Below are 111,486 nucleotides of genomic sequence, written 5' to 3'. Positions count from 1 at the left end.
TCGGGACCTGTGGCACCTCTTCCACCGCATCACCTCCGAGCGCGGCGCCGCCCTCCTCGTCTCCTCACACGTGATGGACGAGGCCGAGCGGTGCCACCGGCTGCTGCTGATGCGGGGTGGGCGGATCATCGCGGACGACGCCCCGGACGCCCTGCGCGCGCGCATGGGCACCGAGACCGTCGAGGGCGCCTTCTTGAAGATCGTGGATGCCGAGAACGACAAGGGGGCGGCCCGATGAAGGCCACTCGTACCCTCGCAACCGCCAGCCGGGCGCTGCGCCAGCTACGCCACGACCCGCGCAGCATCGCGATGCTGCTGCTGGTACCGGCGATCATGCTGGTGCTGCTCTACTGGGTCTTCGACGGCGACCAGCGGTTCAACTCCACCGGGGCGTCGCTGCTCGGGATCTTCCCGCTGATCACGATGTTCCTGGTCACCTCCATCGCCACCCTGCGCGAGCGCACGAGCGGCACCCTGGAGCGGCTGCTGTCGATGCCGCTCGGCAAGGGCGAGTTCATCGGCGGTTACGCCCTCGCCTTCAGCGCCCTGGCCGTCGTGCAGGCCGCCCTCTCCACCGGCCTCGCGGTGTGGTTGCTGGACATGTCGGTCGCCGGATCGCCCTGGCTGCTGCTGGTGGTGGCGATGCTGGATGCGCTGCTGGGCACGGCACTTGGCCTGTTCGTCTCGGCCTTCGCCGCGTCGGAGTTCCAGGCGGTGCAGTTCATGCCGATGGTGGTGCTGCCGCAGTTGCTGCTGTGTGGCCTGTTCGCGCCACGCAACACGATGCAGCCGATCCTGGAGGCGGTCTCCGACGTGCTGCCCATGTCGTATGCGGTGGACGCGATGAACGAGGTGCTCACACACACCGACGTCACCGGGAACTTCGTCCGCGACACGGCCATCGTGGCAGGGGTGGCGCTCCTGGTACTGGCGCTGGGCGCGGTCACCTTGCGGCGCCGCACCGCCTGACGCGGCAGGCGGATGCAGCGCGGTCGGCTCCGTGGTGGGTGCGGTCCTCCCACGCGCCCCTCCCGGGTCGCAGACGGCTGGGATGCCCCGGTGCGGAGGGCCGCCGTAGGCTGTGGCGCATGCACCCAGCACCTTTGTCCTTCGAGGTCCGTGTCCCGGACGCGGAGATCGCCCTGCCCGCCGCCTCCGTGCACACGGATCCCGTTGCCCCTGCCTTCGGCGGCGTCCCCGGGGCGACCCGCGCGGCCGTGGTGCAGCTCTCGCCTCGGGGAGCGCGGTGACGGAGAGCGGTGAGCCGCGCCGCGGCCGAGGTCGCCCGCGTCGGGACGCTGTCGAGGACGGGCCGGGGGCCCGGGAAAGGATCCTGCTCGCGGCGCGCAGCGAATTCGGGGAGCGCGGCTACGACCGGGCTTCGGTCCGCGGCATCGCCAAGCGCGCAAAGGTCGATCCCTCGCTTGTGCACCACTACTTCGCTTCGAAGGAGGGGGTGTTCGAGGCCGCGATGGAGGTCAACATCGCGCCGGCCATGGATATCCCACAGCTCTTCCTGGCCGATGCACAGACGGATATCGGCGAGCGGCTGACCCGGTTCGTCTTCGGCATCTGGGAACACGCCCTCACCCGCGAGCCGCTGCTGGCGATGGTCCGGTCCGCGGTGAACAACGAGACCGCCGCCGCGATCTTCCGTCGCATGATCACGCGCCGAGTGCTGAAGCGGGTGACCCCGGCGCTCTCCGGCCCGGACGCCGAACTGCGGGTCGAGTTGGCGGTGGCGCAGCTGGTCGGGACCGCGATGCTGCGCTACCTCATCAAGCTGGAACCGGTCGCGTCCGCCGATGTCGACGAGCTCATTGCGCAGCTCGCGCCCGTCGTGCAGTACCACCTCACCGGGACCCCACCCACCCCGCGCACGCAGAACGCCTGACGCCGTCGACCGCGATAGCGACCCACCGCGCAGCGCGGCAGGCAGATTTCGGCATCGCTGTCGCCAGCGGTCGCGCGAATTGTCTGCGGCCGCAAAGAAACGTCATGAGCATCGAGACACCCAACCCCATTGCACAAAGCGGCATTTCATGACCTCTCCCAGAGGCCGTTACGGTCGGATTCATGGACTGGAACTTTCCGACGGCCGAACAACTCGCGGCCGCTCTGCGCGCCGGTGAAGTGACCTCGGCGGAACTGACCGACGAGGCGATCGCCCGTATCGAGCGGGACGACAAGGAAATCAACGCGATCTGTGTGCCGGACTTCGACCGTGCACGGGCCGCCGCGCGCGACGCCGACCAGGCGCGCGCCCGCGGTGCGGACCGGCCCCTGCTCGGCATTCCGGTAACGGTCAAAGAGTCCTACAACATCGCCGGACTGCCCACGACTTGGGGCATGCCGCAACACCGGAACTACCTGCCGGCCGAGGACGCCGTGCAGGTGTCACGACTCAAGGCCGCGGGCGCGGTGGTGCTCGGAAAGACCAATGTGCCCGTGAGGCTGAAAGATATACAGAGCTTCAACGAGATCTACGGCACCACCAACAACCCCTGGGACCACAGCCGCACGTCGGGCGGATCCTCCGGCGGCTCGGCGGCGGCCCTGGCGTCCGGATTCGGCGCGCTGTCCATCGGCTCCGACCTCGCCGGTTCGTTGCGCACCCCCGCACATTTCTGTGGGGTCTACGCGCACAAGCCAACGCTCGGGTTGGCGGCGATCCGCGGAATGGTGCCGCCGCCCGCCCCGGCCCTGCCCACCGATTCCGACCTCGCCGTCGTCGGTCCGATGGCGCGCACGGCCCGCGACCTCGTGCTCCTGCTCGACGTCATGGCCGGACCGGACCCGTTGACGTTCGGTGTGGCGCACGACGTGCGGCTGCCACCCGCGCGCCACGAACGGCTCAGCGACTTCCGCGTCCTGGTCCTCGACCAGCATCCGCTCATTCCGACCGGGGCCGCCGTGCGGGCGGGCCTGAACCGGGTGGCCGATGCGCTCGTCGACGGCGGTGCCCGCGTCGAGCGGCACAGTCCGCTGCTGCCCGATCTGACCGAAGCCGCCCTGCTCTACGTACAGTTGCTGTCCTCAAGCACCGCTGCGAGCGTTCCCGTCGAGGCGTACGAGCAGCTGCGGACCCGCGCCGCCGGGCTGAGCGCCGACGGCCAGAGCCTCGGTGCGGCGCTGCTGCGCGGCGTGGGCTTCAGCCACCGCGAATGGCTGGAGGCGAACAGCCGTCGCGAGCTCCACCGCCACGGCTGGCGGCGGCTCTTCGCCGAGTTCGATGCCGTGGTGTGTCCCATCACGCCCACTCCGGCGTTCCCGCACGACCACCACCCCGATCCGCTGGAACGCCGGCTCGACATCGACGGCGTCGAGTACCCGTACTTCGACCAGCTCGCCTGGGCCGGTGTGGCCACCATGCCCGGCCTACCCGCCACCGCCATACCAACGGGCAGGTCCCCCGAGGGGCTGCCGGTGGGCGCACAGCTCATCGGCCCGATGTTCGAGGACCGCACCCCGCTGAGGCTGGCCGAACTGCTTGAGCAGAAGATCGGCGGTTTCCAGGCACCGCAGTAGGGCCTACTGCTGCTGTTTGGAGGCCGAGGCCCGGATTCCCCAGGAATCCGGGCCTCGGCCGTTTGCCGGCGCCCGATGTCCGGCCGCTCGGGCTGGGGACTCAGCCGAAGAACCCGGTGATGTGGCGGACCACGGTTTCCGGCTGCTCCTCGGGGAGGTAGTGGCCGCTGTCCGCCACCAGCTCCACGCTGACGTTTGTACCGTGCCTGGGCAGCAGCTCCTTGAGGTAGGAGTAGTTCGCCGCGCCGCCCAGGGCCAGCAGCGGCATCGTCACCGGCTGGTACGTCTTCAGATCGGCGACGTCCTGCCCGAACGCCTGGTACCAGCCGTTGCCCGCGCGGATGCCGTCCGCGGAGTCGTACGCGTGGGTGTAGACCTGGCGCGCCTGCTCGTCGATGGCTTCGGGGACCTCGGCCAGCAGGTCGGCGAAGTAGTCGACCAGGTGTCGGAAGCGGCCGACCAGCAGCTTCTCGGGGAGCTCGGTGACCTGGTTGAACGCGAACCACCAGAGGTAGTAGCCGGCGGCGTCGGCCGGGGCGGTGGACTGCGGCAGCAGTCGCATCTCGTTGAAGTTCTCGTCCGGGTGGGCCACATCGAGGAGCATCAACTTGCGGACGACCTCAGGGTGGTTGGCGGCCAGCGCGTACGCGACCATCGCGCCGATGTCGTGCCCGACGAGGTTGACGCTCTCCAGGCCGAGGTGGCGCAGCAGTTCGTAGATGTCGCGGGCCATCGTCTTCTTGTCGTAGCCGGAATCGGGCTTGTCGGAGCCGCCCATGCCGCGCAGGTCGACCACGATCACGCGGTAGTGGGCCGCGAGCGCGGGCATGACCTTGCGGTACTCCCACCAGGTGTGCGGCCAGCCGGCGAGGAGGACGAGCGGTTCGCCCCGGCCGCCCGAAACGTGGTGCAGGCGGACGCCGTTGACGTCCGCGTGTGCGCTGGTGAAGTCCCCTTCCAGGGAGCGGGCAAGTTCTGCGTCCGTCGGTGTGGTGGTCGTGGGCATGGGGAGCGATCCTCACTTTTCTTGAACGAGCATTCCAGTAAAAGAGCAGGGCAGGATGCGAGGGGCTTGGTGGGGGAGCGGTTCGGTCGGCTCGGTCCAGCGATCAGCTCAGCAGGGTCAGCGCCTGGTCCAACGCGTCCCGCAGGCGCCGCTGGTCCTGGGTCTTGCTGATCACGCGCAGGCCCTGGATGAAGGTGACCAGGAAGCGGGCCAGGGCGCGCGGATCCTTGTCCGCGCTCAGTTCGCCCTGGCTCCGGGCCCTGACCAACACCGAGGTGAGCAGGGTCTCCAGCCCCGCGAGGCCCGATTCCACCAGTCGCTCCGCCTGGGCGTCGCCGGGGAGGAGCTCCACGGCGGTGTTCGTCACCAGGCACCCCTTGCGCTCCGGGTCCTCCAGAGCGCACGAGTGCAAGAACGCGCGCAGCGCGGGCAGCACCGGACCCGGCTGTGACAGTTGGTGCGTGCCCGAGCTGCCGGCGTCCTCGCAATACCGGTCCAGCGCGCGCAGATACAGCTCGTGCTTGCTGCCGTAAGTGGCGTAGATGCTGCCCCGGTTGATGCCGAGGTGGTCGACCAGGTCCTGCATGGAGGTGGCTTCGTAGCCCTTGCGCCAGAAGAGGTCCAGTGCGGCGCGCAGCGTCGCGTCGGGATCGAATGCCTTGGTCCTGCCCATGAAGGCAGCCTACGGGATCTGTACCGATCGTTCAAGAAAACCGTGGTGGCGTGGGGGAGTGAGGCGTGCACGGGGATCGATCCGGCGCAATTGGCAGGGTGGAGGGAGGCGGTGTGCTGGTCTCCCGTCAAGTCCTGAAAATGACGGTGAGTTGAGTCGAGCTCCGGTGCGGAAGCCCTCTGCGTGCCATCTGCTGGCCAAAAGTAGACCACTTGAGGGTCAGAATTCGACATGGACATGCTTTGTTCATCTGAAGCCTCTACCCGCATAGACAACGGGTCTGGTGCCATGTCGCCAAGTGCCCGGAATCCCGCCGGGCCCGACCACGGAGCCCCCATGCGATCGACACGACGACTCGCCTCCGCGACCACGGCCATCGCGCTCACCGCCGCAGGTCTCGTCCTCACCGTCGGCAACGCGCACGCCGCGACCTGTTCCCAGTCACACCTGCCGCTGCCCGATGCGAACTGCCAGCCGGGCGCCTACAACCCCGACGTAACCCAGTCGACCATCAACTCAACGATATGCGTGCCAGGTTGGACCAAGACCGTGCGCCCGCCGGCCTCCTACACCACCCCGCTGAAGGTCAAGCAGATCGGCGAGTACGGCTACTCCGACACCAACACCGCCGACTACGAGGAGGACCACCTGGTCCCCCTCGAACTCGGCGGGGCGCCCCGCGACCCCAAGAACCTGTGGCCCGAACCCCGCTACGGTGACCAGCCGGCCGCCAGCAAGGACTCCGTGGAGAACAAGCTGAAGGTGGCGGTGTGCAACGGCACCGTCAAACTCGACGCCGCACGCAGCGCCATCGCCACCGACTGGACCACGGCCCTTGCCAAGGTCGGCATCGGCTGATCCCCGAGTGGGCCCCCAACCAGCCCTGTTGGGGGCCACCCGCCGCCCCGCGGACATCGGGCTCAGGGTCCGCCGCAAAGGTTTGCCGGTTCGACGCCCACTTCCGGTGCATGATGTTCCTCAACGGCCAGCAAAAGTCTGGGAGTTTAGGGAGAGGGGGTGGCCCCGTTGACGGCGATACACGTGACGACGTGGGACGAGACCGGGGGTGAAGGTGTACCCGCGGTCTTCGTGCACAACATCTTTACCTGGGGTACCGATGAGAACTACGGGTTCGCGGCACAGCGGCCGCTGGCCGACCGCTACCGCCTGCTCCTGATGGACCGCCGCGGCTACGGCGGCAGCCCCGACACCGAGCGGAGCGACTTCGAGACGGACGCCGAGGATGTTGCTGGCCTGCTCGGCGAAGTGTGTGACGCCTCCGGCAACCACAGCGGCGGCGCGCATCTGGTCGGGCACGGTTACGGCGGGGTAGCCGTGATGCTCGCTGCCGCCCGACGGCCCGACCTCGTCCGGTCCCTGACGCTGATTCAGCCGTCCGTCTACCACGCGGCCGCCGAGCACCCCTCCGTCGCGGCGCTGCTGCGTCGGGTGGCGGAAGTGGCGCCCGGCGTGCCGGAGTCCATGACGCCGGAGGAGTTCCTGCGCGCCTCGACCGAGGGGATCGGGCTGCCTGTACCGGAGGCGACCCCGCAGCGGCTGCGGGCGGTCGCCGCCTCGATGCGTGAGCGGCCTGTCTGGGAGGCGCGGGTGCCCCTGGAGCCCCTGCGGGCGGCGCCCTGGCCGACGTTGGTGATCTGCGGCACCTGGGAGGACGCCCCCGAGTTGTACCGCACCTACGTCGGGGAACCGCAGATCGCCTGCGCCGAGGCCGTCGCAGATACGGTCGGCGCCAGGCTGCTGCGCGTCCCGGGCTTCTACCCGCACACGCAGCAGCCCCTGGCCGTCAACGCGGCTCTGCGGGAGCTGTGGGGGTAGCGGCCAACGTCCGTGCGGAACAGGTTAGTTGGAGCGGGGGCGCCGGTGAAGGACATCCCCCGCGCCCGTCGGCGAGATCCCGCTCGGCCGCGCTGACGTTCACCAGGCGTGTGGTGCTCGTCCCCTCAGGAGATGGGCGCCTCGCGCAGGCTGCGGAAGAAGGCCCGGATGTCGTCGACGAGCAGGTCCGGTTCTTCCATTGCGGCGAAGTGGCCGCCCCGGTCGAACTCCGTCCAGCGGACGATGTTGTTGGTCCGTTCGGCGATGTGGCGCAGGGCAATGAAGTTCTCTTGCGGGAAGGAGGCGAACGCGGTGGGGGTCGTCGAGGGCTCCGGCGGGTTTCCCCGGTAGGCGGCGTGAGCGCGTTCGTAGTAGATGCGTCCGGAGGAGCCGGCGGTCCCGGTCAGCCAGTACAGCATCACGTTGGTGAGGAGGTGGTCGCGGTCGACGGCGTCCTCGGGCCGGTCCGCGGAGTCCGTCCACTCCTTGAACTTCTCGGTGATCCAGGCGAGTTGGCCGATCGGTGAGTCGGTGAGTGCGTAGGCGAGGGTCTGCGGGCGGGTGGACTGGATGTCCGCGTAGCCCTGTCGGTCGCGGGTCCACGCCTGCATGCGCTCCCAGGAGGACCAGGTGCGCGCCTGTTCCGCGGGGCTGAGGGCGGCGAGTTCGTCCTCCGTCGGTTCGGCCGTCGCTCCGGCGCCGGGGATCAGGTTCAGGTGGACGCCGATGACGTGGTCGGGGCGGATGCGGCCCAGCTCGCGGGAGATGGCCGATCCCCAGTCGCCGCCCTGGGTTCCGTAACGGTGGTAGCCCAGGCGCCGCATCAACTCGGCGAAGGCGGCCGCGACACGTTGGTACTCCCAGCCCCTTTCGTGGGTGGGGCCGGAGAAGCCGAAGCCGGGGATGCTCGGCAGGACCAGGTGGAAGGCGTCCGCGGGGTCGGCGCCGTGCGCCCGGGGGTCGGTGAGTGGGCCGGCGATCCGCTCGAACTCGACGACGGAACCGGGCCAGCCGTGCGTGATGACCAGCGGGGTGGCATCCGGTTCGGGGGAGCGGATGTGGGCGAAGTGGATGTTGGTGCCGTCGATCGTGGTGGTGAACTGTGGCCACTGGTTGAGTCGGGCCTCCGCCGCCCGCCAGTCGTACTCGTGTCGCCAGTAGTGCGCGAGTTCCCGCAGGTAGTCACGCGGGACGCCGTAGTCCCAGCCGGCGTCGGGCAGTTCGTCCGGCCAGCGGGCGCGGTCGAGCCGGTCGTGCAGGTCGTCCAGGTCGCTGTCCGGGATCGAGATGCGGAACGGCCGGATGCTGTCGTCGGGTGATGTCGTCATGGGGGTGGAGCTTAGGGTCTGTCCGAGGCGGACCTGGCGCTTCCGAGATCGACATTTTGTGCCGGTCGTGGCGCCGCCGCGTTGCGGATGGCGGGTGGTGGTCGGACAGTGCCTTGCGCTCAGTCCACTGGCCGCGCTGCGGCGGTGCTGGTCGCCATCGCGATCTGGCCGCGCGGCGCGGACGACGCCTCGTAGCTACGCGGGGCTGCGCCCCAGTCCGGGGCGCGCGAGGTCTTCTGCGTCAACGCCCGTGCAGGCAGGATGAGTCGAGCGCTATGGGTCGAGCGCACGCGGCAAGCGCACGCGGCAAGTCGGAAACGATCGGTCCGGCACCCTTCGGACCCAATGAAGGCCCGACGAAGACCCGATGAAAGCCCGCTGAAGACGACAAGGGGCCGGACATGACGGACCGCTTCACCCCCACCCCCGACGACAAGTTCAGCTTCGGCCTGTGGACGGTCGGTTGGCGGGGCCGGGACCCGTTCGGGGACGCCACCCGCGCCGCCCTCGACCCGGTCGAGTCCGTCCACCGGCTCGCCGAACTCGGGGCGTACGGAGTCACGTTCCACGACGACGACCTGATCCCCTTCGGCGCGAGCGAGACGGAGCGCGACGCGCACCTCAAGCGGTTCCGACAGGCGCTGGAGGCCACCGGCCTGACGGTCCCGATGGCCACCACCAACCTCTTCACCCACCCGGTCTTCAAGGACGGTGCGTTCACCGCCAACGACCGCGCCGTGCGTCGCTACGCACTGCGCAAGACGATCCGCAACATCGACCTCGCGGCCGAACTGGGCGCCGACACCTACGTCGCCTGGGGCGGCCGCGAGGGCGCGGAATCCGGCGCAGCCAAGGACGTACGCGCCGCCCTCGACCGACTCAAGGAGGCGTTCGACCTACTCGGCCAGTACGTCCTGGAGCAGGGCTACGACCTCCGCTTCGCGATCGAGCCCAAGCCCAACGAGCCACGCGGCGACATCCTGCTCCCCACCGTCGGACACGCCCTGGCCTTCATCGAGCGGCTGGACCGCCCGGAGCTGTACGGCGTCAATCCGGAGGTCGGCCACGAGCAGATGGCCGGCCTCAACTTCCCACACGGCGTGGCCCAGGCGCTGTGGGCGGACAAGCTCTTCCACATCGACCTCAACGGCCAGTCCGGCATCAAGTACGACCAGGACCTCCGGTTCGGCGCGGGCGACCTGCGCGCCGCCTTCTGGCTCGTCGACCTCCTGGAGACTGCCGGCTACCAGGGCCCCCGCCACTTCGACTTCAAGCCACCGCGCACCGAGGACTTCGACGGAGTGTGGGCCTCCGCCGCGGGCTGCATGCGCACCTACCTGATCCTCAAGGAGCGCGCCGCCGCCTTCCGCGCCGACCCGCGCGTCCGGGAGGCGCTGCGCGCCGCCCGCCTGGATGGCCTCGCGCGCCCCACGGCGGAAGACGGCCTCGCCGCCCTGCTCGCCGACCACACCGCCTACGAGGAGTTCGACGCCACCGCCGCCGGCGAACGCGGCATGGCCTTCGAGCAGTTGGACCAGCTGGCGATGGAGCATCTGCTGGGCGCTCGATGACGTGACGGGCGCTCCTCACCACCCCCCACCCCGCCGAGGAGGAACTGGACATGGGCCCAAAGCGAAGGGCGTTGCTCTGCGCCGCGAGTGCCGCGATCCTCACCACGTACGCGCTCGCGCTCCCCACGACCTCAGCGGGGGCCGTGGCCGCTTCCGCGAGCCGTGCCCCCGCCTTCGAGGAAGTCTGGAGCACGGGCTTCGACGGTGCCGCGGGATCGCCCCCGTCCGCCGCCGACTGGATCACCGACACCGGTACCGGCTACCCGGGAGGCGCGCCCAACTGGGGTACCGGGGAACGGGAGACGTACACCAACCGTCCGGAGAACCTCCAGCTCGACGGGGTGGGACACCTCAAGATCACCGCGCAACGGGACGGTGCCGCCTGGACCTCGGGCCGGATCGAGACCCGGCGCACCGACTTCGCGGCCCCGGCCGGGGGCAAGCTCCGGATCGAGGCGAGCATCCGGGTGCCCGACGTCTCCGGCGGCGCCGCGCTCGGCTACTGGCCGGCGTTCTGGACGCTCGGCGCCGACTTCCGCGGTAACTACCAAAACTGGCCGGGCATCGGCGAGTTCGACATCATGGAGAACGTCAACGGTCTCAACAAGGTCTGGGGCACCCTGCACTGTGGCGTCACCCCCGGGGGACCGTGCAACGAGACCCAGGGGAAGGGAAGTTCCCGGGACTGCCCGGGCAGCCCCTGTCAGGCCGGCTTCCACACCTACGCGCTGGAGCTCGACCGCACCAACCCGGCCGCCGAATCGCTGCACTGGTACGTCGACGGCCAGCAGTTCCACACCGTCAACGCCTCCGAGATGGACGCCGACACCTGGGCCAAGGCCGCCCACCACGGCCACTTCCTGCTGCTCAACCTCGCCATGGGCGGCGGCTTCCCGGACGGCGTGGCGGGCTCACCCACCCCCACCGACGCCACCAAACCCGGCGCTTCGATGCTCGTCGACCACGTTGCGGTTTCCGTGCAGAAGCCGGCCGCCTCGGGTACCGGGGCGGCCGGCCCAGCCCGGTCGGTAGGGCACTGAACCGCGTTTCATGTCAGGGCAAGTCGCCGTGTTCGTAGACGGTGACGGCGTAGGGGCGATGGGTGGCGGTCTCGATGTGCTCGGAGTGTTGGGTGAGTCGTTGGGCGCTGTCGAATGGGCGGTGAAGTCGGCGGGATTCCGGCCAGGGATGTACCGCTACGAGGAGGCCCTGCGGGGCGAGTAGGGCGGCGATGCGTGAGCACGCCGTCCGTAGCCGTTCCTGGCCGCCTAGGTAATAGAGCAATTCCGAGCAGAAGACGAGGTCGAACAGGCCGTCGGGGCTGTCTTCGAAGATGTTCAACGCCGTGAAAGTGACGTTGTCGAGCCCTTGGGCGCTGGCACGTCGGCTGGCCCGTTCCAGAGCGCGTTGGGAGATGTCCACGCCCACCACTTCGGCGGTCGGGTAGGCATCGGCCACGCGGCGGGTGAACGTCCCTTCGCTGCAACCGATGTCCGCGATGCGCCGGTACGGTCGCGGCGGGATACGCGCCAGGGTCGTTGTGTACTTGGCGGTCTCGTACGGCGCGACCTCGTGCTTCCAGGGGTCCGGGCGGCGGTGCTTGTGTTCGAAGCAAGCGCGGAGGAATTTTCCGTGGTACTCGGAGGAGAGCAGGGAAGTGAGGTTGAACAATCCGCGGTGCACCTTGTCGCCGGCGGTGCGGAGGCGTTCCATGGCAGCTCTTTCGGTCGTTCGGTCGGGATGCCGTTGAGGGTCGAATTGGCTATCTGGTGGGTCTTCTTCTCGGTTTCGCGGGATGGTTCTTTTGGGTGATTGCCCACGCTTTCCCGCGAGCGTTTGCGCGGGGTGAGGAGCGTTCAGGGGCTGCGGCCGTGGTTTCGGTGCGGTGAAGTGACGGTGTGGCTGGCTAAGTTGGCCCGGTGGTCATGGTGGGTGGCGAGATCCGTAGGTATGCGGCGCTGGGTGCGCTGGGGTCGGCACTTCTGGGGGCGGGGGGTTGGAGCGCGGGAGCGCTGACGCTGGGGGAGCGGGACGGGGTGTGGGGAGTGCCGGCCCCTTCGCTGGTGTTGTTGGGGGCGGTGGCGGCGTACGCGGGGCTCTCGCTGTTGGTGGTGGCCTGGTGGCAGTTGGGCGCGCTGTTGCGCGACGGTGGGGCGGTGAGTCGGCGGCAGCAGTGGGTGGTGCTGGGGTGCTGGGCCGCACCGATGGTGCCGGGTCCGTTGCTGTTCAGCAGCGATGCCTACAGCTATGTCGCTCAGGGGGCTGTCGCGCATCGGGGGTGGGACGCGTACGAGGTGGGGCCCGCGGCGTTGGGGGGTGTGCTGCCCGGCGATGTCCCGGGGATGTGGCGGGGGACGCCCGCGCCGTACGGACCGCTGTGGGTGGCGGTCTGCGAGGCGGTGGTGGCCGTCACCGGGGAGCACCATGTGGTGGTCGCGGTGTGGGGGCTGCGACTGCTGGGGCTGGCGGCACTCGGCTTGTTGGCGTGGGCGGTGCGTTGGCTGGCCGGTGCGACGGGTGCGGGCCAGGCCGGGGCGTGGTGGGCGGCGCCGCTCAACCCCCTGCTGCTGGTGCATGTGGTGGGCGGGGTGCACAACGAGGCACTGATGCTGGGGCTGTTGCTGGCCGGCCTGGTGCTCTTCCGCCGGGGTTATTGGCGGGCGGGGACGGCGGTGTTGACCCTGGCCGCCCTGGTGAAGGCCCCGGTCGGGGTGGCGCTGTTGTGCGCGGGGGCCGCGGCCGTGGCGGCGCGACCCGGCGGACGGCCGCGTGTGCGCAGGGCGTTGGCGATCGCCGCGGTCGCCGGAGGGACGTTGCTGGCGGGGGTGGCGGCGTGCGGACAGGGCTGGGGGTGGCTGCACACGGTGAGTACCCCGGCCAGGGTCGTGACCCTGCTGTCGCCAACTACCGCCGTGGGCTGGGTGTCCGGGGCCGCGCTTGCCGGGCTGGGATGGGGTACGCAGACCGCGGCCCTGACGGTGGTACGGGGCGTGGGCCTGCTGGCGGGGGCGGGTGTGGTGGTGTTCTGGGTGCGTCGCGCGCCTCGGGTCGGGGTCGAGTACGCGGTGGGCATGGCGCTGCTCGGCCTGGTGGTGAGCGCGCCGGTGGTGCAGCCGTGGTACCTGCTGTGGGGCGTGGTCCCGCTGGCCGCGGTGGCATGGCCCCTGTTGGCCCGCACCTGGGTGAAGGCGGCGACGGTGGTGATGGTGCTGGTCACGCTCCCCTCGGGGCAGAACCCGGAGCGGGCCTATCTGTTGGCGGCGGTCACGGGTGTGCTGCTGGTGGCGGCGGTGTGTGCGGCGCGGGCCTGGCGCGCAGGGCGGATGTGCGTCCCCACCGCAGCAGCCAGAGCGCCCCGGTGACCAGTCCCAGGGGGATCTCCAACGCCTGGGTGAAGACGGCGAAGAGCAAGGTGCCCGCCGCGACCGGCCCCGGGGCGCCGCCGAGGGCCACCAGCGCGACGGTGACCGCGCTCTCGGTCACCCCGATCCCGTTGGGCGTCACCGCGATCTGGGTGAGCATCCGGCTGGCGGCGAACACCGCGAGGGCGGGCCCCGCCGCCGTTCCCGCCCCCGTCGCGTACAGGCAGGCCAGGAACAGCAGGCCCTGCGCGGCCAGGGTCGCGGCCATGCCCCACAGCAGCCTCCGCCAGGAGCGGTGCACCACTCCGCGGCACTCCGCACACCAGCGCCTCAGCCACCGGCGTACCCGGAGGCCAACGCGCCCTCCAAGGCGGCGGGTTAGGGGCAGCGACGCCAGGCGGCGGGCCGGCCGGAGGCCAGCGCGTCCGGCGACCCGCCAGCCGACCGCGGCCAGCAGTGACGCCGTGAGCACGGTGGCGCCCGCTCCCGCCGCCCAGCCGATGCCGGGGATCGCGGTGCGCACCAGGAGCAGCGCCCCCAGCGCGGAAATCAGCAGGCGGGCGCCGACGTTGCACACTCCCGTCACGCCGACGCACGCGGCGATGGCCGGTGGGCGGTGCCCCCATCGCTGGGCCATCGCATAGGTGACGGCCACCCCGGCGCCGCCGCCGAGGGGGAGGAGGTTGCTGCACGCGCTGCTGGTGCAGTTCAGCATCAGCGCCCGAGGGCGGGAGAGCCCGGGGAGCGCGGCGCTCAGCACAGCGGTGTAACTCCACAGCGACCCCGCCCAAAGCCCGCACAGCAACAGGCACTTGCCCATACCGATGCCCTTCAGGCTGACGCCGATCTCCGCCCACTGCGCACCGGCTGCCTTCGGTACGGCCAGGACCAGCAACACCACTCCGGCCAGCAGCGGCCCGGTGCCCAGTACGGCCCATGCGGCGCGCGGCAGTTGGGCGATGCGGTGGTTCACTTGCCCCGGGCCCTGGGCGCTGCCGCCACCTGGCGCGGAACGGTTGCCAGCGGGTCGTCGAGCACGGTGCCCGGCGGCAGGCCGCGTTGGATGTACCACTCGGTGCCCAGCGCGTAGCGGAAGACCAGGCCGGGCAGGCGGCGCAGCGCGGCCAGGGTCCGTACGGAATCCCCGCCGGTGGCCTGGCTCGCGTGGGCGGCCATGCTGGCCCGCTTCGTCCTCCAGAGACCTCTTACCGAGACCCGGTGGGTGATGTCCGCACCGGGCGCGTACGCCTGCCGGAAGGCGTCCCGGTCGAAGTGGGGCGGGAAACGGTACAGCCACGAGGCCGCCCGCAACCCCCGCAGCAGCACGTCGCGATCGACGGTGGCCTCCAGCACGACGGGCGTTCCGGCGAGGGCGGCGGCCCGGTAGCCGACCCGGTGCACCTGGAGGTGGTCGGGGTGCCCGTAGCCGCCGGCCGGGTCGTAGACGGTCAGCAGTTCGGCCCGCTCCTCGGTGAGCACCTCCGCCAGGCGGCCGGCCGCCTCCTCAACATCCGCTCCGGCGAACGGTACCGGGCACTCGGCGGGCTGCCCCGCCGCCCCGTCGCGGTGCGGCACAGGGGCGTGGCCGGAGTCGGCGTAGCCGAGGAAGACGACCCGGGCGCAGCCCAGGATCCGCGCCGCGGCATGGGCCTCCCGGTGCCGCACTTCCCCCAGCCCCTGCCCCCTCAACTCCGGGGCGGCGAGGCCGCCTTCGCCGGAGGTGGCCAGCACGAGGACCACGCGATGCCCTTGCCGGGCCAGCCGCGCCATGGTGCCCGCCGTGAGCAGCGCCTCATCGTCCGGGTGGGCGTGGAAGAACAAACAGGTATGGTGCACGTTGGGCGTTCTACCCTAAGGCGTCAGCTAATGCACCATCAAGTGATGGAGTGTCCCACGTGATCGTGCATATCTCGGACTGCTTTCCGCCCCGCACCGGCGGCATCGAGTCCCAAGTAGCCGCGCTCGCCGCGGCACAGCACTGCGCGGGGCAGGACGTTCACGTCGTCACGGCCACTCCCGCGGCGTCCGGCACGGGTCCCGACTGGCCGTACCCGGTGCACCGCGTCAGCGCCCGGCTTCCACGCCAGATGCCGATACACCCGCGTGCGGGACGGGAGTTGGACCGGCTGCTGGACCGGTTGGACCCCCCGGTGGTGCATGTCCACGTCGGCGCGATCTCCCCCTTCGCCTGGGCGGCACTGGGCTGCGCACGTCGCAAGCGCATTCCCACGGTGGTCACCGTGCACAGCATCTGGGACGCCGCGGTGCGCGCCGTGTACGGAGCCCTGCGCCGCACGGGGCCGGCCCCGGTCGCACCGACGACCATCACGGCGGTCAGCCGGCCGACCGCCTGGCGGGTACGGCAGGCACTGCCCCGCACGTCCCCCCTGGTCATCCCCAACGGCATCGACGTCTCCTGGTGGCGCCACCAGACCCCCGTTGCGGCCGAGGAGGACGAGGTGCGGGTCGCCGCCGTCGGCCGGCTGGTACCGCGCAAGGAACCGATGGAACTGCTGGCGGCGCTGCGGGCCGCCCACGCACGGTTGGCCCGGCACGACATTCGGCTGCGCGCGACCTTCGTCGGCACCGGCCCCAGCGCCCAGTCCATGCGCAGCTACATCCTCCGTCACGGCATGGAGCCATGGGTCCGGCTCACCGGCCGCATGGACTCCGTCGGGGTACGCCAACTGCTCGCCGCGACGGACCTGTTCGTGAACCCCTCCCGGCGCGAAGCCTTCGGGATCGCCGCCCTGGAAGCCCGCACCTGCGCGGTGCCCGTCCTCGCCCGCCAGGACACCGGCGTCGCCGACTTCGTACGGCACAACCGCGAGGGCGCGCTCTGCCGCCACTCCGCCTTCTCGCTCGTCGACGAACTGGTGTGGCTGGCCCGTACCCCCGGAGCCCGGCACGCTCTGGCGGAACACAACCGCCAGACCCTGCCCACCCAGTGCACATGGCCGGCCGTCACCGAAGCCTTCGCCTACGCCTACGAGACGACCGCACGCACCGGGAGCATCGGATGACCACCACGGAGCATCCCGAAGACCCCGTTCCCGACGGCAAGGAAGCGGCGGAGCGGGCTGGTGGTCCCCTCCTCGGGACGGTGCGCGATGTGGCGGCCCGGCAGGCGAAGTGGGTGCTGCTCGGCTGCGTCGTGGCGATGCTGCTGGCGGCGTGGGTACCCGCGTGCTGGCCCGGGAACATGGTGGATCTGCGGGTGTACCGGGAAGCCCCCTCGCACCTGCTCACCGGCGACCTGTACGCCTTCCGGCTGCACCTGCCCGGCCTCGACGCCTTCCCGCTGCCCTTCACCTACCCGCCCTTCGCGGCAGCGCTCCTCCTCCCGTTGTCCCAAGCAGTCTGGCCACTGCTCGCCGCCGCATGGTGTGCGGTCTCGATCCTCGCCCTCGTGGTGTTGACCCACTGCTGTCTGCGGATGGCCCAACCCGACGTGCCGGAGGGACGGCACCGGCAGGGTGTGCTGCTGTGGAGTGCCGGGCTGCTGTGCCTCGAACCCGTCACCTACACCCTGGTCTTGGGGCAGATCAACCTGCTGCTCGCGGCACTGGTGCTGTGGACGGTACAGAGGCGGTCACCGGTGCTCGCGGGGCTCGGTCTCGGCACAGCTGTCGGTATCAAACTCACCCCCGCCGTCACCGTCCTGTACGTGCTGCTGCACGGCCGCCGGCGAGCGGCGCTGTGGTCGATTGCCGCCTTCGCCGCCACCGTGGCAGTCGGCTGGGCCGTGGCGCCCGGCCCCTCAAGGGAGTTCTGGTTTCACGTCCTCGGCGACACCTCGCGGGTCGGACCGGTCGGCTCGGTGGTCAACCAGTCGCTGCGCGGCGCCCTTTCGCGCACCCTCGGCCACGACGTCGGCTGGTCCACCCCCTGGTGGTCACTCGCCCTGCCCGCTGGCCTGCTCGCCCTCCGCGCGGCCGTGCGCACCGCCCGCCGCGGCGACGCCCTGGGCTGCCTCGCCGCGGCCCAACTCCTGGGCCTCCTGATCAGCCCCATCTCCTGGGTACACCACTGGGTATGGGCCGTACCCGCCGTGGTGTGGCTGGCCTACGACGCGCGTCGCACCGGCTGGCACACCGCGGCCCTCACCGCCTGGTGCACGGTCACTCTCGGCCATGTCGTCTTCTGGCTGGAGCGGCCGCAGACCGACGTGTGGGCCATCGCCCGCCCCTGGTACCTCTGGCTGCCCGGCTGGAGCTACCCGCTCTGCGCCGTGCTCACCCTCACCGCAATGCTCCGCCCCGGCTCACCGACCGTTCCTCGTCAGCCTGAAGCCGCCTTGAAGCCGCCTGGTCGCGGAAGGTGACGATCCAACGACGGGCCCGATGGCGACACCACGGCGGAAAAACTGCTGGTCAGCCGCGTGCATCCCGGGCTGACCGGTGCCGTGTGGTCAGGCCGGGACATCGGGGTGACGATGGGAGCAACTGCCCATCGTGTTCGCCTCATGCCTGGGCGCGGAGGCGGCGCGGCCGCCCGATGAGTGGGGGCGCCATGACGTTCGTCGATGCCGCCGTACGGCTCCCTGATGAAGGTGGGAGCTGGCGCACGCTCCTCTTCCGCCGGACCAGGTGCCTGGAGCTGAACTGGGACGCGGGGATCCGCTACCTCGGCGAGATCACCGAGTACCGGAAGCAATGGCGGTCGCTGCGCAAGACCTCCTTCGCCCGGGACGTCGACGCGGCCGTGCAGTTGGCGGACGAGGGCGGCAGCTGGCGCACGTTGTTGTTCCAGGGGGACCAGTGCCTGGTGCTGAACTGGGACGGGGGCGTTCGGTTCCACGGAAAGATCATCGAACTCGGGGTGCAGTGGCGGGGGTTGGCGGGCACCGCGTTTGCTCAGGACATCGATGCGGCGGTGCGGTTGCCGGACGAGGGCGGTAGCTGGCGCACGATGTTGTTCCAAGGCAACCGCTGTCTGGTCCTGAACTGGGACGCGGGGATTCGCTACCACGGCAGGATCACCGACTTCAGCGGTCAGTGGAAGAACCTGCCGCCCAGCTTCTTCGGAAACTACGACGAGGCCGTCGAGATCTCCGACGAGGGCGGTAGTCGGCGAACCCTGCTGTTCAAGGGCGACGAGTGTCTGATGCTGAACTGGGACGCGGGTATTCGTTACCAGGGCCCAGTCAGTGAGTTCGGACCGGCGTGGCAGGAGGCCCACCGCGCGCTGTCCAGAACCCCGATCTTCGGGTAGGACGCATCCGGCAGGTCTGACGGACCGACGTCCCGGTCCTCGGCCGGTCCGTGCCGGGTCGGAGGCAGATGTCCCCGCTCCGTAAGGATTCCTCTGTTCCGGTGCGGTCTGGCGGCGGGTGGAATGGGGGCATGAAACTGAGGCTCTCTCCGCCGGAGTTCAGGGGCAGGCTGCACGATCCCCGCACTGCGACCGTGATCGGGCGGTGGCTGGGGTTGACCCTGCTGGTGTGCTTCGGCACCGGTCTGGTCAGTCATGTCATGCAGCATCCACCGGGGTGGTTGGCCAACAGCCTGCCGAGCCGTCCGTCGTGGGGATACCGGTTCAGTCAGGGGCTGCACGTCGCCTCCGGGATCGCGGCGCTTCCGTTGCTGTTGGCCAAGCTGTGGGCGGTGTATCCAAGGCTGTTCGCCTGGCCGCCGGTGCGGTCGGTCCGGCACGGGCTGGAGCGGCTGTCGGTGGCGGTGCTCGTGGCCGGGGCGGTCTTCGAGCTGGCGACCGGGCTGCTGAACACCGCCCAGTGGTACCCGTGGCCGTTCTCGTTCGTACCGGTGCACTTCGCGGTCGCCTGGCTGGTGGTCGGGGCGCTCGTCCTGCATCTTGCCGTCAAGGCGCCCGAGATCAGGGCGCATTGGAGCCGGCGGTCGACGGGAACGCTCGCGCTGCCGGCGGAGGACGGGCCCGACCGGCGTTCGCTGCTCGCCGGCGTGGCTGCGGCCGTCGGGACCGTCACGCTCACCACGGTCGGCCAGTCCGTCACGCCGCTGAAGGGCCTGATCCTGTTCGCGCCGCGCGATCCGGACCGCGGACCCCAGGGCCTGCCCGTCAATCGGACCGCCGCCGCGGCCGGCGTCGGCCGGGTCGTTGACGACGCGTACCGCCTGGTGGTGACTGGCCCGCGGCCGTACTCCCTGACCCTGGACGAGCTACGTGCCCTGCCCCAGCACGAGGTCGCGTTGCCGATTGCCTGTGTGGAGGGGTGGAGCAAGACGGCCCACTGGACCGGGGTGCGCGTCCGGGACCTGCTGGAGCGCGCGGGCGCGCCGTCGGACGCCCGGGTGCGGGTGGTCTCGCTCCAACTACGCGGCGGCTACCGGGTGTCGGAGATGGGCCGTCAGCACGCCCGCGACCCGCTGACGCTGCTCGCGCTCCGCCTGAACGGCGCGGAACTCGACCCCGACCATGGCTACCCGGCGCGGCTCATCGCGCCCAACCGCCCCGGAGTGTTGCAGACCAAGTGGGTGGCTCGGTTGGAGGTGCTGTCGTGAGGGCGGCGCGGCTCGTCGTGGGGGTGCTGGGTGCGGCGTTGTTGGGCGTGGGAGCGTGGCTGCTGCTCGACGACGTGCGTGAACTGGCGGGTGTGGCGGTCTGGTTGGCCGGGGCGGTCGTGCTGCATGACGCGGTCATCGCGCCGTTGGTGTTGCTCGCCGGGCTGGTGTTGGGGCGGGGTGGGTTGCGGGGTCCGGTGCGTGGGGCGTTGATCGTCGCGGGTGCGTTGACGGTGGTGGCGTTGCCGGTGTTGCTACGTCCCGGGCCGCCGGCCAATCCCTCGGTGCTGCCGTTGGACTATCCGCGTAACTGGCTGATGGCGGTCGGGGGCGTGGTTGCGGTGACGGCGGTGCTCGTGGCGGTCCCGCGGTGGATTGTGCGCAGGCGGCGGCGGTCATCGTCGTGAGGGTCCCTGGCCGACTCGCACGGGTGGGCGCCAAGGCGTCAGAAAGGCTTACGAACCCCTGACGGCTGCGCGTCCAGCGGCCCACGGGCGGGCCGGTAGCCCTACGGTCGGTGGCATGTTGATCCTGGTCACCGGAGGTGCGGGCTTCATCGGCTCGCAGATCGTCACCGCTCTCACCGGCGCCGGGCACGCGGTGCGCGTCCTGGACGCCCTGCTGCCCGCCGCGCACCAGTCGGCCCCGCCGATCCCGGAGGGGGTTGACTGGCGGCACGCGGACGTGCGGGATGCGGACGCCGTCGGCGAGGCCCTGCGCGGCGTGGACGCGGTCTGCCACCAGGCCGCGATGGTGGGGCTCGGCAAGGACTTCGCCGATGCCCCGGATTACGTGGGGTGCAACGACCTTGGTACGGCAGTGCTGTTGGCGGGGATGGCCGAGGCGCGGGTCCGGCGCCTGGTGCTGGCCGGCTCGATGGTGGTGTACGGCGAGGGGCGCTACGCGTGTTCCCGGCACGGTGTCGTACGGCCGGGGCCGCGCGAGGTGGCGTGCCTGGAGGCGGGGCGCTTCGAGCCACCCTGTCCGCGGTGCGGTGAGCCGCTGACGCCGGGGTTGGTGGACGAGGAAGCGCCGGCCGATCCGCGCAACGTGTACGCGGTCACGAAGCTGGCCCAGGAGCACCTGGCGGCGGCCTGGGCGCGGGCGACGGGCGGCAGGGCCGTGGCGCTGCGGTACCACAACGTGTACGGGCCGGGAATGCCGCGCGACACCCCGTACGCGGGCGTGGCATCCCTGTTCCGGTCCGCGCTCGCGCGGGGCGAGGCGCCGCGGGTGTTCGAGGACGGTGGCCAGCGGCGGGACTTCGTGCACGTGCGGGACGTGGCCGACGCCAACCGCGCCGCGCTGGACGGCCTGGAGGCCGGACCGGTGGCGGGCGGTGTGCGGGCCTACAACGTCGGCAGCGGGGAGCCGCACACGGTGGGGGAGATGGCGGCGGCCCTGGCCGCGTCGTACGGCGGCCCGGAGCCGGTGGTCACCGGGGAGTTCCGGCTCGGCGACGTCCGCCACATCACCGCCTCGTCCCGCAGGCTGCGCGACGAGTTGGGGTGGCGGGCCCGGGTCGGGTTCGAGGAGGGGATGACCGAGTTCGCGGCGGCGCCGTTGCGGGCCGGGGGAGTCCGGTCGGATGCGGTGGCGCACGCGCGGTAGCGAAAGCCCGGCCCCGCTCGATGAGTTGGGCCGGGCCTCGTTCCGGGACGGGTCGGGTTCCGGGTGGGCGTCAGGGCGCCGCAGGCAGATGGACCTCGAAGCGGCAGCCGCCTGGCACGTTGCACACCGCCGCGCGGCCCCGGTGGGCCTCGACGATGCCGCGCACGATGGCCAGTCCGAGCCCCGCCCCGGCGGGTGGGGTGCGGGCGTCGGTGCCGCGCCAGCCGGTGTCGAAGACCCGCGGGAGATCTTCGGGCGGGATGCCCCCGCAGCCGTCGGTCACCGCCAGTACGACCCGGTCGGCCTCCCGGCGGGCGGAGACCGCGACGGTGCCGTCCGCGGGGGTCCGGCGGATGGCGTTGACGAGGAGGTTGGCCAGGACGCGGGACATCTCGCGGCCGTCGACCTCGATCGGCACCTTCTCCACCGCGTCGCCCACCAGTCGCACCCCGTGTTCCCGGGCGAGCGCGTCGGCGCCCGCGAGCGCGTCGCCGACGAGGTCGTAGACGGACAGTCGGGTCGGGGTCAGGGCGAGGACGCCGGCCTGGATGCGGGAGAGTTCGAAGAGGTCGCTGACCATGTCGCTCATCCGCTCGACCTCGGTGCGGATGCGGGTGTGGTAGACGCGGGGGTCGTCGACCATGCCGTCCTCCAGGGCCTCGGTCATGGCCCGGAGCCCGGCCAGCGGGGTGCGTAGGTCGTGGGAGATCCAGGCAACCAGTTCGCGGCGGGACGACTCCAGGGCCTGCTCGCGTTCGCGGGAGGCGGTCAGCTTGGCGCTGGTGGCGGCCAACTGGCGGCTCAGTTCGGCGAGTTCGGCCGTTGGGGCGGTGGTGGGCGGGGTGAAACGGCCGTCGTCGCCGAGGGCGCGGGTGGCCTCGGCCAGCGCGCGGCTGCCCTTGACGACGCTCCGGCCGAGGAGCAGCGAGACGGCCAGGGACGCGACCGCGGCCATGGCGCACACCATCGTCACCACCCACAGGTCGTGCTCCGAGAGGAGCATCGCCCAGGAGACCAGGATCGTGCCGGCGAGCATCGCGGTGACCGTGACGGCGGCGACGACGGCCAGCGACAGGGCGACGGAGCGGTTGCGCAGCAGGAGTAGGGCCGCCGCGCCGGCCAGTCCGGCGACCGCCGCGCCGATGGCGGCGTACAGGGCGATGAGGAGGGTGTCACCGATCACGGCCGGCTCCCCGGTGGCTCGTTGCCTTGTTGTCCGTCCCGTCGGGCTCGGGAGGGTCGAAGCGGTAGCCGACGCCCCATACGGTGCTGATCAGGCGCGGGCGGGCCGGATCGTCCTCGATCTTCTCCCGCAGTCGTCGCACATGGACGGTGACGGTCGACAGGTCGCCGAACTCCCACCCCCACACCTCGCGCATCAGGTCCTCCCGGCTCGTCGCCCGTCCGGGGTTGCGCAGGAAGAACGTCAGCAGGTCGAACTCCCGGATGGTGAGGGGAAGTTCGGTTCCGTGACGAGTGGCGCGGCGGGCGGTGGGGTCCACCGAGAGGGGGCCGCTGTGCAACCAGCCCGCCGTGCTCCCGCCCCCGCCCCCGGTAGGCGACGACGCACCGGCCCGGCGGAGGACGGACTCCACGCGCAGCACCAGCTCGCGGGGGCTGAACGGCTTGGTGACGTAGTCGTCCGCGCCCACTTCCAGGCCGAGGATGCGGTCCTCCTCGTCGCCGCGCGCGGTCAGCATGATCACGGGGACCGGGCCGTCTTGGCGCATGCGGCGGCAGACTTCCAGGCCGTCCATGCCGGGCAGCATCAGGTCCAGTACCACCAGGTCGGGCGGCCGGGTCGAGGCGCGGGCGACGGCGGTGGGGCCGTCGGCGGCCACGTCGACGGCGAAGCCCGCCCGGTCCAGATACCCGGCGACGACCTCGGCGACGGTGGGATCGTCGTCCACCACGAGTACGCGTTTCACCCTTCGGAGTCTCGCACCATGCGCGGCGTGGGCGGGCGGTGGAGGTCGCGACGAGGGCCGATGTCATCGATCCGTAAGGAGTGGCGACGTCAGCCTTCCGTAAGGGAACCAAGTCCCTTTTGTCTGATTTGTGTTCGTAGGGTGAGTGAGGTGATCGAGACCTACCCTTCCTCGGACGCCGACACCGCGGCCGACGCCACACCGCAGCCCTGCGCCGCCCTCCCCGCGTCGACCCGGCCCGGGCTCGGACTCCCCGGCTCACCCTGGACGAACGACCCCTACGCCGACGCCCTACGCACCGGCCGCGGCCCGCTGTACCTGCGCCGCCTGGCGCCCGGCGCCGCCGGGGCGGGGGAGCTGCTCCCGTTGGACGTGGCGCGATGGTGCGCCGCCCCCGACGCCGCCGACATCGGCGTGCTGCTCCGCTGCGCCGGCCCCGTCCTGGACATCGGCTGCGGTCCTGGCCGCCTCGTAGCCGCCCTGGCCGGCCGCGGCGTACCGGTGTTGGGCGTGGACGTCAGCCCGGAGGCCGTCGCCCGCACCCGCCGCCTCGGCGGCACCGCCCTGCGCCGCTCCGTCTTCAACCGCCTTCCGCGCGAGGGCCGTTGGGGAACCGTGCTCCTGATGGATGGCAATGTCGGCATCGGTGGCGACCCGGTTGCCCTGCTCTCCCGACTGCGGGAGCTGGTCCGCCCCGGCGGTCGGCTACTGGTCGAGGCCGCCGAGGACGGCATCGACGAGCGCCTCCTCGTCCGCGTCGAGAACGCCCAGGGACGCCACGGCCGCCCCTTCCCCTGGGCCCGCATCGGCCCAACTGCCCTGCTGCAGAGGGCCGGTGTGGCCGGCTGGACCCTCACCGACCGCTGGACGAACGACAACCGCCACTTCCTCCAACTCCACCGCCCGAGCCCAACCCCCGACGAACTCCCCCTCGCCCCCGAACCGCGCCCCACGACGACCCCCCGAAGGGCCACCCGCCCATGACCGACCCCCGAAGGAAAGCGGTCGCCAGCACCGCCACGGTGCTCCTCCTGGCCGCCCTCGCCGCGACGATCGCCAACACGCTCCGCGCGGGCGACAACGTGAGCAACCCCGGCCGTCTGCTGGCCGGTTACGCGGTCACCTGGGCACTGTTCGCCGCCGCCGCGTGGACCATACGCAAGGTCCCCACCCGCGCCGCGACCGTTCTCGTCCTGCTCGGCGCGGTGGCCATCGCCCTGGCCGGCCTCGCGGCGCCCCCGCGCACGAGCAACGACATGTACCGCTACGCCTGGGACGGCCGCGTCCAGGCCGCCGGCATCTCCCCCTACGCCTACCCGCCCGCCGCTCCCGAGCTGACCCCACTACGCGACAGTTGGCTCTTCCCGACCTCAACCACGGCAACCCCCTCATCGCCCTCAACATCCTGCTCCGGCTGGGGACTTACCCACACCGACACCGGACTGTGCGTCCGCATCAACCGCCCCACCGTCCCCACCATCTACCCACCCGTAGCAGAGGGCTGGTATCTGGCGGTCCACGAACTCTCCCCAACCAACAGCCGCCACAAGCCACTTCAAATCGGCGGCGCAGTCCTCGCCCTCGCCACCACCCTCGCCCTGCTCACCGTCCTCCGGCGACGCGGCGACCCGGGCACGGCCGCGTCCCGGGCCGCGCTGTGGGCCTGGTGCCCGGCCGTGGCCTTCGAGGCCGTCAACAACGCCCATATCGACACGCTCGGCGTCCTGCTGACCGTGCTCGCGCTCGGCACCGCCACCGCCGGCACCCGTCGCGGCGCCCTGCTCGGTGCGGCGATCGCCGTCAAGATCCTGCCTGTTCTCGCCCTGCCCGGCGCCTTGTCAGGACAGCGCGGCCCGGCCCGCGTCCTGCGCGTCACGGCATCCGCCGCCGCGGCCGTCGCCCTCGCCTACCTGCCGTACGTACTCGCCTCCGGCGCCGGCGTCCTGGGCTACCTGCCCGGCTACCTCCACGAAGAGGGCTACGACCCCGGCGACGTCCGCCGCTTCGCCCTCCTGCGACTCCTGCTCCCCGACGCCGCCGCCGGCGCAACCGCGGCCGCAGCGCTGGGAGTTATCGCCCTGTACGTGTGGTGGCGCGGCGATCCCCAACGCCCTTGGCGCGGCGCCCTGTTGCTCACCGGCACCACGCTGCTCCTCCTCTCGCCCAACTACCCCTGGTACTCCCTCCTCGTCGTCGCCCTCGTGGCCCTGGACGGCCGTTGGGAATGGCTCACCCTCACCCTCGCCGGCACCGCCCTCTACCTGGCCGGCCGACTCCTGCCCGGCTTCCCCCTCCAGGCATGCGCATACGGCGCGGCGGGGCTTGCCGTCATCGTCGGCGCCTCCCTGCGCTCCTCCGCAACGCGCCGAGCTACCCGACGTCCAGAAGCGGGGAGCTCGACCTCACTAACGGTGAACCTCCCTAACTGAGCGGGCACTTGACGGTGAAAAGAGGTCGAGGATGGGTGGCGGACCCACCGCCGGCGCCGTGACCGCGAAGGCGACGACGACGGCGGCAGGCCCTGGTCATGCGCTGCTCCAGGAGAGCGCTAGGAGCGGACTCCGGCCGCGGCCAGGAGGCCGCCGAGGAGGTCGTCGACCTCGCTGACGGTGTCACCGACTTCGCTGGCGAGGTGGCCGACGAGGGTGTGGGGGACGCCATGGGGGGCCTGGCCGCCCGGGTCGGCCGGGAGCGGGGCGGCCTGAGCCGAGGTGGCGGGGAGGGCGCATGCGGTCAGGATCGCCGCAGCCGTTGCGACACGGGCAAGGGAACGCATATCCGTGATGTCTCCTTGAAGGGGGTGTCCGAGCAGCCGAGTTCGACCGCGCTCGGGCCTAGCTACCCCGACCGGGCCCACCAGCCCCGCCGTGGTGAGATCGACCTCAGCGGCCCGGTGCGCAGTGATGCAAACCAAGCCATGTCCCAACTCCCCCTGCGCGCCCACGACCTGGGCGAGTGCCCGCACCGCCCGCCGAATCCCCGGACGCAGATGTCCATTCCCGCATCGCTCCCGGAGGCGAACCGCCGCACCTAAACACAGCCGACTCACCCTGCCGGGTATCCCTGCCCAGTCCGCCGTCGCGGCGAGCCCGACGGGGTGCCCCCACTGCCGGCCGGACACCTTCGCCCCCCACCCGCATCCACCCATGCCCCGTGGTACTGGTCCATGGTCGCCCAACGAGCCGCCCCTCACGTTCTGATGAGAAGGGTGCGGGCGTGGGCGAGGAGGGCTTGCACGTCGCGACGTCTGCGGTGGGGGCGCAGGAGTTGTCGCATGGTCTGAAGGTGGTGTGCGGCGCGGCTGGAGCGGAGAGTGGGATAGTCATCGACGAAGTGCCGCCAGTGGGTGAGCGCCGCTTCGAGGTGTCCTTGGTGTAGTTGGATCTCGGCAAGGCGGGCGTGGGTCAGGGTGCCGGCGCGGGAGTGGTTGCGGCCGCGACTGGCTATGGACAGGTTCAGGGACTTGACGGCGTTGGTGTGGTCGCCCAGGGCCATGAGGGTGCCGGCGCGCTGGTAGTGGAGGCCGGCCACCGGGTAGGTGGAGAACGGGCCGGGTGGGCTGTCGTTGGTTTCGGTATGAAGTCGCTCGGCCAGGTTGAGGTAGGTCAGCGACTGGCGTCGATGGTGATGCAATTGCGCCTCGGCGACGGCGAGTTGGGCGAGCGTGTAGGAGCGGACGTTGTCGGGACCGCCTCGGGCCGCACCGGCGGCCTGCTCTGCCAGGCGGAGGGCGCTCGTCTGGTGGCCGAGGACCTGGGCATGGGAGGACATGGCCCGCAGGGCGATGCTGTAGGTCGACGCGTCCTGGCCGTCGGCGGCGAGCCTCGCACCCGTGCGGTGGTACTGCTGGGCGAGGGAGTCGGCGGCGGCGTCCGAACACATATTGCCGAGCAGGACGGTGAGTTGGGCGGCCTCGGACAGTAGCTGTCGGTGTATCCGCTCGCTCGACGGGGCTTGCAGCCAGGTGGTGACCTCAGTGGCCAGGTAGCAGGCAAGGGTGGCACGTGCATGCGCGCCGCCGAATAACTGGACGGTCCTGCCGAAGAATTCGGCAACGGAGTGGGCGGCGACTACCTTGGTATGCCCTACCTGTCGCCCCGCGACTCGGGAATCCGTCGCGGTGCGGCGTGATGTCTGAGACGCCTGAGGCCAGTCAGGCAGGTGGAGGTCGGCCAGGCTGTAGGCGCCGCCGGCGACCGTCTTGCCTCGGTGCGGGTCGAATTCGCTGCGGGTGAGGGCGGAGAGGGTGCGTACCGGATCAGCCTCCCACGAGGCGTGTGGCGGGGCCGGGGGAGCCATGGTCAGCCCGGCCTCGGCCACGGTGAGTGGCCTTTCGAGCCGGCGGGAGAGCGCTTCCAGGAGGTAGCTGGGGGTGGGTGGCCGCGGTTGGGTACCGGTAAGCCAGCGCGCCACCGTTGAGGGTGAGCAGGCAAGCTGGTCGCCGTGTTCGCGAGCCACGGACCGGATGGCGGCGGCGAGTTGAGGCGCCTTCCAGTCGGCCTCGCTTAGCAGCTGGGCTAAGTGGGCGTTGGGTACCTGAGGCATGAGGGTCCTTTACCGAAAAGGGTCAAGCCTTCCCACTCCTATGGCCTGCGCAACAGAGACGGTCTGACGGCCGTCTGGGTCGGGCCGCTCGGGTCGGTCTTTCGAGAATGGCGGAACGGCAATTCTTCTCCTTATCCGAGCTTCCATGCTATCCCAACTTCCTTGATATCCCTCGGTGTTGGGTGGTGCGGCCCGGGGCGCGTTCGCACGTGAAGGTGCTCCTGCGGCTGTGCGGAGCGGGGATGCTGCCGTGGTGAGAGGTGGGACCGACCTTGAGATTCACAAGCGCGCAAGGTTGCGTCGTGTGCACGGCACATGCGGGGTGGACGAGATTTGCCGGGTGTTCTGCGGCGGCATATCCGAACCATGGATGATCCCTACTTACGCTCCGGTCGCCCCAACATCAACGAACGAAACCGCATGCCGACTACCGCCGGTGTGGACTTGATCCTGCACGCGTGGTGCTTTTCGGGAGGCATCGCATGACGAAGCCCCTTGTCGTTGGCGTGGTGATTCCACTCAACACGCTGCGTCCAAGGGGCTTTGAGACAGGCTCTGTTTGCGCTTGTGTGTGCACTCAGTCCACGACGGATGCGCAGGTGGTCAGAGTGGCATGAGCCGGGTCCAGGGCGTTGGCCGTCTCGTGCCAGGCAACCGGATCGGACAGGCCGAGCATGGCGTGCATGGCGAGGTCGAGCGGGCACAGCTCTTGGACCTCGACGTTGTGGACGTGGGGTCCGTGCAGGAACTGCGACCGGTGAGGCGTGATGACCTCGTCGTAGCGGGTGGCGATGACGGTGTAGCGGACTCCGGGGAGGGTGTCGCCGCCGGCGTTGAGGTGCCGCAGCAGGGGAGAGCCGGTCTCCTGCTCGATCAGTCCCGGAGCCAGTTCGTACAGGCGCCTTTTGACGACGGGAGCGGCGTCGAGCAGCTTGGTCAGTCCGTGTGCGTCGGTGCCGCGGTTGTCGGGGGCCAGCCCGACCAGTGTGTGCACCCTGTGGCGGCCGCCGTAGTACTTCAGGTACACCCGCGGCATCATCCCGCCCTGTGAGTGCCCGACGATATCGACCCTCCGTGCCCCGGTCGCGGCCAGTACACGGTGGACGTACGCGGCGAGTTGGCGGGCCGAGGCGTGGATCGGGCCGAGGCCACCGACGAGGGGGAGGCCGGGCAGCTGGCCGTAGGTCAGGGAGAAGACGCAGTAGCCGCGCCGCACCAGGTAGGGGGCGAGGCCGAGCCAGTTGTTGACGGCGTTGCCGAAGGTGCCGTGGACGAGGACGACCGGGCGGGGATGCGCAGGCGAGGGCTTGCAGGAGAAGTCGTTCCAACCACGGCTGGTGGTGGCCGCCCACGGAGGGTGAGCTCGTTCGGCAGACGGTCGAAGGAGGGGCGCTCCCAAGGGCTCCTGGCGCAGGGGAGCGGTGGGCAGCGCGGGGCGGGGGAGCCCGAGGGGCTTGTGTAGGTGGGGTAGCGACGTGTGGGCAGCAGCGGGCGGGGTGGCGAGGCCCGCGGTCAGCGTGACCGCGGGGAGGGCGGCGAGAAGGCGTGCCCAACGTGGCTTCATGCAGTGTCCTTGCGGTGAGGGGCTCCCGGCACATCCGAGTGCAGTTCGTCTGTTTTCCGGATCGCAAGGGCCAACATGGTGATCGATCGGGAAGTTACGGTCGGTAGGCGGACTGCAGTAGCGGCATGGAGCAACGGGGCGACGTGCGGGGCGGGCCGGCGGTGCTGCCTCAGGCGTTCCCGGCGTGCGGGTGAGGCGTCGATGCCTGGCACTGCGGGCCGTCGACGGAGTGGTAAGCCCATTCCGTAACCAGCCTTCGACGCAAGGGAATTGGTCAGGACTGAGCCCCGGGAAAAACAGCGGCAGGGCCACGATCACTCTTGGTACGGTGCACCGATGTCAGCGATCAGGCAGGTCCAAGTCACCTTTGACTGCGCAGAGCCCGAACGTCTCGCTCGCTTCTGGTGCGAGGTGCTGGGGTACGTCGTACCGCCGCCACCGGAGGGGTTTGCCACCTGGGACGACTTCAAGCGTTCACAGCCACCTGAGCAGCGGGATTCCTGGTTCGCCTGCGTAGACCCCTCGGGTGTGGGCCCGCGGCTCTACTTCCAGCGCGTCCCCGAAGGGAAGACCGCCAAGAACCGGGTGCATCTCGATGTGCGGGTCGGCACCGGACTCGTGGGCGAGGAACGCCTCGCCGTACTGGAGGCCGAATGCGCACGGCTGGTCCCGCTCGGCGCGGTACATGTGCAAACGCTGTATGACGGCGAAGACTCGTGCATCCCGATGCTGGACATCGAGGGCAACGAATTCTGTATCGACTGAGCACGCATGGGGGAGCCGTCCCGTGATGACGAACGCCCTTTTCTGCAGCCGAACTTGAGGAACGAACCCGATCCGGACGAGGTTCTCTCAGCACGGCGGGAGGGGACGGAGCGCGTGCCAGCCCCGTCCCCTCCTCATCCCTCGACGTCCCCTCAGTCCTGGCGGCTGGTTACCTCGATGAGGTGGTAGCCGAACTGCGTCTGCACAGGCCCCTGAACGGTTCCGGTCGGTGCGGAAAAGACGACCGTGTCAAACTCCTTCACCATCTGTCCGGGACCAAAAGAACCGAGGTCACCACCCTGGCTGCTGGAAGGGCAGGTGGAGTTGGCCTTAGCGACCTCCCCGAAATCCGCTCCTGCCTCGATCTGCGCCTTCAGTTCGTTCGCCTTGGCTTCGCTGGGGACCAAGATGTGACGTGCGGTTGCCTTAGCCATTGCATTACACCCTTTCGAGTACGCATCCGTGCTGCGACGGGAGAGGCGCTTACGGGCCTCCGGGGCAGCTTTCGTGAGCAGCCAGGCTTGCAGCACATTCACAGGTGGTCAAACCAGGGTCCGTCGCGACTCGATGCGGGCCGCTGCCCCCGCTTCCGGGGCGTGGAAGGCCCGGCGCAGAAACGCGCGTTGCCGCGTGGCCGCGATGTGGGCCGTCCGTGGCAACGTGCCCTGCCAGCCACTTGCGCCTGCCGACCGGCCACCCGCACCACGGCAACAATCGCCCTGGTCAAGAGATAGGGACGCATCGGAACGGCAACGGCATTGGGAGGAACGAACGATGGAAAGTGCAGGACGTCTGGGGCGTAGAGCGCTGCTCGCCGGTGGTGCCCTCGCTCTCGCGGGGTGTTCATCGTTGCGGGAGACCCCGGCGGCGCTCAACGCTTCACCGGGGGCGACCCCGAGCACACCCGCCACGGCGTTCGAGCGGCTGATGGCAGGCAACAAGCGTTGGGTGAGCGGAACCCTCAACCACCCCGACCGGGATCCGAACCGGCGCCAGCTTGTTGCCCAGAAGCAGAAGCCCTTTGGGGCGGTCCTCGCGTGCATCGACTCCCGGGTGCCGCCCGAGCTACTCTTCGATACCGGCCTGGGTGATCTTTACGTGATGCGCACGGGCGGGGTGGCGGTCGGCCCGGTGGTCACCGGTTCCGCCGAGTACGGGCCCATGACCAGCGGCACTCCGCTCCTCGTGGTCCTCGGGCACCAGCGCTGCGGCGCGGTGAAGGCGGCGTACGACTCCCTCCGCGACGACAAGCCGCTGTCCGGCAACCTGCAGTCGATCGTCAAGGCGCTCCAGCCGGCGTACGAGCAGGCGGCGAAGGAGGGCGGCGCCGACCCGGCCGACGCCATGGCCCGTGCCCAGGTCAAGTTGACCGCCACCGATCTGCGTTCCAACAAGGATCTCGCCCCCCTGGCGCGCAAGGGCGCCCTAGCCGTGGTGGGCGCCTACTACTCGCTCGACACCGGCAAGGTGGAAGTCCTGACGGGCGCCCCTTCCTGAACCGGTCGCAAGTGAAGGCAGCGACGAGGCACGGGACGACCTCAGGCTATGCGGACGGCTTGAGGGCGTCGCAGGCATGGCGCACCTCTGGTGGGCGCGGCCTTCGACGGCACGCCCTCGTCGCGCTGGCCGGACAGGAAACGCAGCAGGTTGCGGCGGGTCAGCTGGTCGATGGTGCTGCCTGGCACGCCCGCAGCGCGTAGCCGGGGCAGGAACGAGTGGAACAGGTGGCCGTAGCCGGTTCCGCCGTAGCTGTTCAGGTAGGCGTAGCGGGAGATGTCGCAGGAGAGCAGGATCCGGTCGGCGTGTCCGCTGTCGAGCAGGGTGAGCAGGAGACGGAGGCGGACCGCGTCGTCCTGGTAGCTGTTCTTGCCGAGGGTGTCGAAGGCCACGTAGGCGCCTTCGGCGGCCAGGGCACGGTGAGTTGGCGAGTCGGTGAGCAGGTCCTGGTGGCCGATGGCGATCCGGTGGGGTGGCAGTCCCTGGTTGGTGAGGAGCTGGAGCTGAGCGAGGCCGCCGCGTCCGAGCGAGGCATGAGTCGCCACGGACAGTCCCGTGTGAACGGCGGCGCGGGCGGCGGCGGTGAGTGATCGGCGTTCCGGTGCGCTGGGTTGGTGGCCATGACTGCCGACCTCTCCGATCAGGCCGGGGCGTGTCTTCGACGGCCCGATGCCCTGCTCTGCATCACCGACCAGCGTGTCGGTCAGGAGTCCGATGTCCGCGGTGCGCAGGTCGGCGGGGTGGAACGCCTCGTGGTACCAGCCGGTGGCGGCCACCACGGCGATGTCGGCGGCCGTCGCGATACGCACCAGCGCGTCCACGTCGCGTCCCATGCCACGGCAGGTCTGGTCGACGATCAGAGCCAGCCCGAACTGCTCGCGGAGCAGGGAGAGTTCGGCCGCTACGGCGTCGGTGTGCCGACTGTCGAGTACGGCTTCCTGATCGCCCCCTCGACGTAGGTCGATGGCCAGGTGCTCGTGGGCGAGGGCCGGGCCGGCGACGGCCGAGGCGACGAGCGGGCCGGTGACGGTACGGATCGTGGGCGCGGGCCGGTCCTCGGGGTGGTGGCTCATCGGGCGAGCAGCGGGGCTGGTTCGGATGCCGGGAGCGACTCCAGCAGGGCGTCGGCGGCCCGGATCGTCGACCGGATCTCCTGGAGCAGCTTCGCCGGATGCTGCTCGTCCATGGCGCGGAGCCCGTCGCACCGCTCGATTCCGAAGCCGACGGTCTCGACGTGTACGGCGTGCGGCAGCGCGAGGGCGCGCAGGGCCTCGGCGATGTGCCGCTCGCAGCGTGCCGACGGTACCCGGATGGCCGGGCTATACCGGGCCTGCGCAGGCCGTCGGCGATAGCGTCGGTGGGAATCGATAGGCAACCGCGCACCTAAACGGCCGGGGGAGGGGCGGCGACCGAGCAGCAGAGGAGAGGTGAATGCCATGCGGGTCTCGGTACTCGCGGGCGTCGGCTCGCGACTGCCTGCGCGACAGGTGGCCAACGAGGAGGTCGCGGCGGAGATCGGCAAGCCCACGGAGTGGATATACACGCGTTCGGGCATCCGCTCCCGACATGTGGTGGAGGCCGGTGTCACCACCGGCGACCTCGCGGTCGAAGCGGGCCGGGCGGCGCTGCGTTCGGCGGGGGCCGACACCGTGGCAGCAGTCGTGGTGGCCACCACAACCCCGGACCGTGCCTGTCCCGCCACGGCACCGGCGGTCGCATCCCGGCTCGGTCTGGCGGGGGCGGCCGCCATGGACATACAGGCGGTGTGCGCGGGGTTCGTCTACGCGCTCGGTACCGCACAGGGGTTGATCGCGGCCGGCACGGCGGACAGCGTGCTGGTGATCGGGGCGGACGTGATGTCGCCGTTGCGGAACCCGGCCGACGCCGGTGTCTTCCCGCTCTTCGGCGACGGTGCCGGCGCCGTCGTGCTGCGGGCGGGACAGGCAGAGGAGCCAGGCGCGCTGGGCCCCACCGTGCTCGGAGCCGATGGCAGGGGCCAGGACCTGATCACCGTGCCTGGCGGCGGGTGCGAGGAGGCCGTCGGCGCCTGCGCGGCCCCCGCCAACCGCTACCTACAGCTGCGGGGGCGCGAGGTGTTCCTGCGGGCGGTGGAGTGCATGGAGGCGGCCTCCCGCCAAGCCCTGGACGTGGTCGGTTGGAAGGTCGACGAGGTGGATCGCGTGGTGCCGCACCAGGCCAATGCGCGGATCACCGCGATGCTCGGCGAGCAACTCGACATCGCGGCCGACCGGATCCTCGCCAACATCGAACACGTAGGCAACACCTCCGCGGCTTCCCTTCCCGTGCTGCTCGACCACGCCCACCGGGCAGGGGATCTCGCGCCGGGGCAGCGCGTGCTGCTGACCGCGTTCGGAGGGGGACTGGCCTGGGGTGCGACGACGCTTGTCTGGCCCTGCCTGGATCGCCCTACCTGACCACCATCGAGAAGCCAGGAAATGCCATGTACGAGATCCTCAGATGCATTCTCACCGACAAGTTCAAGGTCAAGCCGGAACTGATCCGGCCCGATGCCTCGATGCGAACGCTGGGCCTGGACTCCCTGTTCATGCTCGAACTCTCCCTCATCCTGCAGAAGAACCACGGGATCGACATGGAGCTCGACGATGTGCTCGCGGCAGGCACCCTGGAGGAACTCATGCGGGCGGCCGAACGGAAACCCCATGCCTCCGCCTGACGCAACTGCCGCTGCGGCAACCGGACTTCAGGCGGACGCGGAAGTTCAGATCGTTGACTTCGCCTACCAGGGCCACCGGTACACCGCCCGGGTAAACCGATGCCCCCAGGCGCGGACCGAACCCCTGCTGATCATCGGTGGCGTCCTCCAGAGCAAGGACACCTGGCGGCTGCACGAGATGGACATCGGCGCCTGGGCCACCACGGTGGTCATCGAAGTCCCCGGCTTCGGCGACGCCGACCCACTCCCGGTCCACCACGGCCTCGACTTCCTCGCCACGGCCGTGCGGCACGCCCTGCGCACCATGGCCATGCCCTCGGTGAACGTACTCGGCCACTCCTACGGCTCGCTGATCGGCTACCAACTGGCGTGCGACTACCCGGACCAGGTGGCACGGCTCGCCCTGGCCGGGCTGGGCAAGTCCGATCCCGAACAGCTCCACAACCAAGTCGAGGAGGTGGCCCAACTCCTCAAGGAGGGTGACTGGGACGCCATCGCCCACCGCGCGGTCGAAGCCATCACCCGCACCCCCGACAACTCCCGCACCGCCGGATCGGCGGCCCTCGACATGCTCGTCCGCCGCCAGTTCAACGCCATGCCGGTGCCCAAGGTGAAGCAGTACCTCGCCAACCTCGAACGCCTCCTGTACGCAAACGAACACCACGGTTTGTGGACGACAAGTCCGGTGGGCGAAACCCGACTTACCACCCCCACCCTGCTGTTCACCGGCGCCGGCGACACCATGGCGCCGCCGGACGACATCCGCTCCCTGGCCGAGTCCTTCGCCGATGCTCGCTTCACCACCATCCGCGACAGCGGCCACCTCGCCCCGTTCGAGCGCCGCAACGAGTGCATCGACCTGCTGCGCCGCTTCTTCACCGACGAGCTGTCCCAAACACCGGAGTACTGCAGCGCCATTGAGCGCAGCGGGCCCTGAGGCGGAGCCGGCCGGCCCTAAGCCGGGTGCTGCCGGTCATCGGCCGGTGAGCAGGTTGCGTACCCGGCGTCGACGGTGTGGCCCGGGCGTGCGGTTGTCGGCGTTGTCCGGGTCGTCGTCGGGCTCGTTGAGTACCGTCCAGCTCACGGCCGAGACCGCGGGCTCCAGGGAGAGGCGGCTGACGCCCTCTTCGAGGAGGCTGTCGTCGCGGCGTTCGGTGGTGACTTCGGCCGTGACGATCACTTTGCCCGTCGTTTCGGCGTCTTCGCTGCGGACGGAGCGGAGGAGGAAGCCGGGGCGGGTGACGGCCTGGACGACGAGGGTGCGGACGTGGGCTTCCTCGGGTTCGGTGCAGATCACTTCGAAGTGGTAGTCGGCGGCTACTTCGGCGCCGGCGCCGGCGCGTGTTCCGCGGTCCATTCCGCGTGCCAGCGGTCGCAGGAGGATGTTGGCGCCGACGACGCCCACGGTGCCCAGGGCGGCGACGATGTACAGGCCGGTGCCGGCGAGGGCGCCGACGGCGGCGGAGCACCAGAGGGTGGCGGCGGTGTTCAGGCCGCGCACGCTCAGTCCGTCGCGCATGATGACGCCGGCGCCGAGGAAGCCGATGCCGGAGACGATCTGTGCGGCCACCCGTGAGCCGTCGTAGCCGGTGGTGCTGGTCGCTGCCTGGAAGCCGTACTGGGAGAGGAGGACGAAGAGGGCGGATCCGCCGGCGACCAGCGCGTTGGTCCGCAGGCCCGCCATGCGGGCCCGCCACTGGCGCTCCAGGCCGATGATCGCGCCGAAGCCCAGGCCGGCCGCGATGTTGGCCGCCATGTGCCATTCGTTGAGCACGGCCATGATCCACCCTCTTCGTCTTGTGTGCGTTTGTTGTGTGTTGGGTTGTGGTGTTGTTGTCAGCCGCGCTTCGTCAGCCGCTTCGTCTTGTGGCCAACGGAGCCAACGGAGCTGTTACAGCCAGCTGTTGAACCGGCGGATGTACCAGGTCTTCACGCCGTGGGTGAGCAGGCAGTACGCCAGCAGGGTCCCGACCAGCCACGGGAAGTAGCCCATCGGCAGGGCCTGCAGGCCCAGCGCGGTGGCGAGCGGCGAGAACGGGATCGCGATGCCGACGGCCATGACCAGCGCGGTCATCAGCAGCACGGGCGCGGTGGCGCGGGACTGCACGAACGGGATCTTGCGGGTGCGCAGCATGTGCACGACCAGGGTCTGGGTCAGCAGGCCCTCGACGAACCAACCGGACTGGAAGAGCGACTGGTGTGCCTCGCTGTTGGCACCGAAGACGTGCCACATCAGCAGGAAGGTGGTGATGTCGAAGATCGAGCTGGTCGGTCCCAGGACGAGCATGAAGCGGCCGATACCCTTGGCGTCCCAGGTGCGCGGCTTGCGCAGGTACTCCTTGTCCATCCGGTCCCAGGGAGTGGCCAGTTGGGAGATGTCGTAGGCGAGGTTCTGGACGAGCAGTTGTATGGCCAGCATCGGCTGGAAGGGGATGAAGGCGGAGGCGACCAGTACGGAGAAGACGTTCCCGAAGTTCGAGGAGGCCGTCATCTTGATGTACTTGATGGTGTTGCCGAAGGTCTGGCGCCCCTGGAGCACGCCCTGTTCGAGGACGGTGAGGTCCTTCTCCAGCAGGATGATGTCGGCGGACTCCTTGGCGATGTCGACGGCGGTGTCGACGGAGATGCCGACGTCGGACTCGCGCAGGGCCGCGGCGTCGTTGATGCCGTCGCCGAGGAAGCCGACGGTGTGCCCCTCGGCCTGGAGGGCGCGGACGATGCGGGCCTTCTGCACCGGGTTGGTCTTGGCGAACACCGTGGTGGCGCGGACCAGTTGGCGCAGTTCGGTGTCGTCCAGGGCGTCGATCACCGAGCCGGTGATGACGTGGCCGACGTCGATGCCGACGTCCGCACAGACGCGGGCGGCGACGAGTTCGTTGTCGCCGGTGACGACCTTGACGGTCACGCCGTTGTCGGACAGCGCGCGCAGTGCCTGGGCAGCGTCCTGCTTGGGCGGGTCGAGGAAGGCGAGGAAGCCGATCAGCGTCAGCTCGTCCTCGTCCGCGACGGTGTAGGTCTGGCGCTCGGCGGCCAACGTGCGGGTGGCGACGGCCAGTACGCGCAGGCCCTGTCGGTTGTGATCCTCGGCGGTGCGGGTGACGGTGCGGCGCAGCTCGTCGGTGAGCTCGACCCGCTCGCCGCCGTCCGTCATGTGCGTGCACAGCGCGAGGACTTCCTCGACGGCTCCCTTGGTGATGACGATGTGCTCGCCGGCGCCCGTCTGGTCGGTGAGGTCGTTGCGGCGCAGGACCACCGACATCCGGCGGCGCGCGAAGTCGAAGGGGATCTCGTCGACCATCGTGAAGCGGGCGTCGACGACAACCTCCTCGGCTTCGAGCACCCGGTCGATGACTGCCTGGTCCATCAGGTTGCGCAGACCGGTCTGGAAGTGGCTGTTGAGGTAGGCGTACTCCAGGACCTCCATGTCCTGCTGGCCGTGGACGTCCAGGTAGCGGTCGAGGACGATGCGGTCCTCGGTGAGGGTGCCGGTCTTGTCGGTGCACAGCACGTCCATGGCACCGAGGTTCTGGATGGCGTTGAGGCGCTTGACGACGACCTTGCGCTTGGCCATCGTGACGGCGCCGCGCGCGAGGTTGGTGGTGACCACCATCGGCAGCATCTCGGGGGTGAGCCCGACCGCGACGGCGATCGAGAAGCTGAACGCCTCGACCCAGTCGCCCTTGGTGAACCCGTTGATCGCCAGGACGATGGGGACCATGACGAGCATGAAGCGGATCAGCAGGAAGCTGACCTTCTTCACACCGGCGTCGAAGCTGGTCTGCGGGCGCTCGCCGACGAGCGAGCCGGCCATCGAACCGAAGTAGGTGTCCGCACCGGTGGCGACGACGACGCCGGTGGCGCTGCCGGAGGTGACCGAGGTGCCCATCAGGCACAGGTTGTCGGCCTCGACCGGGTCGGTGGTGGTGTGCTGGCCGTCGTCACGGTTACGGGTGTCCGCCTTGGCGACGGGCAGCGACTCGCCGGACAGCGCGGCCTGGCTGACCATCAGGTCCTTGGCGGTCAGCAGCCGCAGGTCGGCGGGGACCAGGTCGCCGGCGGCCAGTCGCACGATGTCGCCGGGGACGACCTGCTCCATCGGGATCTCTACGGTGCGCGGCTCGGAGCCGTCGCCGGCGCGGCGCTGCACGGCCGTGGTGGTGGTGACCAGCGCCCGCAAGGCGGCGGCCGAGCGGCCCGAACGGTACTCCTGCCAGAACCGCAGCACGCCGCTGACCAGCACCATCGTGCCGAGGATGGCGATGCCCGGGTCGAAGGGCTCGTCGGCCGGGGCCTGCAGCCACTGCCAGGCCATGACGGCGTCGAGCGCGACGAGGACCAGGATGAAGGGGTTCCAGAACGCCTTGGCGAGCTGGACGAAGAAGCGCGGTGCACGCTCCTGGGCGACGGCGTTGGCACCGAAGCGCTCCAGGCGCTCGGCGGCCTCGTCCTGCCGCAGGCCGTGCTCGGTGGCGTCGGTGTTGCGCAGCACCTGCGTCGCGGGCGAGGAGCTGAAGCCGACCAGGCGCTCGCCGACGGTGCGGGTGCGCGCCTCCAACTCGGCGGCCTTGCGGTCACGGCGGTTGCGGCCCGGCGGGGCCAGCTTGGTCGGGGTGAGGGTGGTGTTGGTCATGGCGGAACCTCTCTCCGGGCATGACGGCAGGGCGGAGCGGCGTCACGGCAGCGCGGCCGAACCGTTTACGCGGAAAGTCGAATGGAGAGGCGGGTGGGCCGAAAGTCCCGGAAAGGCGGGACGAAAGTATGGAAGCCCGGTCGCCTAAAGGAATGAGAAGAGCCCTGCGAAATACGCATCGCAAAAGGCCGGGCCGGCGAAGAAGAGGGCCGGCCAGGAAAGGGGAAATACGCGCGACAGCGCCAAGCGCCAAGGGCGCCGGGGATCAGATCAGAGAACGATCAGCAAGAGAGCACGCTGAAGCGAGGACTTCCCTCGGGACTCCGACTGGTCATCCCGATCACCTCCTCGCTCGTACGGAACAGCGCCGGTGCCGCACGGCGTCCACGCCGCGGAGTGCACAGAAAAACCGCGCAGAAGCGCGGGCCTGCACGGCACCTTTCGCCGTTAAGCATGCCATAGGTTTGCGGAGCGTCAAGGCGGAGTGTTAACGGGAGGTAAATTGCCGTTTTTGGATCTTCGGATCTCGTTCGCCCTCGACTTCGCGCTCGACGGATAAATCTCGTTCAAGCTTCGCGGGCGCGCTCATCGGCTCCGTCGTACCCATGGCGTAGACCACCTCCGTCACGCGATACTGCAGCGGTCCGACAGTGTGCGCGCCCCCACAGCGACGGAAGGTCCCCAAGTCCCTTGAATTCCCTACGTGTTCGGATCGGCATCCTCGGTATGGTCCTGCTGGCGGGGTTGGCGGTACCCACGACCGCGGCGACGGCTCAGGGTGCTTCGACCCCGACCGCCGAGGAACGGCGCCTCGACAGGGCGGCGCCGCAGCAGATACTGCGACGCTCCGGATTCGACTCCGTGGCCTCGGACTTCGTCCACGACCTGGCCCGGGCGCACGCCTTCGAGCGGGCCCGCGGCCTCGTCGTACGGGACGGTACGGCGCTGTGGCGGCGCGCCGTCGACTGGGCGCAGGGGCGGGGCTCCGCGAGCGGCGACCTCGGCCGGGACGATGACCGACCGCTGTACTGGGCGCGGCTCGGGATGACGCGGGCCGTGCGCACGTGGGAGCCGGGTTTCGGGCTCAGCGACACGCAACGCTCCGCCCTGCTGGACCAGTTGGAGCGGACCTCCCGCGGCCAGACCGATATCCGCTACCCGTCGCGCGCCACGGGCATCAAGCGCATTCTCGTCACCGGCTTCGACCCGTTCACGCTGGACAAGGACAGCAGGATCTCCAACCCGTCCGGGGCCGCCGCACTCGCTCTTGACGGGACGGTGATCCAGACCAACTCCGGTCCGGCCCGCATCGAGGCCGTCACGTTCCCGGTGCGCTGGCAGGACTTCGCCAAGGGGACGGTGGAGCGGACGCTGGCGCCGTACCTGCCGAAGGTCGACCTGTACACGACGGTCAGCCAGGGCCGGGTGGGCCGCTTCGACGTCGAGCGGACGAACGGGGCCTGGCGCGGGGGCTACCCCGACAACGACAACATCAGCAGCACCGGGACCGTCCCGGTCGCCACCCCGGCCGCACAGCCGCAGTGGACGTCAACCACCCTTCCCTACAAGGCGATGGTGACCGCGCGCACCGGCCGGTTCCCGGGCTACGACCACACCGAGGTCACAGAGATCCCGGCCGGGAGCACCGAACCCGTCGTACGCCCCGACGGCCCCACCCCGGGCTCCACGGCCCGTGAGGGCGGCGGCGGCAACTACCTCTCCAACGAGATCGCCTACCGCGCGACCCTGCTGCGCGACCGACTGGGCCTGCACGACAGGCTGCCAGGCGGGCACCTGCACACACCGGTGCTCCAGTTCGGCGCTGGCAACACCGATCCGGCGACCGGCACGATCACGGACCCGCAGTTCGTGCAGAACCGGCTGGACATCGTCGCGCAGCTCCGCGCGATTCTGACGGTGGCGGCGAATGCGGAAAATGCGGCGAATGCGGAGAGTGCGGCGCTGAAGTGACCGCGTACGCGCCGGCGTTCAGATGGCTGACCCGATGGGTAGCGCGTACCGGCCGAGCCTGACGGAGCAACTCGCCGAGCGCGGCGGCCGGTTCGGAGGGGGGCGGGACTGCGCCTTTACAGGTGAAGTCCCGCCCCTGCAGCATGGAAGCAAGGTCGGATGGGCAAGTCCGCGGTGTCAGCGGCGAGAGCGGATGGCCCGACCGATGGCTCTTCGGCCCTGTGGAGGCGTGCGTGAGCGTGGGGGAGATGCGCCGGTTCCGGCGTGATCCGCTCGGGTACATCGAGGACCGCGCTCGCCGGAGCCCGACGGAGGTGTTCCGGCTTCCGTGGGGTGCCTGGTGTGTGAGGGACACCGGACTTGCGCTCACGGTGCTGCACGACCCGGTCTTTCACGCTGGCGTCTCCACGTTCTTCGGGGACATGCTGCCCTCGCGGTCCGCCCAGATCGCCGTCGGCCGCGCCGTCCGGAACGTGATGCGGGCGCACCTGCCCGCCTACCGCCAGTGCCTGGCCGAGGCGGTGGCCGGGCTGGACCCGGTCAGTCAGTGGCCCGGTGCGGGGCCGTCGCTGGTGTACCGGTGCACGGCGGACGCGTTGCTGCACCCCGACGCGCCGCCGGCGTTACGGCGGCTGATGGCGAAGGCCGTGGCGGGCGGAGTGACCGCCCGTCAACCCCACATGTGGCAGCGGGCGCGGGTGGAGATGCTGCGCCCCGGGCTGATGACCGCGATCACCGAACACGTGCGGAACCGCCGGGCCGAGGGCTCCGGAGCGGGCGAGCCGAGGGATGTACTGGACGCGGTGCTCGGAGCCTGCCCCGAGGGGACCACCGACCGGACCGTGACGGACCTGTACGTGCTGTTGTTCCAGTCGATCGTGGGCAACATCGGCTACGCGGTGGCGTGGTCGCTCCTGCTGGCCTGCCTGCACCATCCGCCCGGCCCGCCTTGGCCGTGGGCCACGGAGTCGCTGGTGCGCGAGGCCGGACGCCACCGTCCGTTCGTCTGGATGGTCGGCCGGCCCGTCCCGCACGCTCTCGAATTCGGGGGCCTGTCGTTCGCGCCGGGCACGATTCTGTCGGTCAGCCCCTACCTGCTGCACCACGACGCGCGCCGCTGGGACCGGCCCGAGCTGTTTCGGCCCGAGCGCTGGAACGAGCCAGGTGGGCAGGGCCCTTATCTGCCCTTCAGCGCTGGTCCGTTCACCTGCGCCGGTGCGGCCGTTGCCCACAGTCTGATCACCGAGGCGGTCACCGCGCTGGCCCAGGACGCGCACCTGACCGTCAGTGGCGGCGATGCCCGGCCCCTGGTGTCCGGCTCCGTCCTTCCCCGGCCCTTCGCCCTCCGGCGCACCCTCAAGACCCCCGTCAGGCCCACGCTCATGAAGGGAGGTGAATGACATGATCGCTGCCATCCGACGCATCTTCAGGAACCAGCCCGCCAGTTACTGGGTGCCGGACGTCTGGCTCTAGTAGTCCCGATCGTCCATGGCGGTCCGCATTCCGTGACCAACGGCGTGCGGACCGTCTCCCTTCCCGGCCACATACACCGCCTGCCTTCCTTCGTCGACGGCTGTCGACGGCCTCCCGCACGGCGGCGCTGCGGCAGATTCCCGATGCGGCCTGTCAGGCTGCCGGTCAACTCCGCGTCCGCCAGGGGGTTTTCGGGCGCAGGGGAGCTTCGCCATCCTGTCGCAGTCATCCGCCCGACCGGCTACGATGTCTGTGTTGGGCGTAACGTGCATGCACTCGGCGGGAGTTGGGGGACCGCGTCGCAAGTGCACCCGCCCGCCGAGGGGCTGAAGGGCTTGTCAACCCGTGTCGTCTGCCACGGTCGAGCGCCATCCTGGATCTGCTGCCCGGGGCTGGTCCCCCGGACTGGTCCGTGGTCCCTGCCTGCCGCCGCTTCGGCACCGTCAGACGCCCTGTCAGCTCCCCTCGTCCCACGCCGCGTTCACCGTGGGCGCCCCCTGCCCGCCGATCGGCCGAGCGGTGGGCCCGGATGCTCCCAGGTCGGCGGAGCGGGCTGTCAATCGGGGGAGGGCGGGCCGTCAGCGAGTTGACCGTAACGGTGACCAGGGCGGCACGGAGCGGCGCACGCAACGTCCGGCGCACCGAGGCCAGGCCGGGGCCCGCGCTGTGCAGGCCGTGGGGCGCTTCGGCGCACTCCGGGGGCGTGAACCGCGTACTTGATCCGCCTAATCACCTGTTCTTGCGATCTGCTCCGAGTTAAGTGGATTGGTGCGGTCTGGGCGGGCAGAGTGTGCGGGAGACACAGACCGGAAGGAGGTGACGAGTGATGCGGAAGATTGCGATGAAGGCGCAGGTGGCTGTCCGGAAGGACCGCCGTGCTGGGTACTACATCTTCAAGTGCGACAGCACCGCGAAGTGACCTTGTGTGGGCGGACGCAGCCTGGCCTGTCGTCCGCCCACACCCCTCCCTGTTGCCGGACCGGGCCGACATGCCGCCCCTGTTCACCGGCTACCCGGACGCGCCGCGGCTGCCCCTGCCCCGCCCACGAGCCGACCTGTCCGTGCCGTTCGACCGCGTTCTTTACGGGCGGCGGACCCACCGGGACTTCGCCGGTGAGTCGGTCTCGCCGGCGGTGCTGGCCACGTTGTTGTCCACGGTCTTCGGGCCCGTGGACTACATCGACAGCGGTCACGGTGCCCTCTACCGCCGCACCAGCCCCGCCGGCGGCTCCCGGCAGGAACTCGACGCCTACCTCGGCGTGATCAACGTGACGGGTGTGACGCCGGGTTGGTACCACTACAACGCGCTGGAACACTGCCTGGAACGGCGCACCGAGGGCCTCACCCGCGCCGAGGCGGCGCAGCTGTGCGCCGACCAGGACTGGGTCGGTGAGGCCGCCTTCCTGGTCGTCCTCGCCGCGAGGCTGGAGCGGATGACCGCGAAGTACCACACGCCGCGCTGCTATCGCGTCTGCCTCCTCAACGCCGGGCATCTCGGCCAGACCTTCGCCCTGACCGCCACGGCCCTGGGGCTGGGACCGGCGCAGACGGGGGCCTTCAAGGACGCCCTCGTCGCCGAACGTTGCGGGCTCGACAACGTGGGCTGCACACCGCTGTACGTCCTGGCGGCCGGCCATCCCCTCCAGCACGGCCCCAACGAGCCGCCACCGGCCGGACTCACCGCCTTCGCGCACACCGCACTGAGCACGGCGCCGGGCCACGAGGCACGTTGACCGCACGCACCGGGAAAAACCGCCAACCGACCCCGGCGAAGGCGGGCCAAGAGCAGCGGCGCCGGTTCCTGCTCGTGCTCTCGCGACGGGCAGTGCCGCGCCCGCCGCGGTCGGCCTCCCGCCCAGCCAGCCAACAGGAGTACGCACCATGACGACGACCACGCCCGGCGGCTCCACGCCCCCCACGGCGGGCGACGCCCCGGCTTCCGCCGGAGACCTCCCGCCCTCGCTGCGGGAACTCGTCGGGAAGCACACCGGCGAGCCCTACGTGATGGATCCGGAACTCCTCGCCGACCCCTTCGGCGGCTACGGTCGACTCCGCGAGCAAGCCCCCGTCCTGCGCGCGCGCTTCATGGACGACACCCCCATCTGGCTCGTGACCCGCTTCGATGACGTGCGCGCCGTCCTGCGCGACCCGCGTTTCGTCAACAATCCGTACTCGATCCCCGGCCACGCCCGCCAGGACCGGCGCGACGAGCTCATGAAACTCCTCGGCATCCCCGAGGAGTACAGCGTGCACATCCTGGAGTCCCTGCTCACCAGCGATCCGCCCGACCACACCCGCCTGCGCCGCCTGTTCGCCCGGGCCTTCGCCGCCCGCCGAATCCCCAGTCTGCGCCCACGCGTTGAGGAGATCACGGACGAACTGCTCGACGAACTGCCCGGGCACGCCGACGAGAACGGAGTGGTCGACCTCATCGACCACTTCGCCTACCCGCTGCCCATCACGGTCATCTGCGAACTGGTGGGCGTCCCCGAGGCGGACCGGCCGCGCTGGCGGGCCTTCGGCTCCGACCTGGCGTCGCTGGAACCCCACCGGATCGGGGCGTCCTTCCCGGCCATGGTCGACCACATCCACGACCTGATCGCCCAGCGCCGCACGCACCCGCAGGACGACCTGCTCAGTGCACTCACCCAGGCCCAGGACGACGACGGCAGCCGGCTGAGCACCACCGAGATGGTCACTCTCGTCATGACGCTGGTGCTCGCCGGGCACGAGACCACCGCCCATCTCATCGGCCACAGCGTCGTCGCCCTGCTCACCCACCCCGACCAGCTGCGACTGCTCCGGCAGGACTGGGAACGACTGCCGCGCGCCGTGCACGAACTGGCCCGCCGGTGCGGTTCGGTCCAGATGACTCAACTGCGGTACGCGACCGAGGACGTTGAGCTGGCCGGCACCCTGATCCGCCAGGGAGAGGCCGTCCAGCCCGTCCTCGTCTCCGCGAACCACGACCCACGCCACTACGACGACCCCGAACACCTCGACCTGACCCGGCAGAGCACCGAAGACCACGTCGCCTTCGGCCACGGTCCCCACTACTGCCCGGGTGCCCCGCTCGCCGGCCAGGAGTGCGAGGTGGCCCTCGGCCGCCTGCTGCGGCGTTACCCGGATCTCTGCCTGGCCGTCGCCCCCGGCGAGCTCAAGACCCAAAAGCGCCGCCGGCAACCAGGCGCCTGGCGCCTCCTCAGCCTGCCCCTACGCCTCACGCCTCCGACGTAGCGTGCGCGGGCGGAACCCCAGGCAGATCTAACGGACTTCGCCCATGAGCGACTGGACCTTCTTCCGGGACGCGTAGATGGCGAAGGCGGCCAGCGCGGCGGCCATGGCCTCGACGGCCACCATGCCCCGTCCGTTGAGGTCGACGCCGGCGATGGCGAGCATGCCCGTCACGCTGTCACCGGCGGTGACAGCGAGGAAGAAGACGCCCATCATCTGCGAGGCGTACTTGGCCGGTGCCATCTTCGTGGTCAGGGACAACCCCACGGGGGACAGGCACAGTTCGGCCACGGTGTGCATGAGGAAGATCAGCACCAGCCACCACAGGGTGACCTTCGTGCCGCCGGTGGCCGTTCCCATGGGGATGAGGAACACGAAGAAGGATGCGCCCGCCACCAGCAGGGCGACGGAGAACTTGACGATCGTGCTGGGCTCGCGGTTGCGGCGGGCCAGGGCCAGCCACAGGGCGGCGAAGACCGGGGCGAGCACCATCACGAACAGCGGGTTCAGTGACTGGAACAGGGTGTTGGGCATCTCCCAGCCGAAGATGTCCCGGGAGGTCTTGGCGTCGCCGAACAGGGACAGCGTCGACGCGCCCTGGTCGAAGATCATCCAGAAGATCGCGGCGGCCACGAAGAACCAGATGAACGCCGTCATCTTGGTCTGCTCTTCGTTGGAGAGGTCCTTGTCGCGCTTGATCCGGGCCAGCACCGCGACGGGGATCAGCAGGCCGGCCACGGTGATGGGGACGAGCACCCAGTTCAAGGTCAGTCGGAAGACGCCGGTGAGGCCCACCAGGAGGTAGCACACCGCAACCGCAGCGGCGATCGCCAGGGTCTTGACGAGGACGCCGTTGCGTTCCTTGGGCGTGAGCGGGTTGGGGACCCGGTTGCTCTCCTGGCTCAGATGGCGCGAACCGATCAGGAACTGGGTCGCACCGAGCGCCATGCCCACCGCGGCCAGGCCGAAGCCGAGGTGCCAGTTGACCGTCTCCCCGAGAACGCCGATGACGAAGGGGGCGGCGAAGGCGCCGAGGTTGATCCCCATGTAGAAGAGCGTGAAGCCGCCGTCGCGGCGGGGGTCCTTCGGATCGCTGTAGAGCTGGCCGACCATCGTGGAGATGTTGGCCTTGAGCAGGCCCGAACCGATGGCGACCAGGGCCAGACCGACGAAGAACATGGTTGAGGTCGGAACCGCCAGGCACAGGTGACCGGCAACGATCACCACGCTCGCGATGGTCACGGTCTTGCGGGCGCCCCAGACGCGGTCGCCGATCCAGCCGCCGGGCATGGCCATGAGGTAGACCATCGCCACGTAGACCGAGTAGATGGCCGTGGCGGTCGCCGCCGTGTACGCAAGGCCGCCGCCCTGGCTCCCGGTCGCGGCGTCGGCGCCACCGGAGACCAGGTAGAGGACGAGCAGGGCGCGCATGCCGTAGTAGGAGAAGCGCTCCCACATCTCGGTCATGAACAGCGTGGCCAGGCCGCGGGGATGGCCGAAGAAGGTCTTCTCGCCGTGTGGGGCGGGGACCTTCGTCAGGGTCGATGCCATCGGTGTTCCTTGTTCGCTCGGGACGCGCCGCGTGCGTGTGCGCGCCCGGGTGGGGTTGGCCGGAGCCAGCACGCACGACCCTCCTGCGCGCAGGGGATATTTCACCCCGGACCGGCACGAAGCAAGGAGGAAGGCAGTGCGTGTTGGGATCCACGCCGCCGCACGCCTCTTCGCGTACGGGGCCCGGCCCACAGGTGAATCGCTGACTGGCAGGCTGACAGAGCGAACCATTCCCGCATAAGTGACTTTCGACTGAATTAGTAGGGCGAAAGTCCTGACATTCGGCGGTGGCGATCTTGCGTGCGCTTGGGGTGGGGCGTTATCGCAGGTGGTGACGGTGTGACTGTGGCGGTGGCCGGGGCGGTCCTCAAACGGATCTTGCCCAGGTCGGTGGTGTGGCCGGCTCGACCTTGGGTCGGTGTGATCGGGAGGGCGAGAGCGGCCGCTGCCGGCGTGGCGAAGGTGGAGTCGGCCTGGGTGCAACCGTTTCGCGGTGCGCGTGGTCCTCGATAGGGAAACAGTTGTGCGCACGAGCGGAGGCGAGGGCGCCGGTGATGTGGATGGTGCGGGTCGGTCCTGCGTGGGCGCGAAGCCGACGCGGCCCTCAACCACCGCACCGAGCAGGCAGGTTGGCGCGACCGAGCACGGTCCGGGCGCCACCGACGTCACCGCGTGACGCCAACCATCTCTCCGGGAACCCGACAACCCAAGGACCCACGGCCTCACGGCCTCAGGGCTCAACGGCACTGGCAGTAAAGGCTCCAGGGTCCTAAGAACCAGGAAAGAGATCTTCATGAAACTGCGCCGCGCACTGTCGACCTCGGCCGCGACGGTCGCCCTGCTTCCCGTGATGATGGCCGCCGCGCCCGCCGGCAAGGCGGTGGCCCCTCCCGCGGAACTCCCGAAGTGTTCCGATCTTGGCCAGGAGCACGACAACACCTTCGAGGGGCGCACGTTCGGCGTGCCCAAGTCGATCGTTCTCGGCCCTGACTGGACGACGTACACCGCCACGCTCACCAACGCCTCGACGAAGGAGCTGAAGTCGTTCGAACTCAGCGCCAATTTAGGCAGTTACGTCTACAACGAGGGTGAGCGCGACCTGAGCCCGTACGGCGACCTGCAGTACTGGGACACCGCGCAGCACTCCTGGAAGACGCTGCGCCAGGCCAATGGAGACGCCGGCGGCACCGTCCCCGCCCCGAAGACGCTGAGGCCCCGCGAGTCTGTTCACGTGCAGTTGCGGTTCAGGGTGGGTAAGGACCTGCCCCTGGACCACCCGTACGACGCGTTCACCGGCCTCACCGGCACCTTCGTCGACCGCTACCACAACACCGACTGCACGACCCAAGGCTACGCCGTCGGCACTTTCTCCCCCCGAAAGGGCTGACGCCCGCGGGGAGTTAGGGCGTCGGCGACCTCGGGGCGGCCGTCGGGAACCGTCGTCGGCCCAGTACGCCGGCTTGGAACCACTGACGCAGGCATCGGATTCGGCCACCGAGAAGCCCTCGTCGTTGAGGTTGAGCATGCCGCTGGGGCGGTCGTGGACGGCGGTGGTGGCGAAGGCGTCGGGCGCGTCGACAGGCTGCCGAGCCCTGCCGAGCGAGCGCTGGAGGGTGAGCGGGTGCGCGGTGAACAGGGGCCGAATTGCGCCGCGTTGGGGAACATCGTGGCGAGCCGCGGGGCGGCGCCCGGGGCGCCCCGGGCGGTTGCGATCGGTCCCGTTCAGCCCCGGCGGATGGGGCAGTTGTCGGGGCAGTGGAGGGTGAGGTCGCGGTCGGTGTGCTCGGTGTCGGCCGATGCGTGGTCGTCGCACTGCGGTGCCGGAGCCATCAAGACCTCGATGCCGGCCCGGAGATACCGCTCCAGGGTGGCGTCAGGTACCGAGGTCAGGGCGGGGGAGCGGATCTCCGTGCGCATCAGACTGGTGCCGAGCATCCAGGCCGACAGGAGTTCCGCGCGCAGGTCGGCGTCGGCGCCGCCGAGACGGGCGGCCAGGCGCTTGGAGAACACCTCGGTGAGATCGGCGCGCAGCCGCCCCACCGCCTCGTCGCGGCCCGAGGACCGCAGCACGGACAGCACCGGGTGCGGGAAGTCGCCCTCCTTCGGCTGGCCCAGCAACATCGCGCAGAACCAGTCGGGGATCGTTTCGACCGGCTCCTGGAGCAGCGGCTCAAACATCTTGCCGGTGCACGCCACGTCGTTGAACAGCGCCTCCTTCGAGCCGAAGTAGCGGTAGACGAGGGCGGCGTCCACGCCCACGTCGCCGGCGATGTCCCGCACGCTGGTGCCCTCGTAGCCGTACTTGCCGAAGCGGAAGGCCGCGGCGGCCCTGAGCGCGGTACGCGTGGCCGAGGCCGAGCGCCTGCGGACCACTTCCTTCGACGCCTCGCTGTTCTGTACTCCCGTCACGTCACCGCACCTCCGTCGTCCGCGGCCCTTCCGCCACCGCCCATATTCCCGGCTGCGGCGACTGTCTCAAAGTCACCGGCCGAATGTCATCGAACGTTGACTTGAGTTCACGCCACATGTCATACCTAAGTCAGTTCAACGATTGATGACTTGAGTGCTCGCCATGTCAGGCGGTACCGCGGCGCCCGTTTCCCGGTCCGCCCGCACGACGCGGCGGCCGCACGCGCCCGCGCGCACCGCCGCCAGCCGTCGCAGGTGGGCACCCCCATGACCGGAAAGTGGTGATCTCCTGTGCCTGCGCAACGCGTTGCCGTGATCGGAACCGGTTACGTCGGACTGACCACCGGCGCCTGCCTCGCCTCCCTCGGCCACCACGTGGTGTGCGCCGACGCCGACCCGCACAAGGTCGCGCGGCTGCGCGAGGCCAAAGTGGACATCCTGGAGCCGGATCTTCCCGAGACGGTTCAAGACGGCCTGAGCGCCGGGCGGTTGGAATTCACCGGGGACACCGCGGCCGCCGTCACCGCGGCCGAGGTGGTGTTCCTGTGCCTGCCCACACCCATGGGTGCGGGCGGGGCGGCCGACCTCGCCGCGGTGGAGGCCGTCGCCGACCAGATCCGCGAGGTGCTGCCGTCCGGCTGCGTCGTGGTCAACAAGTCGACCGTGCCGGTCGGTACGAGCGAGCGGGTCGCCGCGCTGCTCGGCCGGCCGGACGTGGCCGTGGTGAGCAACCCCGAGTTCCTGCGCGAGGGGCGCGCCGTTCACGACTTCCAGCACCCCGACCGAATCGTGATCGGCGCCGCCGACCCGGACGCCGGCCGGCGCGTGGCCGATCTGTACGCCGACCTGGACGCGCCGCTGGTGCTCACCGACCCCGCCAGCGCCGAACTCACCAAATACGCGGCGAACTTCTTCCTGGCGATGAAGCTGTCCTTCGCCAACAACCTCGCCACCGTCTGCGAGCGCTTCGGCGCCGACATCGACGACGTCACCGAGGGCATCGGGCGCGACCCGCGGATCGGCTCCGCGTTCCTGCGGCCGGGGCCCGGCTGGGGCGGCTCCTGCCTGCCCAAGGACACCCACGCCCTGCTGACCGCGTGTGACCAGGCCGGCGTCGACTTCCCGCTGCTCAGCGCCACCATCGAGACCAACGTCAGCCACCAGCGCCAGCTCGTCGAGCGCCTCGCCGCCGCCTGCGGCCGCGCCGACGGGTCGCTGCACGGCGTGCGGCTCGCCCTGTACGGCCTGACCTTCAAGGCCGGCACCTCCGACCTGCGGGACTCGCCCGCGCTCGCCGTCGCCCGACTGCTGCGCGAGCGCGGCGCCGAACTCACCGCGTACGACCCGGCGTTGCGCGAGGAGCAGCCGGACCTGAGCGATCTGGTCGACCTCGTCGACGACCCGGTGCGGGCCGCGGAGGGGGCCGCGGCCTGCGTGGTCCTCACCGAGTGGCCGGAGCTGCGCGAGCTGGACTGGGCGGCGATCGGCGCCCGCATGGCCGGCCACGAGGTTCATGACTTCCGCAACCTGCTGGACGCCGACCGGCTCGCGCGGGCCGGGCTGAGCTGGCAGGGGCTCGGGCGTGCGGGGGCGCCGGCGCGAGTGGCCTGACGTGCGGGGCGACCGGCGCCCCCGCGGCGCACCCGCCACGCCCCTGGCCCCCCGCTCCCCTTACCGGAATCACCGAAGAACCCCCTGAGAGAAGGTTTTTGACATGCGAGTTCTGTGCACCACCCACGGCAGTCCCTCCCACGGGCGGGCCCAACTCCCCCTGCTGCGCGCCCTGGCCAAGGCCGGACACCAGGTGCAGGTGGTCACCAACGACGACCTCGCCGCCGTCTTCGCCGACGACGACGTTCAGGTGACCCCCGCGCTACCGGAGTTCGACCCGATGGCCAGGCTGGGGCCGTACGTCGCCGAGCTCCAGAAGATCGACGACATGAACGAGCGGATGGCCGAGCTCGGCCGGCTGATGCAGCGGACCCTGGCCGGGGAGAGCATCAAGCCGACCCTGGACATCCTGCTGCCCCTGGCCCGCGACTTCCGCCCCGATGTGATCCTGCGCGACGGCATGGACATGGCCGCGGTACTCACCGCCGAGGCGCTGGGCGTACCGCAGCTTCCCACGCCCTCCGGGTTCAGCAACATCATGGACCCCGCCCAGGTGCTCCCCGAGCTCAACAACCGGCGTGCGGAGCTGGGCCTGACCATGCACGAGGACCCGCTGTCGATCGTCCCGCACGGCCGCGTCGACTACGTGCCGTCCGCCTTCTCCTTCGCCCAGCACCTGCCCAAGTCGTGGGCCTACCGGCAGACCGTGGACGTCGAGCGCCGCGCGGTGCTGCCCGAGTGGGCCGCCGAACTGCCCACGGACCGGCCCCTGGTGTACGCCGCGATCGGCACCGCCCTGCCGATGCTCCACCACCGCAAGTCCGACGAGCCCAGCGCGCCGCTGCCGATGGAGTTCCCGGACCCCACCGAGAGCCTGGGCCTGATACTCGGGGCGGTGGCGGAGCTGGAGGACTGCACCGTGGTCGTCTCGACGTCCGGGATTCCGGTCGACACCGCGGGCGTGCCGGCCCACGTCCGCGTCGTCGAGCGGGTGCCGCAGCCGCTGCTGCTGGAGTCCGTCGACCTCTTCATCACCCACGGCGGCTTCAACAGCATCCGCGAGGCGATGCGCACCGGTACGCCGCTGGCGGTGCTGCCGCACTTCGGTGACCAGCACGGCAACGCGGACCGGGTGGAGGCGCTGGGCCTGGGCCGCCACCTCACCGACCGCAGCGCGGCCGGCATCGCCGCCGCCTGTCGCGAGCTGCTCGCCGACCCGGCACCGCGGGCCCGGGCCCGGGCGGCCCGACTCGCCATGCTGACGCTGCCGGAGATCGAGCACGCCGTCGGCGACCTCGAAGGGATCGCCGGCTGACCGATCGGCCACCGGGCCGGGGCGGTACGGGAGTCACCTCCCGCCGCCCCGGCTCTCCCGTTTCCGCCCCCGCCACCCTTGAGGACGACACGTGACCTTCTCCGAGACCCAACAACAGGGCACGGCCGGTGACGCGCCCGCGCGGCTCACCCACCGGCAGATCACCACCGTCATGTCCGGGCTGGCCCTCAGCATGTTCCTGGGGGCCCTGGACCAGACGGTGGTCGCCTCCGCCCTCCGGACCATCGCCGACGACCTGCACGGACTGACCGCCCAGGCGTGGGTGACCACCGCGTACCTCATCACCGGCACCCTCGCCACCCCGCTCTACGGCAAGCTCTCCGACATCCACGGCCGCCGGCCCGTCTACCTCGTGGCGATCGGCCTGTTCACGGTCGGCTCGCTGCTGTGCGGGGCCGCCGGATCGATCTACGAACTCGCCGCGTTCCGCGCCGTGCAGGGCCTCGGCGGCGGTGGCTTGATATCGCTGGCGATGACCATCGTCGCCGACATCACCACCCCGCGCGAACGCGGCCGCTACCAGGGCTACTTCATGGCGGTGTTCGGCGGTGCCAGCATCGTCGGCCCGCTGGTGGGCGGCGCGTTCGCGGACCGGGCCAGCATCTTCGGCATCGACGGCTGGCGCTGGATCTTCCTGATCAACGTGCCGCTCGCCGCCGCGGCCGCCGTGGCCCTCGTCCGCGTGCTGCGCTTCCCCCACCGCAGGGTGCGGCACCGGCTCGACTACCTCGGCGCGCTCACCCTGGCCGTCGGGCTGGTGCCGCTGCTGACCGTCGCCGAGCAGGGCCGCGCCTGGGGCTGGGGCTCTCCCCAGGCACTGCTGGCCTATGCGATCGGTGCGGTGGGCCTGGTCGCGTTCGTCGTGGTGGAGCGGCGGATGGGCGAGGCCGCGCTGCTGCCGCAACGCCTGTTCCGCATCCGCACCTTCCGCATCGGCGTCGGGCTGAACTTCGTCTTCGGCATCGGCATGTTCGGCGCGATGACGACCCTGCCGCTCTACCTCCAACTCGTCCGCGGCATGAGCCCGATGGGCGCCGGCGTGGCCACCCTGCCCACGGTCGCCGCGAACCTCGTCGTCACGCTGTTGGTGGGCCGACTGGTCGCCCGCACCGGCCGCTTCAAGCTCCCGCTCATGGCCGGATTCGCCTCGTTGGCCGCCGCGTTGCTGGTCTTCGCCACACTGCGGGTGGACAGCCCGCTGTGGCACGCCATGGTCGGCATGGCGCTGATGGGCGCGGGGCTCGGCGCGGCGATGCAGAACCTCACCGCCCTCTCGCAGTCCGAGATACCCCGCACGGAGATGGGCTCGGCCACGGCGACGATCAACTTCTTCCGGTCCAACGGCGGCACGGTCGGCACCGCCGCGTTCCTGTCGCTGCTGTTCGCCACGGCCGCCGGCCAGATCACCGACCGCCTGGCCACCGCCGGCCACGACCCGGGCTTTCGCCGCCTGCTGTCCCAACCCGACAACGCGCACGCCCTGATGGGCGTCCTGCGCCCCGGCGGCGGTGTCAACCTGGAGGACTCCGCGTTCCTGCACGCCCTCGACCCCGGCGCGGCGCTGCCCTTCCTTCAGGGATACGTCGCCTCGATGCGCATCGTCTTCCTCGCCGGCGCCGCGGTGACCCTGGCCGCCTTCCTGCTCGCGCTCTGGCGGGTGCCGAACTCCACGCTCTCCGACGAGTAGTGGCTCCGGTGGCGACACCAGGCACCGGTGGTGATGGTCGGGTGCGACTGTTGTTTGCCTGTGCACGGGTGCATCCAATCCGCGTTCGGCACACAGGCGTTGCGGTGTACGCACCCGATCACAGTCAGCTTGGCACCGGGCCGGGGAGTTAAACCGACGAGTGTGATGGGCTTTTCGAGGAGGCCGCACCACAGGCACCGCTGATCTTCAAAACCCTGTCTATCCAGGGGCGTTACTGATCCGCACGGCGTCGCTCCGGCGCTGCACCGGCGCACTCACACAGCGCAATCGTGTCGCTCGGGAGTGCGGTGTTGTCGGCGCGCCGGGTTTCACCACCCGGGCGTTGGCAATGCCTTGGAAGCCGCGCGGACCGGTCCGCAACCACCGCCGGTTGCGAATCCCCCTGGAGTGCCATGAGCACGGTAGTTGCCCGCCGGGTGTCCGTGTCCCTTCCCTCAGCCCTGATCGCCCCCCTCCTCGTCTTCGTCCTGCTCGACGGGTTCATCCAAGGCAGCGTGTTGTCCCTCCTGCCGGTCATCCGCGACACGTTGCACACCGACACCGCTCAGGCGATGTGGATCACCGCGGCGCAGTTCCTGTCCGCCGCCGTCTGCGTGCCCGTCTTCGGGCGCCTGGGAGACCTGCACGGCCACCGCCTGATGCTGCGCGTCGCGCTCGCCTCGATCACCCTCGGCTCCGCGCTGTGCGCCCTCGCGCCGACGCTCCCGGTCTTCCTCGCCGGCCGCGTCCTGTGTGGACCGCTCAGCTCCATGCTCCCGCTCTCCGTCGGACTGGTACGGGACCAACTCGACACCGCCGGCAGCCGTCGCGCGGTCAGCCTCCTCGCCGCCGCACTCATCCTGGGAGCCACCACCGGCACCGCCACCGCCGGGCCGCTGTCGTCCCTCTCCGGCGGCGGGCGCACGGTCCTGTGGAACCTGGCCGTACTGGCCGTCGCCTGCCTGGCACTCGCCCTCACCCCGCTCATCGCACGGACCGAAAGACGGGCGAGCGGGCGGATGGACTGGACCGGCGCCGTACTGCTCGGCCTCGGTCTCACCCTGCTGCTCGGCTCCATTGCCCAGGGCACCACGCTGGGTTGGCTCTCCCCGAAGGTCGTGGGCGGCCTGCTGCTCGCACCGGTCGCCCTCGGCCTGTGGGTGCGCGCCTCCCTGCGCAACCCCCAACCCCTCGTCGACGTCCGTGCGATGGCGAGCCGCGCCATCGCACCGGCCTTCGCCTGCGGATTCGCCGCGGGCGTCGTGGTCCTCGGCGGCCAGGGCGTCACCATCGCCTTCCTCGACGCCGTCCCCGAGAAGGCCGGGTACGGCTTCGGCCTACCGCACTGGCAGATCGGCCTGTGGATCGCCGTCCCGGCCCTCGTCAGCTTCTGCACCGCCGGCGTGTCCGCCGCGGTCGGCAGACGGTTGGGCTACCGCACCATGCTCACCCTCGCCTTCCTGCTCCTGGCCGCCGGATTCGGGGTGAAGATGGTGGGACACGCCGTCCTGCCGCTGTGGTACGCCGGCCACATGATCTCGGACGCCGGCGTCGGCCTCGCGATCAGCGGTCTCCCCACCGTCATCAGCGAGCGGAGCCCGCGCGACCGGGCGGCGACCTCGACCGCCGTCTACTACAACCTCAAGGAGGCCGGCGGCAGCATCGCCGGTGCCGCCGCGGCGGCGGTCTTCAGCGGCCTGCTCACCGAGTCCACGCAACAACCCTCGCTCACCGCCTACCTGTTGCTGTGGGGGATGTGCGGCATCATCGCGCTGGCCTCGGCGGCCCTGATCCGCCTCACCCCGCCGCACCACCTCCCGGCGGAGCAGCCCGCCGGCTGAACCGGCGCGGAACCCGGAGCCGGGGCGGGTCGTCTACGCCGCGCGGAACCGCCCCCGCTCCACCTCCGCCACCAACCCGCCACCCAGCAAGCGGTCCAGGTGCTGCACCGCCGTCCTCCGCTCCACCGGCCGCACGTGCGCCCCCTCGACATGGGGCCGGTAGACCAGCCGGTGGTCGACGATCTCCTCGACGGTCCGCGGCTCACCGAGGAAGGCCAGCAGCGTCGCGTCCCGCTTCTCCACCACGCCGACGTAGGCGTCGAGTCGGCGCCGGAACTCCGCGGCCCCCTCGATCACGCCCTTCTGGTGGAACGTGCCGTACCAGCGCGCGTCGATCTCCCGGCACCGCCGCATCGACGCCTCGAAGTCCACCAGGCTGCTGCCGACATCGCCGTAGTAGGGACCGAACGAGGTCAGGTCGATGTCCGCCACGAACAGGAAGCCGTCCGGCTCGATCAGGAAACCGCTGTGGCCCGCGGTGTGGCCCGGGAGGTGCACGACGGTCACGGTGCGTCCACCGAGGTCGAACACGGTCCCGTCCGCGAACCCCAACGCGTCCGGGCGGCCCTGCACATGGAACTCGTCCCGCACGCTCTCGTCGAAGGCGTCGACCACGTCGGACGGCAGGCCGTACCCCGCGACCAGGGCCCTGCGGTCGCGCAGCCCGTCGAGGTCGCGTTCGTGGACGTGGACCGGCACCTGGTAGCCGCCGAGACCGGCGACATGGTCCTCGTGGGCATGGCTGACCAGGACGACGTCGGCGGGCGGCGCGGCCCCGACGAGCGACAGCGACGGATCGACGACCAGTATCTGGTCCGTGCCGCGCACGAGCAGCGAGTTGCCGTACGGGTAGGCACCCGAGTTGGCGCCGACGAGCACGCTGACCGCGCCGTATTCCACTGTGGTGTAGCCCATGGTGTGCATGGTCACGACTATCGCACTGTGGCGCTCGTGGCCGCCGCTCAACTCCATCGGCGGTCAACTCCACCAGACGCGGAACTCGGTGGGCAGCGACTGCAGCACCTCCAACTCGGCCGCCAGATCGGGCGCTGACGCCGCCAACCGCCGCCCCGCCACCAACGGTTCCGAACGGTAGATCTTGCGCAGCGAGAAATCCCAACCGTCCGGATGCCCGCCGCCTCGCCCGGTGGTGACCCGCAACCGGTGCAACTCGTAGCGGACCATGGCGCTCTCCGCTCGGGTGGCGGCGCAGGAGTCGAGCGCGGACCAGAGCTGCGGATCCGTCATCCGGGAGAGCCCGGCCGGGGTGAGGGGCGTGCCGTCGAGCAGTTGGCGGGCCAGGCGCCGGACCACTGAGACCGGGCCCACGTTGTCCCACGAGGTGTGCAGCCGGGCCTCGGCACAGATCAGGGAGACGAGGGTGGCGGCGGCCTCGTGGTCGGCCGACACCACGCAGTCCGTGAGGGTGAGCCGGCCCAGGAGCGCGGCCGGATCGGTGTCGAGGCGCCCGGCCGAACGACCGCTGCGGACATAGGAGTCGAGGTGGTCGAGGCTGAGCAGGCCGGTGTGGTTGGTGAGGGGCGAGGGCGGCCGACCGTCGAGTGCGGCAGCGAGCGCGTCGGGGCGGATCCCGTGCCGTGCCAACACCGGGCGGATGGGGTCGGTGAGCAGCAGTTGCGCACCAATGGTGTGGTGGTCGAGGCCGGCGGTGCCCTCGACGGTGTGGCTCAGGGGGAGGTGGCCGATGTCGTGCAACAGGGCCGCGGCCCGCAGGAGTTGGTCCTCCGGGCGGAAGTGCGCGACCAACGCGAGGACGCCCAGGGTGTGTTCCAGCCTGGAGTAGGACTGGAGAGTGCTGAGTGCCGAGGCTCCGCCGTGGGCGACGAAGTGCAGGCGCCGTAGCGGTTCGGTCCGCAACAGGTCGATTTCGACGGGGGTGAGGCGGACGGGCACGCGCCACAGCGGGTCGGTGAAGGTGGGGGACAGGCCCAGCACGTTGGTGGGAACAGGGGCGTCAGTATCATCCATCAGGCCACCCTAGGGCGGGTGTGGGAACCGGAGCGGGGCCGTCCGACGTCGCCCTACACCCCGCCGTGCAGCCCGTTCCGGGTGTCGCCGCTCTCCGTGCCGAGGCCCTGGGAGTCGGGGAGGCGGGCCAGGCGGCCGTCGAGGTCCTGGGGCCACTGGGTGCCGGCCTCGGCGTCCATCGTCGTCAACCGGGAGCGCAGCGGCGGGACCTGCTCGGGGGCGCAGGCCCCGGCGACCGTGGCGTACAGGGCGCGCAACCGGCGTTGGACCTGCATCGAGGCATGGCCGAAGTGCCGGATCTCGTCGGTGGCGATGCAGACGTAGTCGGCCCAGGAGCGGGTGCGGCGGTGGAACGCGCCCGGTGCGGCCGACGGCTGCCCGGCGGCCAGGCGGGGCGCGATCATCACCAACAGGTCCTCGATGTGGTCCAGGCACTGCACCGCGCGCCCGGGATCGTTGACGGCCGGGGACAGCGCCTTGAGCGCGATGTCGACGAACGCGCGCAGCGCCCCGGCCGGGTCGCTGCCCGAGCTGAGGGTGGTGCTGAAGAGCAGATGGCGGGTCAGGTTCCGGCGGCGCCACGGCTTCGCGCCCGGGTGCACGAGGAACAGCGGTGCCTCCTGGGCCACGAAGTCGCCGGTCACCGGCACGAGTTGGATGCGGGTCCCGGTGCGGCGGGCGAGCCGCTCCAGGCCACGGTCGTCGCAGGCGATGAGCGTCTGGCCGCGGCCGGGCGGGGTACCGAGCCGGATCACCACCGGGTCGGTGTCGGGTTGGGGGTGTGCCTGGGGAGCGGGCGCGACGGGTGCGGCGGGCCCGTGTTCGGGGTGCGTGCGGTCCACGGCCCGCCGGCCCTCGGCGGCCAGGTAATGCAGCAACTGCCCCGAGTTCAGTACCCGTGTGACGCGGGTGACGAGCACGAAGAACAGCACCGCGCACACCACGGCAAGCAGCATCGCGAAGAACATGGAGATGACCGGCCGGTAGTTGGCCTGGCTGACGGCGAGCCGCACCGAGATCATCAGGGTGTAGACGAAGGTCGCCATGAACGTGCCCATCGCCCAGCGCATCACGCCGTCCTGCTGGAGGATCGGCACCACCCGCACCGACAGTTGCGAGGCGCCGAACTGCATGGCCAGCGTGATCGCGGTGAAGACGAGGCCGGTCAGGGTGATCATGCCGCCCGCGACGGCGGAGAGCAGGGTGGCCATCGAGCCGCTGTCCAGGTGGGCGAAGAAGCTCTCGCCGACCTCTTTTCCGTAGAGGGTGACCTCGCGGTCGATCAGCGGGAACAGCCAGGACAGGAACAGGCCCGCGCCCAGCAGGGTGACCGGCAGCGCCCAGAACCGGGAGGCGCGCAGGCGTTGGCGCGTGAGGTACCACTTCCAGCGACCGCGAACCATGCGCCGAATGTACCGATCTGCGGGGGTTGGTCGCGCCATGCCGCACCGTGCGGGCTCGGGTTGGTCGACTGGTCAACTGGTGGGAGCCGCAGCTTCCGGCCGGGGTGACGGCTTCGTCCGGGCGTCCGGTGCCCCCATCACCACGGCCACGGCCAGCCGTCGTATGCCCCACAGTGCTCTGCGTGCCATGCCTCGTTTGCCCCTCTCGGTGCGACCGGTGATGCGAATCGGTTAAGCAACATGATAATCATTATCAAGATTCGAGTGGTGGGGGATCAGGAAGGAGGTCGGCAGCGCCGGCGGGTGCGTGCATGTCCGATAGCTGCCAGCGACCGACCGCCCCCGCTGCAAGGGTTGTGGGGTGCTTGATTTCGAACGCTGTTGGCGGGCAACGCTGAGCCGGGACACCCGATTCGATGGACTCTTCTACTCCGCCGTGGTCACGACCGGCATCTACTGCCGCCCGAGCTGCCCCGGCTGCCCCAAGCGGCAGAACGTCCGGTTCTACCGAAGTGCGGCCGCCGCCCAGGAAGCCGGTTACCGTGCCTGTAAGCGATGCAACCCGGACGCCAGTCCCGGCTCGCCGGAATGGAACCTGCGGGCCGACGTCGTGGGACGGGCCATGCGCCTGATCGCCGACGGCGTCTGTGACCGCGAGGGTGTCCCCGGACTGGCCTCCCAACTCGGTTATACCACACGGCACTTGCACCGACTGCTTACCGCCGAGGTGGGAGTCGGCCCGCAGGCGCTGGCCCGCGCGCAGCGGGCCCAGACCGCGCGCATCCTGCTGGAGACGACCAATTTGCGCATCACCGACGTGGCGATGGCCGCGGGCTTCTCCAGTGTCCGTCAGTTCAACGCCACCATCGCGGCCGTCTTCGACCGCACGCCCACCGCCCTGCGCGGCACCGCCGGAGCCCCGGCCGGCCAGGCTGCCGGGACCCTTGCCGTACGCCTGTCGGTCCGCGAACCCTTCGACGGGGCCGCCCTGTTGCGGTTCTTCGCCGCCCGCGCCATCCCCGGCATCGAGGAGATCGACGCCGGGTCCTACCGGAGAAGTCTGCGCCTGCCCCATGGCGCCTGCACGGTCGTCCTCACCCCGCACCCCGGCCACGTCGAAGCCCGGTTCTGCCTGGAGGACATCCGGGACCTGGCCGCGGCCATCCATCGCTGCCGCGGCCTGCTGGACCTGGATGCCGACCCGGCAGCCATCGCCGAACACCTTGCCGGCGAGCCCCTGTTGGCGCCCTTGGTCGCCGCCCACCCGGGGCTGCGCGTTCCCGGCGCGGCCGACCCCGAGGAACTGTTGCTGTGCACCGCCGTCCGGCACGGCCTGCCCGGGACCGCGGGGTCAACGGCGCTGGCGGCGCTGGTGCGCCGCTTCGGTCGCCCACTGCCCTCCCCGGCCGGCACGGTGATGCATCTGTTCCCCACGGCCCAGGCCCTGGCCGGAGCGCCACTGACCGAACTGCTCCCGGACGGGGTGGCCAAGACGGTGCGCTGCATCGCCACGACGCTGGCCGCCGGAGACCTGACACTGAACGAAGGCGGCGACCGCGCGGAGACCGAACACCACCTGATCCAGGCCGGGTTGAGCGGAAGCGCCGCCGGCTATCTCGTCATGCGGGCCCACAAGGACCCCGACGTGTTCCTGGCCCAGGCACCGTCGACCCGCCGGGCGCTACGAAGCCTGGGACGACCGAACGGCCCCGCCCCGACCCCGCGGCACGCCGAACACTGGCGCCCCTGGCGCTCCTACGCCCTCCTGCACCTGTGGAACCTGCGCCCGGATGACACGGAAATCCTCACCCCTACGCGTCAGACCGCCCAGGCCCCGCAGTCCGCAGAGTCCGCACAGACGTCGCTGCGGCCCGCGGCCTTGGTTGCCTGACGGCCTCCTCGCGCGCCGCGCGCCGCTCCGCCCTTCCCCCACGCATCCCCACCCGAGCTAGGACATCCCATGCCCCCGAAAACGCGCCTGAGTCATGCGGTCGGCACCCTGATCGTCAGCAGCGTGACGACGTTCCTGCTGCCCCTGGACTACACGGTCGCCTCGGTTGCCCTGCGCGATCTCCATCGCGATTTCGCCGTCGGATTTAGCGACCAGCAATGGGTGATCAACGGCTACACCATGGCGTTCGCCGCGTTACTGATGGCCGGCGGCGGCCTGGCGGACCTGTTCGGCCGCCGCAAGGTCTTCCTGTCCGGACTCGCCGTGTTCACCGCCGCCTCCCTGCTCGCCGGCCTGGCCCCGGCCATGCTCTGGCTCAACACCGGACGCGTCGTCCAAGGCATCCGCGCGGCGGGCATGTTCAGTTCCTCGCTCGCCCTGCTCGTCCAGGAGTTCACCGGCCCGCGCCGGACCCACGCCTTCGCGGTCTTCGGCGTCGCCTCCGGACTGGGCGCGTCCCTGGGGCCGTTCATCGGCGGACTCGCCGTGGACCTGGGCGGCTGGCGATGGGCACTCCTGCTGAACGTACCGTTCGGCATCGCCATGCTGGCCCTGGGGTTGATGCGCACGCGGGAGTCCAGCGACCCCAGGGCCACCCGCCTCGACCTCAAGGGCCTGGTGCTCTTCAGCGGAGCGGTCCTCCTGGCGGTCTATTCCCTCGTCACGGCACCTCAGAGCGGCTGGACCAGCCCCACCATCATCGCCACCGTGACGGCGGCGGCCGTGCTCGCCCTCGCCCTCATCCCCGCCGAACTGCGGCAAACCTACCCGTTGATGGAGCTGCGACTGTTCACCAACCCCACCTTCCTCGGCGCTAGCCTGGCACCCCTGGTACTGTCCATCGCCTTCTGGGGCCTGTTCCTCTACACGCCGCTCTACTTCCAAGGCGTACTCGGCTACAGCCCCCTCCAGGCAGGCTTGGCGATGCTGCCCTTCGCCGTCCCCCTGTTCGGCGCCGGCCCGCTCGGGGCGCGCCTGGCCAGGCACCTCTCCCCGCGCGTCCTGCTGGCCCTCGGCCAGCTCCTGGTGGCCGTCGGAGCGACCCTCCTGGCGTCCGCCCCGCTCGGCGGTGACTGGACCGACTACGCGAGCGGCGGGTTGATCAGCGGCCTGGGCACCGGACTGATCAATGGGGAGATGAGCAATGTGGCCCTCAGCATCGTCCCCGCGTCCCGCTCGGGAATGGCCTCGGGCATCAACTCCACCATGCGCATCGTCGGCATGACCGCCGGCTTCGGCGGCGTCGGCGCGGTGTTGGCCGCGGTCGTCAACCATGACCTGACCTCCCGCTCCGACCGGTTCCCCAGCCTGCGGCACCGCCTGGGCACCCTGGCCGGCGACGTGGCCACCGGCAACATCAACGGCACGGCGGCCACCCTGCCGGCACCCGTGCGCGACGGCTTCCGGGCGGCGGCCAACCACGCCTTCGCCGCCGGCATGCGGGCGGCCTTCATCGTCGGCGCCGGCGTAGCGCTCCTGGGCGCCGTCGCCAGTCTGGCCCTGATCCGCCGGCCGCGGCCCGCCCCGGCACCGCAGCCCGCGGACAGGCAGCCGCTCGCCGACGCCCAGCCGTGACCGGCCGCCCGCCGGGCATACCGGGCGACCGGGGCGGACCGCCGGGCCACATGCATCCGCACGGTCCTCGGCCAGTCAACCGGCCCTCTGCGGACATGTGTTGTGCACCCGACACGCCCCGGTGGCAACCCCGGTGCGACGGCGGCCTGGTCGCGGCAGACGCGACCAGGCGCACGAATCGCCGGCTAGGACAGCTGGTCCAGGGCGATCTGGGACACGGGGTGGGCGATGCTGCTGGAGTTCTCGTCGAAGTCATTGCCGGTAGGCGTGTAGGTCGCCGTCGAGCTACGGGGTCCGTCCGGGCCGGAGTGCGTATTGCCGTCCGGCCCGGTGTAGGTGCTGGCCTGGATGCTGATCGGCACCACGTACGGGTTCGTGAACAGCGGTGGCACCAGGACCTGGACGATGTCGTAGTCCGCGAAGTCCTGGTGCTGGTGGATGAACGTCCCCCCGGGAGGCAGGGCGGTGACGTGGTAGTACGGCCCGACGAGGACGCACAACTTGGAGTCCGCCGTGGTGGGCATGTTGCCCCCGGTGAGGTTGTCGAACAGCTGGAACTCCGTCACGGTCGGGGACTGCGTGCCGAGCAGCGCGGCCGTGCAGTGCACGAAGTAGAGGTCCACCGGGTTGCTCTTAGGGGGTGGTGTCGAGGTCTGCGCCGGGACCACCGCGGCGAGAGCCCCGACGCTCCGCGACAGGTCGGTACAGAGGTCATTGCCGGTCGGCACCGCGTTCACCGCGCCGTTGGGCATCTGAGCGGGAAGCGGGCTGTTGGTCGGTCGGCAGAGGTTGAGCCCGATGTTCACCGAGGTCTTCTGCCCTCCGTGGAGGTCCGCCGGGTCCAAGTAGCGCAGGATCTGCGGACAGGCACAGTCGCTGGGTGTGGCGAGGACCGTGATGGGGTGGCCGCCGGGTTGGACCCCGTCCCACCGCGTGAACGGTGGCAGCGCCACGGTCACCTCCACCGGTGAGGTCGTGTTGTTGGGGGAGAAATTACCGTCGCTGATCGTCAACGTGCCGGTCGGTGGGTTCGACGTGGAGAACTGGGCCGTCTGCGACGTGACGAAGAGGCTGACCGGGTTCGCTGTCATTGCTGCACTCCTCCCGAGGTGTGGACGCGGCGCGGGCTGCGAGCACGGTCCGTTCATGCCGTCAACTCGCCCTACCCGCCTGCTCTTCGTACCGTATGGCCGCCTTCCGGTTGTCCGCGAGGTGCGCGGGCGTGGCGCCTGTAGCGGGCCCGCGGCGCGCATGCCCGGTCGCACACCCCACACCGCTGCGTGCGCCGCCGGTCCTCTCCTGAGCCGCACCCCGAAACGGACATCAACTCTCCAACTGCCCCTGGAGATGGTTGCGGTACCAGCCTCCCCATTCGTGGAGTTGCTCGATGAGCGGCCCCAGGCTCCGGCCGGCTTCGGTGAGCTCGTACTCGACGCACGGCGGGACGACAGGATAGACGGTGCGGTTGACCAGCCCGTCGTCCTCCAGCTCGCGGAGCTGCCGGGCGAGCATGCGCTGCGTGATGCCGGGCATGGCCTGGCGCAACTCGCCGAATCTGTGGGTGCGTTGGAGCAGATAGCGCAGGATCAACAGTTTCCACTTGCCCCCGACGACCGAGAGCACGACCTCGGTGTTGCAGTACTCGGCCATCTCTTCCACGCGCTCGCGTACCCGTCTCATAACCGGCAACCTTAGGCCGGTATACGGAGTGGAACCACGGGCCGCGAGTGGTACCGACTGACCGGAAAGACCGTACTTGTGCTGCGAGTTGGGTGACGCACACAGTGGTGCGGTGCTCATGAAAACCAGTCATCGCGTACGCAACACACCCCATCGATGGGCCTCGCTGGCGGTGCTCTGCGCCAGTCTGTTGATGGTCGGGATGGACCTGACGGTGCTGCTCGTGGCGGTGCCGAGCCTCGGCGAACGACTGTTGCCGAGCGGGTCCGAACTCCTGTGGATCGTCGACAGCTACGCGCTCGCCGTCGCGGCCGGGCTCCTCACCTGGGGGACCCTCGGCGACCGGTTCGGCCGCAGGCGCGTGTTGGTGGCGGGCTTAGCGGTGTTCGGACTGGCCTCGTCGGGCGCGGCACTGTCGAGCACGCCGCTCCAACTGATCGTCGCGCGGGCGGTGTTGGGGGTCGGTGGGGCGATGATCATGGCGAGCACGCCGGCCATCATCCGGGCCGCCTTCCCCGACGACCGGGAACGCACCCTCGCCATCGGCCTGTGGACCGCCGCGAACAGCGTTGGCGTCGCCATCGGGCCGCTGCTCGGCGGGTGGTTGATCGAACACTTCTGGTGGGGCTCGGTCTTCCTGGTCAACCTGCCGATCGTGATCGTCGCCCTGGTCGGCAGCCTGAGGCTGGTGGCGGAGTCGCGCGATCCCAGGCCGCACCGCTGGGACGGGGTTGGCGCCGCGATGTCCGCGGTGGGGTTGGCGGGCGTGGTGTACGCCAGCCAACGACTGGGGGAGGTGGGCGGCGCCGGGCCCACGGTCTGGGCCGCGGCGGCCGCCGGGATCGGACTCCTGGCCGCGTTCGTGGTGCGACAACGCCGCGCCGCCGACCCGCTCCTGGACGTCTCGCACTTCGCCGACCGCCGCTTCACCCTTCCGGTACTGTCCATCATGGCGTGCTACGGCACCTTCACCGCCTTGCTGTTCCTACTCGCCCAGCGCCTCCAACTGGTTGACGGCGACCCGCCGTTGCGCGCCGGACTGGCCTTGATACCGCTCGCGGTCGCCAACGCGATCGGCGCCTCCCTGGCGCCGCGGTGGGGCGGGCGCCTGGGCCACCACCGGTGCCTGGCCGGCGGACTGCTGCTGATGGCCGCCGCGTTGGCGACCTTCAGCGTCCTGGGTTCCGCAGTCACCAGCGGCGCGCTGATCGGCGCGCTCGGCGCCGCGGGCATCGGCTCGGGCATCGTCATGGCGCTCGGCTCGGACGCCGTCCTCGGCGCCGCCGGCCCGGACCGCGCCGGCGAGACGGGCGCGATCCAGGAGACCGCCTTCTCCCTCGGCGCCGGCCTGGGACTGGCCTTCCTGGGAACGATCCTGACGCTGGTCTACCGCGCGAACTTCGCGCCGTCCGCGGGGACCACCAACGACCAGTGGGACACCGCGCGTTCGTCGCTCGGCGCGGCCTCGGAGGTCGCGGCGCACGCCGGCGGCCGAACCGGCGAGACGCTGCTGCACGGCGCCCGGCAGGCGTTCGACGCGGGCTTCTCGGCGGCCACCGGAATCGCCGCCGGAGCGCTGGCACTGCTGGGCGCACTGGTCGCGGCATGGCTACGCCCCGGCCGGCGCTCCTTCGTCGCCGACCGTGTCGACGGAGTCAAGTGACGGTCGTGGAAACCGTCTACGTGCTTTCCGCCTCCCGGCGGTCTGGTCCGACAGCCGTATCGACTGTCGCATCGCCAGCCGTATCGACGGTCGTAGCGCCGGCCGTATCGCCAGCCGCGTTGGCTTCGACGGGCGGGAAGACCTCCGCCATCTGGTCAACTGCCGTGCCGACGGCCCGGAGTGCGGCGGAGGCAGGGTCCTCGCCGTCCGCGGGGGCGGGTGGTAGCGGCCGGTGGCCGTCGCCCGGCTTGTGGCCCAGGGCGCGGCGCAGCTCCGTGACGTTGGCGGCGACCGCGGCGCGCAGGCGGAGGTGGTGCGGGCCGGCCGTCGCGGCGGACCCTTCCGCGGCGGAGGCGGCCAGCACCCGGACCGGTTCGGCCAGGGTGCGCAGGGCGTCCACGGCGTCGGCCGGGTGCGCGGCGCGGGCCGTTCGGGTTCTTCGGCGCAGCAGCATCCGGTGCAACTCGGCCGTGCGCGCCACCTGTTCCAGCAGCGCCAGATCGGTGGCGAACCGCGCGCCGTGCTCCGCGCACCGCTCGGGCTCATGGCGCACCGCCCGCAGCAGATCGGCCAGCGCGGCGAGTACCGCGCCGAGGCGCTTGCGGAGCACGTCCGCGGAGCGCACCGGGAGCACGAACCAGTGCGCGGCCGCGGCGAGCAGCGCCCCGGTCGCGATCGCCGCGAGCCGGACGCCCAACAGCTCTGGGCCGCCGGTCTCCCCGAAGGAGGAGTACAGCAGCGCCAGCACCCCGGTGACGCAGCCCGCCCAGTAGGCGTAGGTGAACTGGCGGAGCACGGTGCCGATGCCGAGCAGCACGAAGATGGCCACCACGTCGGCGGTGGCGTGCCGGGGGAGGAGCGAGGAGAGCACCGTGACCGCGAGGGTGCCGGCGGTCGCCCCGGCGAACCGCAACGCGGCCTTGTGCAGCACGTCGCCGCGCCCGCGGTTGCCGGCGGACACCACATACGCGGTGATCACCAGCCAGGGCCAGTGCTGCTCGAAGAGCAGGCCGCCCACCAGGAACGCCGCCGCCAGCGAGAGGCCCATCTGCACCGCCATCCGCGTGCTGGCCGGCATGGCGCGCCAGCCCGCCTTGCCTGGCGCGCCCCGCCGTTGTGGTTCCGGCGCGGGGCGCGGCGGGGGCGTGGCGTCGAGGACGCCGAGGCGGCGCGCGATGGTCTGGCACAGTGCCACCCATCCCCAGGCCAACACGGCGATCGGCGCGGACCACAACACCGTCCAGGCACCCACCGGTCCCGGGACGGGGGTCACCAGCACCGCGATGAACGGCATGGCCACCCAGGCACCCACCCGCGTGGCCACCGGTCCGAAGCGGCGCAGCCAGATCGCACCGGACAGCGCCAGCGTGAACACCGCCTTGCCGACGGTCGGCAGATGCACCATCAGCTCACCGACGCCGCCCGCGACGACGGCGAGTACCGGCATCGTCACCAGCCCGGCGAGCCGACGGCGGCGCGAGGCGGCCCGCTCCGTCCGGGCTGCCGTCAGCGAGAGCGCCACCGCCAGCACCAACACCCCTACGCCCAACCGGAACGCGTGCTCCAGCGCCATCGCGCTGTAGAAGGTCGCGACGACGGCCGTCATGGTGACGGCCGCATGCACGCCCTCGGCACGGAGCCGAGCCGAGAAAATAGTACGCACTGCGTAGGAACTCATGCGCCCCACCCTTACATCTCCGGCGCTGTAGACTTCATTTGATCGTCCACAGTCGACGCCTAGCCTAGAGATAGTAAGAGAGTGCGCATGAAGAAGGCGAAGGGTTTCCCGCACGACGGCACGGCGTCAGTGGTGCCGGACTCTGCCGTGGCCGAGTTGCGCGATGCGGTGATGGCGCTGGCCCGGCGCATGCGTGGCGAGCGCGGCGACGGCGCGCTGCCCGTCACCAAGCTGCTCGTGCTGTCCCGCCTCCACCGGCACGGCCCGGCGACCCCGGGACGCCTCGCCGCGGCGGAGCGGCTCCAGCCGCAGTCCCTCACCCGCACCCTCGCCGACCTCGCCGAGCAGGGGCTGATCGTCCGCACCCGCAGCACGGGGGACCGGCGCCAGCAGACCATCGCCATCACGGACGCCGGATGCGCCGCCCTGCTCGCCGACGTCACCGCCCGGGATGCCTGGCTCGCCGGCGCCTTGGAGGAACTCAACGAGACCGAGACCGGAGTCCTGCTCCTCGCTGCGGACTTGATGCACCGACTGGCCGATGGCTAGGGCTTGTCCGGGCGGGCGTTGACGACGCGGTCGTGGTGGGCGGAGGCGTAACCGAAGAGGGGCCCGCTCGACGCGCGAGCGGGCCCCAGGGCTGTGGTGGTCTCAGCCGTTGCAACTGGTGAAGTTCGGGCTGGTCTTCGCCATGTAGATGCTGGACCGGCCCTGGTCATCGTTCTTCAACGGAACGGTGACGGTGTCCTTGGCCTTCCACGGGAACCCGTTCGCATCGAAGGTCCACTCGCCAGTCACCTTCGTCGCCAGCGTCGACAGCGCCACCCAGCCGTACTGGTGCGACGGGACCTCGATGGTCAGGCTGTTGCCGAGGTCCTGCTTCAGGTCGTAGCTGACTTGGCCGTTGAGGGTCAGGCTGACGCTTGCCTGGACGGGGCTCTCCTGGCCGGTGCCGAAGCCCGAGGTGAAGGTCACGCCGAGCAGGCTCGACCAGCCGGAGGAGGTGTTCAGCGAGAACGTCCAAGGCACCGGCGCTTCGGTGCCGTTGTACCAGACGGGGGAGACGCACTGGTGGGGCAGCGGCTCGGCCGGTGCCTGGGTGCCCTTCGTCCAGAAGCAGGTGGAGCCGTTCTTCTGGCAGCGCGTGGACGCGTAGTCGACCGCGGCCTTCATTGCCGCGTCCCGGGCGGTGCCGGGAAGCTTCCACTGCTGGGCCTTGCTGCCGTTGCAGCCGTAGGTCTGGGTCCAGGCATCGTTGTACTGCGCGCCGAGGACCACGTCGATGCACTTGTTGTCCCCGGCGTTACGGATCATGAACGTGTCCGTGGTGCCGTCGACGGGCTGGAAGTACCAGCGCTGTGCGGACGATCCGGAGCAGGTCCGCTGCTTGAGCGGGAGCCCGACCTCAATGCACTTGCCGGTGTCCTCGTTGGCGAGGGTGAAGGACGAGTCCGGGCCCTGGAGGCGGGCCTGCCACTTCTGGTGGTAGCCCGGCGCGGAGTTGGTGACGATGAAGACGCCGTCGCCGCCGTTGCCGTTCTGCACGTCCAGGTTCCGCCCGTTGTTGGCGGAGGTGAACGTCAGGCAGGACAGGCCCGAGCAGTTGTCCGCGGCCTGCGCGGCACCGGCCTGGGTGGTCAGGCCCAGGGTGATGCCGAGAACGGCTATCAGGACGGTTAACGCTCTGTGGAAGACCGCTGGTCTGTGCGGTTTCACGCCAGAACAACCCCCTCTTGTCTGATTCGGAGTGTCGGTGGTGCAATCCACCGTGTTGAGGAGAGTATCCGCAACCGATGATCTTGAGGAGAGGGTCGTCCGTCACAGTTCGGGCAGTCCGGGTGGGCCGGGCAGGCCGGGTTGGTTCGGGTGGTGGGGACCGCGCGTGCTGTGTACCGAACCGCGCGCCGCTCACCGTCGATTCGCTTCGCCCGTCACTCTTCCGACCGCACCGCCGCACGCAAATCCGGGGCAATGACGACGGCGGTCCATCGAGCCCGGAAACCAGGAAAAGCGAGAGCGTCGTGCCTTCGACGGCCGATTGGATTCAACTCCCCTATTTCTACTAGAATTTGGGGTGCACCAAACGAGAAAGGGGCGCGCCGATATGGCTGTCAAGGAAACCATCCAGGTTGACGAGTCGCAGAAGAATGAGCCGGGTGTTCAGGAGGTAGTCACTCCCGTTCCGGTCGGAAGTCAGATCGTCAAGAAGGCGACTTACTGGCGTTCGGTTCTCCAGGACGACCTCAGCCCCGAGGTGACGGACGGCGTTACGACGGTCAAGTTCGCCGTGCCCGCGATGGTCGAGGAGGAGTACGAGACCGGGGAGGTGAACGAGGACGGCACCAAGGAGATCGGCATCCGTCAGGTGCTCGACCTCAAGTGGTACGAGGCCGACCTCGGCGCCGAGAACGTGGCCAAGCTCCAGGAGGCCGTCAAGTCCTTCGTGGCCGTGGCCCGCGACTCGGAGGCTCCCGCCTCGAAGCCGGCGCGCAAGAAGCGCACGGCCAAGTAAAGCGAAGAACGCCAAGAACGCCCCCTCGGTGAGGGGGCGTTCCCTTTCTTGTGCCGCTGTGTCCGGCGGTGGAAATGCGAGTGTGACGAGCGTGCCGAAGCGACTCCTGGCAATTGGCTTTCTTGCCTTCTGCGTTCTGCTAGCTGGTTGTGATGTCGCCGGCGATGCCCGCCCCTCGGGCCCGCCGACCACCACGGCGACCCCGGCACGGTCCGGCACGGAACTGGCCGCCCGCTATCGCCAGGCAGGCGGCGACGCGGACGTCTATGGCATCCAGTACGCGAAGGACGACAAGGGCTTCCCCGTGTTGAGCGTGTGGACCCACAAGAAGGGCGGATACGAGAACTTCGACGCCATCGCGGCGTCGCTCACCCGTTTCCTTTCCAAGGAAGGCGTCCGCCTCGACCGGGGCTACCTCCTCAACGCGTACGCCCCCGATGGAACCCGCCTGCACAACCTCGACACCGTTCCGGAGCGCATCTGGCCGCAGTCAAGCGCGTGATCGGCGCGCGCCCGGTCGGGCGCCCTGCCGTGCCTGGCAGGCCAAGTCACCGCGACTTCGCCCACTGGGCCCTCCGCGCCACCGGCTAACACCCCGACGGAGCACGGGTGTCCGCCGCCCCCAACGCCCTGCGCACCGCCGTGATGACGGCGCCGTTGCTGGTGACGACCGGGATGCCGGACGCCGACTCGATCTCGTCGACCGCCTCCAGCGCCCGGAAGTTGGTGCAGGAGAGGAAGAGCACCTCGGGGCGGGTGCGCTCGATCAGTTTCCGTGCCCGGTGCGCGATCTCCCGAGGCTCCGGCCCGGCGAGGCCGAAGCAGTCCCGGACGCCGAAGCCCTCGATGCCCAGGATCTCCAGGCCGCCACTGCTCAGGCTGGCGCTGATCTTGGCGTTGAGCTCGTCCACGTACGGCGTCAGTACGGCCACCCGGTGACGGCCTGCTCACCAAGGAACGCGCCCCCTACGACGGCCGCGCGGTGCTCCTGGAACTCACCGGGACCGGCCGCGAGGCGATCGGCGCCGCGTTCCGCGCGCACAACGAACGCGAACGTGCCTGGGCCGGCTCCCTCAGCGAGGCGGAACAGCACACCCTGATCGAACTGCTCGACAAGCTGACCGCCCACTCGACCCACTTCGACGCCCGGTACCGCGCCTGACGGGGAACGCCCCGGAACCCCAACGCAGCCCCGCCCTACCCGACATCGCCCTCCGGGACGACGAAACTGGCCAGGATCCGCTTGCCCTGGCCGGCCCAGTCGGGCTCCACGCTGAGCACGCCGTCGTACCAGGCGGCCAGCTCCCGCACGGTGCCCAACCCCGTGCCCGGCGTTGCGGTTTCCATGGCCGGGAGCCGGGGATCGCGGTCGGCCACCGCGATGATCAACTGTCCGACCGCCCGCTCCACCGTGACGTCCGCCGTGGGTGACTGGTCCGCGGCATGCCGCAGGACGTTGGCCACCAACTCGCTCACCACCAGCAGCGCCGCGTCCGACAGCGACGATCCGGCGGCTATCCCGCACCGGGCCAGTCTCGTTGCTGTCCCCTCCCGGGCGCGGAGCACCGCCCCGGGTGCGGCGAGCACCGTGAACGTGTCCTGTCGCTGCGACGGCCGGGCGTCCTGGCCGTCGGTCAACGGGTCGTCGTGCGGCCTGCCCCACGGCGGAAACCAGTCTGCGTGGATCACGAAGCCCTCGTCGGGATGGGCCCCGCGGTGCCGTGCTGCGTCAGGGGGGCGGCGTGCCCGGCGAGCATCTCGTCTCCTCCGGTCGTGGGTGAGGGGCGCTTCATGGCAGCCGATGACTTGCAGAACTCTGCAAGTCTATGGGGGTGGGGAGCCGCCCCGTATTGGCTGGATGAGGAATTGCTAAATTCCGCAATCGGTTGGATGCTGTTCGGCCTAGAGATGCCGAAATGCCGTTTCGCCGTGTCCGTAGGCAACCGCGGGCGCAGCCTTGCCGAGTGCCGCCCCGGACGGGGCGGCATGGGGAAACCCCGAGGAGCCATGTCCGTTCCGCTGTACCAGGCCAAGGCCGAGTTCTTCCGGATGCTCGGCCATCCCGTGCGGATACGGGTGCTGGAACTGCTCCAGGACGGGCCGAAGGCGGTGCGGGACCTGCTGGCCGAGATCGAGGTGGAACCCTCGGGCCTGTCCCAGCAGTTGGCGGTGTTGCGCCGCTCCGGGATCGTCACCGCGACCCGGGAGGGCTCGACGGTCGTCTACGAACTGGCCGGCGGGGACGTCGCGGACCTGATGAGGGCGGCGCGCCGGATTTTGACCGAAATGCTGGCCGGCCGGAACGCGTTGCTGACCGAGCTGCGGGACACCGGTAGCGCGACGCGATGACGGCACCCCGGACCGGCCGGTCGACCACCGGCCACCAACCCGCCGGCGCGGAGGCGTGATGCTCACACCCCTGGCGACACTGCCCTACCGGCACGTGCTCACGCTGCCCACCGAGCCGTCCGCCGTGCGGATAGCCCGCGAGACCGCCGAGCTGACGCTGAACGGCTGGGGCATCGGCCTCCAACACCCCGCGATCGCCCCGGCGTTGCTGATCCTGAGCGAACTGGTCACCAACAGCATCCGGCACGCCGCCGCACACTCCCCGCAGGTCACCGTGATCTACGGGGCCGGCCGGGACCGTCTGGTCCTCGCCGTCCATGACACCCATCCCTACCGGCCGCCCCTGGACGGGACCGTTGCCACCACCGGCGGTGGCGGCGGACTGGCCACGGTCATGGAACTCGTCCTCGACCTGGGCGGCACGGCGGTCGTCCGTGCGGACGCCCTGGTCGGCGGCAAGAGCATCTGGATCACCCTGCCCCTCTGACCCCGACCCACTCCGACAGGCCGTCCGCGCAAGGGAGTTCGCATGACCATCGAATGGCGCTACACCGTCGAGGAGGACCTCGGCGTCCTGTCCGTCGCCGGGTACCTGGGCCCGGACGCGGCCCGTCGCTTCACCGGTGCGATCGGCTGGGTACTGGCCCGCGGCACCGGCCCGGTCATCGTCGACCTGGGCGAACTGCGGAGCTGGTCCAGCGAGGGGCAGTTGGCCATCGCCGAGGCCGCCCGCCGGCTGGCCGAGGCCGGCCGCGCCCTGGAACTGGCCGCGATCCCCGCCGACGGCTCCCTCGTCCCGGTCGGCGACACCTCGCCCCTCCCGATCCACGCCGACCTGGCCGCAGCGCGCGCGGCCCACGGTGCGCAGGGGCGCGACGAGCCCGAGGCGGAGAGCCGAGAACGCCAGGAACGCCATGAGTGGCGCACCACCGGGTGGCCCGCCCCGAACAACCGGCCGGCGTAGACCCGGGCTTGGACGCTGGGCGGCGGCCCGTGCCTGGTCCGCTCCCCGGCCCGCTCCCCGTCCCGTCCGACGTGCCGTGCGGCGGCCGGTCATCGCGCCGACGGCTGCGCGAGGTCCACGATGCGCTGTATCAGTTCGGGATAGGACCAGTTGGCCCCGGTGGCGGCGAGCGGCAGCAGGCTCGTCGCCGTCAGGCCAGGCAGCGCATTGACATCGATGCACATCGGCGCCCCCTGAGCGTCGCAGCGGAAGTCCGTGCGTGAGTACGCCTCGGCGCCGAAGCCCAGGGCCCGGTGCGCGCGGACGGCCATGTCCTGTAGGCGGCGCGCGAAGTCGCCCGGCACCCGGGCCGGGCACACCTCGCTGACGCCACCCGGCTGGTACTTCGCCGCGTAGTCGAACAGCGGAGTCGTCAGCTCGATCTCGACCACGGGCAGTGCCTGGCCGCCGACGACGCCCACGGTGAACTCCCGCCCCGGGAGGAACGGTTCCACCAGGCGTTCCTCATCGGCGTGCGCCTCGGCGGCGACCCGCTCCAGTTCGGGGAGCGAATCGACCCGGTGGACCGACACGCTCGAACCGCCCTCCACCGGCTTGACCACCACCGGCCCGGCGGCCACCAGTTCCCGCGCGGCCCGCGGCACCTCGCGCGTACCGGGCCACCACGGCACCCGGTTGGCCACCGGCAGACCGGCCGCGCCCAACACCGCCTGCGCCCGCGCCTTGTGCCAGGCCGCGGCGCAGGCGGCGCTGTCGGCACCGGTGAAGGGCAGCCGCGCCATCTCCAGCAGCGCCTGCACATGCCCGTCCTCGCCCCAGCCGCCGTGCAGCGCCAGGAACACCAACTCCGCACCGCGCAGCAGTTCCAGGACCGGCCCGCCGGTCAGGGCCGCGTGCATGCGGTGCCGCAACCGCTGCCGGTCGGCCGCGGACGGCGGTTCCTTCCCGACCGCGCTCTCCTCGACGGTGTCGCCGGCTCGCAGCGGACCGGCCAGTACCGGAGCCTCGGCGGCCGGATCGACGAGCGTCACCGTGTGCCCCCGCTCCAACAACGCCCGGGCCACCGACCGGCCCGAAGCGTGGGAGACGTCTCGTTCCGCACTCTCTCCGCCACACAGGATCACCACACGCATCTCTGAGTCCGCCGCTCCGTTCCGTCCCGTTCCGTCTCGCTCGGTGTCTCGTCGGCCGAGTCCCTGACTCGCCCTCACGGCAGGCATCGTAGGCACACCGCCTTGGGTTTTCCAAGCATCTACTTGGAAAACCCAAGGCGGAGTGAGTGCGCCGAGCCGTTGCTAGTGTTTGCCACCGCTGGGCTCTCCGCCGCTGAAGCCGGCGGCTGACTTGGCTCGGCTCGGCCCGGACAGCCCCTAGCCGGTTCCGCGCACGAGGGCGGGCTGCATGACCTGCACGAGCGGGTGGACGCGCGGCGTCCCGGCCCGATGGCCGTAACCGTGCTGGTGAGTGGAGGGAGTGACGACGCGATGAGCACACCGCTGTACCGGCTGAAGGCCGAGTTCTTCAAGACGCTCGGCCACCCGGTGCGCATCCGCGTCCTGGAGCTGCTGAGTCAGCGCGAGCACGCGGTGGCCGAGATGCTGCCGGAAGTGGGCGTCGAACCGGCGAACCTCTCCCAGCAGTTGGCCGTCCTACGCCGGATGAATCTGGTCACCACCCGTAAAGAGGGCTCGACCGTCTACTACTCGCTGACCAGCCCGCAGGTGGCCGAACTCCTGCGGGTGGCGCGCACGATCCTGTCCGGGGTGCTGGCCGGACAGGCCGAACTGCTCGCCGACCTCCAAAGGGGGAGCGGGCAGAGGAAGCCGCCGTCCCGGCGGTAGACGGCCAGGCGGTCAGCGGGCAGTTCCTTGGTGATGCGGTCGAGCATGAACGCCAGGGGGAAACGCACGAATCGGCCATGAAGCGGGGCCGCGTACCTGCCTCGTACGCGGCCCCGGTCCTCGCCCCTCGCGGCTATCCGTGCGACCAGAGCCGGCAGTGGTGGTCGGCGAGGAAGTCCGCGCGGTGGATGCCGCCGGGCCCGGCGTTGAGTTGCTGGACATAGGGGTCGGCGGTGTCGCCGGCCGATATCCGCGGCCAGCGCGGCAGGTCCCGGGCGTTCGGCGTGCCGGTGTGCGCGAAGGTCGTCCAGTAGTCGACCATCCGCCCGGCCAGTTCGTCCTGTGCGGCGGTGAAGCGGGCGTGCCGGCCGCCGAGGTCGAAGAGGTAGGGGAGCTCGGTGGCGTGCGCGGCGCCCAACGGGAGTTGCGGCGACTCCGGGTAGCCGATGTTGGGTGCCTGGCGGTCGGCGAACTCGTAGGCGTAGGTGGGGGTTTGGCGGGCCAGTAGCCGGTCGGTGGCGAGGGTCGGGCAGGCGAAGACCCGGTCGGTGTTGAGCGCCGCCCAGGCCAGCGCGGGGGTGCCGTAGGTGGCGGGGGAGTAGACCGCCGCCCACTGTCGGGCGCGGTCGCCGAAGGTGTCCCGCAGCAGGGCGCGGTAGGAGTCGGCGGTGATCGGCCGCTGGTGGTGCAGGGTGGCGACGAAGGCCCGCATCTCGTCGCGGTTGTGCCCCTGGAGGACGGGGACCTTGTGGAACCGGCCCCGGCGTAGCGCGGTCACCGGGCGTTGCGGCACCAGTGGGGTGCCGTAGGAGACCTGTTGGAAGTCCTGGTTGGCGCTCAGGAGCGCGGCGGCTGGCTTGCCGCGCAGGCACGACAGTGCCCGGGCGGGCCGTGTGCAACCCAGTTTTGCGGCGCCCTGACGGCCCGCGGACTGGAGATCCGACTGGGAGATCCACGGGGAGAAATGGTCGACACCGGGATAGACCGCGTTCTTGCCGAAATCGACCGCGCAGGAGCCGCTTTGGACGATCGCCTTGGCGAACAACCCGGCCGCGCTCGGCGACGTGAGCTGGGTGCAGGTGCTCATGCCGCCGGCCGATTCCCCGGCGAGCGTGACATTGCGCGGGTCGCCGCCGAAGGAGCCGGCGTTGCGCTGCACCCAGCGCAGCGCGGCCTGTTGATCAGCCAGTCCGAAGTCGCCCGAGCCAGGCAGGCCCGGATAGCCGAAGTTGCCGAAGATCCCCAGTCGGTAGTTGACCGTCACCACGACGACCCGGCCGCGCACGGCCATCCGGTGCGCGTCATAGCTGCTGCCGGTGCCGGTGAGGAATCCGCCGCCGTGCAGCCAGACCACGACCGGCAGCGGCCGGTGGCGGTCCGTGCGCGGGGCAGTGACGTTCAGATACAGACAGTCCTCGTTCGTACTGCCGCCGCGGACCTCCCCGTTGGGCGTCTGCGGGCAGGCGCTGCCTGGGTGCTCGGCGTCCCGCACGCCCGACCACGGTCGGACCGGGCCGGGCGGCCGCCAGCGCAACGGGCCCACGGGCGGCGCGGCGTAGGGAATCCCGGCGAACGTCCGGTAGCCCCCGTGGTCGACGCCGCGCACCGAGCCCGCGTCGGTGGCCACGACCGGCCGCTCCGGCGGGCCCGGGGGCGCCGCGACGGCGGGTGACCCCAGGCATGTGGCCCCGGTCAGCCCGGCGGCGAGTACGAGCGGTACGAGGCGACGCGAGGTGAACCTCATTTCTCCTCCGTTGAGTCAAGTGGTGGCCGACCCCTGACGAACCCCGTCGGCCGCTGGCGCTTCGCTGTGCTGAGCGCACCTCCCAGCCTCACCGCCCGGCCGAACTCCCGGTAGGGTCACGCCTCATCGTCCTCGGCATGACATTTGTCCCGGGTGGGTGGGGTGGACGCGCCCCGAGCCGCCGCGACAGTCTTGTCCGGCCGTCTCCCGCGCTGATGTAATCGCCGACGACATCAGCGGAGGAGAGGCCCGATGCACATACCCCGGTTCCCGGAGCCCGCCGCCACCGGCACCGTTGCGATCCGCGCCACCCCGGCCGAGGCGTACGCGGTCGTCAGCGATCCGACCGTCATGGTCCGCTTCGCCGAGGAGGCGTACCGCGCCCGCTGGTTGGGCGGCGCCACCGGACCCGCGGTGGGCGCGCGCTTCCAGGGGTGGAACCGCAACGGCCTGCGCCGATGGGCCACCCGTTGCCGCGTCACCGACGCCGAACCCGCCCAGCGCTTCGCCTACGAGGTGACGGCGACACCGTTCGGCATCCCCATCTCGCGCTGGCAGTACGACATCGAGCCCACCGCGGACGGCTGCACGGTCACCGAGACCAACTGGATGCGGGTGCCGTTGTGGTTCATCCCCGCCGCCATCCTCATCACCGGCGTGCTCGACCGCAGGTCGGCCAACGGCACCCACATCGGCAGCACGCTCGAACGCCTCAAGGCCCATCTGGAGTCGGTGCCGAAGTCAAGCCCAACTGCCCGGTGACGTACCGCCGTTGACGTTTGCGTCGGCGTTCAGTGGCGCCGGCGTCGCCCCCGGCGATCGGAAGGAGCGTGCGCATGGAGCTGGAGCTTCGACACCTGCGGGTGCTGTGTGCGATCGCCGACGTCGGGAGCGTGGGGCGGGCCGCGGTGGAGCTGGGCTACTCGCAACCGGCGATGAGTACCCAACTCCGACGCATAGAGCGGCACTTCGGCGCGCCGCTGTTCGACCGAAACGCATCGGGCGTGGAACTGACCTCGTACGGCACGGAGGTCCTGGCGCAGGCCCGCGACGTACTGGCCCGGGCGGATGCCATCGGGCGCCGGCCGGGCCGGAACGCGGCCGGGGCGCGCCGGCTGCTCCGCCTGGCGGCGACCAACTCCCCGGTGCTGTCCGGGATGGTGGCCCGGCTGCGGAGCCGACTGCCCGATGTCGGGCTCACGGTGAGCAGCGTGTACGCGTCGTCGGAGATCGTCCGACTGTTGGAGGACGGTGCGGTGGACGCGGCGATCGCGGCCGACTACCCGGGGTTGGAGCTGCGGCACTCGGCCGCGGTGGCGCACCGCGGGATCGTCACCGAGCCGTCCTTCCTCGCCCTGTCGGCGCGACACCGGCTCAGGCACCGGGTGGAGGTGGGGCTCGCGGACCTGGCCGACAGTGCCTGGTTCGTGACGCCGGACGACGGGGCGGGCTGGCCCGGGGTGTTCTACGCGGCCTGCGAGTCGGCCGGATTCGCCCCGGCCGCGGTGCATGAATTCCTCGGCGACCAGCTCCAGTTACAGGCCATGATCGCGGAGAGTCTCGGGGTGGCGGTCGTGCAGGCGACGCTCCGGCCGATTCCCGGCGTCGTGGTCAAGCCACTGATCGGCACGCCGCTGTGGTGCCGCTATGTGTTGGCCTGGCGGCGGGAGAGCCTGGCCGACGAGTGCGCCGACACCCTGGTCGGCGCGGCCTCCGCGGCATACCGCGCGCTGATCGCACAGTCGCCACACCTGCGGACCTGGGCGTCCCGCACCTGGAGTCTGGCCAGGCCGTAGGGAGCGGCGGACGGACCGGGGGCGTCGTTCCGCGGGTTGTTATGGCCGGGCGAACCGGGGTGCTATGCCACGCGTCGTTGTCTGCGGGAGGGGTGCCTTGAGAAGGTGACGATCACGCCTCGGCCTCTTCCGGGGCGCCTGTCGTCCACGAAGGAGCAGGGATGCGCTCTCGCTTCACCTGGCCCAGATGTGTGATCGGCGGCCTGGCCGCCTGCGCGACGATCGCCGGTCTCATGGCGACGCCGGCGCTGGCCACGCCCTCGCCCGCGACCACCCCCAAGTCCGTTATGCAGCAGGCCACTTACCGCACAGCGCCGCACGCCACACCGTCCCCGAAAGCCCCCTCGCCCACCGGCCCGACCCTCGGCTCCGGCGAACGTTCCGTGCTCCAGGGCCGGCCGGTCGCCCCCGCCCCACTCCGCCCACTCCGCACGCTCAGCGCGAAGAATCCCCCCACTTCTTCGACTGCGGCGACGGAGCGCAAGGGCGGCCGGCGCCCCGCCCCGGCCTCGTGCAGCCCGGGCGACTTCGGCGGCCGCACCGGAGCCGACCTGGTCACGGCGGTCAAGGCCGCGACCATGGAGTGCGTCAACTCGCTCTTCTCGCTCACCGGCAAGGACGCGCACGACGTGTTCCGCGAGGAACAGATGGTCACCATCGCCAACGCCTTCAAGGACGGGGCGTCGTCGTACACCGGCGACAACTCCGCCAAGGTGTGGCAACTCGTGCTCTTCCTGCGCGCCGGCTACTACGTGCAGTCCAACCACCCCTCCGACGTGGGCCCGTACGGCCAGAAGCTGGCCACGGCCACCCAGGGCGGCCTGGACGCCTTCTTCGCCAACTCCCGCTCGAACGACGTCTCTTCGGGCAACGGTGACGTGCTCGGCGAGGTCCTGATCCTCTCCGACAGCGCCAACGAACAGGGCCGCTACCTGGCCGTCTACCAACGGGTGCTCAAGGGCTACAACGCCTCCTACGACACCATCCCCAGCATGCTGACCGCGGTCAACGACGTCTACACCCCGCTCTGGCGCGGAAACTGGAACGAGGAGTACGTCAAGGCGGTGACGGCCGACCCGAGCATCATCGACACGCTCAACGCGTTCGCGCTGGACCACCTCAAGCTGCTGGGCACCGACAACTCGTTCCTGGACTCCAACGCCGGTATGAACGTGGGGCGTTACGTCGAACATCAGCCGCTCCAGGCCAAGGTCCGACCGCTCATCAAGGGCCTGCTGAACGCCTCGAAGATCACCGGCCCGACCGCACCCCTGTGGGTCACGGTCGCCAGTCAGGCCGACTCCTACGACAAGGCCAACTGCGCCTCCTACGGAGTGTGCGATCTGGCCGACCAACTCGCCAAGGCGGCCCTCCCGATCAACCACCCCTGCGACCAGACCCACACCGTCAAGGCGCAGGCCCTGACCGCCGCCGACCTCGACGCCACCTGCGCCAGTCTGCTGCGCCAGGACCCGTACTTCCACAAGCTGGTGAACGACAACGGCCCGATACCCGGCCAACACGAGTCGACGGTCCAACTCGTCGTCTTCGGCAGCCGCAACGACTACCAGACCTACGCCGGGGCGATCTACGGAGTCGACACCAACAACGGCGGCATCACCCTGGTCGGCGACCCGACCAAGCCCGACAACCAACCGATGTCGATCATGTATCAGAAGGACTCCGACGACGGCTTCCCCGCCCGGATCTGGAACCTCAACCACGAGTACACCCACTACCTCGACGCCCGCGACGACATGAAGGGCGACTTCAACCAGCAGACCACCGTCCCGGACGTCTGGTGGATCGAGGGGCTCGCCGAGTACGTCTCGTACGGCTACCGGGGCGTCACCGACGACGAGGCGGTGCGCCAGGCCAATCAACACACCTACAAGCTCAGCACGTTGTTCCAGACCACCTACGCCAACAGCAACGAGACCCGCACCTACCCGTGGGGCTACCTCGCGGTCCGCTACATGTTCGAGAAGCACCCCCAGGACATCGCCACCATGCTGGGCCACTTCAGGACCGGCGACTACGCGGGCGGCTACGCCGTCTACAACCGCGACATCGGCACCCGCTACGACGCCGACTTCGACGCCTGGCTGACCGCCTGTGCGTCCGGCGGTTGCGCCGCCAAACAGGCGCGCTGACGCTGCACGGCACCGCGCCCGTCTGACCGGGACGCGGTCGGCCGCCGCGCCGCACCCGCGCATCCGTCGCACCACCCTCCGCCCCCGCACCGGCCGTTCGCCGATGCCGGGGCGGAGGTGTGCAGGCCCCGAACGGCAGCCGGCCGGACCCCGTCAGCCGCAGCAGCGCCCTCGCATACCCCGGCGCCCCAGCCGTCGCGTCGCATAACTGGCTCAAAAGTGCGCCCTCCCGTGCGCGCACGCGCCCCCTTATTGCATGGATGACGCAACTGCACTCGATTGTCGAGGGGCGAATACCGGCCTACTGTTGCTGCCGCCGTGGTGCTCGGGAAGACCGGTGAAAGACCGGGGCGGCCCTCGCCACTGTGATCGGGAAGTCTTCGCGTCATCCCCGCCGGGATCGGCGGGTGCCACTGGGCAGTTGATGCCCGGGAAGGCGGCTGCGCGGACGCTGGACCCGTAAGCCAGGAGACCGGCCACGGCACCGCACAACGACCCATCCACGAGGTGCTGGAGAGGCTGCCTGAAATGCCCCTGTTGAAACATTCCCCCACGTCATCCACCACCGCATCCGCCGTCCCGCAGCGTTGGCGGCGGCAGGACTGGATACGCTCCGGCGTGCTGTTCGCGGTGATCGCCGCCATGCACCTGGTGGCCTTCGTCATCCTGGCCGCCCTCGTCGCGCCGCACCACTACACCGTCGGCAAGCAGGTCTTCGGAGTCGGACTCGGCATCACCGCCTACACGTTGGGCATGCGGCACGCGTTCGACGCCGACCACATCGCCGCCATCGACAACACCACCCGCAAGCTGATGGCCGACGGCCAACGCCCCGTCTCGGTGGGCTTCTGGTTCGCCATCGGCCACTCCACCATCGTGCTGGTGCTGGCGGGCCTGATCGCCGCCGGCGCGAGGGTCGCCGGCACCCTCGCGAACGACAACTCCGGCGCCCGCGCCACCCTCGGTGCCATCAGCACCACCATCTCGGGCGCCTTCCTCTACCTGATCGCCGCCCTCAACCTCGTTGCGCTGGCCGGGATTTACCGGGTTTTCAAGGCCATGCGCGCCGGGCAGTTCGAAGAGCACGAGCTGGAGAAGCACCTCGCCAGCCGCGGCTTCATGAACCGCATCCTGGGCCGCCTGACCAGCTCCATCCGGCGGCCGGGCCAGATGTATCCGATCGGCCTGCTGTTCGGCCTCGGCTTCGACACCGCGACCGAGGTCACCCTGATGGTCATGGCCGGTTCCGGCGCCGCCGCCGGACTGCCCTGGTACGCGATCCTCTGCCTGCCGCTGCTCTTCGCGGCCGGAATGAGCCTCTTCGACACGCTCGACGGCACCTTCATGAACTTCGCCTACCACTGGGCGTTCGCCAACCCGGTGCGCAAGGTCTACTACAACCTCACCATCACCGGCCTGTCCATCGCCGTCGCCTTCCTCATCGGCACCATCGAGCTCGTCGGCGTGCTGCACGACAACCTCGGTTGGCGGGACGGGCTCACCGACTGGGTCTCCAACATCGACCTCAACAACGCCGGTTACCTCATCGTCGGCCTGTTCATCGCCGTCTGGGCCTGCGCCCTGACCTACTGGCGCCTGGCCAAACTGGAACACCGCTGGGGGAAGAAGGCGGACGAGGCCGGCGGAGCCGGGGGCGCCGACGAAGCCGGCAACGTCAACGAGACCGGCTGACCGCTTTCTGGATTTTCTGGATGCAGTGTCGTCGGGGCCCGTGACCGGGAAATGGTCACGGGCCCCGGCCTATTCCGGGGCGTCCGGCGCGGCCTGCGTTCGCAGCAGGCGGCGCCCGCCCCTACTGCATCCGCAGCAGATCAAGAGTCTGCGGACGGGCGACGACAGGTCGGGCGCGACGCGGCACGGTGGTGACTGTCCGAGTGGCCGAGCGGCCGAACGACCGGCATCCGTTGAGGGGTTGGAATCACCGTGCATCCTGGAGAGCACCGTGCGGACGTTGCCGGAGCCGCCATCCGTCGTCGGCTGCGGGGCGTGGCGATCGATATCGCCCCCGTCTTCGGATTCACCGTGAGCTTCGCCGTCACCCATCGGTTGGTGGTCGCGCTGACACTGGCCGTGGCCGCCGCGGCCGGGATCTGTGGGTACCGGATCGCGCGTGCGGAATCCGTGCGGCGCGCGCTCGCCGCGCTCTGCCTGATCTGCGTCGGGGGTGTGCTCGCCGCCCGCACCGGCCAGGCAACGGACTTCTTCCTCCCCGGCCTGATGCTGCACAGTGTGACGGCCGTTGTCACACCGGTGCTGCTGCTGTGGGGTTGGCCGCCGTTGGGCCTGATGGTCGGGCTGATCACGGGTGAGCGGACCCGATGGCGGCGCTGTCCGGTGCGTCGGCGGGCCTTCACCCGGGGCAACCTGGTGATGTACGCAGGCCACCTGGTGATGCTGGCGATCCAACTCCCGCTGTTCCTCACCGGCCGCACGATCGCGCTCGGCTCGGTCGACGCCTTCGGACCGGTCGTCCTCGCGCTCGGCGCGCTGGTGGGCTGGCGCGTCTACCGACGCAGCGTCGGAACGCACCGCTGCGGCACCCCCGACCCCCTGAACGCCGAGCCGTCCCCCTGTACCCCAACCTCCCACCCCGTGGAAAGGGCCTCCCAGTCATGACCGCAACACGCCCCGACATGCCGACCCAACCGACCGCGCGGAGCTGCCCGTTCGACCCGCCGCCGGAGTACCGCACGCTGCGCGAACAGCAGCCCGTCGCGGAGGTGACCCTGCCCGACGGCATGGCCGGCTGGCTGATCACCGGGTACGAGGAGGCCCGGGCGGTGCTCGCCGACGCCCGGTTCAGCTCCCGGCGCCGTCGCCTGCGGACCGGGAGCGGGCCCGTGGACGACGCCGAACTGCCGGTGCCCGCACCGGGGAACTTCCTGATGATGGACCCGCCCGAACACACCCGGCTCCGCCGGCTGCTCACCGGCCAGTTCACCGTGCGTCGGATGCGGCAACTGACCCCCGCCGTGGAGAAGATCGTCGCCGAGCGGCTGGACGCGATGGCCGCCGCCGGCGGCCCGATCGACCTCGTGCAAGCCTTCGCGCTGCCCGTGCCCTCGTTGGTGATCTGCGAACTGCTCGGCGTGCCCTACGCCGACCGGGAGGACTTCCAACGGGATTCCGCCACCCTCATCCGGCTCGACGCCAGTCTCGACGACGTCCAGCGGGCCCACCAGGCACTGACCGGCTTCCTCCTCCGACTCGTGCGAGCCAAGCGAACCGAGCCCGGCGACGACATCCTCAGCGGCCTGGTGCGGACGGGCGAGCTGACCGACGAGGAACTGGCCGGCGTCGGGGTGCTGTTGCTGCTCGCCGGGCACGAGACGACGGCCAACATGATCGCGCTCAGCACCATGTGCCTGCTGCGCCACCCCGACCAGTGGGAGGCGCTGCGGAACGACCCGGCGCTGATGGACACGGCCGTCGAGGAGCTGCTGCGCTATCTGAGCGTCATCCAGTACGGGGTGCGCCGCACGGCCCTGGAGGACGTGGAGGTGGGCGCCCACCGGATACCGGCCGGCTCGACGGTGGTGGCCAGCCTGCCGTCCGGAAACCGCGACGCGGCACACTTCACCGGCGACCCCGACCAGTTGGACGTCGGCCGACCGTACCGCCCCCACCTGGCGTTCGGACACGGCATCCACCAGTGCCTGGGACAGCAACTGGCCCGGGTGGAGATGAAGGCGGCCCTCTCCGCACTGCTCGATCGCTTCCCCGACCTGCGCCTGGCGGTGCCTGTGGAACAGGTCCCGATGCGCCACGACATGATCGTCTACGGCGTGCACGAGCTCCCGGTGACCTGGTAGCCCCGCGTCGCTCGCGCCAGGCACCCCCTTAATCAGCCACCCAGCCGAACACGCTGCCCCCGCCTGGCAATTCGGCGCTGCAAACGCCCCACCGCACCAACGACAGAACCGACACCACCGACGCAACCGACACAACCAACACAACCAACACCACGAGGAAGCCCCGATGAAGATCGCCATTGACCAGGACAAGTGCGTGGGTGCCGGGCAGTGCGTGCTGGCCGCCGCCGAGGTCTTCGACCAGCGCGACGAGGACGGCATCGTCGTCCTGCTCGACCCCGCCCCACCGCAGGAGGCCCTGGCCGAGGTCGAGGACGCCGCCGGACGCTGCCCCGCGCTGGCCATCGCCGTGCAGCCGTAGGGCTGGTCCCAGCGCCGGTGACCTGGTAGCCCACCGACCCTGTTCCGTGGGCGAGGGCCGCAGCTCCGCACCCGGGCCCGACCCCGGGTGCGGACGGGTGCGTACGGTGAAGGAGTGCACATGATCGACCTGCTCAGAGGGTGGTTGCGGGCCCGGCCGCGGACGGCCGACCTGGCCGCCGCGCTGACCTGCTTCGCCCTGTCCGCCCCGGTGGCGGCGGGCACCGCCTACCGGCACCACAGCCCGATGGCGTGGTCCATCGGCGGACTGGCGCTCGCCTGCGTGCCGTTGATCGCCCGCACCCGCCGCCCGGCCCCGACCGTCGCGGCGACCCTGGCCGTCAACGTCGCCCAGATCCTGCTGCTCGCCTTCCCCGGCGCCTCGCCCATCGCGACCGGCGTCGCGGTGCACGCCGTGGCCGTGCGCACCGACCGGCGGCGCGCCTGGCGCATCGCCGGATGCGCCGCCGCGGTGTTGTTGGCCACCTCCGTCGTCCGCGAGCCGGGCCTGGACAACATCTGGCAGCACCTGGCCGTCATCGCCGGGATGTGCCTGGCCGCGGCCAGCGGCGACGCCGTCCGCAGCCGCCGCCGACTCCTGGTCTCCGCACTGGAACGCGCCGAACGGGCCGAACGCACCAGGGAAGTCGAGGCCCGCCGACGCGTCACCGAGGAACGCCTGCGCATCGCCAGGGAACTCCACGACGTCGTCGCCCACCACATCACCCTGGTCAACGCCCAGGCGGGCGTCGCCCACCACCTGATGCGCACCGACCCCGACCACGCCTACCAGGCACTGGAACGCATCCGCGACACCAGTCGCACCGCACTGGACGAACTGCGCACCACGGTGGGCCTGCTCCGCTACCGTGACGACCCGGCCGCCCCGCGCGAACCCACCCCCGGCCTGGCGCACCTCGACGGCCTGCTGGACTCCTTCCGCCACAGCGGCCTCCACCTCACCGTCGAACGGGCCGGCCGGCCAACGGAGTTGCCGCCGATCACCGATCTCGCGGCCTACCGCATCATCCAGGAAGCCCTCACCAACACCCGCAAGCACGCGGGCCCCGTCCCCGTCCGGGTCCAACTCGACCACCGCCCCGACGCACTGCGGATCACCGTCGAGGACGACGGCCCCACCGCACCGCAGACCAGCGTCGACGACGGCGCCGATTCGGCCCCCGGCACCGGCCACGGCATGATCGGGATGCGCGAGCGTGCCAAGGCCGCCGGCGGCACCCTCACCGCCGGCCCACGCCCCACCGGCGGCTTCCGCATCCACACCGAACTGCCGCTGCGCATCGACCGAAAGGCCCCGGCCCCATGACGATCCGCGTTCTGCTCGCCGACGACCAGGCACTGCTGCGCGGCACGTTCCGCCTGCTCATCGACTCGACCCCCGACATGGAGGTCGTGGCCGAGGCCGCCACCGGACGCCAGGCCGTCGAACTGGCCCGCAGCCACCGCGTCGACCTCGTCCTGATGGACATCCGCATGCCCGACCTCGACGGGCTCGCCGCAACCAGGCTCATCAGCGACGACGAGGACCTCGCGGGCGTGAAGATCCTGGTCCTGACCACCTTCGAGAACGACGAGTACGTCGCCGAGGCGCTCCGCGCCGGCGCGAGCGGCTTCCTCGGCAAGGGCATCAACCCCGACGAACTGCTCAGCGCGATCCGCGTGGTGGCCGCGGGCGACTCCCTGCTCTCCCCGACCGCCACCAAGTCCCTGATCGCCCGCTTCCTGGCCCAACCCGCCCCGCTCGCCCGCGACCTGCCACCGGGCCTGGCCACCCTCACCCCGCGGGAGCGCGAGGCGGTCACCCTGGTCGCCGCCGGCCTGTCCAACGACGAGATGGCGCAACGCCTCTACGTCACCCCGCTCACCGCGAAGACCCACGTCAACCGCGCCATGGCCAAACTCGGCGCCAGGGACCGCGCCCAACTCGTGGTCATCGCCTACCAGACCGGACTGGCCCACCCCTGACGCCCAACCCCACCCTGGACGGACCCCCGACCCACCCGGCAGACACCCCGGAACGACTTTGGTCGCGGCCCGCCGCGACCAAGGGTGACTGCGGAGCCGACCGTCGACGCCCTAACGTGGGCCCGTGATGCGCACAGAACGTACGACCCCCTCGGTACCGACGCGCCTGGCGGCCTGGTTGAGCGCGGTACCCCACCGGCTGACCTCCGTGGCCAGGGAGCTCCTCGCCCCCGGCATGTGGAGCCCCTGGCGCATCGTGGGCGAGTCGTTGCTGAGCGTGGCGCTCGGGCTCCTGGCTGCGCTGACCCAGGCACTGCAGGCGCCGTTGAACAACGTCGCCTGGATGATCGCGGCCGGCCTGGCCACCGCGCTGCTGTCCCTGGTCCGCCGGGTGCTGCCCGCCACGGCGCTGCTGGTCACCGCCGTCGGCATGGCCGCGTTCCCAGGCATGGCCCCGCTGTTGCTGATCGCGTCCTGGTCCGCGGGCCGGCGCATCACCTCGGTCAGCAAGGCGGTCGGCACCTTCGCCGCCGCCTACGCCCTGGGCGTCGGGCTGTTCCTGGCGCAGGGCGCCCTCCCGCTCCCGCTGGCCCTGGCCACCGTGGCACCGCTGCTGCTGGTCACGGTGATCGTCCCCGGCCTGATCAGCCGCTACTGGTCGCAGCACCGCACCCTGGCGGACACCCTGCGCGAGTACAACGCCCAGATGTTGCGCGAACGCATGATGATCGCCGGGCAGGCGCGGCTGCGCGAGCGGCAGCGCATCGCCCAGGACATGCACGACAGCCTCGGCCACCAACTCACCCTGATCTCCGTCCACGCCGGCGCGCTGGAAGTGGACCGCACGCTGTCCGGCCAGCAGCGGGAGGCCGTCGGCGTGCTGCGCGGGGCATCGGTGGCCGCACTGCACGAACTGCGCGAAGTGGTGGGGTTGCTGCGCGACCGCGCGGAGAGCGCCGGCCACCCCACCGCCCCCGGGCCTGGCACGGCCACGGACGAGCCCGCCACGGCGCCGTCCCGCGGAGTGGCCGGCATCGACGGCCTGGTGGAGGCGTCCCGGAGCGCGTCGGCGCGCGTGGAGCTGCGGCGCTCCGGCATGCCGGGCCCGCTCACCCCGGCCGCCGATCACGCGGCGTACCGCATCGTCCAGGAGGGCCTGACCAACGCCCACAAGCACGCGCCGGGCGCCCCGATCACCGTGGAGCTGCGGTACGAGCCGGACGCGCTGGTCGTCGAGGTCGCCAACGGCGCGGCACCCGAACCGCCGGCCGGCCGCCACGGCGTGGTGAGCGGCGGCCAGGGACTGACCGGACTGCGGGAGAGGACCCGGCTCATCGGCGGCATGGTGCACGCCGGGCCCGCGCCGAACGGCGGCTTCCGACTGGCGGGCGTGCTGCCCTACACCTCCCCGGAAGGCGACGCCCCGCCCCGCTCACCGGGCGACACCGAGCAGCCCTCCGCCACCGACCTCCCCGGTCTGAGCCCGACGAGCACGGTCGGGGGCGACGTTCCGGCCACCGACGACAGCGGTCTGCCGAAGGAACTGGCCAAGGTCATGGGCCGCAGCACCACCCGCAGTTGCCTGGCCATCGGCTGCGGAAGCCTGGCCCTGGTCCTGCTGCTCATGGTGGTCGCCGGGGTCTTCGGCGCCGTCTTCCTGGCGAGCGAGGCAGGCAAGGCACTGATCGATCGGGAGACGTACGACGCCCTGAAGGTGGGCCAACCCGAGGCGGAGGTCCGGGCCAAGCTGCCGTCCGGCGCCTCGTTCCTGACGACCGGCCTGTCCAAGGGCGCGCCGTCGGTACCCAAGGGGGCCACCTGCACCACGTTCATGTCGTCCGAGGACAGCACCAGTTGGGAAACCGATCCGGTCTTCCGGTTCTGCTTCCGGGACGGCAAGCTGATCGAGAAGAAGTCCTTCGAAGTCAGGCGCTGAGGGCCCCAAGCCGAACGGGCCCCGCCCTCTCCCGCACGGCCGTCGGTCAGGCATGATGCCAAGATGGCCGCAGCGAACAACGCTGCCAACCGCGCAGGAGAGCCGTGATCAGGGTCCTAGTCACCGACGACGAGCCGCTCATCCGGGCCGGCATCAGGATGATCCTGACCTCGGCCGACGACATCGACGTGGTCGCCGAGGCCGCCAACGGCCGCGAAGCGGTCGAACTGGCCCGCTCCCAACGGATCGACGTGGCCCTGCTCGACATCCAGATGCCGGTCATGGACGGGCTCACCGCCCTCGCCGAACTGCGCCAGACGGTCCCCGACACCCGCGTCCTGATCCTCACCACCTTCGGCGCGCAGGACAACGTGCTGAACGCGCTGACCGAGGGCAGCGCCGGCTTCCTCCTGAAGGACTCGGCGCCCACCGAACTCATCCGCGCGGTGCGCGCCGCCGCGGCCGGCGAGGCGTACCTCTCGCCCGGAGCCACCCGCCACGTCGTGGACTCGCTCGCCTCCGGCCGGACGGCCAGGACGAACGAGGCCCGCCGCCGACTGGAATCCCTGACCAGGCGCGAACTGGACGTCCTGGCACTGCTGGGCATGGGCCTGTCCAACGCCGACGCCGGCCAACGACTCCACATGAGCGAGGCGACGGTCAAGACCTATGTGAGCCGTATCCTCGCCAAGTTGGGTTGCGAGAACCGCGTCCAGGCCGCACTACTGGCCCGCGACGCGGGCATCGGCGACTGACCGCAACGCGCCCCGGCCGTCGTCGGGGCGGGACGCTCATCGGTGGAGCACGTTGACGCGTTCGCCGCCCAGCAGGGGGGCGCCGAGGGGGGCCTCGGATGTGCGGGGACACCCACACGGGGCGGTGTCCCTGGCGGGAGGGCGGCCACTGGTTGCGCCAGTGCCCGCGCACGAGCCACCGGTGGTGGTAGTTCCGTCGGCGGTCCGGGACGGGGGCGGGCTGGGGATCGCCGGTGGCGTGCCGGAGTTGGACGTAGCGGACGCTGGTGGGGGGTGGGGTCGTGGCGCCTGATGCGGCGTAGCGCCGAGCGGGGTGCCTGGGCGGGGGATTCGCGGGTGAGGGCCTGTCCCATCAACAGCCAGGTGGCCATGAGGGTGCGTTCCACGCCGGCATGCCAGTGGTGACCCCGGGGGTCTTCCCCTTCCGTTGCGGCGAGCCAGTGGGGGAGCCGGCCGTGGGGGAGGAGGCTGGAGGCTATCCGTTCGAGCGTGGGGAGTTGGGCGCGCAGGTGGTTGGCGGGGGTGCCGGAGAGGCGCTCCTGCGCGCTGATGCGTTCGTCCGTCAGCCCCCAGTGGATGACCTCGGTGCCCGGCCCGTGGGGCGACCAGGACACGGCCCGGACGGGCACCCGCAGCGGCCCCACCTCGTATACGGAACAGGGCACCTCCCAGACCAACAGGCCGCACTCGGAGGGGAGTTCGTGGTGGTGTAGCCGGTAGGCGGGGAGCTTCCGGCCGGCGGCTACCGCCAGCTCGGTCATGTCCGCGGCCACGTAGTACATCTCGGCGGCGCCCAGTCCCGCGGCCGCGCGGTGCGCGAGGGCGGCGGCACTGCCGTACGGGTCGGCGGAGTATTCCCGTGGCAGTCGGCCGGTGCCGAGGCCGGCGAAGCTCCGACCCCAGTGGGCCGCGCCTTCCTCGGCAAGCCAGGCGGCCAGTTCGGCCCGGATCTCGGGTACGTCGCAGGCGCGCAAGCGGGTGCTGTCCCCCCTGCGCGAAGCGGCGCCGCCGCCCGTCATGCCGTCACTTCCCTGCCACCGTCGGCGCCGGCGAGGCCGGTGGCGGTGGCGCTGTTTCGGGTGAAGAGCAGGCGAGTGCGCATGCGGAAGACCGGGGTGCGGTCCTGGTTGGTGGCGGTGAGGAGGAAGCTGACCACGCCGAGGTGCGGCTTCTTGGCATGGGGTTGGGCCGATTCCACCTCGGCCCGGGCGGACAGTTCGTCGCCGGGACGCACGGGGTGCAGGAACCGCACCTCGTCCATGCCGTACGAGCCCTGGCAGGCGGAGCGCGCCAGCAGGGTGCGTACGAAGCGACCCAGGACCACCGCTCCGGTGTGCCAGCCGCTGGCGACCAGCCCGCCGAAGGGGGAGTGGCGCGCGGCGGCTTCGTCGAGGTGGAAGGGCATGGGGTCGTACCGGCGGGCGTAGCCGGTGATGTCGGCGGCGGTCAGGAGCTCGTGGCCGAGGTCGAAAGCGGCACCGGCGGGGAAGTCCTCGAAGTGGTGGTGCATGTGTCCTCCTGCCGGGACAAGTTGGCGAGTGGGGAATGGGTGTGGCCGGGGCGGGGCCGGGCGCTTTGGCGGTAGAGCTGCGCGACGTGGAAGGCGAGGTCCATCGACTGGTTGTGGTTGAGGCGGGGGTCGCAGGAGGTTTCGTACCGCTCGGGCAGGTCGTGGGGCGTCAGGGCGTCCCCGCCGCCCAGGCATTCGGTGACGGCGCTGCCGGTGAGTTCGATGTGCAGGCCGCCGGGATGGGTGCCCAGACTGCGGTGGACGTCGAAGAAGCCGGTCACCTCGTCGAGGATGTCGTCGAGGTGGCGGGTCTTGTGGCCGGTGGGGGCCTGGAAGGTGTTGCCGTGCATGGGGTCGCACAGCCAGGCGACCAGGGCGCCGCTTCGGGTGACCGCCTCGACGACGGGCGGGAGAACCTCGCGGATCCGGTCCTTGCCCATGCGGGTGATGAAGGTCAACCGCCCCGGTTCACGGGCCGCGTCCAGGCGTTGGACGAGGGCCAGGGCGTCCTGCGGGGTGGTGGTGGGGCCGAGCTTGACGGCGACGGGGTTGGCGATCTCGGCGGCGAAGGCGAGGTGTGCGCCGTCCAGGCCGCGGGTGCGTTCGCCGATCCAGAGCAGATGGGCGGATCCCGCGTACTGGCGGCCGGTATGCGGGTCGGTGGCGGCCAGGGCGGATTCGTAGTCCAGCAGGAGCGCCTCGTGACTGACGTAGAATTCCGTCGGTCGGATGCCTGAGCCGGACTGTGGGGGACCGTAGGTGCCCAAGAAGGCGAGCGCGGCCTCGATCTCGCCGAGCAGGTGCTCATAGCGTTTTCCGAGGGGCGAGCGGAGGACGAACTCGCGGTTCCAGGCGTGCACTTGGTCCAGTCCGGCGTGTCCCGCGGCGGTCAGGGCACGGATGAGGTTCAGGGTGGCCGCCGACCGCTGGTACATCGTGTTCAGCCGTCGGGGGTCCGGTGTGCGGGCCTGGGCGGTGAACTCCCTGGCGTTGACGCAGTCACCGCGGTACGAGGGCAGGGTGACCGAACCGCGGGTTTCGGTCGGGGCGGAGCGGGGCTTGGCGTACTGGCCGGCGATGCGCCCGACGGTGGTGACGGGGGTCGAGGCCGCGTAGCCGAGGACGGCCGCCATCTGCCGGAGCGTGGCGAGGGAGCCTGCGGTCGCCTGGGCGGTGGCGCCCTCGAACGCCTCGGCGCAGTCGCCCCCTTGGAGCAGCAGGGCGTTGCCGCGGGCGACCTCGGCGAGGCGTGCGCGGAGCGTGTCGCATTCGTGCGCGAGGACCAGCGGAGGGAGCGTGCGCAGCTCGGCCAGGACCGCTTCCAATGCGACGGGGTCGGGCCACGGGGGCTGCTGGGCGGCGGGCAGGCCGCGCCAGGCAGCGGCGCCGGGCCGGTGGTTGGACCGGGTGTTCATCAGCGTGACAGCCCCTCATATGACGGTGTTGCCGTGGGTGGGGGAGCGATGGATGCGCCGGTGGGATACGAGCCGAGGACCCGCAGTTCGGGGAGGCACAGCCGCAGATGCCTGGCCAGCAGGCGCACCGGGGCGTCGTCGAGGTGCCCGTCGAGGTCGATCAACACCGCGGCGGGGCGGGCCGGGAGACCCGGAAGAACGCCCACGCGGTGGTGTGGGACGTCCACGCCGGCGGTGCGCAGGGCATCGTCGATCCGGGCGCGCACCCGCGGCAGTTGCCCCGGGACGCGACCGAGCAGGGACGTGCGGGCGGATGGCGGGCGCGGACCGGTCCCGCCGCCGTGCTGCCCCCTCGTCGGGCCGCCGACCAGCACGAAGCGGGTGGTGGCCGTCGCGTCATCGCGGATGCCGCTGGCCAGGGGGACAAGTCCGTAGTGGGCAGCCGCGGTTGGGGGCGCGAGGGCCGCGTCCCAGCGTCCCTGGGCGACCTGGTGGGCGCCGGCCGCGTTCGACGACACCGGCACGCGGCGGGCCTGCGGCAGGTGGGCTGCCAGCCAGTCGCGTACCTGGGGGAAGGCGTGCGGATGCCCGGCAACGGTGCCGATCCGCTCGATGGTTGTGCCGGGGCGGACGAGCAGGCAGAACGCGATGGCCAGGTGCACCTCGCGCTCGATGGCCAGTCCAGGCAGCGGCGCCAGGGCCTGGAACGTGGCGCCCACCAGGCCGCTGACGGAGTTCTCCAGCGGCAGCATCGCCGCGGCGGCCGTCCCCCTTGCCACCGCGGCCACCGCCTCGTCGGCGGAACGGACCGGGGCGAGCGGGGCGTTCGTGTGCTCGGGAAGGGCGCGCAGGGCGAGTTCGGTGAAGGTGCCCTCGGGGCCGAGGTAGCACAGGCGTCGAACCGTCGCACGGCCCGAGACCGGGGCGCCGCGCACCGCGTCCGGCGCCGTGGAAGTGGCGTGCAGGGTGTCCATGGCGATCACGGACTCCAATGTGCGGTGTCGGCACCCGGCGCGACAGTCGCCTCCTCGTTCTAGATCACTGGTACTAGGCGGATCGCCATAGGCCATTCGATCAACTACCGGCCCCTCGCCCGCCAGTTGATGCTGGGTTCACCGGCACCTTGGATCTTCGGGAGGCAGCATGTCAGCAGAGTCGGCCCGCTCACTGCTCGTCGTCGGCGACCGCTTCGCGGACTTCGCCCACGCGGTCGGCGCCACCACCTTCTCCGCCTTCGTCCACGCCCTCGACAACGGGGACTTCGACAGTCCGCGGGAGGAACTGACCGTCCACACCGGGCAGGGCATCGGGGACTACGAACTGGGCTATCTGCGCGAGGCCGCCACGCGGCGCGGCCTGGAGACGCTGATCCGCCTGACGGACCAACCCGCGGAACTGGTCGGCCGCCAGCACGTGCACAAGGCACGGGCCGACAACGTCCTGGTCGCCGGACTGGAACAGACCGGCGAGGCGGATTTCGAGGCCGAACTGCGGCTGCACGACCACAACGAGCTGCTCGTCGACGTCCAGGACCGGGTGCACGTCCAGGGCATGGTCGCCATCGAGGCGAGCCGGCAGATGTTCCTGGCCGTCACCGAGGGCCATGTCCTCTCCCGCTGGCCGCAGCAGCGCTACTACATCGTCATCAACGACATGAACACCAAGTTCGAGAACTTCCTCTTCCCGGTGCGCGCCAGGCTGCACCTGCACATCGACAGCATCGATGTGAGCGACCCGGGCAAGGTGCCGCTGCGGGTGACGGTCACCGTCGAGCAGGCCGGGCGCAGCGCCGCCACGACGACGGTGGACATGATCGCCTTCGCGCCCGGCGTGGTGGACGGCAAGGAACTGCGCCGGGCCAAGCACGCGGCGGCGGCCGTCACGGAGCCGGTCGGTGTCTGACGGCGCCGCCCCCGCAGCACCCGACCTGGACCGGGAACTCGACCGCAACCGCCGGCGCATCGACGAACTCGACGCCCAACTCGCGACGCTGTTCCAACAGCGTCGCACACACTCCCGCCGCATCCAGGACCTGCGGACGGGCGCCGGCCGCGACCGGCTCGACGGCCAGCGGGAGGAACGGGTGCGCGCCCGCTACCGGGCGGTGCTCGGCGCGGACGGCGACCAACTGGCCGCGGCCATCCTGTGGTTGTGCCGGGGCGGCGAGCCGGGGGAGTGGACGCGACGGGGCGCGGCCGACGAGGAGCGCACGGCACCCGCGAGCGGACCGGAGGTGAGCAGTGGCCCGCATCTATGAGATCGACGGCGTGGCGCCGCGCGTGCACCCCCTGGCCTACGTCCACCCGGATGCCGTCCTGATCGGGGACGTCACCATCGGGCCCGATGCCTACATCGCCCCGCTGGCCAGTCTCCGGGGCGACTTCGGGGCGATCCGCATCGGCGCCGGCGCCAACGTCCAGGACGGGTGCGTGCTGCACTGCTTCCCCGACACCGCGACCATCGTGGAGGAGGACGGGCACATCGGGCACGGCACCGTGCTGCACGGCTGCCGGATCGGGGCCGGTGCCCTGATCGGCATGAACTCCGTGATCATGGACGGTGCGGTGATCGGCGAGCGGTCCTTCGTCGCCGCGAACAGCTTCGTCAAGTCGGGCTTCGAGGTGCCCGCCCGCCATCTGGCCCTGGGCAGCCCGGCCCGTACGGCGCGCGAGCTCACCGACGACGAGATGGCCTGGAAGGCCAACGGCACACGCCTTTACCAGGAGTTGGGACGGCGCAGCGCCAAGACCCTGCGCCCGGTCCCCGACGGCGCCCGCCCTGCCTGGTCCGCCCCCGTCGGCGACGACGGGCAGCGCGCCCAGACCCCACCGGACGGGCGCACCGCACCCGCACACGTACCGCTGAACGAGTACCGCGCCGCGGCCAACACGGCGCGCAAGGAGGAGAAATGACGGAGCTTCAGCCGACCTTCCGGGTCATCCGGGCCAACGAGACCTCGCTGGACACGCAGCAGTCGCCCGGCGCCCAGCGGATGGCCGCGGTGAGCGCGACGACGACGGACGCCAAGCGGATCTGGTTCGGCCGGGTGACCAACGAGCCCGGCATGAGGTCCGTGCCGCACCACCACGGCGAGGCCGAGACCGCGGGCTATGTCGTCAACGGGCGGATGCGCATCTACCACGGCGAGGGCTTCAAGGAGTATGTCGACCTGGACGAGGGCGACTTCGTCTACCTCCCGCCGTACTTCCCGCACATCGAGGCCAATCTCAGCGACACCGCCGAGCTGGTGCTGCTCGCCGCGCGCACCCCGGACAACATCGTGGAGAACCTCGACGACCCCGACCAGTTGGACCACTGGCACCCCACGCAGTGACCACCGGCGCCACCTGGTCACTGACCGCATGATCCGCAGGCCACGTCGCCCGCTCACGGGCGACCGGCGGTCGTGGGCCGCCCGTGACACCCCTCACGGGCGGCCCGCACGCATGCCCGCTTCCGCCGACCCTCCCAACTCGCCTACGTTCAACCCTTGTTGGGCCTGGTCTTCTGCCGGAAGCTGGCCTTCTTCTCCCGGTTTCCGCACAGGTCCATCGAGCACCACCGCCTGCTGTTCGTCCGGGACTGGTCCAGGAAGATCACCGTGCAGGTCGGTCCCGCGCACTCGCGCAGCCGCGGCGCGTCGACGCCCGTGAGCAACTCCACCGCGTCCCGCGCCAGGGAGGCCAGCATGCCCAGTACCGACTCCGTGCCCGCCCAGTCCAGGCCCCGACCGTCGGCGCTGAGCGCCAGCGGCAGCGGTGCGCGGCGCGCCCAGCGGTTGACCGTCGCGGTGTCCTCGGGGTCCGGGGCGGTGCCGGCCATCTTGGCGCGGACGGCGCGGTAGATGGCTTCGCGCAGTGCGCGCGCCTGGCGCGCGGTGTGTTCGCTGACCGGCCCCGGTGCACCGTCCGGCGGCAACAGGCCGGCCTCGACCCCCCACCGCTTCACGCGCTCGCCGGTCGCGATCCGCTCGATGTCAAGGTGTCCGCGCCGACCCATCGTGCCCGCGAAGTCCAGGCACGGTCGCCCCGAATGGAACGGGAAGTCCAACCGACGGTCATCCAGGACTACTTCACCCATGGCCTGCCCTTTCGCCGTTGTTCACGCGATGCTGACGCCCCCCGACATGCCCGTTCGGGCGAGACTCACACCCCCGCGATGGAACCAGCTTAGCCGGTTCCATGTGCTACAGTCTCGTTGGCCAGTGATTCGGTGGCGGACCCGGCCCAGGAGGTCGCAGGGAGCATGTCTACCAACGGAACCCCCTACGTCTTAGCCAGACCCCCGGTCGGCGCATGCGACCCACCATGCGCCCAACCAAACGAACCTCGCACGAAGTTGACGGTGCGTGAGACCCAAGTTCTCACGGCGATCGTCAAAGGGATGTCAAACCGCCGGATCGGGCGTGAGTTGCGGATCTCCGAGCACACGGTCAAGGCCCACATCCGATCGATCTTCCACAAGCTCCGGGTGGTCTCGCGCACCCAGGCCGCCATCATCGGCCTCCAGGCAGGTGTCGTCCCACCGGCCTGATCCACTGTCGATGCATCCCCACGCCTGGACCCATCCGGCGGCGCTCCAACTGCCCTCATTTTCCCGGGTCGTTGACTTCCAGTTGGGCCGGCTCCCCTCTCTCGGGGAGCCGGCCCGCTCGGCATTGCCGAAGGGTATGCCGGCCCTACGCGTCCGCGCCCTTCGCCTCGCCCCGACGCGGGCGGAACCAGACCATCACCAACACCGCACCCGCCAACACCACGACGCCCACGGCCCGGTAGCCGTCGCCCATTGCCCGGGTGAAGGCATCGATCACCCGCCCGTGCTCCGTCGCGCTCAGCCGCGACGCGGCGTCCAGCGCCGCACCCACCGAACCGTGCCCTTGGCCGGCCCCCTGACCGCCCCGGACGGACTGCGGCAGGTGGCTGGCGAACTGCACGTTCATCACCGTTCCCAGCACGGCCACGCCCAGTGCGCTGCCCAGTTCACGGGTGGCGCTGTTGAGCCCGGAGCCCAGGCCCGCCCGATGCGGCGGCAGCGACGAGAGGATCCCGGTGGACATCGGCGGCACGGCCACCCCGGCTCCCGCGGCGAAGACCAACAGGTAACCCACGTACAGCCAGTACGGCGTGCCGGCACTCGCCGTGGAGAGCAACACCAACGCCAACACCGTCAGCACCAACCCCGCCGACACCACCACGCGCGCGCCCAGCCGCTCGGTCAGCCGCACGCTGTTGCGCGAGGCCACGAACGTACCGATCGCGTACGGCAGTACCGCAACCCCCGTCAGCAGCGCGGAGAACCCCTTGGCGTACTGGAGGTACTGGGCGTTGGTGTAGAACAGCGCGAACACCGCCACGAAGACCACCGTCACCCCCAGCGTCCCCGCCCGCAGCTCACGCCGGGCGAACACCCGCGGGTCCAACATCGGTTCCCGGTGGCGCAGTTCCCACCCTACGAACCCGACCAGCAACACCACGGCCGCCACCGCCGAGGACAGCACCGGGGCAGCCGTCCAACCCCGCTCCGGTCCCTCGATGATCGCGTACAGCAGCGCGAGCAGCGTCAGGGCCAACAGCAGCGCGCCCACCGGGTCCAACACCATCGGGCGTCCGGGGGTGCGCGGTGCCCCTCGCGCCGCCAGCACCGCGAGGCCGCAGGCGACCGCCGCCAGCAGCCCGAACAGCGCCGGCCACGGCAGGAATTGCAGCACGATCCCACTGCCGAGATTGCCGGCGACCCCGCCGACCGAGGCCATCGCCGTCCACGTGGCCACCGCCTTGGCGCGGCCTTTCTGGGGGATGACGGCCAACAGCAGTGCCAGGGTGGTCGGCAGCACGAAGGCCGCGCCGGCGCCGGTGAGCGCCCTGGCACTCAGCAGTACGCCGGTGCCCGGCGCCAGGGCCGAGGCCAACGCGCCGATGGCGAACACCACCAGACCGCTGAGCAGTGTCCGCTTGCGCCCGAAGCGGTCGCCGACCACCCCGGCCGGGATCAACAGACAGGCGAAGACGATGGCGTAGGCGTCGACGATCCACAGCATGGCCGTCGGCGAGGGGTGCAGGGCACTGACCGAGAGACTGGGCAACGCGAGGTTGACGGCGTTGATGGTCGCGAACACCAACACCACCGACCCGTACACGGCCACCGCCAACTGGCGCGAACGGCCACCGACGCCCCCGCCCGCCGAGCGGGCCGAGTCGCCCGACGCCGCGGAACCGGCGGCAACACCCGGCGTGGAGGCGGCGGTTGGTGGTGCGGAACGTGCCGCGCCCAAGGGGCTGGCGGAACTGGTGGAGCGTCGAGAAGGCAGGGCCGCTGAAGACATGTCTCCATGGTTGAGACGCCGCAGAAGTAAGTCCAGTGACGGAAGTGCCCAGGGGTATTAAGCTCAGCTAAATGCTGGATTTTCGTCGCCTCCACGTCCTGCACGCCGTAGCGCAAGAGGGCTCCATGACCCGGGCTGCCAAGGCGCTCGCCTTCACTCCCTCGGCGGTCTCCCAGCACATCAGCTCCCTGGAACGCCAGGCCGGCACCCCCCTCCTGGTCCGCCTCAAGCGCGGCGTCCAACTCACCGACGCCGGCCGGCTCCTGGTCGAGCACACCGAGGTCATGCTGCAACGCCTGGCCACCGCCCAACACGAGCTCGACGACCTCATCCACCTGCGAGCCGGCCGACTGCGGATGGCGACCTTCCCCTCCGCCGGAGCGCGCCTCCTCCCAGCGGCCATCACCGCGTTCCGCCGCAGTCACCCCGACATCGAACTGACCCTGCACAGCCACTCCTCCGACCGCAGCGTCGAGCTCCTGCGCAGCGGCCAACTCGACCTGGCCGTGCTCTACACCTACGACTTCGCCGACCTCGTCGACCTCACCGGCATCAACGCCGTACCGCTCCTCCAGGACGCCATGCACGTCGCACTGCCGGCCGACCATCCGCTCGCCGACCGAAGCGAGGTCAGCGCCGCACAACTGCGCGGCGAACCGTGGATCCAGAACCACGACCCGATGTGCTCACGCATGCTCTCCCACATCTGCGGCCTGGCGGGGTTCATCCCCAAGGTGGTGTTCGACAGCGACGACTACGCCACGGTCAGCCGACTCGTCGAGGCCGGGCTCGGCGTCGCGGCCGTCCCCAGCCTCGCCATTGACCAGATGACGCACGGGGTTTCGGTCAAGCCGCTCACCCCCCGCACGGCCCGCCAGGTCTACGCCACCACGACCGACGAGCCGACCCCGGCCGTCCACGCCATGCTCGACATCCTCACCGGCCTGCCGCTGTGACCCGCCGCACTGACGCGATCTGACCCGCCCGCACCACACTCAACTCCCGGGCAAGTCAAGGATATTCACACCTCATCAGGTGCGGCGGGCGGCATCGGAATGTGTCCTTCGCGCAGCGCCCGTACCGCGGCTTCGGTGCGCGAGGACACATCCATCTTGATGAATATCGACCGGACGTGGACTTTCACGGTCCGCTCGGATATTCCCAACCGGCGACCGATCCCACGATTCGAAAGCCCCGCGGGAATCCCCTGCGCAACCTCGGCTTCACGCCGGGTCAACTGCGTTGCCGGCGGCCGCCGTTCCTCCGGATTGCCGTCGTCGTCGGTGCCGTCCAAACGTAACGTGACGGAACTCATAGCAGGATCCCCCATCCGTGCGTCGTCTCCTCCGACCAGCCGGGGTCCCGCCGAAACGACACATGGATTCACCCCGTAAAACCATCACCGTACGAAGGCAGCACACGGCGAACAATGCTCTGCGCCCGTTCTTAATGGGGAAGTAACAAGCAAACAACGGACAGCCAACCTTCACGACCCCCGAACCCGGGTCGAGCGACGCGAAGGTCTCTGTGCTGCGGCGATCGGGGCCCGGCGCGGCGCGACCGACCGGCCGCATGGTGTACACCCGCTGAATTCCCGGAATCCGGAAGTGGAATCAGGCTGGGAAGCAGAACGGGGGCAGATGCGCAAGTGGATTTCCGTCGGGGGCTTTTGGGCGTCAGGTGACGGCCGCAGCACGGACTCCCCGCTCCGCCCGCCGTATTCGCGACAGCCGTTCGTGTGCGGCTGCGGATCAGTGGATGGTGAGGCGGGCGATCGTTCCGATTTCGAGGGCGGTCCACATGGCGCCGTCCGGCCCTTGGGCGATGCCGTGGGGCTCCGAGGACGGGGTGGACAGGGCGTGTTCGTCGATACGGCCGTCGGGCGTGATCCGGCCGATGCGGTTGGCTCCCCACTCGGTGAACCAGCAGGTGCCGTCGGCGTCGGCGGCGATGGCGTGAGGGCGCGACCCGCTGTCCGGCAGGGCGAATTCGTCGAGTTTCCCGTCCGGCGCGATCCGTCCGATCCGACCCGCGCCGATCTCGACAAACCACATGGCGCCGTCGCCGCCCGCGGTGATGCCGACGGGGGCGCTCGCCGGGGTGGGCAACGGGTGGACGGCGACGGTGCCGTCGAGCCCGATGGCCCCGATCGCGTTCGCCTGGTTCATCGTGAACCAGAGGCGGTCGTCCGGGCCGGCCGCGATGGCAGACGGGAAGGCCCCGGAGAGGGGGAGAGGGAACTCGGTCACGTTTCCGTCGGGCGTGATGCGTCCGATCCGATCGGCGTTGGTTTCGGTGAACCACAGCGCGCCGTCGGGGCCCGTGGCGATCCCGAACGGCCCGGCATCCGGGGTGGGGAGCGGGAACGAGGAGACGTTTCCGGACGTGGTGATGCGGCCGATCCGGTGGCCGGCGAACTCGGTGAACCACAGGGCGTCGTCCGGCCCCGCGGTGATGATCGAGGGTCCGCTCGACGCCGATTCGAGCGGGTAGGAGGTCACGGCGCCGTCGAGCGCAAGCCGGCCGATCCGGCCGTGGTGGACCAGGGTGAACCACAGTGCGCCGTCCGGTCCGGCGGTGATTCCGTAGGGGCCGGCCGCACGGTCGGAGACGGTGAATTCGGAGATCGAAACGGTCGAGCGACGCGGCATGGGCGGCTTTCCTTGAGGGGGATCGGTGGATCGGTGGATCGGTGAGCGGGCGGACGGCGGACGGCGGACACGGGTGGCTGTGGCTGTGGCTGTGACTACGGCTGTGGATGCTATCCGGGCCCCGGTGTTGGGGCTTTCGGTTTTCCGGCTCGGTGTCGCGCGGCGAGGTGGCACGATTGCCTGCGCGGCCGCGTCCGACGCGACAGGTGAGAGGCGACTGGCGACTTGCAACTGGCGATAGGCGGCAGGCGGCAGGCGGCAGGCGATGCACGAGCGGGCGGGCAACGGCCGGAAAACCATGGATGGTTGGAGGAGCAACATGAACGACGTGCTGATCACCGGGGCCACCAAGGGCATCGGACTGGCGATCTCCCACCGGCTGGCGAAGGCCGGGTACCACGTCATCGGCATCGCCCGGAGCGAGCCCGAAGAGGAGTTCCCCGGCACCTTTCTCCAGTGCGACCTCGCCGACATCGACGACACCGCCCGCATGTTGGCAGCGGCCACCCGCGGGCGCGCCATCTGTCGGGTCGTCAACAATGCGGGTATTGCCGAGCCCCAGCCCATCGAGGACCTCGACCTGGCGACGTTGCAGCGGGTGGTGGACCTGGGCCTGCGCGCGTCGGTCCAGGTCGTGCAGGCGCTGGTGCCGGGCATGCGGGCGGAACGCTTCGGGCGGATCGTCAACATCACCTCGCGGGCGACGTACGGCGCCAGGGACCGCACGTCCTACGCGGCGGCCAAGAGCGCGCTCGTCGGCTGCACCCGTTCCTGGGCATTGGAGTTGGCCGCGGACGGCATCACGTCCAACGCGGTGTCGCCCGGCCCCGTAGCGACCGAGTTGTTCCGTCGCGCGCGGCCCGTCGGCAGCGAGGGGGAGCGGAAGGCGATCGCCTCGATCCCGGTGGGGCGCCTGGGAACTCCCGAAGACGTCGCCGCGGCAGTCGAGTTCCTGCTGTCCGACGACGCGGGGTTCGTCACCGGCCACGTCCTCGACGTCGACGGCGGCAGCAGCCTCGGCGGGCGCTAGGGTCTAGACGCTCGTTTCGCTCACGCGGTGATCCGCAGCACGCGTGGGGGACGGGGCGCCGGTTCGGGTAGCCGCAGCGGTGAGCGGCCCGGTGTGATGCTCCCCAGAAGGGTGGCCTGACGGGCGCCCGTGCCGGAGGGGATCGCGCCGGGCAGCCCGTTGAAGGTGAGGAACCCCAGGACGGCGAAGGCCAGGGCCTCCTTGGCGTCGGAGGGCAGCCCGAGGTCGTCGCTTGGGCGGAGCGGTACGACGGGGAGTTCGTTGGCGAGCATCCGCATGAGCGTGGGGTTGCGGGTACCGCCGCCGGAGACGATGAGTTCGCTGACGCGATGGGCGCGGCAGGCGTCGGCGACGGTGACGGCGGTGAGCCGGGTCAGGGTGGCCAGTACGTCGTCGGGGTCGAGTCCCGGCGACGCCTGCAGTGCCTGTTGTAGGTAGTGGAGATGGAAGTGTTCCTTGCCGGTGGTCTTGGGGGCGGGCCGGCGGTAGTACGGGTCGGACAGGAGGAGGCGGAGCAGGTCGGGGTTGGTCCGCCCGGCGGCGGCTCGGCGTCCGTCCCTGTCGAAGTGGGCCGCGCCGCCGGTGAAGTGGCGGATGGCGGCGTCCAACAGGGCGTTGGCGGGGCCCGTGTCGAAGGCCAGCGGTTCGGTGTCGGCGGCGACGACGGTGATGTTGGCGACGCCGCCGAGGTTGAGCGCCGCCGGTGTGCCTGGGAGTGCGCGCAGCAGCAGGGTGTCCATCGTGCTGACCAGCGGGGCGCCCTGCCCGCCGGCGGCGACGTCCCTGCTGCGCAGGTCGGAGACGACGGGGAGGCCGGTTCGCTGGGCGATCCAGGCGGGTTGGCCTAGTTGGAGCGTGCCGCGGACGGTCCCGTTCTCCACCCAGTGGTACAGGGTCTGGCCGTGTGAGACGACGAGGTCGGCGGCGTTGGCGCAGAGTTCGTGCGAGGCGCGCGCCGCGGCGGCCGCGAAGGCGTGTCCAACACCCGTGTCCAGAGCGCAGATGGCCTGTGCGGTCGTGGGGGCCGGGGGCAGTGTCGTGGCAATGAGGTTTCGCAGGTCGTCCGGGTAGGGGACGGAGAGATGCCCGAGCGGTCGCAGGCGCAGGACGTCGCCGTCGAGGGTGAGGTCGCCGGCGGCCGCCTCGATGGCGTCGTAGGAGGTGCCTGACATCAGGCCGATTACGCGCATGGCGCCATCGATACACCGTGGGCGTTCCAACTGTCACGGTGCCGTGGACTGTTGCTGTTGCTGTTGCTGTTGCTGTTGCTGTTGCCGGCGCCGCTGCCGCCGATGCCGATGCCATGGGTCCGGCCGCCTCCCTCTATTCTTTCCGTGTATACATGAAGGGTATAGTTGGGGTGTTGCCCGGCGACCCTCGCCATCCGTTCTGGAGAACCCACCGTGCTCAAAGGCAGTTTGACGCTTCCCGTCCGGCAGAGAGCCGGACTCGACGAAGTGCCCGAGGGTCGGAAGGGCGAGCGGAAGCCGGCGAGTGGGCCGGCCGCGGGGGCGCGGCTGGCCGCCGTCGACGGGCTGCGCCTCGTGGCCGCCCTCGCGGTGGCCGCGTTCCACTACGTGGGCACGACGACCCCGCACTTCTGGGGCGAGCACGACCCCAGGCAGTTCGCTCCGGCGCTGCACGAGATCAGCCGCTACGGCTGGTTGGGCGTGGAGTTCTTCTTCCTGATCAGCGGCTTCGTCATCTGTATGAGCTGCTGGGGGCGCACGCCCGTGCAGTTCGCCGTCTCCCGCATCTCCCGGCTGTTCCCGTCGTATTGGTGCGCCGTGTTCATGGTCGTCGGCCTGGTTCTGACCGCCCGACTCGTTCGTTTCCAGGCAGCCACGCCGATCGACCCCCGGACGATACTGGGGAACCTGACGATGGTCCCAGGGCCGCTGGGACTGCGGTTGATCGAAGGGGTTGCCTGGACGCTCTGGGTGGAGGCCCGCTTCTATCTGCTCATGGCGGTCATGCTGTTCTTCGGGCTCACCTATCGCCGCATGATCGCCTTCTGCGGTGCCTGGCTCACCCTCGCGGTCGTCGCCCGCGAGCTCGACTCGGCCGTACTCGACGAGTTCACCATCAGTCAGTACGCGGGCCTCTTCGTCACAGGCATAGCGCTCTATCTGATGCACCGGTTCGGGCAGAACCTCGTGCTGTGGCTGCTGGCCGGCTTCGCCTGGTGCTACCAACTCACCGTGCTCAACGACCGGGTGACGGCCCACGCGGTGCCGCCCTCCGAAGGGGGCGCGCTCTCCTGGACCGTCTGCGCCGCGGTGCTGACCGTCTTCCTCGCCCTCCTCGCACTCGCCGGCGTCGGCCCGCTCGCCCGTTGTCGGCACCGGTGGTTGGTGACTGCCGGCGCGCTGACGTACCCCTTCTACCTGGTGCACCAGAGCATCGGTATCCCCGTGGCCAAGGGGCTGTTGCAGAAGGTGCCGGCGCTTGGCGTCCTCCCGTCGATGGCCGTGGCGGTCGCGTTCGCCCTGCTGCTGTCGGCAGTCATCTATCGCATGGTCGACAGGCCCCTTGGTCGAGTGATGCGGCGTCAGCTGATGCGCGGGATGAGCCCCCGGAGTCGGTCGGCCGGCTCGGAAGGGCGGCATGCTCCCACAATTGGGAGGCAGGGGACGGAAGTTGGGCAGTAGCGTGTGGCACATGACTGCCCAGGAATCGCACGCGACCCCGCCAGGCCCGCTCCAGGGGGCCCTCGACCACGACCGCTACTGCGCGGAACTGCTCGCCGAGACCGAACGCCTCCGCGCCGCGCTGCGCGGTGCCGACTTGACCGCGAACGTGCCCACCTGTCCCGACTGGACGCTGGCCGACCTCGCCAGGCACGTCGGCGGGGCGCACCGCTGGGCCGGGGAACTGGTTGCCACCCGCGCCGCCGACTTCATCGCCCCGACCGATGTGCCTGGCGCCGACGGGCCGGACGACGACAGCCCCGAGGCGCTCGATGCCTGGCTGGCCGAGGGCGCGGAGCGCACCGTGGCGGCGCTGCGCGCGGCCGGTCCGGACGCCGCCGTCTGGTCCTGGTCGCCGGACCATCGGGCCGGGTTCTGGGCCCGCCGGATGGCCCACGAGACGGTGATCCACCGCGCCGACGCCGCGCTCACGGTCGGTGTCGACTACGTGGTCCCGCCGGAGCTCGCCGCCGACTGCCTGGACGAGTGGCTCCAGTTGTGCGCCCTTCCGGAGGCGGCCGGGCGCTGGGCGGAGCGCGCCGACGGCGTGTTCGGCCCCGGCCGGACGATCCATCTGCACGCCACCGATGCCCCGGCCGGCCTGCCCGCCGAGTGGACCCTGGACCTGACGGGCAACCGGCTGACCCACCGCCGCGCCCACGAGAAGGCCGCGGTCGCCCTGCGCGGCCCGCTCACCGAGCTGCTGCTGGCGCTGTACCGCCGGCGGTCCGTGGACGACGCCGGGATCGAGGTACTGGGCGACCGCTCGGTGTTCGACGCCTGGCTGGATTACGCGTCCTTCTCCTGAACCGTTCCGCTGATCTGTCCCGTTGAATGGACTGTTCCGTTGAACTGTTACGCCGAACTGTTCTGCTGTGGGTCGGAGTTGGAGTGACCGACCCGGCCCGCCGCGAACTCCCGCCATAACTTCCCCCCCCCCGCCGATCGACCCATTGGCGCCGATGCCGGGCCACGATCCGCAACTTCCCTACAGCTACCGAGCGCCCCGAGAGCTCGTGCCCCCGCTCGGTTGGGTGGCGAGCCAGGCGCACAGGGCGGTCAGGGGCAGTTCGGCCGTGGCCGCCATGATGGCGGCGGTGGCGAGTGCCGGGCCGGGGGCCGCGGTGGACAGGTCGAGGTAGACGTCCGCGAGGAGGAGCGCTGCCGCGATGGTGGCGGGGGTGGTGTGGCGGGGGTCGGCGCGGATCAGGCGGGCTCCGGCGGTGAGGAGGGCGGCGGCCTCCAATGTGTCGAGGGCGATCCAGGGGGCTGCCTGGGAGAGGGGCAGGGTGCCGGCAAGGTAGCCGAGCCAGGGCAGCAGGGCGAGGCCGGCGGCCGTCAGTATGCGGCCGTGCCAGCGGCGGGCTCGCCGACGGCGCGCGTGGTCGAGGTACTCGGGCCCGTCGTGCCTGACGGCGTTGGCCGCGCAACTGCCGCTGTTGATAGGGGAGATGAGAGCTACGAGGGCCATGGTGAGGGAGATGCCTTCCGGGCTGCGGGCCCGACCGTCGGGCTCACCAACAAGACTGGGCCGTGCACCGGGCACGGTCAGTAGCGTGACTGTCAGACTTGGGGTGGCACTAGCTACACCCTCGTTCCGGCAGTTGGCGTGATGGTCGCCGCCGAGCCGGGCGTTTACCGTCGTAGCCATGAACCGATCCGACGGGCGGCCGCGCCGCCTGGCCCGCATACGAGCGCAGCTCGCTTTCCTGTGCACGGGCATCCTGCTGCACAGTGCCGCCTTCTTGTTGTGGGTGTGGTTCAGCCTCACCGCCGCCTTCGCTCCCCGCGGCGCCGTGGTCCCGTTGGTCTTCGCCGCCGCGGCCACCACGGGCGTCACCTGGCTCCAGCGCCGCCGTTTCGCCGCGTACGCGGACACCGACATCCCCCGCACCGCGCCCGTGCAGGGGCGCAACGAACTGGAGCGCGCCAGGCGCCGACTGGCCACCAGCGCGTACTGGCGTCAGCTCGGCTACCACCAGCTCGCCGGCCCGGTGTTGGGCCTGCTGGAAACCGTGCTGCTCGGCCTGTGGCTGGGCAGCATCGGTGGCATCACCCTCTATGCCTGGTACTGGTTGCTGCCACGCGACTGGGGTTTCAGCCAGTGGGCGGACACCGACGGCTGGCTCTTCGCCGTGGCCGGACTGGCGGTACTGCCCTGCCTGCGGCCGCTGACCGGCGCCGTGATCCGCCTGGAGTCGGTGAGCGCTGCCTGGCTGCTCGGGCCCAGCCGGGCCGAGGAGTTGGAACGGCGGGTGGCGGACCTGGCCGAGCGGCGGGCCGAGGCCCTGGCCGCCGCGGACGCCGAGCGCCGGCGCATCGAGCGCGACCTGCACGACGGCGCCCAGCAGCGACTGGTGTCGATGGCGGTCAACCTGGGCCTGGCCCGGGCCACCCTCACCGATCTGCCGCCCGAGGCCCGCGCCGTCATCGACGAGGCCCACCGCGCGGCGAAGGAGGCCCTCGACGAGCTCAACCACCTGGTGCGCGGCCTGCATCCGCACGTCCTGGACGACCGCGGTCTGGACGCCGCGCTCTCCGGCATCGCCGCCCGCGCGCCCCTCCCCGTTCACGTCACCGTGGACGTCGCCGAGCGCGCCGCGCCCGCGGTGGAGGCGGTGGCGTACTTCGTCGTCTCCGAGGCGTTGACCAACGTCACCAAGCACGCCCGGGCCAGCCGCGCCGAGGTGGTGGCCGAACGGGCCGGTGACACCTTGCGGGTGCGCGTCACCGATGATGGTGAGGGAGGGGCCGACCCCTCCGAGGGGACCGGCCTGACCGGGCTCGCGCGGCGCGTGGCCTCGGTGGACGGCACCTTCGCCATTGACAGCCCCCGAGGGGGCCCGACCGTCATCACCGTGGAGTTGCCGTGCACGCTGCCCAGCGCGCTGTGATAGCCGAGGATTCCGTTCTGCTCCGGATCGGACTGGTCAAGGTCCTGGAGACGGCCGGGTTCGAGGTGGTGGCCGAGGCCGGCGACGCGGAGGGGCTGTTGCGGGCGGTGGAGGAGCACCGCCCGGACATCGCCGTCGTGGACGTCCGGATCCCGCCCGGCTTCACCGACGAGGGGGTGCGGGCGGCCCTGGTCACCCGTCAACAGTGGCCAGAAACCGCCGTGTTGATGCTCTCCCAGTACGTCGAGGAGCGCTACGCGGCCGAACTGCTCGCCGCCCACACCAGCGGCGTCGGCTACCTCCTCAAGCAACGTGTCGCCGACGTCGAGGAGTTCATCGAGGCGCTGCGCCGGGTCGCGGCCGGCGGTACGGCCCTGGACCCACAGGTGGTCGCGCAGCTACTGGTACGGCGCCCGAGCGACCCGTTGGAGCGGCTGACCGAGCGCGAGCGCGAGGTGCTGGCCCTGATGGCCGAAGGCCGCTCCAACGCCGGGATCGCCGCCCAACTGGTGGTCAGCGAGAGCGCGGTGGCCAAGCACATCAACAACATCCTGGCCAAGCTGGACCTGCCCAAGGCCGACGGCGACCACCGACGGGTCCTGGCCGTCCTGCGCTTCCTGGGAGTGAGCGCGTAGCGACCGACGTGTGGCCTAAGGGGCTGCCCCGATATTGGGTAGGCCGGCCGCAGGAGGACAATCGCGCTCATGGTTGATGTCGTCCCCTTCGATCCCTCCCACCTCGCCGGAGTCCTCGACCTGTGTCGTAGTGAGGGATGGTCCAGCTTCTTTGCCAACCCCGCGCGGGCCGAGGCCAGCCTGACGGCACCGGGCGTGGTGGCGGTCGTCGCGGTTGACGGCGCGCGAGTCGTCGGCTTTGCGCAAGCCCTGACCGATGGTGTCGCACAGGCGCACCTGTCACTGCTTGCCACGGCCCACGACCGCCGCCGCGCAGGTATCGGCCGCAGTCTGGTTCAGGAGACTCTTCGCCGCTGCGGAGCCATGCGCATGGACCTGGTCACTGACACCGCGGAAGAGTTCTACGCCGCACTCCCACACCGCAGGTTTCACGGCTTTCGCCTCTACGGAGATGTTCAACCGTCCGGAGGGACTTCGTGAGCGGTAGGCCAGGGGAAGGCGGTGGAGAGGCTTCGGTCGTAAAGGCGCGGACGCGGTCCGAAGGGGGCGGCCGTGGAGTCCATCGTTGGAGGACGATATCCAGGAGGCCCTGCGGACCGCCCTCGGTACCCGTCGCGCAGCCGGGAGCCGCTGCGCGACGCCCTCGGGCAGCATTCCGGCGACGCCGTCGTGGTGCTGGAGAACGCGCAGTGGGCCGGACCGTTGTTCCGTTCCCGCGAACCCACCCGTGTGGGCGGGGACTTGGCCGCCGAGATCAGCCTGCGGTGATCACGCCCGCCGCGGTCAGCAGGGCGGCGGTTTCGTGGTGGGGGCCGTGCGGTCCGTCGTGTGTCCAGGCGATGGGGGGTCGGCCGGTGCCGTGCTCTTCTCGCAGGTTGGGGTTGGCGCCGTGGGCCAGCAGGGTGCGTACCGTTGCGGTGTGGCCCCAGCATGCGGCCGCGCACAGCGGGGTGCCCTCTGCGCCGAGGCCGGCGCTCTCGGTGTCGGGGGCGGCGCCGGCCACCAGGAGCAGAGTGGCGATCTCGGCCCTGCCGCTCACGGATGCCTCGTAGAGCGGGGTGGTTCCCACGTCGTTGCGACGCTCAGGGGCGGCCCCGGCCCGTAGCGCCGCCTTGGCTGCGCCGGTGTCGCTGCTCCAGATCGCTTGGAAGAGGCGCCGGGAGAGCTTCTTTTGCTGTCTGTGGTTCATCAGGGGCGACGTTACTGAACGGGTGCGCGGTGGGGCGAACCATATCTGTGGCTACGCCTGTTGATGGGTGGTGAGGGGCTGCGGATACCGACAGCAGCCTCGGCCCGAGCTGGATTACTGTGATTACTTTGCTGTGATTGCATTGCTGTCGACGTCACAACTCCTTTGTCAGGGAGCGTAGTTCGGCGACCAGTTCGGCGCCGGACGGTGCGTGCTCCGGGTCCACCAGCCACTGGAGCATCAGGCCGGAGAGCAGCGCGAGCGGCACCGATCCGCCGAGGCCCTCCCGGCCCTGGCGCTGGCCGGCCGCCAGGCGTTCGCGTACCTCGGGGGAGTGCTGTGCCTGTACGGCGGCCTCCAGTTGGGCCACCCAGAGCGCGCGGTGCGTGGTGAAGCTGTCGATCAGTGCCTGCCAGCGATCCTCCGGGCGGTCGCCGGCGGAGTGGCCGGCGAGCTCCTCGTCCAACTCGTCCACGGCCTCCACCAGGGCCTGTGTGAGCAGGGCATCCCGGGAGCCGAAGTGGTATCCGATGGCGGCGTGGCTGACTTTGGCGGCGGTGGCGATATCCCGGACGGTGGTGCGGCCCCAGCCGCGTTCGATCAGGCACTTCTTGGCGCCCGCCAGCAGGTCTTCGCGGTTTCCCATGCGGGCGAGGGTAGCAGTGGGTTGCCCGGATGGATTAGCCGAATGGTTCAGCCGTTTGGCTCATCCACATGGCTTGCCCAAATGGATTGACCATTTGGGCAAGGGGTCGCTAGTGCTGTGACCGGAAACGATCACCGGGTTGGTGTCGACCGACCTTGCACCGGTTGGATGTGACGACACGTCCGATCGGTGCGGGGAGGGT

Annotated in this window: 107 protein-coding genes and 1 riboswitch (1 of these 108 only partly in view); of the genes, 66 read left to right on the top strand and 41 right to left on the bottom strand. The window is 70.7% G+C overall.

Annotated elements, in window-relative coordinates; all coding sequences use genetic code 11:
* The 5 genes from ACFVFQ_RS07370 to ACFVFQ_RS07350 form a co-directional block, all read left to right on the top strand.
* Positions 1-238 carry the final stretch of an ABC transporter ATP-binding protein gene (locus tag ACFVFQ_RS07370; RefSeq protein WP_383410793.1) on the top strand. The gene continues 518 nt to the left of window position 1, outside the view, so the window shows 238 of its 756 coding nt (coding positions 519-756); its start codon lies beyond the left edge, outside the window; its stop codon occupies positions 236-238.
* Positions 235-969: an ABC transporter permease gene (locus ACFVFQ_RS07365; RefSeq protein WP_383410251.1), complete on the top strand. Its 735-nt coding sequence runs from the start codon at positions 235-237 to the stop codon at positions 967-969. Before ACFVFQ_RS07370 ends, ACFVFQ_RS07365 begins: the two co-directional genes overlap by 4 nt.
* Positions 970-1,088: 119 nt before the next feature.
* On the top strand, positions 1,089-1,250 hold the full coding sequence (locus ACFVFQ_RS07360) for a hypothetical protein (protein ID WP_383410246.1): 162 nt from the start codon (positions 1,089-1,091) through the stop codon (positions 1,248-1,250).
* Positions 1,247-1,894 carry a TetR family transcriptional regulator gene (locus ACFVFQ_RS07355; protein ID WP_383410243.1) on the top strand — a complete coding sequence of 216 codons (648 nt, stop codon included), beginning with the start codon at positions 1,247-1,249 and terminating at the stop codon, positions 1,892-1,894. The genes ACFVFQ_RS07360 and ACFVFQ_RS07355 overlap by 4 nt, the downstream gene beginning before the upstream one ends.
* A gap of 182 nt (positions 1,895-2,076) precedes the next feature.
* Positions 2,077-3,528 carry an amidase gene (locus ACFVFQ_RS07350; protein ID WP_383410239.1) on the top strand — a complete coding sequence of 484 codons (1,452 nt, stop codon included), beginning with the start codon at positions 2,077-2,079 and terminating at the stop codon, positions 3,526-3,528.
* 100 nt (positions 3,529-3,628) lie between these two features.
* Here the strand turns inward: ACFVFQ_RS07350 and ACFVFQ_RS07345 are convergent, their stop codons facing one another.
* Together ACFVFQ_RS07345 and ACFVFQ_RS07340 are read right to left on the bottom strand one after the other, a co-directional pair.
* Complete coding sequence (locus ACFVFQ_RS07345; RefSeq protein ID WP_383410234.1) at positions 3,629-4,534, bottom strand: alpha/beta fold hydrolase; 906 nt, start codon at positions 4,532-4,534, stop codon at positions 3,629-3,631.
* Positions 4,535-4,637: 103 nt separating this feature from the next.
* Positions 4,638-5,207 (bottom strand): TetR/AcrR family transcriptional regulator, encoded by a 570-nt coding sequence (locus tag ACFVFQ_RS07340; protein WP_383410230.1) that lies wholly within the window; start codon positions 5,205-5,207, stop codon positions 4,638-4,640.
* Positions 5,208-5,543: 336 nt separating this feature from the next.
* On the opposite strand from ACFVFQ_RS07340, the gene ACFVFQ_RS07335 reads away from it, so the two are divergent.
* Both ACFVFQ_RS07335 and ACFVFQ_RS07330 read left to right on the top strand, forming a co-directional pair.
* Positions 5,544-6,065: a hypothetical protein gene (locus tag ACFVFQ_RS07335; RefSeq protein ID WP_383410227.1), complete on the top strand. Its 522-nt coding sequence runs from the start codon at positions 5,544-5,546 to the stop codon at positions 6,063-6,065.
* A 168-nt stretch (positions 6,066-6,233) separates the two neighbouring features.
* On the top strand, positions 6,234-7,043 hold the full coding sequence (locus tag ACFVFQ_RS07330; RefSeq protein ID WP_383410224.1) for an alpha/beta fold hydrolase: 810 nt from the start codon (positions 6,234-6,236) through the stop codon (positions 7,041-7,043).
* 125 nt (positions 7,044-7,168) lie between these two features.
* On the opposite strand, the gene ACFVFQ_RS07325 is transcribed toward ACFVFQ_RS07330, so the two are convergent.
* Positions 7,169-8,371, bottom strand: a complete 1,203-nt coding sequence (locus ACFVFQ_RS07325; RefSeq protein WP_383410221.1) for an epoxide hydrolase family protein — start codon at positions 8,369-8,371, stop codon at positions 7,169-7,171.
* Positions 8,372-8,490: 119 nt separating this feature from the next.
* Positions 8,491-8,616: a hypothetical protein gene (locus tag ACFVFQ_RS07320; protein ID WP_383410218.1), complete on the bottom strand. Its 126-nt coding sequence runs from the start codon at positions 8,614-8,616 to the stop codon at positions 8,491-8,493.
* A 156-nt stretch (positions 8,617-8,772) separates the two neighbouring features.
* On the opposite strand from ACFVFQ_RS07320, the gene xylA reads away from it, so the two are divergent.
* Together xylA and ACFVFQ_RS07310 are read left to right on the top strand one after the other, a co-directional pair.
* Positions 8,773-9,942, top strand: a complete 1,170-nt coding sequence (gene xylA, locus ACFVFQ_RS07315; RefSeq protein WP_383410215.1) for a xylose isomerase — start codon at positions 8,773-8,775, stop codon at positions 9,940-9,942.
* 50 nt (positions 9,943-9,992) lie between these two features.
* Positions 9,993-10,982 carry a glycoside hydrolase family 16 protein gene (locus ACFVFQ_RS07310; protein ID WP_383410212.1) on the top strand — a complete coding sequence of 330 codons (990 nt, stop codon included), beginning with the start codon at positions 9,993-9,995 and terminating at the stop codon, positions 10,980-10,982.
* Between the two features lie 13 nt (positions 10,983-10,995).
* Here ACFVFQ_RS07310 and ACFVFQ_RS07305 read toward each other — a convergent pair whose 3' ends face one another.
* A complete protein-coding gene (locus ACFVFQ_RS07305; RefSeq protein WP_383410209.1) occupies positions 10,996-11,655 on the bottom strand; it encodes a class I SAM-dependent methyltransferase in 660 nt (219 codons plus the stop codon).
* A gap of 212 nt (positions 11,656-11,867) precedes the next feature.
* Between ACFVFQ_RS07305 and mptB the strand changes: the two genes are divergently transcribed.
* On the top strand, positions 11,868-13,304 hold the full coding sequence (gene mptB / locus ACFVFQ_RS07300; protein WP_383410790.1) for a polyprenol phosphomannose-dependent alpha 1,6 mannosyltransferase MptB: 1,437 nt from the start codon (positions 11,868-11,870) through the stop codon (positions 13,302-13,304).
* Here mptB and ACFVFQ_RS07295 read toward each other — a convergent pair.
* Both ACFVFQ_RS07295 and ACFVFQ_RS07290 read right to left on the bottom strand, forming a co-directional pair.
* Positions 13,207-14,277 (bottom strand): YbhN family protein, encoded by a 1,071-nt coding sequence (locus tag ACFVFQ_RS07295; RefSeq protein ID WP_383410205.1) that lies wholly within the window; start codon positions 14,275-14,277, stop codon positions 13,207-13,209. The two genes, mptB and ACFVFQ_RS07295, sit on opposite strands and share 98 nt — an antisense overlap.
* The gene (locus ACFVFQ_RS07290; protein ID WP_383410199.1) at positions 14,274-15,125 is read right to left on the bottom strand and encodes a PIG-L deacetylase family protein; all 852 of its coding nucleotides are present in this window, start codon (positions 15,123-15,125) and stop codon (positions 14,274-14,276) included. The genes ACFVFQ_RS07295 and ACFVFQ_RS07290 overlap by 4 nt, the downstream gene beginning before the upstream one ends.
* 74 nt (positions 15,126-15,199) lie before the next feature.
* Here ACFVFQ_RS07290 and ACFVFQ_RS07285 point away from each other — a divergent pair, with 74 nt between their 5' ends.
* The 6 genes from ACFVFQ_RS07285 to ACFVFQ_RS07260 all read left to right on the top strand — a co-directional run bounded on the left by ACFVFQ_RS07285 (position 15,200) and on the right by ACFVFQ_RS07260 (position 21,397).
* Positions 15,200-16,327, top strand: coding sequence for a glycosyltransferase family 4 protein (locus tag ACFVFQ_RS07285; protein ID WP_383410196.1), 1,128 nt, complete (start codon positions 15,200-15,202; stop codon positions 16,325-16,327).
* Positions 16,324-17,628 carry a glycosyltransferase 87 family protein gene (locus ACFVFQ_RS07280; RefSeq protein ID WP_383410193.1) on the top strand — a complete coding sequence of 435 codons (1,305 nt, stop codon included), beginning with the start codon at positions 16,324-16,326 and terminating at the stop codon, positions 17,626-17,628. The genes ACFVFQ_RS07285 and ACFVFQ_RS07280 overlap by 4 nt, the downstream gene beginning before the upstream one ends.
* 188 nt (positions 17,629-17,816) lie before the next feature.
* A complete protein-coding gene (locus ACFVFQ_RS07275) occupies positions 17,817-18,518 on the top strand; it encodes a hypothetical protein (RefSeq protein WP_383410190.1) in 702 nt (233 codons plus the stop codon).
* A 131-nt stretch (positions 18,519-18,649) separates the two neighbouring features.
* Entirely contained in the window at positions 18,650-19,786 is a 1,137-nt protein-coding gene (locus ACFVFQ_RS07270) for a molybdopterin-dependent oxidoreductase (RefSeq protein WP_383410187.1), read from the top strand.
* Positions 19,783-20,193, top strand: a complete 411-nt coding sequence (locus ACFVFQ_RS07265) for a hypothetical protein (RefSeq protein WP_383410184.1) — start codon at positions 19,783-19,785, stop codon at positions 20,191-20,193. Before ACFVFQ_RS07270 ends, ACFVFQ_RS07265 begins: the two co-directional genes overlap by 4 nt.
* A 115-nt stretch (positions 20,194-20,308) precedes the next feature.
* On the top strand, positions 20,309-21,397 hold the full coding sequence (locus ACFVFQ_RS07260; protein WP_383410181.1) for an NAD-dependent epimerase/dehydratase family protein: 1,089 nt from the start codon (positions 20,309-20,311) through the stop codon (positions 21,395-21,397).
* Between the two features lie 70 nt (positions 21,398-21,467).
* Here ACFVFQ_RS07260 and ACFVFQ_RS07255 read toward each other — a convergent pair whose 3' ends face one another.
* Both ACFVFQ_RS07255 and ACFVFQ_RS07250 read right to left on the bottom strand, forming a co-directional pair.
* On the bottom strand, positions 21,468-22,580 hold the full coding sequence (locus tag ACFVFQ_RS07255; RefSeq protein ID WP_383410178.1) for a sensor histidine kinase: 1,113 nt from the start codon (positions 22,578-22,580) through the stop codon (positions 21,468-21,470).
* Positions 22,570-23,325 (bottom strand): response regulator transcription factor, encoded by a 756-nt coding sequence (locus tag ACFVFQ_RS07250; RefSeq protein ID WP_383410175.1) that lies wholly within the window; start codon positions 23,323-23,325, stop codon positions 22,570-22,572. Before ACFVFQ_RS07250 ends, ACFVFQ_RS07255 begins: the two co-directional genes overlap by 11 nt.
* A 150-nt stretch (positions 23,326-23,475) precedes the next feature.
* Between ACFVFQ_RS07250 and ACFVFQ_RS07245 the strand changes: the two genes are divergently transcribed.
* Together ACFVFQ_RS07245 and ACFVFQ_RS07240 are read left to right on the top strand one after the other, a co-directional pair.
* Positions 23,476-24,309: a class I SAM-dependent methyltransferase gene (locus ACFVFQ_RS07245; protein WP_383410170.1), complete on the top strand. Its 834-nt coding sequence runs from the start codon at positions 23,476-23,478 to the stop codon at positions 24,307-24,309.
* On the top strand, positions 24,306-25,754 hold the full coding sequence (locus ACFVFQ_RS07240; RefSeq protein ID WP_383410163.1) for a glycosyltransferase 87 family protein: 1,449 nt from the start codon (positions 24,306-24,308) through the stop codon (positions 25,752-25,754). Before ACFVFQ_RS07245 ends, ACFVFQ_RS07240 begins: the two co-directional genes overlap by 4 nt.
* A gap of 119 nt (positions 25,755-25,873) precedes the next feature.
* On the opposite strand, the gene ACFVFQ_RS07235 is transcribed toward ACFVFQ_RS07240, so the two are convergent.
* The 3 genes from ACFVFQ_RS07235 to ACFVFQ_RS07225 form a co-directional block, all read right to left on the bottom strand.
* A complete protein-coding gene (locus ACFVFQ_RS07235; RefSeq protein WP_383410156.1) occupies positions 25,874-26,101 on the bottom strand; it encodes a hypothetical protein in 228 nt (75 codons plus the stop codon).
* Positions 26,102-26,514: 413 nt separating this feature from the next.
* A complete protein-coding gene (locus ACFVFQ_RS07230) occupies positions 26,515-27,870 on the bottom strand; it encodes a hypothetical protein (RefSeq protein ID WP_383410154.1) in 1,356 nt (451 codons plus the stop codon).
* Between the two features lie 577 nt (positions 27,871-28,447).
* Complete coding sequence (locus tag ACFVFQ_RS07225; protein WP_383410151.1) at positions 28,448-29,434, bottom strand: esterase/lipase family protein; 987 nt, start codon at positions 29,432-29,434, stop codon at positions 28,448-28,450.
* Positions 29,435-29,770: 336 nt separating this feature from the next.
* Here ACFVFQ_RS07225 and ACFVFQ_RS07220 point away from each other — a divergent pair, with 336 nt between their 5' ends.
* Positions 29,771-30,199 (top strand): VOC family protein, encoded by a 429-nt coding sequence (locus ACFVFQ_RS07220; RefSeq protein ID WP_383410148.1) that lies wholly within the window; start codon positions 29,771-29,773, stop codon positions 30,197-30,199.
* A gap of 152 nt (positions 30,200-30,351) precedes the next feature.
* Here ACFVFQ_RS07220 and ACFVFQ_RS07215 read toward each other — a convergent pair whose 3' ends face one another.
* Positions 30,352-30,633 (bottom strand): peptidylprolyl isomerase, encoded by a 282-nt coding sequence (locus ACFVFQ_RS07215; protein ID WP_383410145.1) that lies wholly within the window; start codon positions 30,631-30,633, stop codon positions 30,352-30,354.
* Between the two features lie 514 nt (positions 30,634-31,147).
* Between ACFVFQ_RS07215 and ACFVFQ_RS07210 the strand changes: the two genes are divergently transcribed.
* On the top strand, positions 31,148-31,696 hold the full coding sequence (locus ACFVFQ_RS07210; RefSeq protein WP_383410142.1) for a carbonic anhydrase: 549 nt from the start codon (positions 31,148-31,150) through the stop codon (positions 31,694-31,696).
* A 41-nt stretch (positions 31,697-31,737) separates the two neighbouring features.
* Here ACFVFQ_RS07210 and ACFVFQ_RS07205 read toward each other — a convergent pair whose 3' ends face one another.
* Both ACFVFQ_RS07205 and ACFVFQ_RS07200 read right to left on the bottom strand, forming a co-directional pair.
* On the bottom strand, positions 31,738-32,769 hold the full coding sequence (locus tag ACFVFQ_RS07205; protein WP_383410139.1) for a phosphotriesterase: 1,032 nt from the start codon (positions 32,767-32,769) through the stop codon (positions 31,738-31,740).
* Positions 32,766-33,071 (bottom strand): hypothetical protein, encoded by a 306-nt coding sequence (locus tag ACFVFQ_RS07200; protein ID WP_383410137.1) that lies wholly within the window; start codon positions 33,069-33,071, stop codon positions 32,766-32,768. The genes ACFVFQ_RS07205 and ACFVFQ_RS07200 overlap by 4 nt, the downstream gene beginning before the upstream one ends.
* Positions 33,072-33,132: 61 nt before the next feature.
* Between ACFVFQ_RS07200 and ACFVFQ_RS07195 the strand changes: the two genes are divergently transcribed.
* From ACFVFQ_RS07195 to ACFVFQ_RS07185, 3 genes are read left to right on the top strand one after another with little or no spacing between them, the layout of a single operon-like run.
* On the top strand, positions 33,133-34,131 hold the full coding sequence (locus ACFVFQ_RS07195; RefSeq protein WP_383410134.1) for a beta-ketoacyl-ACP synthase 3: 999 nt from the start codon (positions 33,133-33,135) through the stop codon (positions 34,129-34,131).
* 26 nt (positions 34,132-34,157) lie between these two features.
* Positions 34,158-34,391: an acyl carrier protein gene (locus tag ACFVFQ_RS07190; protein WP_383410128.1), complete on the top strand. Its 234-nt coding sequence runs from the start codon at positions 34,158-34,160 to the stop codon at positions 34,389-34,391.
* On the top strand, positions 34,378-35,328 hold the full coding sequence (locus tag ACFVFQ_RS07185; RefSeq protein WP_383410125.1) for an alpha/beta fold hydrolase: 951 nt from the start codon (positions 34,378-34,380) through the stop codon (positions 35,326-35,328). The genes ACFVFQ_RS07190 and ACFVFQ_RS07185 overlap by 14 nt, the downstream gene beginning before the upstream one ends.
* A 36-nt stretch (positions 35,329-35,364) precedes the next feature.
* On the opposite strand, the gene ACFVFQ_RS07180 is transcribed toward ACFVFQ_RS07185, so the two are convergent.
* Together ACFVFQ_RS07180 and mgtA are read right to left on the bottom strand one after the other, a co-directional pair.
* Complete coding sequence (locus ACFVFQ_RS07180; protein WP_383410121.1) at positions 35,365-36,171, bottom strand: MgtC/SapB family protein; 807 nt, start codon at positions 36,169-36,171, stop codon at positions 35,365-35,367.
* Between the two features lie 111 nt (positions 36,172-36,282).
* Complete coding sequence (gene mgtA, locus ACFVFQ_RS07175; protein ID WP_383410118.1) at positions 36,283-39,021, bottom strand: magnesium-translocating P-type ATPase; 2,739 nt, start codon at positions 39,019-39,021, stop codon at positions 36,283-36,285.
* A gap of 690 nt (positions 39,022-39,711) precedes the next feature.
* Between mgtA and ACFVFQ_RS07170 the strand changes: the two genes are divergently transcribed.
* From ACFVFQ_RS07170 to ACFVFQ_RS07155, 4 genes are all read left to right on the top strand, one after another.
* On the top strand, positions 39,712-40,992 hold the full coding sequence (locus tag ACFVFQ_RS07170) for a pyroglutamyl peptidase (protein ID WP_383410115.1): 1,281 nt from the start codon (positions 39,712-39,714) through the stop codon (positions 40,990-40,992).
* A 344-nt stretch (positions 40,993-41,336) separates the two neighbouring features.
* Positions 41,337-42,392, top strand: a complete 1,056-nt coding sequence (locus ACFVFQ_RS07165) for a cytochrome P450 (RefSeq protein ID WP_383410112.1) — start codon at positions 41,337-41,339, stop codon at positions 42,390-42,392.
* Positions 42,393-43,454: 1,062 nt separating this feature from the next.
* A complete protein-coding gene (locus tag ACFVFQ_RS07160; protein WP_383410109.1) occupies positions 43,455-44,198 on the top strand; it encodes a SagB/ThcOx family dehydrogenase in 744 nt (247 codons plus the stop codon).
* Positions 44,199-44,346: 148 nt separating this feature from the next.
* Complete coding sequence (locus ACFVFQ_RS07155) at positions 44,347-45,702, top strand: cytochrome P450 (protein ID WP_383410106.1); 1,356 nt, start codon at positions 44,347-44,349, stop codon at positions 45,700-45,702.
* 27 nt (positions 45,703-45,729) lie between these two features.
* On the opposite strand, the gene ACFVFQ_RS07150 is transcribed toward ACFVFQ_RS07155, so the two are convergent.
* On the bottom strand, positions 45,730-47,250 hold the full coding sequence (locus ACFVFQ_RS07150) for a peptide MFS transporter (RefSeq protein ID WP_383410103.1): 1,521 nt from the start codon (positions 47,248-47,250) through the stop codon (positions 45,730-45,732).
* A 793-nt stretch (positions 47,251-48,043) separates the two neighbouring features.
* Here ACFVFQ_RS07150 and ACFVFQ_RS07145 point away from each other — a divergent pair.
* Positions 48,044-48,637: a hypothetical protein gene (locus ACFVFQ_RS07145; RefSeq protein ID WP_383410100.1), complete on the top strand. Its 594-nt coding sequence runs from the start codon at positions 48,044-48,046 to the stop codon at positions 48,635-48,637.
* A gap of 335 nt (positions 48,638-48,972) precedes the next feature.
* On the opposite strand, the gene ACFVFQ_RS07140 is transcribed toward ACFVFQ_RS07145, so the two are convergent.
* On the bottom strand, positions 48,973-49,659 hold the full coding sequence (locus ACFVFQ_RS07140; RefSeq protein ID WP_383410097.1) for a TetR family transcriptional regulator: 687 nt from the start codon (positions 49,657-49,659) through the stop codon (positions 48,973-48,975).
* Between the two features lie 312 nt (positions 49,660-49,971).
* On the opposite strand from ACFVFQ_RS07140, the gene ACFVFQ_RS07135 reads away from it, so the two are divergent.
* From ACFVFQ_RS07135 to ACFVFQ_RS07120, 4 genes are all read left to right on the top strand, one after another.
* The gene (locus tag ACFVFQ_RS07135; protein ID WP_383410094.1) at positions 49,972-51,270 is read left to right on the top strand and encodes a UDP-glucose dehydrogenase family protein; all 1,299 of its coding nucleotides are present in this window, start codon (positions 49,972-49,974) and stop codon (positions 51,268-51,270) included.
* A gap of 103 nt (positions 51,271-51,373) precedes the next feature.
* Positions 51,374-52,585: a glycosyltransferase gene (locus tag ACFVFQ_RS07130; RefSeq protein WP_383410091.1), complete on the top strand. Its 1,212-nt coding sequence runs from the start codon at positions 51,374-51,376 to the stop codon at positions 52,583-52,585.
* A 91-nt stretch (positions 52,586-52,676) separates the two neighbouring features.
* Positions 52,677-54,293: an MDR family MFS transporter gene (locus tag ACFVFQ_RS07125; protein WP_383410088.1), complete on the top strand. Its 1,617-nt coding sequence runs from the start codon at positions 52,677-52,679 to the stop codon at positions 54,291-54,293.
* Positions 54,294-54,706: 413 nt separating this feature from the next.
* Positions 54,707-56,134: an MFS transporter gene (locus ACFVFQ_RS07120; protein ID WP_383410086.1), complete on the top strand. Its 1,428-nt coding sequence runs from the start codon at positions 54,707-54,709 to the stop codon at positions 56,132-56,134.
* 33 nt (positions 56,135-56,167) lie between these two features.
* Here the strand turns inward: ACFVFQ_RS07120 and ACFVFQ_RS07115 are convergent, their stop codons facing one another.
* Genes ACFVFQ_RS07115 through ACFVFQ_RS07105 form a run of 3 tightly spaced genes read right to left on the bottom strand, consistent with a single transcriptional unit; the run spans position 56,168 to position 59,526 of the window.
* The gene (locus tag ACFVFQ_RS07115) at positions 56,168-57,058 is read right to left on the bottom strand and encodes an MBL fold metallo-hydrolase (RefSeq protein WP_383410787.1); all 891 of its coding nucleotides are present in this window, start codon (positions 57,056-57,058) and stop codon (positions 56,168-56,170) included.
* Between the two features lie 54 nt (positions 57,059-57,112).
* Positions 57,113-58,123, bottom strand: coding sequence for an HD domain-containing protein (locus tag ACFVFQ_RS07110; protein WP_383410083.1), 1,011 nt, complete (start codon positions 58,121-58,123; stop codon positions 57,113-57,115).
* 53 nt (positions 58,124-58,176) lie between these two features.
* Positions 58,177-59,526, bottom strand: a complete 1,350-nt coding sequence (locus ACFVFQ_RS07105; protein ID WP_383410077.1) for a DUF2254 domain-containing protein — start codon at positions 59,524-59,526, stop codon at positions 58,177-58,179.
* Positions 59,527-59,887: 361 nt separating this feature from the next.
* On the opposite strand from ACFVFQ_RS07105, the gene ACFVFQ_RS07100 reads away from it, so the two are divergent.
* A complete protein-coding gene (locus tag ACFVFQ_RS07100; protein WP_383410072.1) occupies positions 59,888-61,417 on the top strand; it encodes a bifunctional transcriptional activator/DNA repair enzyme AdaA in 1,530 nt (509 codons plus the stop codon).
* A gap of 69 nt (positions 61,418-61,486) precedes the next feature.
* Complete coding sequence (locus ACFVFQ_RS07095) at positions 61,487-63,052, top strand: MFS transporter (RefSeq protein ID WP_383410067.1); 1,566 nt, start codon at positions 61,487-61,489, stop codon at positions 63,050-63,052.
* Between the two features lie 185 nt (positions 63,053-63,237).
* Here ACFVFQ_RS07095 and ACFVFQ_RS07090 read toward each other — a convergent pair whose 3' ends face one another.
* Together ACFVFQ_RS07090 and ACFVFQ_RS07085 are read right to left on the bottom strand one after the other, a co-directional pair.
* Positions 63,238-64,143, bottom strand: coding sequence for a hypothetical protein (locus ACFVFQ_RS07090; protein ID WP_383410064.1), 906 nt, complete (start codon positions 64,141-64,143; stop codon positions 63,238-63,240).
* 232 nt (positions 64,144-64,375) lie between these two features.
* Positions 64,376-64,732, bottom strand: coding sequence for a winged helix-turn-helix transcriptional regulator (locus ACFVFQ_RS07085; RefSeq protein ID WP_383410061.1), 357 nt, complete (start codon positions 64,730-64,732; stop codon positions 64,376-64,378).
* 118 nt (positions 64,733-64,850) lie between these two features.
* Between ACFVFQ_RS07085 and ACFVFQ_RS07080 the strand changes: the two genes are divergently transcribed.
* Entirely contained in the window at positions 64,851-66,395 is a 1,545-nt protein-coding gene (locus ACFVFQ_RS07080; protein WP_383410058.1) for an MFS transporter, read from the top strand.
* A 16-nt stretch (positions 66,396-66,411) separates the two neighbouring features.
* Here the strand turns inward: ACFVFQ_RS07080 and ACFVFQ_RS07075 are convergent, their stop codons facing one another.
* Positions 66,412-68,073 carry an FUSC family protein gene (locus ACFVFQ_RS07075; protein WP_383410056.1) on the bottom strand — a complete coding sequence of 554 codons (1,662 nt, stop codon included), beginning with the start codon at positions 68,071-68,073 and terminating at the stop codon, positions 66,412-66,414.
* 87 nt (positions 68,074-68,160) lie between these two features.
* Here ACFVFQ_RS07075 and ACFVFQ_RS07070 point away from each other — a divergent pair, with 87 nt between their 5' ends.
* Complete coding sequence (locus ACFVFQ_RS07070) at positions 68,161-68,622, top strand: MarR family winged helix-turn-helix transcriptional regulator (RefSeq protein ID WP_383410053.1); 462 nt, start codon at positions 68,161-68,163, stop codon at positions 68,620-68,622.
* 102 nt (positions 68,623-68,724) lie between these two features.
* Here ACFVFQ_RS07070 and ACFVFQ_RS07065 read toward each other — a convergent pair whose 3' ends face one another.
* Entirely contained in the window at positions 68,725-69,789 is a 1,065-nt protein-coding gene (locus ACFVFQ_RS07065) for an RICIN domain-containing protein (RefSeq protein WP_383410050.1), read from the bottom strand.
* 388 nt (positions 69,790-70,177) lie between these two features.
* Between ACFVFQ_RS07065 and ACFVFQ_RS07060 the strand changes: the two genes are divergently transcribed.
* Positions 70,178-70,585 carry a hypothetical protein gene (locus ACFVFQ_RS07060; protein WP_383410047.1) on the top strand — a complete coding sequence of 136 codons (408 nt, stop codon included), beginning with the start codon at positions 70,178-70,180 and terminating at the stop codon, positions 70,583-70,585.
* A gap of 91 nt (positions 70,586-70,676) precedes the next feature.
* Positions 70,677-71,087: a hypothetical protein gene (locus ACFVFQ_RS07055; RefSeq protein WP_383410045.1), complete on the top strand. Its 411-nt coding sequence runs from the start codon at positions 70,677-70,679 to the stop codon at positions 71,085-71,087.
* Positions 71,088-71,172: 85 nt separating this feature from the next.
* Here the strand turns inward: ACFVFQ_RS07055 and ACFVFQ_RS07050 are convergent, their stop codons facing one another.
* Positions 71,173-71,517 carry a hypothetical protein gene (locus ACFVFQ_RS07050; RefSeq protein ID WP_383410042.1) on the bottom strand — a complete coding sequence of 115 codons (345 nt, stop codon included), beginning with the start codon at positions 71,515-71,517 and terminating at the stop codon, positions 71,173-71,175.
* 50 nt (positions 71,518-71,567) lie between these two features.
* On the opposite strand from ACFVFQ_RS07050, the gene ACFVFQ_RS07045 reads away from it, so the two are divergent.
* Positions 71,568-71,747: a hypothetical protein gene (locus ACFVFQ_RS07045; RefSeq protein WP_383410039.1), complete on the top strand. Its 180-nt coding sequence runs from the start codon at positions 71,568-71,570 to the stop codon at positions 71,745-71,747.
* Positions 71,748-71,782: 35 nt separating this feature from the next.
* Here the strand turns inward: ACFVFQ_RS07045 and ACFVFQ_RS07040 are convergent, their stop codons facing one another.
* On the bottom strand, positions 71,783-72,274 hold the full coding sequence (locus tag ACFVFQ_RS07040) for an ATP-binding protein (RefSeq protein WP_383410036.1): 492 nt from the start codon (positions 72,272-72,274) through the stop codon (positions 71,783-71,785).
* 318 nt (positions 72,275-72,592) lie between these two features.
* Here ACFVFQ_RS07040 and ACFVFQ_RS07035 point away from each other — a divergent pair, with 318 nt between their 5' ends.
* The 3 genes from ACFVFQ_RS07035 to ACFVFQ_RS07025 are packed head-to-tail and all read left to right on the top strand — an operon-like array spanning position 72,593 to position 73,898.
* The gene (locus ACFVFQ_RS07035) at positions 72,593-72,934 is read left to right on the top strand and encodes an ArsR/SmtB family transcription factor (protein ID WP_383410033.1); all 342 of its coding nucleotides are present in this window, start codon (positions 72,593-72,595) and stop codon (positions 72,932-72,934) included.
* Between the two features lie 58 nt (positions 72,935-72,992).
* Complete coding sequence (locus tag ACFVFQ_RS07030; RefSeq protein WP_383410030.1) at positions 72,993-73,421, top strand: ATP-binding protein; 429 nt, start codon at positions 72,993-72,995, stop codon at positions 73,419-73,421.
* A gap of 42 nt (positions 73,422-73,463) precedes the next feature.
* Positions 73,464-73,898, top strand: coding sequence for an anti-sigma factor antagonist (locus ACFVFQ_RS07025; protein ID WP_383410027.1), 435 nt, complete (start codon positions 73,464-73,466; stop codon positions 73,896-73,898).
* Positions 73,899-73,987: 89 nt separating this feature from the next.
* Here ACFVFQ_RS07025 and ACFVFQ_RS07020 read toward each other — a convergent pair whose 3' ends face one another.
* Positions 73,988-75,031 (bottom strand): D-alanine--D-alanine ligase, encoded by a 1,044-nt coding sequence (locus tag ACFVFQ_RS07020; RefSeq protein WP_383410024.1) that lies wholly within the window; start codon positions 75,029-75,031, stop codon positions 73,988-73,990.
* A 351-nt stretch (positions 75,032-75,382) separates the two neighbouring features.
* Here ACFVFQ_RS07020 and ACFVFQ_RS07015 point away from each other — a divergent pair, with 351 nt between their 5' ends.
* Complete coding sequence (locus tag ACFVFQ_RS07015) at positions 75,383-75,739, top strand: ArsR/SmtB family transcription factor (RefSeq protein ID WP_383410021.1); 357 nt, start codon at positions 75,383-75,385, stop codon at positions 75,737-75,739.
* A gap of 133 nt (positions 75,740-75,872) precedes the next feature.
* Here the strand turns inward: ACFVFQ_RS07015 and ACFVFQ_RS07010 are convergent, their stop codons facing one another.
* Positions 75,873-77,483, bottom strand: coding sequence for a carboxylesterase/lipase family protein (locus ACFVFQ_RS07010; RefSeq protein ID WP_383410018.1), 1,611 nt, complete (start codon positions 77,481-77,483; stop codon positions 75,873-75,875).
* Positions 77,484-77,735: 252 nt separating this feature from the next.
* Here ACFVFQ_RS07010 and ACFVFQ_RS07005 point away from each other — a divergent pair, with 252 nt between their 5' ends.
* From ACFVFQ_RS07005 to ACFVFQ_RS06955, 11 genes are all read left to right on the top strand, one after another.
* Entirely contained in the window at positions 77,736-78,245 is a 510-nt protein-coding gene (locus tag ACFVFQ_RS07005; RefSeq protein WP_383410016.1) for an SRPBCC family protein, read from the top strand.
* Between the two features lie 74 nt (positions 78,246-78,319).
* Positions 78,320-79,279, top strand: coding sequence for a LysR family transcriptional regulator (locus tag ACFVFQ_RS07000; RefSeq protein ID WP_383410013.1), 960 nt, complete (start codon positions 78,320-78,322; stop codon positions 79,277-79,279).
* Positions 79,280-79,440: 161 nt separating this feature from the next.
* Positions 79,441-81,432 (top strand): collagenase, encoded by a 1,992-nt coding sequence (locus ACFVFQ_RS06995; RefSeq protein WP_383410011.1) that lies wholly within the window; start codon positions 79,441-79,443, stop codon positions 81,430-81,432.
* A gap of 302 nt (positions 81,433-81,734) precedes the next feature.
* A riboswitch (cobalamin riboswitch) is annotated at positions 81,735-81,928 on the top strand.
* Between the two features lie 32 nt (positions 81,929-81,960).
* Positions 81,961-83,124, top strand: a complete 1,164-nt coding sequence (locus ACFVFQ_RS06990; RefSeq protein WP_383410008.1) for a HoxN/HupN/NixA family nickel/cobalt transporter — start codon at positions 81,961-81,963, stop codon at positions 83,122-83,124.
* A gap of 315 nt (positions 83,125-83,439) precedes the next feature.
* Positions 83,440-84,069, top strand: coding sequence for a DUF3159 domain-containing protein (locus ACFVFQ_RS06985; RefSeq protein ID WP_383410005.1), 630 nt, complete (start codon positions 83,440-83,442; stop codon positions 84,067-84,069).
* Positions 84,066-85,265: a cytochrome P450 gene (locus ACFVFQ_RS06980; protein WP_383410001.1), complete on the top strand. Its 1,200-nt coding sequence runs from the start codon at positions 84,066-84,068 to the stop codon at positions 85,263-85,265. The genes ACFVFQ_RS06985 and ACFVFQ_RS06980 overlap by 4 nt, the downstream gene beginning before the upstream one ends.
* Positions 85,266-85,431: 166 nt before the next feature.
* The gene (locus tag ACFVFQ_RS06975) at positions 85,432-85,626 is read left to right on the top strand and encodes a ferredoxin (protein ID WP_383409994.1); all 195 of its coding nucleotides are present in this window, start codon (positions 85,432-85,434) and stop codon (positions 85,624-85,626) included.
* 120 nt (positions 85,627-85,746) lie between these two features.
* Positions 85,747-86,952 (top strand): sensor histidine kinase, encoded by a 1,206-nt coding sequence (locus ACFVFQ_RS06970; protein ID WP_383409991.1) that lies wholly within the window; start codon positions 85,747-85,749, stop codon positions 86,950-86,952.
* Entirely contained in the window at positions 86,949-87,611 is a 663-nt protein-coding gene (locus ACFVFQ_RS06965) for a response regulator (protein WP_383409988.1), read from the top strand. Before ACFVFQ_RS06970 ends, ACFVFQ_RS06965 begins: the two co-directional genes overlap by 4 nt.
* 235 nt (positions 87,612-87,846) lie before the next feature.
* Positions 87,847-89,547 carry a sensor histidine kinase gene (locus ACFVFQ_RS06960; RefSeq protein WP_383410784.1) on the top strand — a complete coding sequence of 567 codons (1,701 nt, stop codon included), beginning with the start codon at positions 87,847-87,849 and terminating at the stop codon, positions 89,545-89,547.
* 104 nt (positions 89,548-89,651) lie between these two features.
* Positions 89,652-90,302 carry a response regulator gene (locus tag ACFVFQ_RS06955; protein ID WP_383409985.1) on the top strand — a complete coding sequence of 217 codons (651 nt, stop codon included), beginning with the start codon at positions 89,652-89,654 and terminating at the stop codon, positions 90,300-90,302.
* A 1,015-nt stretch (positions 90,303-91,317) separates the two neighbouring features.
* Here the strand turns inward: ACFVFQ_RS06955 and ACFVFQ_RS06950 are convergent.
* Genes ACFVFQ_RS06950 through ACFVFQ_RS06940 form a run of 3 tightly spaced genes read right to left on the bottom strand, consistent with a single transcriptional unit; the run spans position 91,318 to position 94,201 of the window.
* On the bottom strand, positions 91,318-91,812 hold the full coding sequence (locus tag ACFVFQ_RS06950) for a MaoC family dehydratase (protein ID WP_383409982.1): 495 nt from the start codon (positions 91,810-91,812) through the stop codon (positions 91,318-91,320).
* The gene (locus ACFVFQ_RS06945) at positions 91,749-93,227 is read right to left on the bottom strand and encodes a class II 3-deoxy-7-phosphoheptulonate synthase (RefSeq protein WP_383409980.1); all 1,479 of its coding nucleotides are present in this window, start codon (positions 93,225-93,227) and stop codon (positions 91,749-91,751) included. The genes ACFVFQ_RS06950 and ACFVFQ_RS06945 overlap by 64 nt, the downstream gene beginning before the upstream one ends.
* Complete coding sequence (locus ACFVFQ_RS06940; protein WP_383410781.1) at positions 93,227-94,201, bottom strand: prephenate dehydratase; 975 nt, start codon at positions 94,199-94,201, stop codon at positions 93,227-93,229. The genes ACFVFQ_RS06945 and ACFVFQ_RS06940 overlap by 1 nt, the downstream gene beginning before the upstream one ends.
* Positions 94,202-94,370: 169 nt before the next feature.
* Between ACFVFQ_RS06940 and ACFVFQ_RS06935 the strand changes: the two genes are divergently transcribed.
* The 4 genes from ACFVFQ_RS06935 to ACFVFQ_RS06920 are packed head-to-tail and all read left to right on the top strand — an operon-like array spanning position 94,371 to position 96,561.
* Positions 94,371-95,129 (top strand): AfsA-related hotdog domain-containing protein, encoded by a 759-nt coding sequence (locus tag ACFVFQ_RS06935; RefSeq protein ID WP_383409977.1) that lies wholly within the window; start codon positions 94,371-94,373, stop codon positions 95,127-95,129.
* Entirely contained in the window at positions 95,122-95,484 is a 363-nt protein-coding gene (locus tag ACFVFQ_RS06930; protein WP_383409974.1) for a chorismate mutase, read from the top strand. Before ACFVFQ_RS06935 ends, ACFVFQ_RS06930 begins: the two co-directional genes overlap by 8 nt.
* Positions 95,468-96,139: a transferase hexapeptide repeat family protein gene (locus ACFVFQ_RS06925; RefSeq protein WP_383409971.1), complete on the top strand. Its 672-nt coding sequence runs from the start codon at positions 95,468-95,470 to the stop codon at positions 96,137-96,139. The genes ACFVFQ_RS06930 and ACFVFQ_RS06925 overlap by 17 nt, the downstream gene beginning before the upstream one ends.
* Positions 96,136-96,561 carry a cupin domain-containing protein gene (locus ACFVFQ_RS06920; RefSeq protein WP_383409968.1) on the top strand — a complete coding sequence of 142 codons (426 nt, stop codon included), beginning with the start codon at positions 96,136-96,138 and terminating at the stop codon, positions 96,559-96,561. Before ACFVFQ_RS06925 ends, ACFVFQ_RS06920 begins: the two co-directional genes overlap by 4 nt.
* Before the next feature lie 149 nt (positions 96,562-96,710).
* On the opposite strand, the gene ACFVFQ_RS06915 is transcribed toward ACFVFQ_RS06920, so the two are convergent.
* Entirely contained in the window at positions 96,711-97,307 is a 597-nt protein-coding gene (locus tag ACFVFQ_RS06915) for a CGNR zinc finger domain-containing protein (protein ID WP_383409966.1), read from the bottom strand.
* A 165-nt stretch (positions 97,308-97,472) separates the two neighbouring features.
* Between ACFVFQ_RS06915 and ACFVFQ_RS06910 the strand changes: the two genes are divergently transcribed.
* Entirely contained in the window at positions 97,473-97,760 is a 288-nt protein-coding gene (locus tag ACFVFQ_RS06910) for a response regulator transcription factor (RefSeq protein WP_383409963.1), read from the top strand.
* Between the two features lie 145 nt (positions 97,761-97,905).
* Here ACFVFQ_RS06910 and ACFVFQ_RS06905 read toward each other — a convergent pair whose 3' ends face one another.
* Positions 97,906-99,549: an MFS transporter gene (locus ACFVFQ_RS06905; RefSeq protein WP_383409960.1), complete on the bottom strand. Its 1,644-nt coding sequence runs from the start codon at positions 99,547-99,549 to the stop codon at positions 97,906-97,908.
* 71 nt (positions 99,550-99,620) lie between these two features.
* Here ACFVFQ_RS06905 and ACFVFQ_RS06900 point away from each other — a divergent pair, with 71 nt between their 5' ends.
* Complete coding sequence (locus ACFVFQ_RS06900) at positions 99,621-100,505, top strand: LysR family transcriptional regulator (RefSeq protein WP_383409957.1); 885 nt, start codon at positions 99,621-99,623, stop codon at positions 100,503-100,505.
* A 65-nt stretch (positions 100,506-100,570) separates the two neighbouring features.
* Here the strand turns inward: ACFVFQ_RS06900 and ACFVFQ_RS06895 are convergent, their stop codons facing one another.
* Both ACFVFQ_RS06895 and ACFVFQ_RS06890 read right to left on the bottom strand, forming a co-directional pair.
* The gene (locus ACFVFQ_RS06895) at positions 100,571-100,864 is read right to left on the bottom strand and encodes a response regulator transcription factor (RefSeq protein WP_383409952.1); all 294 of its coding nucleotides are present in this window, start codon (positions 100,862-100,864) and stop codon (positions 100,571-100,573) included.
* Between the two features lie 436 nt (positions 100,865-101,300).
* Positions 101,301-102,200 carry a virginiamycin B lyase gene (locus ACFVFQ_RS06890; protein WP_383409944.1) on the bottom strand — a complete coding sequence of 300 codons (900 nt, stop codon included), beginning with the start codon at positions 102,198-102,200 and terminating at the stop codon, positions 101,301-101,303.
* 319 nt (positions 102,201-102,519) lie between these two features.
* On the opposite strand from ACFVFQ_RS06890, the gene ACFVFQ_RS06885 reads away from it, so the two are divergent.
* Positions 102,520-103,230 (top strand): SDR family oxidoreductase, encoded by a 711-nt coding sequence (locus ACFVFQ_RS06885; RefSeq protein ID WP_383409941.1) that lies wholly within the window; start codon positions 102,520-102,522, stop codon positions 103,228-103,230.
* Positions 103,231-103,250: 20 nt separating this feature from the next.
* Here the strand turns inward: ACFVFQ_RS06885 and ACFVFQ_RS06880 are convergent, their stop codons facing one another.
* Complete coding sequence (locus ACFVFQ_RS06880; RefSeq protein WP_383409938.1) at positions 103,251-104,420, bottom strand: anhydro-N-acetylmuramic acid kinase; 1,170 nt, start codon at positions 104,418-104,420, stop codon at positions 103,251-103,253.
* A gap of 267 nt (positions 104,421-104,687) precedes the next feature.
* Here ACFVFQ_RS06880 and ACFVFQ_RS06875 point away from each other — a divergent pair, with 267 nt between their 5' ends.
* Both ACFVFQ_RS06875 and ACFVFQ_RS06870 read left to right on the top strand, forming a co-directional pair.
* Positions 104,688-105,881: an acyltransferase family protein gene (locus ACFVFQ_RS06875; protein ID WP_383409935.1), complete on the top strand. Its 1,194-nt coding sequence runs from the start codon at positions 104,688-104,690 to the stop codon at positions 105,879-105,881.
* A 10-nt stretch (positions 105,882-105,891) separates the two neighbouring features.
* On the top strand, positions 105,892-106,728 hold the full coding sequence (locus ACFVFQ_RS06870; RefSeq protein WP_383409932.1) for a maleylpyruvate isomerase family mycothiol-dependent enzyme: 837 nt from the start codon (positions 105,892-105,894) through the stop codon (positions 106,726-106,728).
* A gap of 186 nt (positions 106,729-106,914) precedes the next feature.
* Here the strand turns inward: ACFVFQ_RS06870 and ACFVFQ_RS06865 are convergent, their stop codons facing one another.
* A complete protein-coding gene (locus tag ACFVFQ_RS06865) occupies positions 106,915-107,466 on the bottom strand; it encodes a hypothetical protein (RefSeq protein WP_383409929.1) in 552 nt (183 codons plus the stop codon).
* A 103-nt stretch (positions 107,467-107,569) separates the two neighbouring features.
* Between ACFVFQ_RS06865 and ACFVFQ_RS06860 the strand changes: the two genes are divergently transcribed.
* From ACFVFQ_RS06860 to ACFVFQ_RS06850, 3 genes are all read left to right on the top strand, one after another.
* Positions 107,570-108,814 (top strand): sensor histidine kinase, encoded by a 1,245-nt coding sequence (locus ACFVFQ_RS06860; protein WP_383409926.1) that lies wholly within the window; start codon positions 107,570-107,572, stop codon positions 108,812-108,814.
* Positions 108,811-109,449 carry a response regulator gene (locus ACFVFQ_RS06855; RefSeq protein WP_383410778.1) on the top strand — a complete coding sequence of 213 codons (639 nt, stop codon included), beginning with the start codon at positions 108,811-108,813 and terminating at the stop codon, positions 109,447-109,449. The genes ACFVFQ_RS06860 and ACFVFQ_RS06855 overlap by 4 nt, the downstream gene beginning before the upstream one ends.
* Before the next feature lie 69 nt (positions 109,450-109,518).
* A complete protein-coding gene (locus ACFVFQ_RS06850; RefSeq protein WP_383409920.1) occupies positions 109,519-109,929 on the top strand; it encodes a GNAT family N-acetyltransferase in 411 nt (136 codons plus the stop codon).
* 274 nt (positions 109,930-110,203) lie between these two features.
* Here ACFVFQ_RS06850 and ACFVFQ_RS06845 read toward each other — a convergent pair whose 3' ends face one another.
* Together ACFVFQ_RS06845 and ACFVFQ_RS06840 are read right to left on the bottom strand one after the other, a co-directional pair.
* Entirely contained in the window at positions 110,204-110,638 is a 435-nt protein-coding gene (locus ACFVFQ_RS06845; protein ID WP_383409917.1) for an ankyrin repeat domain-containing protein, read from the bottom strand.
* A 154-nt stretch (positions 110,639-110,792) separates the two neighbouring features.
* Complete coding sequence (locus ACFVFQ_RS06840) at positions 110,793-111,284, bottom strand: TetR/AcrR family transcriptional regulator (protein ID WP_383409914.1); 492 nt, start codon at positions 111,282-111,284, stop codon at positions 110,793-110,795.
* Positions 111,285-111,486 lie beyond the last annotated feature (202 nt).

The sequence above is a fragment of the Streptomyces sp. NPDC057743 genome, from assembly GCF_042798755.1.
Lineage (GTDB): Bacteria > Actinomycetota > Actinomycetes > Streptomycetales > Streptomycetaceae > Streptomyces.
The sequence above is the reverse complement of the archived record's forward strand: the minus strand, read 5'-3'. Positions and strand labels throughout refer to the sequence as shown.

Coding starts and splice junctions, on each gene's coding strand:
- ACFVFQ_RS07230 (WP_383410154.1), bottom strand. CDS start 27,870: ATGCCTCAGGTACCCAACGCCCACTTAGCCCAGCTGCTAAGCGAGGCC.
- ACFVFQ_RS07005 (WP_383410016.1), top strand. CDS start 77,736: ATGCACATACCCCGGTTCCCGGAGCCCGCCGCCACCGGCACCGTTGCG.
- ACFVFQ_RS06945 (WP_383409980.1), bottom strand. CDS start 93,227: ATGAACACCCGGTCCAACCACCGGCCCGGCGCCGCTGCCTGGCGCGGC.
- ACFVFQ_RS06970 (WP_383409991.1), top strand. CDS start 85,747: ATGATCGACCTGCTCAGAGGGTGGTTGCGGGCCCGGCCGCGGACGGCC.
- ACFVFQ_RS07345 (WP_383410234.1), bottom strand. CDS start 4,534: ATGCCCACGACCACCACACCGACGGACGCAGAACTTGCCCGCTCCCTG.
- ACFVFQ_RS06980 (WP_383410001.1), top strand. CDS start 84,066: ATGACCGCAACACGCCCCGACATGCCGACCCAACCGACCGCGCGGAGC.
- ACFVFQ_RS07010 (WP_383410018.1), bottom strand. CDS start 77,483: ATGAGGTTCACCTCGCGTCGCCTCGTACCGCTCGTACTCGCCGCCGGG.
- ACFVFQ_RS06920 (WP_383409968.1), top strand. CDS start 96,136: ATGACGGAGCTTCAGCCGACCTTCCGGGTCATCCGGGCCAACGAGACC.
- ACFVFQ_RS06940 (WP_383410781.1), bottom strand. CDS start 94,201: ATGGACACCCTGCACGCCACTTCCACGGCGCCGGACGCGGTGCGCGGC.
- ACFVFQ_RS06880 (WP_383409938.1), bottom strand. CDS start 104,420: ATGCGCGTAATCGGCCTGATGTCAGGCACCTCCTACGACGCCATCGAG.
- ACFVFQ_RS07220 (WP_383410148.1), top strand. CDS start 29,771: ATGTCAGCGATCAGGCAGGTCCAAGTCACCTTTGACTGCGCAGAGCCC.
- ACFVFQ_RS07260 (WP_383410181.1), top strand. CDS start 20,309: ATGTTGATCCTGGTCACCGGAGGTGCGGGCTTCATCGGCTCGCAGATC.
- ACFVFQ_RS07110 (WP_383410083.1), bottom strand. CDS start 58,123: ATGGATGATACTGACGCCCCTGTTCCCACCAACGTGCTGGGCCTGTCC.
- ACFVFQ_RS07280 (WP_383410193.1), top strand. CDS start 16,324: ATGACCACCACGGAGCATCCCGAAGACCCCGTTCCCGACGGCAAGGAA.
- ACFVFQ_RS07185 (WP_383410125.1), top strand. CDS start 34,378: ATGCCTCCGCCTGACGCAACTGCCGCTGCGGCAACCGGACTTCAGGCG.
- ACFVFQ_RS07075 (WP_383410056.1), bottom strand. CDS start 68,073: ATGAGTTCCTACGCAGTGCGTACTATTTTCTCGGCTCGGCTCCGTGCC.
- ACFVFQ_RS06915 (WP_383409966.1), bottom strand. CDS start 97,307: ATGGGTGAAGTAGTCCTGGATGACCGTCGGTTGGACTTCCCGTTCCAT.
- ACFVFQ_RS07180 (WP_383410121.1), bottom strand. CDS start 36,171: ATGGCCGTGCTCAACGAATGGCACATGGCGGCCAACATCGCGGCCGGC.
- ACFVFQ_RS06870 (WP_383409932.1), top strand. CDS start 105,892: ATGACTGCCCAGGAATCGCACGCGACCCCGCCAGGCCCGCTCCAGGGG.
- ACFVFQ_RS07085 (WP_383410061.1), bottom strand. CDS start 64,732: ATGAGACGGGTACGCGAGCGCGTGGAAGAGATGGCCGAGTACTGCAAC.
- ACFVFQ_RS07090 (WP_383410064.1), bottom strand. CDS start 64,143: ATGACAGCGAACCCGGTCAGCCTCTTCGTCACGTCGCAGACGGCCCAG.
- ACFVFQ_RS06965 (WP_383409988.1), top strand. CDS start 86,949: ATGACGATCCGCGTTCTGCTCGCCGACGACCAGGCACTGCTGCGCGGC.
- ACFVFQ_RS07205 (WP_383410139.1), bottom strand. CDS start 32,769: ATGAGCCACCACCCCGAGGACCGGCCCGCGCCCACGATCCGTACCGTC.
- ACFVFQ_RS07030 (WP_383410030.1), top strand. CDS start 72,993: ATGCTCACACCCCTGGCGACACTGCCCTACCGGCACGTGCTCACGCTG.
- ACFVFQ_RS07365 (WP_383410251.1), top strand. CDS start 235: ATGAAGGCCACTCGTACCCTCGCAACCGCCAGCCGGGCGCTGCGCCAG.
- ACFVFQ_RS07350 (WP_383410239.1), top strand. CDS start 2,077: ATGGACTGGAACTTTCCGACGGCCGAACAACTCGCGGCCGCTCTGCGC.
- ACFVFQ_RS07070 (WP_383410053.1), top strand. CDS start 68,161: ATGAAGAAGGCGAAGGGTTTCCCGCACGACGGCACGGCGTCAGTGGTG.
- ACFVFQ_RS06995 (WP_383410011.1), top strand. CDS start 79,441: ATGCGCTCTCGCTTCACCTGGCCCAGATGTGTGATCGGCGGCCTGGCC.
- ACFVFQ_RS07215 (WP_383410145.1), bottom strand. CDS start 30,633: ATGGCTAAGGCAACCGCACGTCACATCTTGGTCCCCAGCGAAGCCAAG.
- ACFVFQ_RS07115 (WP_383410787.1), bottom strand. CDS start 57,058: ATGCACACCATGGGCTACACCACAGTGGAATACGGCGCGGTCAGCGTG.
- ACFVFQ_RS06975 (WP_383409994.1), top strand. CDS start 85,432: ATGAAGATCGCCATTGACCAGGACAAGTGCGTGGGTGCCGGGCAGTGC.
- ACFVFQ_RS07190 (WP_383410128.1), top strand. CDS start 34,158: ATGTACGAGATCCTCAGATGCATTCTCACCGACAAGTTCAAGGTCAAG.
- mptB (WP_383410790.1), top strand. CDS start 11,868: ATGGTGGGTGGCGAGATCCGTAGGTATGCGGCGCTGGGTGCGCTGGGG.
- ACFVFQ_RS07130 (WP_383410091.1), top strand. CDS start 51,374: ATGCGAGTTCTGTGCACCACCCACGGCAGTCCCTCCCACGGGCGGGCC.
- ACFVFQ_RS07150 (WP_383410103.1), bottom strand. CDS start 47,250: ATGGCATCGACCCTGACGAAGGTCCCCGCCCCACACGGCGAGAAGACC.
- xylA (WP_383410215.1), top strand. CDS start 8,773: ATGACGGACCGCTTCACCCCCACCCCCGACGACAAGTTCAGCTTCGGC.
- mgtA (WP_383410118.1), bottom strand. CDS start 39,021: ATGACCAACACCACCCTCACCCCGACCAAGCTGGCCCCGCCGGGCCGC.
- ACFVFQ_RS07035 (WP_383410033.1), top strand. CDS start 72,593: ATGTCCGTTCCGCTGTACCAGGCCAAGGCCGAGTTCTTCCGGATGCTC.
- ACFVFQ_RS06990 (WP_383410008.1), top strand. CDS start 81,961: ATGCCCCTGTTGAAACATTCCCCCACGTCATCCACCACCGCATCCGCC.
- ACFVFQ_RS06890 (WP_383409944.1), bottom strand. CDS start 102,200: ATGCCGCGTCGCTCGACCGTTTCGATCTCCGAATTCACCGTCTCCGAC.
- ACFVFQ_RS07000 (WP_383410013.1), top strand. CDS start 78,320: ATGGAGCTGGAGCTTCGACACCTGCGGGTGCTGTGTGCGATCGCCGAC.
- ACFVFQ_RS06845 (WP_383409917.1), bottom strand. CDS start 110,638: ATGAACCACAGACAGCAAAAGAAGCTCTCCCGGCGCCTCTTCCAAGCG.
- ACFVFQ_RS06860 (WP_383409926.1), top strand. CDS start 107,570: ATGAACCGATCCGACGGGCGGCCGCGCCGCCTGGCCCGCATACGAGCG.
- ACFVFQ_RS07060 (WP_383410047.1), top strand. CDS start 70,178: ATGGCTGTCAAGGAAACCATCCAGGTTGACGAGTCGCAGAAGAATGAG.
- ACFVFQ_RS06900 (WP_383409957.1), top strand. CDS start 99,621: ATGCTGGATTTTCGTCGCCTCCACGTCCTGCACGCCGTAGCGCAAGAG.
- ACFVFQ_RS07270 (WP_383410187.1), top strand. CDS start 18,650: ATGAAACTGAGGCTCTCTCCGCCGGAGTTCAGGGGCAGGCTGCACGAT.
- ACFVFQ_RS07155 (WP_383410106.1), top strand. CDS start 44,347: ATGACGACGACCACGCCCGGCGGCTCCACGCCCCCCACGGCGGGCGAC.
- ACFVFQ_RS06895 (WP_383409952.1), bottom strand. CDS start 100,864: ATGAGTTCCGTCACGTTACGTTTGGACGGCACCGACGACGACGGCAAT.
- ACFVFQ_RS07235 (WP_383410156.1), bottom strand. CDS start 26,101: ATGCGTTCCCTTGCCCGTGTCGCAACGGCTGCGGCGATCCTGACCGCA.
- ACFVFQ_RS07240 (WP_383410163.1), top strand. CDS start 24,306: ATGACCGACCCCCGAAGGAAAGCGGTCGCCAGCACCGCCACGGTGCTC.
- ACFVFQ_RS07120 (WP_383410086.1), top strand. CDS start 54,707: ATGAGCACGGTAGTTGCCCGCCGGGTGTCCGTGTCCCTTCCCTCAGCC.
- ACFVFQ_RS07310 (WP_383410212.1), top strand. CDS start 9,993: ATGGGCCCAAAGCGAAGGGCGTTGCTCTGCGCCGCGAGTGCCGCGATC.
- ACFVFQ_RS07360 (WP_383410246.1), top strand. CDS start 1,089: ATGCACCCAGCACCTTTGTCCTTCGAGGTCCGTGTCCCGGACGCGGAG.
- ACFVFQ_RS07335 (WP_383410227.1), top strand. CDS start 5,544: ATGCGATCGACACGACGACTCGCCTCCGCGACCACGGCCATCGCGCTC.
- ACFVFQ_RS07015 (WP_383410021.1), top strand. CDS start 75,383: ATGAGCACACCGCTGTACCGGCTGAAGGCCGAGTTCTTCAAGACGCTC.
- ACFVFQ_RS07020 (WP_383410024.1), bottom strand. CDS start 75,031: ATGCGTGTGGTGATCCTGTGTGGCGGAGAGAGTGCGGAACGAGACGTC.
- ACFVFQ_RS06885 (WP_383409941.1), top strand. CDS start 102,520: ATGAACGACGTGCTGATCACCGGGGCCACCAAGGGCATCGGACTGGCG.
- ACFVFQ_RS06960 (WP_383410784.1), top strand. CDS start 87,847: ATGTGGAGCCCCTGGCGCATCGTGGGCGAGTCGTTGCTGAGCGTGGCG.
- ACFVFQ_RS07095 (WP_383410067.1), top strand. CDS start 61,487: ATGCCCCCGAAAACGCGCCTGAGTCATGCGGTCGGCACCCTGATCGTC.
- ACFVFQ_RS06950 (WP_383409982.1), bottom strand. CDS start 91,812: ATGCACCACCACTTCGAGGACTTCCCCGCCGGTGCCGCTTTCGACCTC.
- ACFVFQ_RS07105 (WP_383410077.1), bottom strand. CDS start 59,526: ATGGTTCGCGGTCGCTGGAAGTGGTACCTCACGCGCCAACGCCTGCGC.
- ACFVFQ_RS06850 (WP_383409920.1), top strand. CDS start 109,519: ATGGTTGATGTCGTCCCCTTCGATCCCTCCCACCTCGCCGGAGTCCTC.
- ACFVFQ_RS07225 (WP_383410151.1), bottom strand. CDS start 29,434: ATGAAGCCACGTTGGGCACGCCTTCTCGCCGCCCTCCCCGCGGTCACG.
- ACFVFQ_RS07325 (WP_383410221.1), bottom strand. CDS start 8,371: ATGACGACATCACCCGACGACAGCATCCGGCCGTTCCGCATCTCGATC.
- ACFVFQ_RS06840 (WP_383409914.1), bottom strand. CDS start 111,284: ATGGGAAACCGCGAAGACCTGCTGGCGGGCGCCAAGAAGTGCCTGATC.
- ACFVFQ_RS07305 (WP_383410209.1), bottom strand. CDS start 11,655: ATGGAACGCCTCCGCACCGCCGGCGACAAGGTGCACCGCGGATTGTTC.
- ACFVFQ_RS07025 (WP_383410027.1), top strand. CDS start 73,464: ATGACCATCGAATGGCGCTACACCGTCGAGGAGGACCTCGGCGTCCTG.
- ACFVFQ_RS07195 (WP_383410134.1), top strand. CDS start 33,133: ATGCGGGTCTCGGTACTCGCGGGCGTCGGCTCGCGACTGCCTGCGCGA.
- ACFVFQ_RS07160 (WP_383410109.1), top strand. CDS start 43,455: ATGCCGCCCCTGTTCACCGGCTACCCGGACGCGCCGCGGCTGCCCCTG.
- ACFVFQ_RS07080 (WP_383410058.1), top strand. CDS start 64,851: ATGAAAACCAGTCATCGCGTACGCAACACACCCCATCGATGGGCCTCG.
- ACFVFQ_RS06910 (WP_383409963.1), top strand. CDS start 97,473: ATGTCTACCAACGGAACCCCCTACGTCTTAGCCAGACCCCCGGTCGGC.
- ACFVFQ_RS07275 (WP_383410190.1), top strand. CDS start 17,817: ATGACGTTCGTCGATGCCGCCGTACGGCTCCCTGATGAAGGTGGGAGC.
- ACFVFQ_RS06935 (WP_383409977.1), top strand. CDS start 94,371: ATGTCAGCAGAGTCGGCCCGCTCACTGCTCGTCGTCGGCGACCGCTTC.
- ACFVFQ_RS06905 (WP_383409960.1), bottom strand. CDS start 99,549: ATGTCTTCAGCGGCCCTGCCTTCTCGACGCTCCACCAGTTCCGCCAGC.
- ACFVFQ_RS07145 (WP_383410100.1), top strand. CDS start 48,044: ATGAAACTGCGCCGCGCACTGTCGACCTCGGCCGCGACGGTCGCCCTG.
- ACFVFQ_RS07340 (WP_383410230.1), bottom strand. CDS start 5,207: ATGGGCAGGACCAAGGCATTCGATCCCGACGCGACGCTGCGCGCCGCA.